Source organism: Rhizobium sp. P1_B8 (assembly GCF_056406515.1).
Map to the genome: position 1 here is coordinate 1 of NZ_JBFTZZ010000026.1, position 94,699 is coordinate 94,699.

The 94,699-nt window shown below is 60.7% G+C and carries 90 protein-coding genes, 4 pseudogenes and 1 riboswitch; of the genes and pseudogenes, 40 read left to right on the forward strand and 54 right to left on the reverse strand.

Annotated elements, in window-relative coordinates:
• Positions 1-138: 138 nt before the first annotated feature.
• Positions 139-618: pseudogene (gene tyrS, locus AC1D2N_RS26355) on the reverse strand (tyrosine--tRNA ligase); the annotation flags it as partial.
• A gap of 339 nt (positions 619-957) precedes the next feature.
• Between tyrS and AC1D2N_RS26360 the strand changes: the two are divergent.
• The gene (locus AC1D2N_RS26360; protein WP_018242594.1) at positions 958-2,859 is read left to right on the forward strand and encodes a potassium transporter Kup; all 1,902 of its coding nucleotides are present in this window, start codon (positions 958-960) and stop codon (positions 2,857-2,859) included.
• Between the two features lie 96 nt (positions 2,860-2,955).
• Here the strand turns inward: AC1D2N_RS26360 and AC1D2N_RS26365 are convergent, their stop codons facing one another.
• Positions 2,956-4,542 carry a Na+/H+ antiporter gene (locus AC1D2N_RS26365; RefSeq protein WP_130748861.1) on the reverse strand — a complete coding sequence of 529 codons (1,587 nt, stop codon included), beginning with the start codon at positions 4,540-4,542 and terminating at the stop codon, positions 2,956-2,958.
• Between the two features lie 544 nt (positions 4,543-5,086).
• On the opposite strand from AC1D2N_RS26365, the gene AC1D2N_RS26370 reads away from it, so the two are divergent.
• The 3 genes from AC1D2N_RS26370 (at position 5,087) to AC1D2N_RS26380 (ending at position 7,402) form a co-directional block, all read left to right on the forward strand.
• On the forward strand, positions 5,087-5,842 hold the full coding sequence (locus tag AC1D2N_RS26370) for an SDR family oxidoreductase (protein WP_018242596.1): 756 nt from the start codon (positions 5,087-5,089) through the stop codon (positions 5,840-5,842).
• Positions 5,843-5,890: 48 nt separating this feature from the next.
• Positions 5,891-6,295, forward strand: coding sequence for a cupin domain-containing protein (locus AC1D2N_RS26375; RefSeq protein ID WP_157213656.1), 405 nt, complete (start codon positions 5,891-5,893; stop codon positions 6,293-6,295).
• A 330-nt stretch (positions 6,296-6,625) separates the two neighbouring features.
• Positions 6,626-7,402 carry a dioxygenase family protein gene (locus AC1D2N_RS26380; RefSeq protein WP_130729148.1) on the forward strand — a complete coding sequence of 259 codons (777 nt, stop codon included), beginning with the start codon at positions 6,626-6,628 and terminating at the stop codon, positions 7,400-7,402.
• Between the two features lie 91 nt (positions 7,403-7,493).
• Here AC1D2N_RS26380 and AC1D2N_RS26385 read toward each other — a convergent pair whose 3' ends face one another.
• From AC1D2N_RS26385 to AC1D2N_RS26395, 3 genes are all read right to left on the reverse strand, one after another.
• The gene (locus AC1D2N_RS26385) at positions 7,494-8,270 is read right to left on the reverse strand and encodes a molybdopterin-binding protein (RefSeq protein ID WP_047621130.1); all 777 of its coding nucleotides are present in this window, start codon (positions 8,268-8,270) and stop codon (positions 7,494-7,496) included.
• Positions 8,267-9,109: a cytochrome b/b6 domain-containing protein gene (locus tag AC1D2N_RS26390; protein ID WP_130748862.1), complete on the reverse strand. Its 843-nt coding sequence runs from the start codon at positions 9,107-9,109 to the stop codon at positions 8,267-8,269. The genes AC1D2N_RS26385 and AC1D2N_RS26390 overlap by 4 nt, the downstream gene beginning before the upstream one ends.
• Positions 9,110-9,195: 86 nt before the next feature.
• The gene (locus AC1D2N_RS26395; RefSeq protein ID WP_018242601.1) at positions 9,196-9,465 is read right to left on the reverse strand and encodes a pentapeptide MXKDX repeat protein; all 270 of its coding nucleotides are present in this window, start codon (positions 9,463-9,465) and stop codon (positions 9,196-9,198) included.
• Between the two features lie 234 nt (positions 9,466-9,699).
• Between AC1D2N_RS26395 and AC1D2N_RS26400 the strand changes: the two genes are divergently transcribed.
• From AC1D2N_RS26400 to AC1D2N_RS26410, 3 genes and pseudogenes are all read left to right on the forward strand, one after another.
• The gene (locus AC1D2N_RS26400; RefSeq protein ID WP_130729150.1) at positions 9,700-10,248 is read left to right on the forward strand and encodes a sigma-70 family RNA polymerase sigma factor; all 549 of its coding nucleotides are present in this window, start codon (positions 9,700-9,702) and stop codon (positions 10,246-10,248) included.
• A complete protein-coding gene (locus tag AC1D2N_RS26405) occupies positions 10,245-10,889 on the forward strand; it encodes an NrsF family protein (RefSeq protein ID WP_130729151.1) in 645 nt (214 codons plus the stop codon). Before AC1D2N_RS26400 ends, AC1D2N_RS26405 begins: the two co-directional genes overlap by 4 nt.
• Before the next feature lie 136 nt (positions 10,890-11,025).
• A pseudogene (locus AC1D2N_RS26410) lies at positions 11,026-11,306 on the forward strand (nodulation protein).
• A 99-nt stretch (positions 11,307-11,405) separates the two neighbouring features.
• On the opposite strand, the gene AC1D2N_RS26415 reads toward AC1D2N_RS26410, so the two are convergent.
• The 9 genes and pseudogenes from AC1D2N_RS26415 to AC1D2N_RS26455 all read right to left on the reverse strand — a co-directional run bounded on the left by AC1D2N_RS26415 (position 11,406) and on the right by AC1D2N_RS26455 (position 23,344).
• Positions 11,406-12,899 carry a right-handed parallel beta-helix repeat-containing protein gene (locus tag AC1D2N_RS26415; RefSeq protein WP_130729152.1) on the reverse strand — a complete coding sequence of 498 codons (1,494 nt, stop codon included), beginning with the start codon at positions 12,897-12,899 and terminating at the stop codon, positions 11,406-11,408.
• 594 nt (positions 12,900-13,493) lie between these two features.
• The gene (locus tag AC1D2N_RS26420) at positions 13,494-14,981 is read right to left on the reverse strand and encodes a right-handed parallel beta-helix repeat-containing protein (protein WP_130729153.1); all 1,488 of its coding nucleotides are present in this window, start codon (positions 14,979-14,981) and stop codon (positions 13,494-13,496) included.
• A gap of 422 nt (positions 14,982-15,403) precedes the next feature.
• Positions 15,404-16,375, reverse strand: a complete 972-nt coding sequence (locus tag AC1D2N_RS26425; protein ID WP_130729154.1) for a DMT family transporter — start codon at positions 16,373-16,375, stop codon at positions 15,404-15,406.
• 139 nt (positions 16,376-16,514) lie between these two features.
• Positions 16,515-17,717 carry an ABC transporter permease gene (locus tag AC1D2N_RS26430; protein WP_130729155.1) on the reverse strand — a complete coding sequence of 401 codons (1,203 nt, stop codon included), beginning with the start codon at positions 17,715-17,717 and terminating at the stop codon, positions 16,515-16,517.
• 4 nt (positions 17,718-17,721) lie between these two features.
• Positions 17,722-18,861 carry an ABC transporter permease gene (locus AC1D2N_RS26435; protein ID WP_130729156.1) on the reverse strand — a complete coding sequence of 380 codons (1,140 nt, stop codon included), beginning with the start codon at positions 18,859-18,861 and terminating at the stop codon, positions 17,722-17,724.
• Positions 18,858-19,562, reverse strand: coding sequence for an ABC transporter ATP-binding protein (locus AC1D2N_RS26440; RefSeq protein WP_130729157.1), 705 nt, complete (start codon positions 19,560-19,562; stop codon positions 18,858-18,860). The genes AC1D2N_RS26435 and AC1D2N_RS26440 overlap by 4 nt, the downstream gene beginning before the upstream one ends.
• A gap of 11 nt (positions 19,563-19,573) precedes the next feature.
• Positions 19,574-20,854: an efflux RND transporter periplasmic adaptor subunit gene (locus AC1D2N_RS26445; protein WP_130729158.1), complete on the reverse strand. Its 1,281-nt coding sequence runs from the start codon at positions 20,852-20,854 to the stop codon at positions 19,574-19,576.
• 173 nt (positions 20,855-21,027) lie between these two features.
• Positions 21,028-22,100 (reverse strand): annotated as a pseudogene (locus AC1D2N_RS26450) (helix-turn-helix domain-containing protein).
• Positions 22,101-22,363: 263 nt separating this feature from the next.
• A complete protein-coding gene (locus AC1D2N_RS26455; protein WP_130729159.1) occupies positions 22,364-23,344 on the reverse strand; it encodes an SDR family oxidoreductase in 981 nt (326 codons plus the stop codon).
• A gap of 263 nt (positions 23,345-23,607) precedes the next feature.
• Between AC1D2N_RS26455 and AC1D2N_RS26460 the strand changes: the two genes are divergently transcribed.
• Positions 23,608-23,784: a hypothetical protein gene (locus tag AC1D2N_RS26460; protein ID WP_018242615.1), complete on the forward strand. Its 177-nt coding sequence runs from the start codon at positions 23,608-23,610 to the stop codon at positions 23,782-23,784.
• An 8-nt stretch (positions 23,785-23,792) separates the two neighbouring features.
• Positions 23,793-24,167 (forward strand): VOC family protein, encoded by a 375-nt coding sequence (locus AC1D2N_RS26465; RefSeq protein WP_018242616.1) that lies wholly within the window; start codon positions 23,793-23,795, stop codon positions 24,165-24,167.
• A 94-nt stretch (positions 24,168-24,261) separates the two neighbouring features.
• Here AC1D2N_RS26465 and AC1D2N_RS26470 read toward each other — a convergent pair whose 3' ends face one another.
• From AC1D2N_RS26470 to AC1D2N_RS26490, 5 genes are all read right to left on the reverse strand, one after another.
• Positions 24,262-24,843 (reverse strand): dienelactone hydrolase family protein, encoded by a 582-nt coding sequence (locus AC1D2N_RS26470; RefSeq protein WP_130729160.1) that lies wholly within the window; start codon positions 24,841-24,843, stop codon positions 24,262-24,264.
• 73 nt (positions 24,844-24,916) lie between these two features.
• Entirely contained in the window at positions 24,917-25,702 is a 786-nt protein-coding gene (locus tag AC1D2N_RS26475; protein WP_018242618.1) for an ATP-grasp domain-containing protein, read from the reverse strand.
• Positions 25,703-25,777: 75 nt separating this feature from the next.
• Positions 25,778-27,766 (reverse strand): primary-amine oxidase, encoded by a 1,989-nt coding sequence (locus tag AC1D2N_RS26480; protein ID WP_130729161.1) that lies wholly within the window; start codon positions 27,764-27,766, stop codon positions 25,778-25,780.
• Positions 27,767-27,841: 75 nt separating this feature from the next.
• Positions 27,842-28,015 carry a hypothetical protein gene (locus tag AC1D2N_RS26485; RefSeq protein ID WP_165406178.1) on the reverse strand — a complete coding sequence of 58 codons (174 nt, stop codon included), beginning with the start codon at positions 28,013-28,015 and terminating at the stop codon, positions 27,842-27,844.
• Positions 28,012-29,463 carry an APC family permease gene (locus AC1D2N_RS26490; RefSeq protein WP_130729162.1) on the reverse strand — a complete coding sequence of 484 codons (1,452 nt, stop codon included), beginning with the start codon at positions 29,461-29,463 and terminating at the stop codon, positions 28,012-28,014. The genes AC1D2N_RS26485 and AC1D2N_RS26490 overlap by 4 nt, the downstream gene beginning before the upstream one ends.
• 121 nt (positions 29,464-29,584) lie before the next feature.
• Here AC1D2N_RS26490 and AC1D2N_RS26495 point away from each other — a divergent pair, with 121 nt between their 5' ends.
• Positions 29,585-30,622, forward strand: a complete 1,038-nt coding sequence (locus tag AC1D2N_RS26495) for an AraC family transcriptional regulator (protein WP_047621154.1) — start codon at positions 29,585-29,587, stop codon at positions 30,620-30,622.
• A 62-nt stretch (positions 30,623-30,684) separates the two neighbouring features.
• Here AC1D2N_RS26495 and AC1D2N_RS26500 read toward each other — a convergent pair whose 3' ends face one another.
• From AC1D2N_RS26500 to AC1D2N_RS26525, 6 genes are all read right to left on the reverse strand, one after another.
• Complete coding sequence (locus tag AC1D2N_RS26500; protein ID WP_018242624.1) at positions 30,685-31,050, reverse strand: cytochrome C oxidase subunit IV family protein; 366 nt, start codon at positions 31,048-31,050, stop codon at positions 30,685-30,687.
• Between the two features lie 25 nt (positions 31,051-31,075).
• Entirely contained in the window at positions 31,076-31,795 is a 720-nt protein-coding gene (locus AC1D2N_RS26505) for a heme-copper oxidase subunit III family protein (protein ID WP_018242625.1), read from the reverse strand.
• A gap of 11 nt (positions 31,796-31,806) precedes the next feature.
• Positions 31,807-32,526 carry a cytochrome c oxidase subunit 3 gene (locus AC1D2N_RS26510; protein ID WP_130716985.1) on the reverse strand — a complete coding sequence of 240 codons (720 nt, stop codon included), beginning with the start codon at positions 32,524-32,526 and terminating at the stop codon, positions 31,807-31,809.
• Positions 32,523-34,316, reverse strand: coding sequence for a cytochrome c oxidase subunit I (locus AC1D2N_RS26515; protein WP_477982314.1), 1,794 nt, complete (start codon positions 34,314-34,316; stop codon positions 32,523-32,525). Before AC1D2N_RS26515 ends, AC1D2N_RS26510 begins: the two co-directional genes overlap by 4 nt.
• 55 nt (positions 34,317-34,371) lie before the next feature.
• Positions 34,372-35,190, reverse strand: coding sequence for a cytochrome c oxidase subunit II (locus tag AC1D2N_RS26520; protein ID WP_130729163.1), 819 nt, complete (start codon positions 35,188-35,190; stop codon positions 34,372-34,374).
• Positions 35,191-35,338: 148 nt separating this feature from the next.
• Complete coding sequence (locus AC1D2N_RS26525) at positions 35,339-35,728, reverse strand: c-type cytochrome (protein ID WP_018242629.1); 390 nt, start codon at positions 35,726-35,728, stop codon at positions 35,339-35,341.
• Positions 35,729-35,995: 267 nt separating this feature from the next.
• Between AC1D2N_RS26525 and AC1D2N_RS26530 the strand changes: the two genes are divergently transcribed.
• Positions 35,996-36,640 (forward strand): LysE family translocator, encoded by a 645-nt coding sequence (locus AC1D2N_RS26530; protein ID WP_130729164.1) that lies wholly within the window; start codon positions 35,996-35,998, stop codon positions 36,638-36,640.
• Positions 36,641-36,771: 131 nt separating this feature from the next.
• Here the strand turns inward: AC1D2N_RS26530 and AC1D2N_RS26535 are convergent, their stop codons facing one another.
• A complete protein-coding gene (locus AC1D2N_RS26535; RefSeq protein ID WP_130748863.1) occupies positions 36,772-37,695 on the reverse strand; it encodes an MYG1 family protein in 924 nt (307 codons plus the stop codon).
• Between the two features lie 221 nt (positions 37,696-37,916).
• Between AC1D2N_RS26535 and AC1D2N_RS26540 the strand changes: the two are divergent.
• Positions 37,917-38,413, forward strand: a pseudogene (locus tag AC1D2N_RS26540) (HIT family protein).
• Here the strand turns inward: AC1D2N_RS26540 and AC1D2N_RS26545 are convergent.
• The 4 genes from AC1D2N_RS26545 to AC1D2N_RS26560 form a co-directional block, all read right to left on the reverse strand.
• Complete coding sequence (locus AC1D2N_RS26545; protein WP_130729166.1) at positions 38,410-38,973, reverse strand: hypothetical protein; 564 nt, start codon at positions 38,971-38,973, stop codon at positions 38,410-38,412. The pseudogene AC1D2N_RS26540 and the gene AC1D2N_RS26545 sit on opposite strands and share 4 nt — an antisense overlap.
• Before the next feature lie 98 nt (positions 38,974-39,071).
• Positions 39,072-39,836: an ABC transporter ATP-binding protein gene (locus tag AC1D2N_RS26550; protein ID WP_130729167.1), complete on the reverse strand. Its 765-nt coding sequence runs from the start codon at positions 39,834-39,836 to the stop codon at positions 39,072-39,074.
• Complete coding sequence (locus AC1D2N_RS26555) at positions 39,833-40,864, reverse strand: FecCD family ABC transporter permease (RefSeq protein ID WP_205936565.1); 1,032 nt, start codon at positions 40,862-40,864, stop codon at positions 39,833-39,835. The genes AC1D2N_RS26550 and AC1D2N_RS26555 overlap by 4 nt, the downstream gene beginning before the upstream one ends.
• Positions 40,865-40,869: 5 nt before the next feature.
• Positions 40,870-41,886 (reverse strand): ABC transporter substrate-binding protein, encoded by a 1,017-nt coding sequence (locus tag AC1D2N_RS26560; RefSeq protein ID WP_130729168.1) that lies wholly within the window; start codon positions 41,884-41,886, stop codon positions 40,870-40,872.
• A 178-nt stretch (positions 41,887-42,064) separates the two neighbouring features.
• Positions 42,065-42,319: riboswitch (cobalamin riboswitch) on the reverse strand.
• A 221-nt stretch (positions 42,320-42,540) separates the two neighbouring features.
• Between AC1D2N_RS26560 and AC1D2N_RS26565 the strand changes: the two genes are divergently transcribed.
• Complete coding sequence (locus AC1D2N_RS26565; RefSeq protein WP_130729169.1) at positions 42,541-43,143, forward strand: tetratricopeptide repeat protein; 603 nt, start codon at positions 42,541-42,543, stop codon at positions 43,141-43,143.
• Between the two features lie 64 nt (positions 43,144-43,207).
• Here the strand turns inward: AC1D2N_RS26565 and blh are convergent, their stop codons facing one another.
• On the reverse strand, positions 43,208-44,488 hold the full coding sequence (gene blh / locus AC1D2N_RS26570; RefSeq protein WP_130729170.1) for a bifunctional sulfur transferase/dioxygenase Blh: 1,281 nt from the start codon (positions 44,486-44,488) through the stop codon (positions 43,208-43,210).
• A gap of 182 nt (positions 44,489-44,670) precedes the next feature.
• Entirely contained in the window at positions 44,671-45,039 is a 369-nt protein-coding gene (locus AC1D2N_RS26575; RefSeq protein WP_130729171.1) for a DsrE family protein, read from the reverse strand.
• Positions 45,040-45,129: 90 nt separating this feature from the next.
• Here AC1D2N_RS26575 and AC1D2N_RS26580 point away from each other — a divergent pair, with 90 nt between their 5' ends.
• From AC1D2N_RS26580 to AC1D2N_RS26590, 3 genes are all read left to right on the forward strand, one after another.
• Positions 45,130-46,125 carry an AraC family transcriptional regulator gene (locus tag AC1D2N_RS26580; RefSeq protein WP_130729172.1) on the forward strand — a complete coding sequence of 332 codons (996 nt, stop codon included), beginning with the start codon at positions 45,130-45,132 and terminating at the stop codon, positions 46,123-46,125.
• A 125-nt stretch (positions 46,126-46,250) separates the two neighbouring features.
• Entirely contained in the window at positions 46,251-47,723 is a 1,473-nt protein-coding gene (locus tag AC1D2N_RS26585) for a sensor histidine kinase (protein WP_130729173.1), read from the forward strand.
• Position 47,724: 1 nt separating this feature from the next.
• Positions 47,725-48,069, forward strand: a complete 345-nt coding sequence (locus AC1D2N_RS26590) for a response regulator (protein ID WP_018242640.1) — start codon at positions 47,725-47,727, stop codon at positions 48,067-48,069.
• Between the two features lie 107 nt (positions 48,070-48,176).
• Here AC1D2N_RS26590 and AC1D2N_RS26595 read toward each other — a convergent pair whose 3' ends face one another.
• The 3 genes from AC1D2N_RS26595 to AC1D2N_RS26605 form a co-directional block, all read right to left on the reverse strand.
• Positions 48,177-48,659 (reverse strand): cupin domain-containing protein, encoded by a 483-nt coding sequence (locus AC1D2N_RS26595; RefSeq protein ID WP_018447102.1) that lies wholly within the window; start codon positions 48,657-48,659, stop codon positions 48,177-48,179.
• 45 nt (positions 48,660-48,704) lie between these two features.
• Positions 48,705-49,085 (reverse strand): VOC family protein, encoded by a 381-nt coding sequence (locus AC1D2N_RS26600; protein ID WP_130729174.1) that lies wholly within the window; start codon positions 49,083-49,085, stop codon positions 48,705-48,707.
• A gap of 319 nt (positions 49,086-49,404) precedes the next feature.
• Entirely contained in the window at positions 49,405-49,647 is a 243-nt protein-coding gene (locus AC1D2N_RS26605; protein WP_130729175.1) for a YjiS-like domain-containing protein, read from the reverse strand.
• Positions 49,648-49,823: 176 nt separating this feature from the next.
• Between AC1D2N_RS26605 and AC1D2N_RS26610 the strand changes: the two genes are divergently transcribed.
• The 3 genes from AC1D2N_RS26610 (at position 49,824) to AC1D2N_RS26620 (ending at position 53,644) form a co-directional block, all read left to right on the forward strand.
• On the forward strand, positions 49,824-51,836 hold the full coding sequence (locus tag AC1D2N_RS26610; RefSeq protein ID WP_018242645.1) for a BTAD domain-containing putative transcriptional regulator: 2,013 nt from the start codon (positions 49,824-49,826) through the stop codon (positions 51,834-51,836).
• A gap of 106 nt (positions 51,837-51,942) precedes the next feature.
• The gene (locus AC1D2N_RS26615) at positions 51,943-52,479 is read left to right on the forward strand and encodes an ATP-binding protein (protein ID WP_477982322.1); all 537 of its coding nucleotides are present in this window, start codon (positions 51,943-51,945) and stop codon (positions 52,477-52,479) included.
• Between the two features lie 178 nt (positions 52,480-52,657).
• On the forward strand, positions 52,658-53,644 hold the full coding sequence (locus AC1D2N_RS26620; protein ID WP_130729176.1) for an aldo/keto reductase: 987 nt from the start codon (positions 52,658-52,660) through the stop codon (positions 53,642-53,644).
• 200 nt (positions 53,645-53,844) lie between these two features.
• Here AC1D2N_RS26620 and AC1D2N_RS26625 read toward each other — a convergent pair whose 3' ends face one another.
• Together AC1D2N_RS26625 and AC1D2N_RS26630 are read right to left on the reverse strand one after the other, a co-directional pair.
• On the reverse strand, positions 53,845-54,267 hold the full coding sequence (locus AC1D2N_RS26625) for a hypothetical protein (RefSeq protein ID WP_130729177.1): 423 nt from the start codon (positions 54,265-54,267) through the stop codon (positions 53,845-53,847).
• Between the two features lie 69 nt (positions 54,268-54,336).
• A complete protein-coding gene (locus AC1D2N_RS26630; RefSeq protein WP_130729178.1) occupies positions 54,337-54,825 on the reverse strand; it encodes a hypothetical protein in 489 nt (162 codons plus the stop codon).
• A gap of 146 nt (positions 54,826-54,971) precedes the next feature.
• Between AC1D2N_RS26630 and AC1D2N_RS26635 the strand changes: the two genes are divergently transcribed.
• The 3 genes from AC1D2N_RS26635 to ftsZ all read left to right on the forward strand — a co-directional run bounded on the left by AC1D2N_RS26635 (position 54,972) and on the right by ftsZ (position 58,348).
• Positions 54,972-55,640, forward strand: a complete 669-nt coding sequence (locus tag AC1D2N_RS26635) for a response regulator transcription factor (protein WP_130729179.1) — start codon at positions 54,972-54,974, stop codon at positions 55,638-55,640.
• Positions 55,637-57,007, forward strand: coding sequence for a sensor histidine kinase (locus AC1D2N_RS26640; protein WP_130729180.1), 1,371 nt, complete (start codon positions 55,637-55,639; stop codon positions 57,005-57,007). Before AC1D2N_RS26635 ends, AC1D2N_RS26640 begins: the two co-directional genes overlap by 4 nt.
• 321 nt (positions 57,008-57,328) lie before the next feature.
• Positions 57,329-58,348 carry a cell division protein FtsZ gene (gene ftsZ / locus AC1D2N_RS26645; protein WP_012758070.1) on the forward strand — a complete coding sequence of 340 codons (1,020 nt, stop codon included), beginning with the start codon at positions 57,329-57,331 and terminating at the stop codon, positions 58,346-58,348.
• Positions 58,349-58,451: 103 nt separating this feature from the next.
• Here the strand turns inward: ftsZ and AC1D2N_RS26650 are convergent, their stop codons facing one another.
• The 3 genes from AC1D2N_RS26650 to AC1D2N_RS26660 all read right to left on the reverse strand — a co-directional run bounded on the left by AC1D2N_RS26650 (position 58,452) and on the right by AC1D2N_RS26660 (position 61,859).
• Positions 58,452-58,730, reverse strand: coding sequence for a hypothetical protein (locus AC1D2N_RS26650; protein ID WP_018074348.1), 279 nt, complete (start codon positions 58,728-58,730; stop codon positions 58,452-58,454).
• A 476-nt stretch (positions 58,731-59,206) separates the two neighbouring features.
• Positions 59,207-60,748, reverse strand: coding sequence for an Ig-like domain-containing protein (locus AC1D2N_RS26655; RefSeq protein ID WP_477982326.1), 1,542 nt, complete (start codon positions 60,746-60,748; stop codon positions 59,207-59,209).
• A 286-nt stretch (positions 60,749-61,034) separates the two neighbouring features.
• Positions 61,035-61,859: a helix-turn-helix transcriptional regulator gene (locus AC1D2N_RS26660; protein ID WP_130729182.1), complete on the reverse strand. Its 825-nt coding sequence runs from the start codon at positions 61,857-61,859 to the stop codon at positions 61,035-61,037.
• 91 nt (positions 61,860-61,950) lie between these two features.
• On the opposite strand from AC1D2N_RS26660, the gene AC1D2N_RS26665 reads away from it, so the two are divergent.
• A complete protein-coding gene (locus AC1D2N_RS26665) occupies positions 61,951-62,841 on the forward strand; it encodes an SDR family oxidoreductase (RefSeq protein WP_130729183.1) in 891 nt (296 codons plus the stop codon).
• Positions 62,842-62,941: 100 nt separating this feature from the next.
• Here the strand turns inward: AC1D2N_RS26665 and AC1D2N_RS26670 are convergent, their stop codons facing one another.
• A complete protein-coding gene (locus AC1D2N_RS26670) occupies positions 62,942-63,151 on the reverse strand; it encodes a hypothetical protein (RefSeq protein WP_130729184.1) in 210 nt (69 codons plus the stop codon).
• A gap of 1 nt (position 63,152) precedes the next feature.
• Positions 63,153-63,353 carry a hypothetical protein gene (locus AC1D2N_RS26675; RefSeq protein WP_018242661.1) on the reverse strand — a complete coding sequence of 67 codons (201 nt, stop codon included), beginning with the start codon at positions 63,351-63,353 and terminating at the stop codon, positions 63,153-63,155.
• A gap of 191 nt (positions 63,354-63,544) precedes the next feature.
• Here AC1D2N_RS26675 and AC1D2N_RS26680 point away from each other — a divergent pair, with 191 nt between their 5' ends.
• A complete protein-coding gene (locus AC1D2N_RS26680) occupies positions 63,545-63,715 on the forward strand; it encodes a hypothetical protein (protein WP_018242662.1) in 171 nt (56 codons plus the stop codon).
• A gap of 184 nt (positions 63,716-63,899) precedes the next feature.
• Here AC1D2N_RS26680 and AC1D2N_RS26685 read toward each other — a convergent pair whose 3' ends face one another.
• A complete protein-coding gene (locus tag AC1D2N_RS26685) occupies positions 63,900-65,651 on the reverse strand; it encodes a VCBS domain-containing protein (protein ID WP_477982329.1) in 1,752 nt (583 codons plus the stop codon).
• 618 nt (positions 65,652-66,269) lie between these two features.
• Between AC1D2N_RS26685 and AC1D2N_RS26690 the strand changes: the two genes are divergently transcribed.
• Both AC1D2N_RS26690 and AC1D2N_RS26695 read left to right on the forward strand, forming a co-directional pair.
• A complete protein-coding gene (locus AC1D2N_RS26690) occupies positions 66,270-66,443 on the forward strand; it encodes a hypothetical protein (RefSeq protein WP_018446286.1) in 174 nt (57 codons plus the stop codon).
• Between the two features lie 175 nt (positions 66,444-66,618).
• Positions 66,619-67,542, forward strand: coding sequence for a hypothetical protein (locus AC1D2N_RS26695; RefSeq protein WP_130729186.1), 924 nt, complete (start codon positions 66,619-66,621; stop codon positions 67,540-67,542).
• Positions 67,543-67,592: 50 nt separating this feature from the next.
• Here AC1D2N_RS26695 and AC1D2N_RS26700 read toward each other — a convergent pair whose 3' ends face one another.
• From AC1D2N_RS26700 to AC1D2N_RS26710, 3 genes are all read right to left on the reverse strand, one after another.
• Positions 67,593-68,036, reverse strand: coding sequence for an SRPBCC family protein (locus AC1D2N_RS26700; protein WP_018242667.1), 444 nt, complete (start codon positions 68,034-68,036; stop codon positions 67,593-67,595).
• Positions 68,037-68,150: 114 nt separating this feature from the next.
• Positions 68,151-68,564: a GFA family protein gene (locus AC1D2N_RS26705; RefSeq protein ID WP_047623313.1), complete on the reverse strand. Its 414-nt coding sequence runs from the start codon at positions 68,562-68,564 to the stop codon at positions 68,151-68,153.
• 258 nt (positions 68,565-68,822) lie between these two features.
• On the reverse strand, positions 68,823-69,515 hold the full coding sequence (locus tag AC1D2N_RS26710) for a type 1 glutamine amidotransferase domain-containing protein (protein ID WP_130729187.1): 693 nt from the start codon (positions 69,513-69,515) through the stop codon (positions 68,823-68,825).
• A 459-nt stretch (positions 69,516-69,974) separates the two neighbouring features.
• Here AC1D2N_RS26710 and AC1D2N_RS26715 point away from each other — a divergent pair, with 459 nt between their 5' ends.
• Entirely contained in the window at positions 69,975-70,457 is a 483-nt protein-coding gene (locus tag AC1D2N_RS26715; RefSeq protein WP_130652678.1) for a DUF4168 domain-containing protein, read from the forward strand.
• A 228-nt stretch (positions 70,458-70,685) separates the two neighbouring features.
• Here AC1D2N_RS26715 and AC1D2N_RS26720 read toward each other — a convergent pair whose 3' ends face one another.
• The gene (locus tag AC1D2N_RS26720) at positions 70,686-71,072 is read right to left on the reverse strand and encodes an ectoine synthase (protein ID WP_018242671.1); all 387 of its coding nucleotides are present in this window, start codon (positions 71,070-71,072) and stop codon (positions 70,686-70,688) included.
• A gap of 130 nt (positions 71,073-71,202) precedes the next feature.
• On the opposite strand from AC1D2N_RS26720, the gene AC1D2N_RS26725 reads away from it, so the two are divergent.
• From AC1D2N_RS26725 to AC1D2N_RS26755, 7 genes are all read left to right on the forward strand, one after another.
• Positions 71,203-72,081 carry a LysR substrate-binding domain-containing protein gene (locus tag AC1D2N_RS26725; protein WP_130729188.1) on the forward strand — a complete coding sequence of 293 codons (879 nt, stop codon included), beginning with the start codon at positions 71,203-71,205 and terminating at the stop codon, positions 72,079-72,081.
• A 223-nt stretch (positions 72,082-72,304) separates the two neighbouring features.
• Positions 72,305-73,960: a putative bifunctional diguanylate cyclase/phosphodiesterase gene (locus AC1D2N_RS26730; protein ID WP_130729189.1), complete on the forward strand. Its 1,656-nt coding sequence runs from the start codon at positions 72,305-72,307 to the stop codon at positions 73,958-73,960.
• A 75-nt stretch (positions 73,961-74,035) separates the two neighbouring features.
• The gene (locus AC1D2N_RS26735) at positions 74,036-74,545 is read left to right on the forward strand and encodes a hypothetical protein (protein ID WP_047623318.1); all 510 of its coding nucleotides are present in this window, start codon (positions 74,036-74,038) and stop codon (positions 74,543-74,545) included.
• On the forward strand, positions 74,542-75,714 hold the full coding sequence (locus AC1D2N_RS26740; RefSeq protein ID WP_130717031.1) for a class I SAM-dependent methyltransferase: 1,173 nt from the start codon (positions 74,542-74,544) through the stop codon (positions 75,712-75,714). The genes AC1D2N_RS26735 and AC1D2N_RS26740 overlap by 4 nt, the downstream gene beginning before the upstream one ends.
• Entirely contained in the window at positions 75,711-78,071 is a 2,361-nt protein-coding gene (locus AC1D2N_RS26745; protein ID WP_130717033.1) for a SpoIIE family protein phosphatase, read from the forward strand. Before AC1D2N_RS26740 ends, AC1D2N_RS26745 begins: the two co-directional genes overlap by 4 nt.
• A 3-nt stretch (positions 78,072-78,074) precedes the next feature.
• The gene (locus AC1D2N_RS26750) at positions 78,075-78,635 is read left to right on the forward strand and encodes a slr1658 superfamily regulator (RefSeq protein ID WP_018242677.1); all 561 of its coding nucleotides are present in this window, start codon (positions 78,075-78,077) and stop codon (positions 78,633-78,635) included.
• A gap of 7 nt (positions 78,636-78,642) precedes the next feature.
• Positions 78,643-78,981: a slr1659 superfamily regulator gene (locus AC1D2N_RS26755; RefSeq protein ID WP_003560625.1), complete on the forward strand. Its 339-nt coding sequence runs from the start codon at positions 78,643-78,645 to the stop codon at positions 78,979-78,981.
• Positions 78,982-79,143: 162 nt separating this feature from the next.
• Here AC1D2N_RS26755 and AC1D2N_RS26760 read toward each other — a convergent pair whose 3' ends face one another.
• Positions 79,144-79,581 carry an Lrp/AsnC family transcriptional regulator gene (locus AC1D2N_RS26760; RefSeq protein WP_130729190.1) on the reverse strand — a complete coding sequence of 146 codons (438 nt, stop codon included), beginning with the start codon at positions 79,579-79,581 and terminating at the stop codon, positions 79,144-79,146.
• 139 nt (positions 79,582-79,720) lie between these two features.
• Between AC1D2N_RS26760 and AC1D2N_RS26765 the strand changes: the two genes are divergently transcribed.
• The 5 genes from AC1D2N_RS26765 (at position 79,721) to AC1D2N_RS26785 (ending at position 86,215) form a co-directional block, all read left to right on the forward strand.
• Positions 79,721-80,776: an ornithine cyclodeaminase gene (locus AC1D2N_RS26765; protein WP_028732741.1), complete on the forward strand. Its 1,056-nt coding sequence runs from the start codon at positions 79,721-79,723 to the stop codon at positions 80,774-80,776.
• Between the two features lie 10 nt (positions 80,777-80,786).
• A complete protein-coding gene (gene ctlX, locus AC1D2N_RS26770; protein WP_477982333.1) occupies positions 80,787-81,716 on the forward strand; it encodes a citrulline utilization hydrolase CtlX in 930 nt (309 codons plus the stop codon).
• 156 nt (positions 81,717-81,872) lie between these two features.
• A complete protein-coding gene (locus tag AC1D2N_RS26775) occupies positions 81,873-84,074 on the forward strand; it encodes a M48 family metallopeptidase (protein ID WP_130729192.1) in 2,202 nt (733 codons plus the stop codon).
• 190 nt (positions 84,075-84,264) lie between these two features.
• Positions 84,265-84,915, forward strand: a complete 651-nt coding sequence (locus AC1D2N_RS26780) for a hypothetical protein (RefSeq protein WP_477982336.1) — start codon at positions 84,265-84,267, stop codon at positions 84,913-84,915.
• A 1,054-nt stretch (positions 84,916-85,969) separates the two neighbouring features.
• Positions 85,970-86,215, forward strand: coding sequence for a hypothetical protein (locus tag AC1D2N_RS26785; protein ID WP_155256924.1), 246 nt, complete (start codon positions 85,970-85,972; stop codon positions 86,213-86,215).
• A gap of 153 nt (positions 86,216-86,368) precedes the next feature.
• Here the strand turns inward: AC1D2N_RS26785 and AC1D2N_RS26790 are convergent, their stop codons facing one another.
• The 6 genes from AC1D2N_RS26790 to AC1D2N_RS26815 all read right to left on the reverse strand — a co-directional run bounded on the left by AC1D2N_RS26790 (position 86,369) and on the right by AC1D2N_RS26815 (position 93,293).
• Positions 86,369-86,590, reverse strand: coding sequence for a hypothetical protein (locus AC1D2N_RS26790; protein WP_018242684.1), 222 nt, complete (start codon positions 86,588-86,590; stop codon positions 86,369-86,371).
• A 212-nt stretch (positions 86,591-86,802) separates the two neighbouring features.
• Positions 86,803-88,941, reverse strand: coding sequence for a beta-galactosidase (locus tag AC1D2N_RS26795; protein ID WP_477982334.1), 2,139 nt, complete (start codon positions 88,939-88,941; stop codon positions 86,803-86,805).
• 17 nt (positions 88,942-88,958) lie between these two features.
• Complete coding sequence (locus AC1D2N_RS26800) at positions 88,959-90,104, reverse strand: ABC transporter ATP-binding protein (protein WP_130729193.1); 1,146 nt, start codon at positions 90,102-90,104, stop codon at positions 88,959-88,961.
• Positions 90,105-90,150: 46 nt separating this feature from the next.
• Entirely contained in the window at positions 90,151-91,002 is an 852-nt protein-coding gene (locus tag AC1D2N_RS26805; protein WP_115157262.1) for a carbohydrate ABC transporter permease, read from the reverse strand.
• Complete coding sequence (locus AC1D2N_RS26810; protein WP_018242688.1) at positions 91,002-91,886, reverse strand: carbohydrate ABC transporter permease; 885 nt, start codon at positions 91,884-91,886, stop codon at positions 91,002-91,004. Before AC1D2N_RS26810 ends, AC1D2N_RS26805 begins: the two co-directional genes overlap by 1 nt.
• Before the next feature lie 132 nt (positions 91,887-92,018).
• A complete protein-coding gene (locus AC1D2N_RS26815; RefSeq protein ID WP_130729194.1) occupies positions 92,019-93,293 on the reverse strand; it encodes an ABC transporter substrate-binding protein in 1,275 nt (424 codons plus the stop codon).
• Between the two features lie 195 nt (positions 93,294-93,488).
• Here AC1D2N_RS26815 and AC1D2N_RS26820 point away from each other — a divergent pair.
• Positions 93,489-94,699, forward strand: a 1,211-nt coding sequence (locus tag AC1D2N_RS26820) for an ROK family protein (RefSeq protein WP_477982335.1), incomplete at its 3' end; no start/stop codon positions are given.

Below are 94,699 nucleotides of genomic sequence, written 5' to 3' on the forward strand. Positions count from 1 at the left end.
TGCGGTATCCAATCCGCGCATCAGAGCTTGATCACCGACGTCCTTCAGGTCCCGTCTCCACCTATGAGCGTGCATCCTTGACCACCGCTCCGCCGAGCGGTTGGTCTCGTGCGTCCAGAGTCTTGACAACGGACATCAGAGCATCCGGTTGACTGAAAAATGCGGCCCGATATCGCGCAGGAAATCGAGATAGTTGAGCCCGCCCAACCAGTCGGCATTGTTGACCATGACAGCATCTGTCGGACCGTCCCCGAAAGCGAGGAACCGCTCGAAGACACGCCGGATGCCGATCAGGTTTTTCGTGATCTGCTCTTCGCTGAGAAAGGGACGCGACGTGTCGCGGAAGCTCGGATCGCCCAGGCGGCTTGTCGCACCGCCGAGCAACGCAATGGGTTTGTTGCCGGTCTTCTGGAACCACCGCAGCATCATGATCGGAATGAGATGCCCGACATGAAGGCTGTCGGCGGTGAGATCGAAGCCGTTATAGGCTGTGCCGGCTCCTGAACAAAGCCAGCTGTCGAGTGCTTCCAAGTCGGTGCATTGATGCAGGAAGCCGCGCTCGCTCAAAGTGCGAAGAAAGTCGGATCTAGGTCCGGCGGGCCGAGAGGATAGTATCACGAGGGTCTCCATTTGGGCCGATCAGGCCGGAGACCTACTGTTGACACACGTGCCGCCGACCGTGCGGCGTCTCGAGTGTCAGGAATATGACCTTGCGCCGCTCTATGGGAGCAGCGTGTAATAGAAGCTCGAAAGATTCAGGGCGCAGGTCATGCATCCTTTTTACCATGCGACAGCGCAATCGCAAGGGGATGCGAACTGACGACATTGAACGGATCGCAACGCTCCCATCCCCCCATCCGCCCCCCACAAAAATACTCGCACCCGCATCAATTTGCTTGCCGTTCTGCAATGCGGCATATGTTTGTTCTCATAGGCAAGTGGCATGAGCGGGGAACCATGACGTCGACGCATATGGATAAGACGGGGGATGGCGTCGGCCGGAAGGGCTTTGTCGGACTGGTCATCGGCGCGGTCGGCGTCGTCTATGGCGATATTGGCACTAGCCCGCTCTATGCCTTTCGCGAGGCGTTGAGGCCCTTTGCCGCCGATGGCGTGCATGAGACCGAGGTCATCGGTCTGATTTCGCTGATGGTCTGGACGCTGACGATCATCGTGACCTTCAAATATGTGCTCTTCCTTCTCAGGGCGGACAATGACGGCGAAGGCGGCGCGCTTTCGCTCCTTGCCCTCCTGATGAAGAAGATGGGACGAAACGTGCCGGTGCTCTTCTTCGCCGGCCTGATCGGCGCTGCCCTCTTCATCGGCGATGCGATGATCACGCCTGCTTTGTCGGTCATGTCGGCGCTCGAGGGCTTGAAATTGATCACACCCGCCTTTGCCGAATACGTCCCGCTTGCGTCGGCAGCGATCATGGTCGTCCTCTTTGCCGTCCAGTCGAGGGGAACAGCGGCCGTCTCCAAGCTTTTCGGGCCGATCACGGTGTTGTGGTTCCTGGCCATGGCGGCCGGCGGCCTCATCCATATCGGCGACGACTGGAGGATTCTGGCCGCGCTCAATCCGGCCAATGCATTCCTGTTCCTCACCCATGCCGGCAGCGTCGGCCTCATCGTGCTCGGCGCCGTTTTTCTGACGGTGACGGGTGCCGAGGCGCTCTATGCCGATCTCGGGCATTTCGGACGCCGCCCGATCCAGATGGCATGGTTCGTACTCGTCTTTCCCGCATTGTTGCTGAACTACCTCGGGCAAGGCGCGCTGGTTCTCGCCCATCCCGAAACGGCCGGCAACCCGTTCTTTCTGATGTATCCCGACTGGGCCTTGCCGCCGATGGTTCTTCTGGCGACGATGGCGACGATCATCGCCAGCCAGGCGGTGATAACAGGCGCATTTTCGCTGTCCCGCTCGGCGGTTCACCTCGGCTTCCTGCCGAGACTCAGGATCAAGTTCACGTCGGAGACCAACACCGGCCAGATCTACGTGCCCGCCGTCAATCTTCTCCTGCTGGTCGGCGTGCTGATGCTGATCTTTTCCTTCGGCGACTCCGAGTCGCTGGCGACCGCCTATGGCATCTCCGTGACTGGAACCATGGTCATCTCGACCATGCTGGTCTTCCAGTTCCTTCGGGTCGTCTGGGGCTACTCCCTCGTGCTCGCCGCCGCCTGGCTGCTGCCGCTCTTCACCATCGAAGTCATGTTCCTGGCGGCCAATCTGCTGAAGATCTACGATGGCGGCTGGGTTCCGGTCGCCCTTGCGCTGGCAATCATGATCCTGATGTGGACATGGACCCGAGGCCAGGCCTATCTGAAGAGGCTGCGAGCCAACAACGAGATCCCGCTCGATTCCTTCATCAGGTCGATCGAGCGAAAGTCGGACCATTCGCCGGTCACCGTTCCGGGAACGGCAGTGTTCCTGACCAGCGTTCCGGACCGCACGCCGAACGTGCTGCTCCACAATCTCAAGCACAACCACGTGCTCCACGAACAGAACGTCATCCTGACCGTGTGGACCGAGGACGAACCTTATGTCCCCGACAGCCGCCGCATCAAGATCAGCCAACTCTCGCCGCGTTTCGTGCGCCTCGACATCACCTTCGGCTTCATGGACGACCCAGATGTCACCAGGGCATTGGCTCTTTGCCGGGAGGGCGGCTTCAAGTTCGAGATCATGAGGACTTCCTTCTATCTCGGCCGCCGGAACCTCGTCAGGACGCCGAACACCGGGCTGCCCGCCTGGCAGGAGCGCATATTCATGGCGCTGGAAGGCTTGGCGATTGATCCTTCCGACTATTTCAACTTGCCGTCCAATCGCGTCGTCGAACTCGGCGAACAGATCGCCATTTAGGTCAGGACGCCGCTCGGCGACATAAGGATCGCGCCGGTATCAGCCCCGGTATCGCAATGCGTTGACGATGATGGCGAAAGCGCGAGGCGCTGAACTTCAGGCTTTGGCCGAGATCGCGCTCAATTCCTCGAGATCGAGATCCCGTTCCAGCTCGCGCAATGTCTCATCATCGATCTCGCCGGCGCGGTGGAGGCGGATGAGTTCCCGGCGTCCCGTGGCAACTGCTTCGAGAACGACGTCGAAGTGCGCATGCAGCACCGGTATGTAGTGCTCGGTTCTCTCGGCATAGTCGACGATCGACGTAGCCCGGCGCTGGTAGCGCTCCAGCAATTGCGGATGGATGAGTTTCCCCTCCGCATCATATGCCAGGCTCTGGACGATCCCGAACTGCGCCTGCGCCATGGCGGCTTCGGCCTGGCTAATCGTCAGGCGCGGTCTTTCCGACTCCGGCTGCTCCACCAGCCGCGCCCAGGCAATCACCCGCCCCAATGTCGTGCCCTGTATGAGCACAGTTCCGAGAATGACGGCGAAGGCCGTCACGAGGATGAAGTCGCGGCCGGGAAATCCTTCCGGCAAGCTCAGCGCCAAAGCAAGCGTCACCACGCCGCGCACGCCCGCCCAGCTGAGAACGGTGGCGCCGCCGACGCCGAGCGGCGCGGCGCGTGTGAACCCCAGGGCAGTGCATAACCTGATGACGAAATCGGCGGCGAAGACCCAGGCAAAACGCGCGAGCACGAGCGCCACGAGGATCGCCAGCATCGGCAATCCCATGGTCGCGATCACGGTGGCAAAGCCGCCGCCGCGTTCGACGACATCCCGGAGCGACAGCCCGATCAGGATGAACACCGCCGCTTCCATCAGGAAGATCATCACCGTCCAGAACGAGATGCCGCGCATGCGCATTGCGGCTGAAAGCACGGTGTGCTGGTGCCAGCTCATGATCAGGCCGGCGGTAACCGTGGCGATGACGCCGGAAACATGCAGCTGCTCGCCGAGCAGATAGGCAATCCAGCCGAGCAGCACCGAGGCTGCGATGATGAGATATTCGTCGCCGAGACCCCGGACAAGTTTGTACCATGCCGTTCCCACAACGATGCCGACGACGGCGCCGCCGAGCGCCAGCACGAGGAAGCTGCCGGCCGCCTCCCCCGCGCTGAAGGCGCCCGTCGCGGCAGCGGCAACGGCAAAGCGGAAGAGAACCAGGCCGCTGGCATCGTTGAGCAGGCTCTCGCCTTCCAGCAGAATCTGAAGCCGCCGCGGCAGCCTGACCCGCTGCAGCACAGCGCGCGCCGCAACCGCATCAGGCGGCGCAACGATCGCGCCAAGGGCAGCGCACGCCGCCCAGGGAAGCGACGGAAAGATGAGGTGGGCCACAACGGCGACGACCGCGCAGGTGAAGAACACCGCGCCGACGGCAAGCGAGGCGATGCCGATCACATGCCGCCGCAACCGCCCGGCGGCAATGGACCAGGCGCCATCCATCAACAGCGGCGGCAGGAAGATGACCAGCACCAGCCCGGGATCAATTGATATCGCCGGCAGCCCCGGCACAAACGCCAGCGAAGCACCACCCGTCAGCAACGCCACGGACGGCGGCAATCCGAGCCTGTGGGCCGCATAGTGCAGCGCGATGATCGCAAGAAACATCGCGATGACGAGCTCGAATAAGTGGGTTGGTTCCATATGCCTCTGCCCCGGCTCGGAAACTAATCTTGGATGCCTACGGCATTCTTCCTTAAATCGAAATCGATCTAGGGAAGAATGCAGCAATTCAAAGTGTTACAGCGTTCTTGCACATCTGAACAGCGGCGTGGCGCTGCAAACGCCGCCGGCCTGGCAACGGCTGCTCCAGAGGCAGCCGGAGACAATTTTCGCTTTGTGTCATCAACGCTGGGGCTGCACCTAGCGATTTCCTTGAGGGCTAGCCGTATTGATCTTGCTTGGAACCACCCTCACCTCAATCACGCCTCAATGACCCGCCCGGCGCATGTCACGTGACGACGCTGAATCTCCAAGCCCTCGCCATTTGAGTTGCGCCTGATCGCATTAAGGAGGATTCTGCCCGGCACCGCGATGCCAGGTTCGGTCTCGGATGACCTCAGCCATGGCGACGATCTACGGCGACTTCTACTTGTCCAGCCTCAAACGTCTTTCGCGGCTCATTCCGACTTGCGTGATCTAGATCTGAGACATCTGGCCCGAAAGGGCGTCAACAGGGAGGTTCGTCATGAAAATCGTTCTTATCGGCGGCACTGGGCTCATCGGGTCCAAGACCGCGGCGCGTCTGCGCGCTAAAGGCCACGAGGTGCTGGCCGTCTCGCCAAGCACCGGCGTCAACACCATCACCGGCGAGGGCCTGGCGCAAGCGCTGGCCGGCGCCGATGTCGTCGTCGACCTTGCAAACTCTCCATCGTGGGAGGACAAGGCGGTTCTCGAATTCTTCGAAACCTCGAGCCGCAATCTGCTCGCCGCGGAAGCCAAGGCCGGCGTCAAGCACCATATTGCGCTCTCCATCGTCGGAACGGAGCGCCTGCCTGAGAACGGCTACTTCCGTGCCAAACTCGCCCAGGAGAAACTCATCAAGTCATCGCCGATCCCCTACACGATCGTCCATTCGACCCAGTTCCTCGAATTCCTGAAGGGCATCGCTGATGAAGCGACCGTCGGCACCGTCGCTCGTCTTTCTCCCGCAGCTTTCCAGCCCATCGCATCGGATGATGTTGCCGATGCGATGGCGGATGTCGCGCTTTCAAAGCCGCTTAACGGCACGATCGAGATTGCCGGTCCCGAGCGCGGTCACATGCACGAGATCGTTGCCCGGTATCTGAAGGCCATCAACGATCCGAGGAGAGTCCAGGCAGACGCTCATGCGCGCTACTTCGGGTCTGAACTGGACGATCGCTCGCTTGTGCCCGGCGAGGGCGCGAGGCTCGGCAAGATCGACTTTGCGGATTGGTTTCGACAGTCCCAACGGCCGACTTAAGTCCAGGCAAATCCACATCGGCATTCAACAAGCAGAGGGATTACGACAATGAATTCAGCTTTGTTATCGCTATGTGTGTCGGCCACGGTTTGCCTTTTTGGCACTTTGGCGGTTGCCGCCGAAGACGGCGCAGCCGTCACACCGCTCATGAAAAAGGACCTTCCGAATTATCCCGGCAAGGAAGGGCTGATGATATCGGTCGAGTATGGGCCGGGAGGTTCCTCGCCTATTCACAAACATGAGGCGAATGCATTCGTCTACGTTCTGGAGGGCTCGATCGTGATGCAGGTCAAGGGCGAAAAAGAAGTCACCTTGTCGCCGGGAGAGACCTTTTACGAAGGTCCTTCCGACATTCACCTGGTCAGTCGCAATGCGAGCAAGTCCAAACCGGCGAAGTTCATCGTCGTGCTGCTGAAGAAGAAGGACGCTCCGGTTGTCATGCCGGTGAAGTGACATTCCGTAGGATAGCGGCGAACCCGTGCGTCCCTGAGGCGACCAACTCCTCTTTCATCATGCTCGGGCTCGTCCCGAGCATCTGCAGACCGCGCGGCAAAATGTCAGGCACAAGGCCGAGGATGACGTAATACCGCCACCAGAACCGGTGGCTACTTGTATCACCGCGAACGGCACAGGCCCGCCGCCGACGTTCTGGACCCGGCCCTCCAGGACCAGCTCATGGACAAGCTCGCTGAGCTGAAAGGCATAAAGCTTTTCTGCTCAGGTTTAATTGGAATTTCTGGTCTACTCTCCTTAAATCCTGCGTCTTGAGGCAAAGGAAGACAGATGAAAAGGCGGACCCTTGTGCTTGGAGGTGCGGCTATCGTGGCATCATCCGTGGCTGCGGTGGCGATCTGGCCGCGGCGGCATATCACTGTTGCCGCCAGGACATTCGACTGGAAGGGAACGGATTTCGTAAGCGGCGGCACAAAGTCGATCGCCGTGGAAAAGCTGCCCGCGCCGCTCTTTCGCACCCGTCCGAATTGCGTCGTGACCGTCGTCCAGACCCTTGGCCCCTGCCATGTCAACAATATTCCGACCCGTCAGGACGTCTCGGAAGGAAAGGCTGGGCTGCCCCTGCGGCTGGCCGTTCGTATCGTCCATGCGGCCGATTGCCGACCGGTCGAAAACGCCGATATCGAAATCTGGCATACCGATCACCGCGGCATCTATTCCGGCCGCGAGGCTGCGCAGATATGTACACTTGGCGATGCCGAGGCGATCAGCGGGCTTGCCTTTCGCGGCCGCCAGCTGACGGATGAAAACGGGCAGGCAAGCTTCCTGACGGCCTATCCCGGATGGTATCAGGGCCGCACGCCGCATGTTCACTGCCGCATCCTTGTCGAGGGCAAGGAGCTTCTCGTCAGCCAGATCTATTTCGACGATACGCTGAGCGATATCATCTATGGCGAGCATCCCGACTATCTCGGGCGCCCTGCCCGCGATACGCGCAACGACGAGGACGGCATCATCCCGGAGGATGCTGCCGATCACATCTTCGATTTCGAGAAGCTCGACGGCGGCGTGCTATCCGCCACCATCACGATCGGCCTTTCTGTCTGAGCTCCGCACCCTCGACCACGACTACCTCCCCGGCCGTGGAATCCGGCACGGGGAAGAGGTCAAAGTCGGCATGTCGGTCGGAGCACGCCGCCTATATGCCTGCATACCATTCGTAACCGCGATCCTCCCAGAAGCCGCCATTGCCGCCGTAAAGCTGGCCGAGATCGGCGACCGCTTCGATGCCGGTCAGGTATTTTGCCTGCTTGTAGCCGAGTTGGCGTTCGACCCGGAGCCGGAGCGGCGCGCCATGAGCGACTTCGAGATCGCGGCCGTTCATGGTGTGGGCAAGGATCGTCTGGGGGTGGAACGCATCGACGAGATCAATGCTTTCGTAGTACCAGCCGCTTCCATCCAGCGTCTTTTCGTATTCGTCGGCGCAGTGGAAGACGATGTAGCGGGCCTCGGGTTTCAGACCCGCCGACTGCAGCAGCGCGCCGAGTGGCACGCCGGTCCATTTGCCGATCGCGCTCCAGCCTTCAACGCAGTCGTGCCTGGTGATCTGCGTGCGGGCCGGCAGCGCTTTCAGCTCCGCCAGCGACAGCTGCATCGGCTTGTCGACCAGCCCGCCGACCTCGAGCTTCCAGCTTGAAAATCGCTGGTTCATCCAGTCGATATACCGGGCATTATCAGGCATGCTCGTGCCATTGGCGCGGAAGGTCGGCGAGATATCGGCTTCCGTGAACTCGCGGGCAAGCGCGTCGTCGCCGAGCAGGAAGCGCTGCGTCTTCATGCTGAAGCCTTCGGCGATCTTCAGCACCGATTTCGTCCGATCGCTTTCGACGAGGGCATCGCAGCCGGCAAGCCCCAGCGCCGATGCCGTCATGCTCGCGCCGATCAGGAAACGACGCCTGGTAATGATGCGGCTCATGATTTTCCTCCCTGCCCGATATCGTAATAGCCGGTGATGATCGAGCGCAGATTGTTGAACACGCCCGAAACCAGCACCATCGCCACATGCACGGCGACGAAGGCGACGAGCGAGAAAGCAGTCAGGAAATGTAGCGTGCGAGCCGATTGCCGGCCGCCGAACAGATCGAGCAGCCAGGGCGCAACCGCATTGAAGCCCGGCGACATGGTAAGTCCCGTCCCGATCATCAGCGGCAGCAGCACGAAGATTACGGCGACATAGGCGAGTTTCTGCAGCGTATTGTAGTGGCGTGCCTCGGGCCCCTTGGGAAAGCGCAGCCGGACGTGACTGACGATCTCATGGCCGAGATGCGAAGGCTTCAGCTCTTCGGCCGCCGGCAGCAGATCGCGGCGGAAATGCCGACTGATAAAACCATAGGCGAGATAGATGAAGCCGTTGATGACGAACAGCCAGGCAAAGAAGAAATGCCAGCGCCGGCCAGAAGCCAGATCCTGGTAGCTCGGCAAGGTCAGCCAGTTCGGAAAACCGCGCACGGTAGCGTCGCCGTCGACATTCGAAACTCCGAGAACGCCCGTCGTATCGAAGGTCAATCCGCCTATATGCGTCACACCCTTCAGCGCATCGCCCTCCTGCTCCGCCTCCATGGAAATGAAGGACGGATCGTCGTCGGCGCCGTACTGGCCCCAATAGAGCGCCGGATGCGCGTTGAAGATCTGCAGGCCGCTGTAAAGCAGCACCGTCATGCACAGCACATTCACCCAGTGCGACAGACGCACCAGCAGGCTATGGCGGTAGAAGAGCGTGCGTCCGCTCGCCATGCCGGCATCGGTCGTGGCCATCGTAATTCCTCCGGATCGGCGTGAAAGGTCTTCGCGAGAAAAGACGCGGCCGCCGGCGATAAAGTTTCAGCGGCCACGGCCAGAGCTTACTTCATCGCATCGCAGGCCTTCATCATCGTGTCCTTCTTCATGCTGTCCTTCTCCATGCCCGCATTGTGCGTGCAGTCGGCCTTGGTGCTGCCAGTCGCCATGTTGTCCTTCTTCATCGCGTCCTTGGACATCGCATCCTTCGACATCGTGTCGGTCTTCATGCTGTCTTTCTTCATCGCATCGCTGCTTTGGGCGCTGGCGACGCCGGCAAGCGACAGGCCGATGACGAAGGCGCAGGCGGCAAGGCTGGAAAGGATCTTGGTCATGAGGGTCTCCTCGGATCGATTGACATATCCGCCAGCACCCGCCGACGGCTCACAGTCCTGAATTCGATCTCCTTGCGAAGGCGGTTACAGCCCTCACGCTTATGTGATAGCGCTACAGGGCCGCGCGTCTTTTAGAGACGCGCAAAGGACGCTGTACACTTTGAATTGCCGCCGGAAGATTTTTGATCGACCTGTAACCAAAGCGTCATCCACCCGAATGACATTGCAGACGAGATGACGAGCGCCCATTCGGAACAAGCACTGAAGATGCTGATGCTTCTTTCCCTTGACGGGGACGAGGCGGCCTATCGACGTCTGCTCGTGACGTTGCGGGCCCTGCTCGTCGGCTATTATGGCGGGCGGATCGGCACTACCGCGAAATCCGACACGGAAGATCTCGTGCAGGAGACGTTGCTGGCGCTGCATTCGCGCCGGTCGACCTATGACAGGGAGCGGCCGTTCACCGCGTGGTTCTTCTCGATTGCCCGTTACAAGCTGATCGACCACCACCGAAAGCATGGCGGCCGGTACAGGGCGGAAATGGAGCTGGACGAGGAGATCGAAGACGATTTCAGGGAGGATGCGATTACAGCGCGCATGGATGTCGAACGGCTGTTGAGCGGCCTGCCGCAGCACCAGCAGGATCTGATCCGTCAGGTCAAGCTCGAGGGGCAGTCGGTGGCCGATACGGCGAGCCGCACCGGACAGTCGGAATCGGCGGTCAAGGTCGGCGTTCACAGAGGCATCAAGGCGCTGGCGGCAAGATTGCGAGGTGGAATGTGAGAGAGACTGAGGACGTGATCGACAGCCTTGTCCGGGATCTGAAGCCGGTGCCGAGGCATGCACTCGAACGCCGCTTCGCGCTCGCCATCCTGCCTGCTCTGGCAATCTCGCTGCTGCTTATGCTGGTCGTCGTCGGCCTTCGCACCGACATGGCGCAGGCGCTGATGCTGCCGGTCTTCTGGATCAAGTCCGCCTACAACGCCCTGCTCGCAATCGCCGCCTTCGCAGCCGTTTATCGCCTATACCGGCCGGATGGCTCGGAAGGCCGCTTTTTCGGGGTTGCCACGGCTATCGTACTCGCCCTCGCCGTCATGGCGGTCATCCAGCTCGCTTTGTCGCCGGCCGCAAGCTACCCCGTGCTGGTGCTCGGCTCCTCCGCCCTGCATTGCCCGCTGCTGATCTTTGCCTTTGCCATGCCGATCCTGATCGCAAATACCTGGGTGCTGCGTGGCGGCGCGCCGAGCAACCTCGGGGTGACAGGCTTCATCGCCGGCATTGCCGCCGGCGCATCCGGCGCCTGGGTCTATTCCTGGTTCTGCACGGAAAACGGCCTGCCCTTCGTCACCCTCTGGTATTCGCTCGGCATCCTCCTGACCGGTGCGATCGGCGCGCTGCTCGGCCCCCGCCTCCTGCGCTGGTAGCACCGGCTGCTTGCGGCGCAGCGTCGACAATCCTTCATCCGGCATGAAACCAGATGCAACATTCCTGCGTACTACTCCGGGGATGAGTACTGCGTACCCCCTGGATACGAAAACACAGGCAGCGAGGAATGATGGCATGGTCAGGAAAGAAAGCGTAGCCCATATCACCCGGCAAACCGCGGAACAGGGGCTGGCCAGGCTGATGATGAGGCTGCCTGCGACGCGGGGAACGATCAGAGCGGCCGCGGCGAGCCAGCCCCATTTTTACGAATGAGCGGCACCTATGGCGAAGCCTGCGCGGTCCTCGATCGCATGCGCCGGGATAGATCGGCCGATCCCGCAATCATCACCGAATACGAGATCATCTGCGCGGAAATCGAAGCCGACGTCATCAGGATCCTGCTCGGCGATCAATGAGAGCCTCGCAAGCGCCGGGGCGGATCGTCACCGCGATGATTCAACGCCCTATTAGGTTTGTGGCCCACCGCGGTATCCAACCGGGCAATACGCCCCCCATCAGGTCAGCAAGCCATCCACATGGATGGCGATGCTCAACGTATCCGTGTCGAAATGCAGCGACGTCCCGTCGGAGATCTTGTAATGGAAGGTGTCGCTCACGTCTCCGCTGAGCCCGGCAAGTTTCGCCGCGTCGGCCGTATAAGTGTAATCTCCATCACTATCGACATGGATGGTGCCGTAGTGGCCGGTGAGCGTCACGCCGTCCTTGTCGACGTATTCGCCCTCGAAGCGGCGAAGCAGCAGGGTTCCATTGGCCGAGCTGTCGTTTTCGAGGAGATTGCCATAATGGGCTCCATCCAAATCGGAGGAGATTTTCAGGCTGTCATGGGTTGCGACAAGCGCAGGCGCCGTGTCCGTATGCGTCGTATCGCCGACTGCGAGACTATCGCTGCTCGCAAGCAACGTCGCCTGGGCCTCGTCGAGCGTCGTGTTGTTGCTGACCGGAAAGGTGTTCGCGGCGATGATGGCGGGAGAGATGCTGTAGGGCGTGACATCGCTGGCGATGACATTGTCGTGGAACGAGCCGGATGCCGGCCTGTCGACCTTCAGCGCCGCCTGTGACAGGTCGTCGAAGACGTTGTTGTGAATATCGATATCTTCGCGAACGTAAGTGGGGGTGCCGACAGCGCTGATCGCCACGCCCCATACGCCATCATGGATATAGTTGCCTGATATATCGTAGTCCCGCGTGTCGCCCGTGTCGCCAAGGCCGATGGCGTAAGACCAGCTGTAACCGCCATATCCGGAGATATCGTTGTCGTGGATGGCGATGTTCGTGCCCGCCTGCGCGCTGACCCCGAAGCCGCCGCCGACCAGCATATTATCCTCGACCACGGCATTCACCGCCCGGATGAGCGTGATGTCGCCTTTTGGACTGGCAGCACCCGTCTGGTCGATATAATTCCCGCTGATCAGGATATTGCTGCTGTCGTTCATCTGGACGGCATCTGCCGTGGTGCCATGGCTGTTCGTGACGGTGTTGTTGAGAAAATTGACGCCGTTGATCTTCTCGATCCAGACGCCGTCGCCGTTCACGTCGTTGATCGTGCTGTTTTCGATGGTGATGTTCGAGCCGGTCCGGAAGGTGATCGAACCGGCCTTGCCTGCCAAGCCGGTATGATCGACCTCAACATTGCGCACGGTCCAGTTCGAAACATATCCGCCATAGATGGCTGCCCCGCCGGTGTCCGAGATCTTGATATTCTCGATGACGATGTTCGATGCATAAAGGCTGTGAATACCATCGCCAGGGCTATGGATGACTGGCGCATCGCCGACCCCGTAGCTGCCGATGGTGATCGGGGCACTCACTGTGCCGGAATATTTCAGATCGAGTTGGTCGTTGAACACGCTTCCGGCGGCGAGCAGCACGCTGTCGCCCGGCTGCAGCTTCAAGTTTTCCACCGCCCAGAACGACGAAAACGGCGTGTCCTCGCTCGTTCCGCTGTTGCCGTTGGAGCCTATCGCCGGATTCACATAATAGATTGTCATATCGCCTTGTTCTCGAATTGCCGCGCAACCGTCTGCATCGGCTGCAACGCGTGGATCGGATGCGGTCGGGGTTAAAGGCCATCAAGAGGGCCTTCGGTATTGCCTTCACGGCGGTTGGCAGACCCTGTGGGCCTGCCTTGGTCCCGAGAAACGCCTGGCGGTGGCGGTATATTAGAGGCTACAACTTATAAGAAAATAATCTACAGAACAACGACCGAAAGGTGAATGAGCCGTATCGCAGCCCGCGACCAATGGTCACCGGAGCTGACAGTGAACACGCTTTTGCAGGCTTTCCGGTGCATTTGAATGCAGCTGCGGTTCATTATGAGACACCGCAACGTTCCGCGGGCAAGGACGAGGTGCGCATCCAGGAAGGCGTTGCTCCGCCAATGCACGACCGGGTTGCAGCTGCGGCGAAGGTTGCGCTCGTTCGGTCGTTGCCTGAATCCGATCCCGCGGCAACGAAGCGGCCGGCGAAAACTTGCGGTTGAGCTTGAAAAAACGCGTCCGCGCTCCGCACGGGGGCTGACGGCTGCTCATGAAATCCCGGAAACTTTCCGGGATTTCTCCTTGTGTCATTGCAGCCTCGCACCCTCAGCCCAGCAAGTTATCCATATGGATGTAGACGGTCAGCGTATCGCCGTCGGTGTGGTGCGAGTTTCCGTCGTTGATCCCGTAGCTGAAGGACTCGCTCACATGGCCGTCATGGTCGGGAAGCTTCGTTTCATCGAGCGTGTAGGCATAGTTGCCTTCCCGGTCCACGTGGATGACGCCGTAGTCGCCGGTCAGCGTCAGGCCGTGCTTGCCGACGCTTTCGTCGCCGAATCGGCGCAGAACCAAGGTGTCGTTGTCAGAGCTGTCGTTTTCGAGAAGATTGCCGCGATGGGCCTCGCCCGTATCGGTAAAGATCTTCAAATTGTCATGGACGGCGACAACAGCCGGATCCGCGGACGCCTCCGTGACTGCGGCAGTCTTGGCAACCGGGCTCGCCAGCACCGTTTCGACATTGGCGACCGTATGGTTGTTACTAACGGTGAAGGTGTGTGCGTCGACGATGGACGGCGATATGGCGGTGGCCGTGGTGCCGGTCTCGATCGTATTGTGGGTGAAGGAGCCGGAGGCCGGCCTATCGACCTTCAGCGCCGCCTGCGAGAGGTCGTCGAAGACATTGTCGTGCACCTTGATATTCGTGCGGGTATAGCTGGTGCCGCTCGCGCCGCTGACGGCAACGCCCCATGCGCCGTCATGAATGTGGTTGCCTGAAATATCATAGTCCCGCGCATTGCCTTGATCGCCAAGGCCGACGCCGAAGGACCAGTCGTAGCCGTGAAATCCGGATATGTCGTTGTCGCGGATGGCGACATTCTTGCCGGCCGGCGCGCTGATACCGAAGCCGCCGCCGGTGAGAACATTGTCCTCGATCACGGCATCGGTGGCCCGCACCAGCGCGATCACGCCCTTGGGGCTATCGGCGTTCGTCTGGTCGAGATGGTTGCCCTTGATCAGAATATTGCTGCTGTCGTTCACCTGCACGGCATCGGCGGTCGAGCCGTTCGCGCTGGTCACGGTGTTGTCGAGAAGCTTGACGCCGGCGACCTTTTCGATCCAGAAGCCGTCGCCCTTGACGCCCGTTATCTTGCTGTCTTCGACCGTGACGTTCGTGCTGTTGCGGAAGGTGACGGCGCCGGCATTTTCCAACATTCCCGTCTTGGCGATCTCGACATTACGGACCGTCCAGTTCGTGACGCTGCCGCCATAAATACCGGCGGTCCCGGTATTCGATATTTTGAGGTTCTCGATGATGATGTTCGAGGCATAGAGACTGTGAATGCCGTCGCCGCCGCTGTGGATGACGGGCGCTGTCCCCGTCCCGTAACTGCCGATCTTGATCGGCGCGCTTTCGGTGCCGGAATATTTGATATCGAACTGCTCGTTGAACACGCTCCCCTTGGCAAGAAGCACGCTGTCGCCCGGTTTCAGTTTCAAGGATTCCACTTTGGACAAAGTCGCAAAAGCCGAGTTCTGGCCCGTTCCACCGTTGCGGTCGGAGCCAGTCGCTGAGTTCACATAGTAGACTGTCATATCGCCATGTTGCCCTGTTCGTCGGATCGCTAATGTCGCCGCCGGGATCGTCCAGGATCGGCCGATCGGATGCGGCGGGGGCAACCGGCCACGGCAAAAAGGCGACAAGATGTTGTCAATGGGGCAATGAGCGCCTCGCAGGCCTTATTCCACAGGCAATGGCCTGGTGTGACGAAAGTTACAACTTGGGCCAAGAAATCGGCGACTTCGAGGTGAATAAATCGCGGCATGTTTGCGCGAGGCACACGTCGCCTTCCGTCTGTGCGCCATGTGATTCGTGCCTTCGCTTGCGCTCAGGGGGTCGGGAGCGCCAGCGACGAACGCCTTCAGCGTAAGCGAAAGACGCACTCCAAGGTGAAACCCTACCCCCTCGCCCTCAAAGGCGAGGTCAGCGGCAACCATGTCGCAGCGATGGGGAGACCTCAGGCCCTAGCCGCTTCGGCCTTGATCTTCGGCTTCAGCAGGATGATGAGAAGCAAGCCGGCGATGATGAGTGCCGCGCCTTCGAGGTGATAGCGTTGCAACTGCTCGCCGAGGATCAGATAGGCGAGCACGGCTATGAAGATGGTCTGAATGTAGAGGAGGACGCCCGCCCGAGCCGCGCCCAGTGCCTCGATGCTGCGATTGAAGAGGTAGTACATGACCGCCCCGCCGGGGATCGCGACATAGGCGAGCGCGATGAGCCCGCTGCCGTTGAGCGTCGAGCGCTCGTCTGAGAATAGCTCGAACAGGTAGAAGGGCAGCGCCGTCAGCACCGCCGCACCGAGCAGCAGCACCAGGAGCGCAAGGCGATTCACGTCGAATTTCGCGCGGCGGAGCAGGACGGTATAGAGACTGAAACAGAACGCGCCGGCGACGATCCACAGTTCACCCGGGTTGAAGTCGAGCCGCATCAGCGCGGCCGGACTGCCCTTGATGATGATGACCACGATCCCGAGAAAGGCCAGGATCGATCCGATCACCTGCCAGCGTCCCATCGGCTCCGCCAGCATCAAACGGGCGAGGATCATGGTGATGATCGGGATCAGCGCGATGATGATGCCGGCGGTGGTGGCATCGGCATGTTCGAGGCCGACAAAAATCATGCCCTGGCAGATCGCGAGTCCTATGCCGCCAATCGCAAGCAGTTCGAGAGCGCGAGCCCGCACCAGTGCGACCATGTCGGCGAAATGCCGGCGCACGATCGGCATCAGGATCGCGAAGGCGATCAGCACGCGCCAGAAGCAGAGCGCCCAGGGCGGCATCTCGGTAGAAACCCATTTCGCCGCGATATAGACGCCGGCCGAGAGCAGCCAGCAGAGAACGCCCACGGAATAGGCGGCGGCAAGCGAATTGCCTGCCACCTGTTCCGTCCCGACTGTGTCGCGATGGACCGCCAAGACATTCATTGCCATGGCTCAGTTATGCCACAGTTTCGGTGGGCTGCACAGATGAGGCGGCGGCGCTCCGCCTGTTGCGGATGTCTCCATCGGGCCGATCAGGACGGGTCGCCGTGATAATGTGAGCCGCCCGGAAGGTTCAGACAGCCAGCCTCTACCCCCTCGCCCTCAAAGCCGAGGTCAGCGGCAATCGTGTCGCCGCAAGCGCCGGCAACGCGCCGCCGATCACGCCGATGGCGAGGCCCAGTAGGCCGGCGGTCAGCGCCACGTCGGTGGTGACGTCGAGCTGGAAGGCTATCTTGGTATTGTTGGCGCCCATCGTGCTTGCCTGCCAGCCATTGAAGGCGAGCCATGAGGCGAGGATGCCGAGCGCTGCCCCGGCGACCGAGAGAAGCATGGCCTCGACCCAGGTGGCAGTGAAGGCCGGCAGGCGGCCGAAACCCAGCAGGCGCAGCGTGGCGATTTCGACGGTGCGGTCAGAGACCGAGCTCATCATCGTATTCAAAGCGCCGGCCGTTGCGCCCACCGCCATCAGCAGCGCGAGGGGCCAGCCGAACAGGCGAATGAGGCGGCTGGTGCGCTCGGATTGCGCGGCATAGAGATCGGCCTCGGAGACCGCAGTGAGTGGGGCGCCGGGAATTGCGGAAAGATGCTGTCTCAGTGCGTCCAGACCACCCGCCCCATCGAGGCGCATACGCAGGCTCTGCACCTGTCCCTGCCGGTCAAAGGCCGATTGCACCGCTTCCAGATCCGCCCAGATCTCGGATTCGAAGGCGTTGCCGCCCGAGGTGAAATGCCCGACGACAATCCAGTCGACCGCGCCGAGCCGCACCCTATCGCCGACAGCGAAGCCGGAGAACTCGTCGGCAATCTGGGCACCGACGACGATTTCACGGGCGCCTTGGGAAAACAGCCGCCCCTGCGAAAGCATCGCTCGATCGCGCAAGCCAGAGCCGGCCGGATCCATGCCGCGTAGAGACAATGTCTGCTCGGCGCCATCGCTTGCCCTGATGACATCGACGGGAACAATGACCTCGCGCGACAGCGCCAATCCACCCACCGCGTCGCGCGCCACACCGATATCGCCGGTCATGGCACTTAGGCTGCGGATCGCCTCGGCCGGCACGTCCGAGCCGGTCTCCTGGTTGGTGCCGCCGCCAAGGACGACCGCGATGCCGGGTGAGCCGGCGCCTTCCAGCGCACTCTCGAAACCGCGTGCCATGGCGAGAAACCCCGACAGCACCGCCACGACGAGGGCGACCGACAGCACCATCGACAGCGAGATCCAGAGCCGCCGCGGCAGGCTGCCGAGATTGACTCTGATCATGAGAAATATCTGCTTGAGCACTGATGACATTGGACTATCTCGATCTGAAGGCGTTGACGATGGGCAGGCGCATGGCGTTGAGGGCGGGCAACAGCCCGGTCAGGAGCCCGAGACCAGCGAGGATGGCGACGGACTTCAACAGCACCGACAGACTGAAGGCAAAGCCGAATTCAGGGCCGATCAACAGCGTCGCAAGCCAGGCGAGAAGGAGTCCGCCCGCCCCACCGGTTGCGAAGATGAACAGCGTCTCGCCGAGCACCAGCGTCATGATCCGGCCGCGCGAAAAGCCCAGCACCTTCATGACGCCGATGTCGAAGCTGCGTTCCCTCACGGCAGAGAGCATGGTGTTCACCGTAATCATCAGGATGGTCACGAAGGCCGCGCCGACGACGAGGCTGACGATCAGGCCGACATCGGCGAACTGACGCAGGAAGGCTTCGAGGAACTGCTTTTCCGATTGCGTCCGCGTCTGCGCCGCCGAGTTGGCAAACAGCGCATCGATCCGCGCCGCCAGCACACCCGGCGACACGCCCTGGCGCGGGCGCACCACGAAGGCGTCGACCGTATCCTTGTCGCGCGCGCGGGCCGCATTGATCGTGTCGTAGCGGGCGAGCATGAAATAAGTGTCGGTGCTGGCATTCGCACCCTCAAAGATACCCGCGATCACGAAGCTCCAGTCACGACTGCCATCGGCCTTTATCAGCTGGCTGGTGACGCTGATGCGCTGGCCGACCGACCAGCCCTGCGCCTCCGCCAACGCCCGGCCGACGAGCACCCGGTCGCGGCCCTCTGCGAGCGCTGCGATCAGCGCGGACGTCAGCCCAAGCTCGTCGCCATTGGAAGCGGCAATCGAGCGCGGATCGACCGCGCTCGTCATGACGACATTCTTCTCCACCTCGACGAACCCACGCATGCGCGCGGCATAGGCGACCGCGGCGACATCGCCATCCGCAGCGATCCGGTTGAGATAGGCGAACGGCAGCGGCAGCCCTCGGCCTGATTTGTTAAAGACGCCAAGCAGATTGTCGCTGGCACCGGCCGCCCCCTGCGAGCCGCCGAGGAAACTCGCCGTCAGGGCGTAGATCAGGAAGGCGACGCCGACCGAGAACATCAGCAGCGCGGCCCTCAGCCGCTTGCGGCAGGCATTGCGCCGCATGAGCTGGAAGAAGGTCATCGGCCCCTCCCTTGCTGCTCGACGAATTCGCCCTTGTTGAGATGCAGCGTGCGCCGGGCGAAGGCGGCGGCCTCGGGATCATGCGTGACCATGATGATGGTCTTATGAAGCTCGCGATTGAGAAAGCCCAGCATCTCCAGGATATCGTTGGCCGACTTCCGGTCGAGATCGCCGGTCGGCTCGTCGCAGAGCAAAAGGTCGGGATCGCCGACGATGGCGCGTGCGATACCGACGCGCTGCTGCTGCCCGCCGGACATGCTCGATGGAAACTGCCGCTGCCGGCCCGCAAGACCGACGAGCTCCATCACGGTCTCGACGCGGGCGTGCCGCTCCTTTCGCCCGAGCGGCTTCAAGAGCAGCGGCAGCTCGATATTCTCGCCGGCATTCAGCATCGGCAGCAGATTGTAGAACTGGAAGACGATGCCCATGCCATGCGCCCGCCATGCGGCTCTGGCACCCTCGCCCATCTGCTCGAGATGGCTGCGGCCGATCCTGATTTCCCCGGCATCAGGGCTGTCGATGCCGCCGAGCATGTTGAGAAGCGTCGATTTCCCCGAACCCGACGGCCCCATGACGGCGATGAAATCACCGCGCGCAATGGAAAGGTCGAGCCCGGAAAAGATCGGGATCGTCTCCGTGCCGAGCCTGAATGCCTTCCTGACGCCGCGAAGCGCGATATAGGGTTCTTGAGAGTCGATCATCGCTCTGCTCCTTACTGATGGTCTGTGATATCCGCGGCCTGCGGCCGAAAGGTCGCAGGTCCGCCCGCCTGCGGGCCGAAAGTTGTTGTTTCGTCCACCACAAGGCGGATGCGCGCGGCCATGGCGGGGCGCATGTCTGGCGGCGGCGAGGAGGGCGACAGGCGAAGCGTCACCGTCCCCTTCTCCCGCGAAATCATGGGCGCAATCTTCGATACTTCGACCGCAAACGGCTGATCGGGAAAGCCGTCGAGCACCGCCTCGCCACGCAAGCCCGGCCGCATCAGTGCGATGTTGGCCTCGGCCACATCGGCATCGATGACCATGTCTGTCATGTCGGCAATCGCAAGCAGGCTTTCATTCTCCCGCACGCTGTCTTCGCGCGACAGCACGGTGTCACCAACATGCGCGTCGAGCCGCGTGACGGTGCCTGATATCGGCGCCCGGACGGCCAGTGCCTCCACCTGCTCGCGCGCCCTGTCGATATCGAGATCCGCCTTGGCCACATCCTGCCGTGCCCGCAGGGCGGCATTTTCGGCAGTGTCGAACGCCGTCTTCGCCTCCTCCAGCGTCTGCGCGGACATCGCATCGCGCCCGGCCAGCCGCTCGGTGCGCGTGAGGGAAGACCGCGCCTGCGCCAATTCGATAGTCTTCGCCGCCACCGCCAGCCCCGCCGATTGCCGGGCGATCTCGGCCCCCTGAAGCGCAAAGCGGGCGCCCGCATCGTCGAGCCGCAGCAGCACCTGCCCCGCCACGACCCTGTCGCCCGTCTCGACTTCGACATCGACGATCCGGCCCTCATATTTGGAAAAGACGGTGGCGATATCGGGTGCCACGACGTAGCCGGAGCCGGTGACTTCCCGGATTGGCAAGACCGGGCTCGCTGCTTCATCGGCAGGCAACGCCCGTCCGCGCTCGGCAGCAGCGCCGCCCTCGGCCGGCGCCTCCGCTTCACGAACGGATATCCTAGGGTCGCTGTTCGCGAAGCCTGCAAGCATGGTCTCGATGCGGTCCAGCGGCTCCGACCGATAGAAGGGAACCACCGCCAGCGATGCAGTCGCAGCAAGGGCCAGCATTGCTCGAGGGATCACACGCCGCCGGACACGGGGCTCCGGCGGCTCTGTCTTAAAGGCCGCGGGCTCGATCGAAAGCGATCTCAGCTTGGCGGCAAGGTCTCGGTCATGTTCTGATGTCGTATTCATGCCGCAAGCATCGCCGACCCGGCTGAAATCGCGACCTCGAACACGTTTCTGGCAGTCCTCGATCGCGATTGTGTACGTGGCAGCGCGGGGCATCCGGGTCAGCCCTCATGGTGAGGAGGCCCGAAGGGCCGTTTCGAACCACGAGGGCGGGTGATTGTGTGGGTGCAGGCTGCATGCTGGCTGGATGAAGTGCCGGTGGCCCAGCCCCGTCCTTCGATGCCCCTTAGGGGCGCCTCAGGACGAGGCGGAAGAGGACTGGCGTCACTTCAGGATGACACTGGAGGGAAGCCCGCGCCGCCCTTTTTCTGCCGCCAGGCAAGCGGCGTCATATCCGTAACTCGGCGGAATTCGCGGTTGAAATTTGACTTGGTCTGGAAGCCTACCTCGAACATCACTTCGGTCACCGATTTCTGGGTAGAGGCAAGCAGCCGGCAGGCCTCGCCGATCCTGTAATCATTACATATTGCGAGACGTTCTTGTCCATCGCCCTGTTGATCGCCGTCGAGATCTGGCGGGCGGGAATGCCGGCCTTGCGGGCCAGCCGGTCGAGATTGAGATTGGCGTCGCGATAGAGCCTCTTTGCCTCCATCAGCGCATCGACCGTGGCGATCGTCTCCTTGTCCTCGGTCGTTTCGAGCTTCAGCGCCGCCTCCATCGTCTCGGCCGGCGCCCGGCTTCGGCTGGCGGCGGCGGCCGCAATGCCGAGGATGACAAGGACGGCAAGGTTGCTGGCGCTGATCAGCGTCAGCGCATGCTCGCCATGCGTCCATGTGAAGTCGAGAAAGACGAAGATATCGACCGAGGCCGACAGGCACAGCGCCGCCGCCGCGAAGATGATTGCCCGATAGGCCGGCACCGCTCCCTCGAAGGGCGCAAGCCGAAGCGCATCCGCGCCCGGCCGCATCAGAAGCAGGATCGCCAGGGCATAACCAACGAAAACAAGCACCAGCGCGATATCGATTACATCCCGCCAGACCACCATCAACAAGAGGATGACGGCAGCGGGCACGGCATGCAGCGCAATCCGCGCCGCCAGCGGCCGCCGGCTCGTCCTCACCAGCCTGGAAACCCCGGCATAGGCAAGCGGCGGCACCATCGCCGCGGTGACGGGCGCGATCACACCCACAGCCTGCACCCCGTAGCCCCAGCGCAGCCCGGAGAGGACGGATTGCAGCACGGCGAGGAGGATCAGTGCCAGAAACGGCCGGTTGGGCTGCGTCTCCTCGTCGCGCCGGAGGACGGTGACGAAGAGGACAAGCAGCAGAAGGGCAACGACGAAGGGAAGCGGAACGAACAGCATGGCCTGGTAGGATCGGAGTGGCGAATAGATGGCCATCATTGCCGAGATCCTCGCCCGGCGCGACCTCCATCATGTTTTAGGACGCGTTTTAGGCTGGGATTTTTTGTGAATGCCTGCCGTGATACCTCCTCCGACCCTTTGGGCCGCCGGCCGCAACTCTCAATCCGCCGTTGAGGTCTGCATGGATGTTTTCCAGCCAACCCGACAGGCTGTCGAGATCGGCGACATCGCAAGTCCGGGTGATCAGCGCAGGCACAACCGCCTGCGCCGTGTCTTTCGGAAAGTTGCTCTACGAGACCTGCCTAGCCGAGAGCGCTTTGTGCAGCACAAATCCGATCGACCAAAGCATCAAGATCGCCCCTTGGCGGGCGATTCTTGGCCAGGCGCTGCTTGAGATGCATGATCGGCTCCGCCAGAATTTCATCAAGGCTCTCGGCGCAGGTGAAGTCGCCTGCCACGCTTTTGACCTTTGAGTTGTCAAAGATTGCCGACCACGCCTTGTCGCCCCGGAGAGGTCCAACCCACTCCGGATTGTAGCGGACCAAGGTGTCCGTCGGCACGTGTACGATCCTGGCCTCGACATCCAGCAATCTGGCGATCGCCGTTTGAATATCGTTCCAGATGTGGGCGCGGTCGGAGGTGATATGGAAGATCTCGTTCAGCGCCGCTGGCTTGCCGAAAAGTCCGACAAAGGGCACCGCAAAATCGACCGAGCGGGTCAGCGTCCAGGGCGTGTGGCCATCGCCCGCTACGATGGTGGGCTCGCCATCCAGCATGCGTCTCGCCATGACATCGCTGTCGCCCATCATGATGGGCAGGCCCGTGCGCACGGTGTGACTGGGACGGACGATGGTCCAGGCGAGCTTCTGGGAATTCTTCAGCAGCGTCTCGCAGGCAATCTTGTCCTGGCTATAGCGCCAGTAGGGGTTGATCGCCGGTGTCTGCTCGGTAATCACGTAGTGGCGCGGCGGCTTTTCATAGACCGAGGCCGAAGAGATGAAGATGTACTGGCCACAGTGCCCCGCAAACACATCGATATCACGCGCGATCTGATCGGGTGTAAAGGCAATGAACTGGCAGACAACGTCATAATTGGCCTTGGCGAGATCCGCATAGGCGGGTGCCGCGAGATCGCCGACGATCGAGGTAACCCCCGCAGGCAATGGGTCGCCTCTCAAACTGCGGTTGTAGACGCTGACATGGTGACCCTGGGCCACAGCGCGCTCGACGCACGGATATGAAATCTGGCCGGTACCGCCAACGAAAAGGGTTTTCAAAGCCATGGGAAGGACCTCGGTGTCGGATGTGGCGGGATATGCGGTCAGTCTTCATAGCGCGAAAGAAAATGGTCGTCTCCTGCAAAATCAGGCGCACCGGGTCACATCGTTTGATCGATCTGCCCCCTACCAACGTTGTGACATTCCGCATAGGCCGATCGGTCGGCGTGAGGTTCGACCGCAGCCAACCATTGCCGATAACGCAAAGATCTCTATCTCAAGCGAAAGACGCAGCTAATGTTTGATATCAGCACAAGACCGAGGCTCTCTTGAAAGATTATCTGCCCTATGCAGCCGGGGCGCTGGCAGGTTTGCTGGTCGCCTTCCTCATGTCTGGCCTGTTGGGGCTGACGGAGACACCGCAGCTCGTGCTTTTTGCATTGCTGCCCGCAGTCGGTGGCGCGGTCGTTGAACGCGTTTGCCATCGCCGGCCGAACAATTCTTGAAGAGCTCCATGGCAAGGCTGAAAGAAATCGTCATTGATTGCGACATTCCCTCGCGTGTCGCCCAGTTCTGGGCGGAGGCGCTCGATGGCTACGAAGTGATGCCATATGACGACGACGAACTGGCCCGCCTGGCCGCTCTCGGACTGACGCCAGAAACTGACCCGACCGTGATGGTCGAAGGTCCCGGAACCCGCCTTTGCTTCCACCTCCGCCAGGGGGAACGTCCCGCCCGCAACCGGCTTCATTTCGATATTGCCACCCCCGATCGGGCCAGGGAGGTAGAGCGGCTTTTATCCCTCGGAGCGACCTTCGTCCGGGAAGCAGATGGCTACACGGTCTTGAATGATCCCGAAGGCAACAATTTCTGCGTGGCGTCCGAATAGTCCGCGCCGCGCCGAAGCCGCGACGCAGGATGAACGGCACCCATCTCAGGACGGCTTGCCGGAGCCAAACCGGATCTCTCGCGGAATGTCTGGATCAGACGCGATTCAGGAACTCGATCACGCGGAGGGTGAGCAGCGCGGTCGCATCGGCGTCATAGGACGGCAGCGAGCTATCGGCAAAGTAGTGCTGATCGCCTGGGTACAGGAAAAGCTCCGCGTCTTCGACCTTCGCGACGATCTCGCGTGCGGCGTCGATGTCGCCCTCACCTGTGAAAATCGGATCGTTGTCCATGCCGTGGATCTGCACCGCGACGCCGTCCGGCCAGGGTCCGAAGGCCCACTCGCCGCTGATCGGCAGGCAGGAATAGAAGAGCAACGCCCCTCGGGCGCCGGGCCGTGTCTGCGCCAGCTTCTGCGCCGGCAGCACGCCGAACGAGAACCCAGCATAGACGAGCCCGGGCGGCAATTCGTCGGCGACCCGGACACCGCGCTCCCTGACTTCGTCGAATCCGATCTCCCCGATGTAGGCGAGACCCTCTTTGATGCTCGGGAATGTGCGTCCGTTAAACAGGTCAGGCGTGTGCACGATATGGCCGGCTGCCCTGATATCATCGGCGAACGCGCACACACCCGGGGTCAGCCCTTGTGCGTGGTGAAACAACAGGACCTCAGCCATACGGAGCCTCCGGGTGGGATAGTCGGGCAAACATTCTGCAACTCTACAGCGTCATTCCCTCGCCGGAAAGACGTCAGGTGCGGGCCAGGCCGTCGATCGCCCTCGCCAGCTTCACGAGATCTGCGGCGTAGAACCCGGCGGCATTGAGACAGTTCGTCTCGAGCAGCTTCAGTCCCTCTTCTGTCCGACAGACATCGATGACATAAGCTTGGGAGTAGCCGGGGTTGATGTCGACCATGCGCTGCCCGAAGTCCAGCGCATCGTCATCGATCTCGTGGCGATGGACGACACGCGATCCGTCTTTGTAGAGCGAATAGGTGACGATCCGACCGTCGACGACCCAGAGACGCCATTCGCGCAGGATGCGAACGGGCTCGGTGAGCATCAGCAGCGTGTCGTGACGAAGTGAACCCTTGGGGATTTCATCTTCGTCGAGCGCCAGCACCCTCTCTGCCATACGGATGATCTCGCCGGTCGATTTAACATTTCCGGGCTCCTCCTTACTGTCGTCGACCGGGCGCAGGAACCAGTCCCTGCCGTCATCCGCCAGACGCTGGGGGACATCCTGGAGTGTCAGGAACAGCGCATCAGCACCGTTGAGGAGGTAAGGGTGCCACGCCTGTTCGTGAACAAAAGGACGCAGTTTAAAAACACCCGGCCGGTAACCGTTCGCCTCGGCGTTCTTCCACAGCGTGTAGGAGCCGAACATGACCACTGAACCCGGATCAGCAACGACCGGCTCGGGGATGAGCTCGCCGACAAACGGTACGACCTTGTGCCATGTGTAGGAGATTCCGAGCTGGTCGAGCGCCTCGGCCAGCTTGTTGGTATCTTCGAACTGCTGGAGAAGCCACTGCATTCTGTTCCCTGCCTTTCTTACAATCCGTCGGACTATCAAAAAGCAATTTAAAAAGGAACAGCCGTAGTATTACAGCTATGTGTGGCAGCAGGAACCGTTTCCGATGTCGTCGGGCGAAGGCTGCAGGCGACTGTCGACACTTTGGCCGTTTCCTTCCGGCGGCAGGTCCATGGCGATGTTGGACGCGAAGAAGCCGTTCGGTTTCAACGTGAAGCCGGCATATTCCACGGGCATGATCGGAAAATCTTCGGGCTTGCAGACATGGGTATGGCCAAAGGAATGCCAGAGCACGACATCGGCATTCTCGATATTACGGTTCTGCTTGACATAACCCGGCAGACCGTCGCCGCCGGCGTGCACGTTTGGGTAATCGCCGCTCGCATATTTTTCCCTGGCATCGAAGGCGGTGACCCAGATGTGCTTCTTGGCGAAGCCGCCGCGCTGGGCAACGGTCGAATCCGGCTGGGCAAGCATGACAGGCGACGGCATGACGACAATCTTGTAGCCCGGCGCCTTGCCGACACTGTTCTGGATGTTGGGGTTGGAGACTTTCCAGTAACGGCCGGTCTCGCCATTGGCGAGTGCCGGGGAGTCGAGTTCGCGCTTCAGCACACGGGTCCTGGTATCGAAGACATTGCCATAGCGATTGTCTTCACCCCAGGGACGCGGCACGAACTCATGTTCGGTCACGGTATTGTCGCCGCCGTCGACATCCATGTGCAGGCGCGCATTGAAGAAATGCTGATGGGTCGGACCGCCGAGATTGTCATCGACCATGCCGCCCCATGGATAGGTTTCGCCGGTCGCGACCGCCGCCGTCTGGATGATGCCGGTGAGCTTGGCTTCGAGTTGGATCGTGCCGTCCTGGTAGAGATACCAGTAGAAGCCGTAATCGTAGTTGCCGACGGTTGCGAAGAAGGAGATGACGAGGCGGCGCGAACGGCGCACTTCGAAAATACCGTTGCGGAATTCGTAATGCTTCCAGAGGATGCCGTAATCTTCCTCATGCATGCAGATGGCGTTCTTCATGGTGAAGGGCTGGCCGAAATCATCCGCCGCCGGCACGTCGAAATAGTGAATATGGCCGAGGCAGTCGCAGCCGAGTTCGAGGCAATTGGCCAGGCGTCCGAGGCCATATTCGCCGGCATCGAAGGCGCTCTTCCAATAGTGGTTCGCGGTCGGGTCGGCGTAAGGCACGACCATTTCAGTGACACTGGCGCGAAAGACGACTGGCCGAAGCCTACCCTGATCCTTGATGCCGAGTTCATGCAGAACGAGCCCCTCGCGCGGGGTGAACCCGACACGGAAACTCCAGTTCTGCCATTCGACTTTCCAGCCGTCGACAGTAAAGCTCGGCCCTTGCGGTTGAACGATATGCAGCGGCTTGAGATCGGGCCGCGGTTCCGGGAAGGTTTCGCGGCCATAATTGCGCTTCTTCCTCGGGACCTGAATGATCTTCTCGTCGTCGACGAGATCGACCACTCGGTTGGCGATTAGATCGACCACCGCCACCACGCCCTCGATCGGATGCGCGTAGCCGTTGTCACGGATATCCTCGCGCCAATAGGACACCGCGCGGACGATGCGCTTTCCCTTCTCGAACTCGCGGCCAAAATAGCCCGAGGAAAAGGGATCGATCTGGATGAGCGGAATATCCTCGTCGGTAATGCCGCGCTTCTTGACGGCAGCGATCCAGCGCGGATCGGATTTGACGGTGCCTTCAACGGTTTCGAATTCGCACAGCATGATCGGCGGCTGGCCATAGGGCAGTTCATCGAGAGGCAGCCGGATATAGGAGCACACCGTGCCGGTAGTCAGGTCGACGATGCCCTCGAAGGTTTCGCCATCGCTGATGTCGATTGCCAGGATGAAGGCGAGGCGCGGCAGCCTGTCGCCCAAGCGATGGGCGGCAAGATCCGCCTTGGTCGGCTCCTCCAGCCGGGTTATCGGAAAGCGGAAGGTGGGTGCGAGTGTCTGCCTATCCTTGAGTATGGCAACGGCAGAAGCGATCTCAGCGAGGCTCAGGGGATCGAGCGGATGGGTGACTGCGACAACGGCGTCCATTGAAATACCTCTTGGTTTCGGGCCTCTTGGTTTCGGGAGAGACGACGCACCATCGCGCGTCGCAGGCTGCGGTGATCAGGATCGACCGGAGCAGATCTGCATCTCGATCATCATCTGGTTTGCATGAATGCAGAACACCGAGCAGAAGGCGTGGGCCTCGACGGCAACCAGCAATGTTGCGCCGGCAAGGATCGCGACCGCGAGAACCAGAAGGCGATCGACGGGTGCACATTCAGCAACGGCACTCATTCGAAGACCTTTCCGAGCGAGGCGTAGAGAGCGGGCTTGGATCTCTTGATCCGGATCGCAAACAGCGCGCCAAGAATGCCCACCAGCACCATGGCATAGGGGAAAGCCTTGACGATCAGGCTTTCGCTGCCGGAAAGGAGTGAAAGATTGGAACTGACCAGCACCAGAGAACCCATGAGGCCGAGGAGCGCGAGTGTCGGAGCGGTCATTGTGGTCCAGGCGCTGTAGCTGTTCGGCGTCTTGCGGAAGAACATGATGATCGCGACCGAGACAAGCACCTGCACCAGCAGGATACCGATACCCGCAAGCGCCGCCATCCACGAGAACACGACGGTGTAGGGATCGGCGCCGAAGATCACGAACAGGCCAAGGACGACGGCCGCGATCAGGCTTTGCAGCAGACCTGCAGCATAGGGTGAGCCATGCCTGGCGTGAACCTTGCCAAGCACCTGTGCGGCCAGGCCTTCACGGCCAAGGGCGAAGAAATAGCGGTTGAGCGTATTGTGGAAGGACAGGATGCAGGCAAACAGGCTGGTGATCAGCAGCACGTTCATCGCCTGGCTCGACCATGCGCCAAGCACGGAATTGGCGGCGGTGAAGTAGAAGCTGTCGAGACCGGCAGCCGCAGCAGCCTGCACCTTGCCCGGACCGTAGAATTGCACGATTGCCCAGGTGGAGAAAGCATAGAAGAGGGTGATGAGCAGCACGGCAACATAGGTGGCGCGGGGAATGGTCTTTTCCGGATCTTCGGCTTCCTCGCCGAAAATGGCCGTAGCTTCGAAGCCGATGAAGGAACCGATGACGAAGACCAGCGCCACACCAAGACCGGGCGCGAAGACCGACGATGGCGCAAAGGAGGAGAAGCTGATGCCTTCTGGTCCGCCGCCTGAAAAGACGATGGCAAGATCCAGAACCAGCAATATAGCGATTTCGGCAATCATGCAGACGCCAAGGATCGCGCCTGAGAAGGCGATGTTGCGCTGACCGCAGACCAGCACGACGACGAGTGCTGCGAAGGCCCAAGCCCACCAGGGCAGGACCAGCCCAAGCGGCGCTATGGCATTGGCCATGAAGAAACCGAACAGGCCATAAATGGCGATCTGAACCGCGCTATAGGTGACCAGCGCCATGAAGGCACCACCCACGCCAGCCGGCTTGCCAACACCGTGGGTGATATAGGTGTAGAAGGCTCCTGCCCCGCCCACATGCCGGCTCATGGCGGTGAAGCCGACCGAGAAAAGCAGGTAGAGCAGGCCGGCAAGCACGAAAGCGCCGGGGACGCCTGCGCCATTGCCAAAAGCGAAGGCCGCCGGCGAAGCGCCAACGACGGCCGTGAGCGGCGCGGCCGCAGCAACGACGAAGAACACGATGTGGGCGAGGCCCACCGAGTCCTTGGCCAGACGACGCTCCGGCGATGATGGTGCGGGCATGCTTGCTTCCAGTGTCATGGAGAACCCCTCTTTGCTTGTTTGTTGCGAAAAAGGTAAGCGCGGCGATCTGGCCCCGAAATTGCAGTTTATGCCAATGAATCGATAATTCGCGCCACGAAGGTCACCGGAGACGCTGAAAATGGCAGTTGCATCGCATTTGATCAGCCGCATGCCCGCAGTTGCTTCAATTCGAGCCTCCGTTTTGATCCCGCTGGTGCAACAAATCGATAAAAGATCCGGGAAAACCGACCTTCTTCTGGCTTCGCACGGCATTCTGCGCTCGCAACTGGAAGACCCCTACGCTGTCCTGCCCATGGCGCGTTATGTCGCGCTGTTCGAGGATGCGGCGACCATAACCGGCGAACCGGCACTGGGAGCCCGCATGGGCACCGGATTCAAGCCCGCCGACATCGGCCCTATCGGCATGCTCTTTGCGCTCTCGCCGACCATTCGCAGCGCTTTCGAACGGCTGTCGAAATATGTCAACGCGGTCCAGGGCGCGACCAGTTCCGGCGTGTTCGAGGAGAATGGCGATTTTGTCTGGACCTACCGGATCGTCGATCCCAGCATGTGGCCACGCCGGCAGGACAGCGAATTCACGATTGCCGCCTCGTGTCAGCTCGTCCGGTCGTGCTTCCGCCGTGGCTGGCGGCCGATCGAAATCCAGCTTGAGCACCAGGCCCCGCGCGACGCCAGCGTGCTGGAACGCATCTATGGCGCGCCCATCCTGTTCGGCCAATCCGGCAACCGGATCGTCATGAACAAGGCGGATGCCGATCGTGTGTACCGTTCGGAAGACAAAAGCCTGATCGAAATCCTGGAACGGCATATCGGCGATCTGGTCAACGAGCCAGCGGCCGGTGATGTCGTCACGGAAAAGGTCCAGGCTCTGATCAGCATCTATCTCGGCCAAAGGCCGATCACGGTCGCAACCCTCGCCGCCGAACTGAAGATGTCGCCGCGAAGCCTGCAGCGCCGACTGTCGGAGGAAGGCGTGTCGCTTCGCGATCTCGTTCGCCAGCACCGCCAAACACTCGCCGCCCATTATCTCGGCGACCAACAAGTCGCACCGATGTCCGAGATTGCGCGTGTGCTAGGTTATGCAGACAACACGGTGCTCTGGCGTGCGCTGCGGTCCTGGGAGAAGAAGGGAAACCACCTATCTTCGAGACGTTGATCGAAGATGTAAAAGTAAAGCAAATACGATCGGACCGACAACGAAGACCGCCGATTGCTGCCCTACGGCCCAGCCCCAAAGAAGGCGAGCCGAGTGAAGATCGTATAGTCCGCTTCCGATACCATCAGCGCGACAAAAACCAGCACCAGCAGCGGCGGCAGCAGAATGGCATAGACGAGCGCCAGCCGTTCCCAGGCCATGTGCATGAAGACGGCGACGATCAGACCGGCCTTCAGCATCATGAACAGCAGGATCAGCGTCCACCTCAAGTAGCTCTGGACGCCGAGATAATCGACCATGTAGGACGCTGCGCTGAGCACGAAGAGCAGGCCCCAGACCAGGAGATAGAGCCGGATCGGGTGCTGCTGTCCGGTGTGTGCTTGTGCGTGCACCGTTTGGCTTTGTGCATGCGCCGTTGTTTCGCTCATGACGACCTCACCACAGATAGAAGCCCTACCACAGATAAAAAAACGCGAAAATGAAGACCCAGACCAGGTCGACGAAGTGCCAGTAGAGGCCCATGATCTCAACGGCCTCGTAGCGGCCTTTCCGGCTCGTGAAAAAGCCGCGCCGTTCCTGGTCAAAATCGCCGCGCCAGACTTTGCGGGCGACGATGAGGAGGAAGATAACGCCGATCGTCACGTGGGTGCCGTGAAAGCCGGTGATCATGAAGAAGGTCGATCCGAACTGTGCCGCCCCCCACGGGTTCTCCCAGGGACGCACGCCTTCGGTGATCAGCTTCGTCCATTCGAAGGCCTGCATGCCGACGAAACATGCGCCCAGAACGGCCGTCAGCAGCATCAGGATCGCCGTCGTGCGGCGGTCGCGGCGATAGCCGAAATTGACCGCCATCGCCATGGTGCCGCTGCTCGAGATCAGCACGAAGGTCATGATCGCGATCAGGATCAGCGGCACGTCCTGGCCGCCGATATGCAGCGCGAAGACCTCGCTCGGATTGGGCCATGGAACGGGCGTCGACATGCGGGCGGTCATATAGGCGATCAGGAAGCAGCCGAAGACGAAGGTGTCGCTGAGCAGAAAGATCCACATCATCGCCTTGCCCCAGGAGGCGGTCTTGAAGGCGCGCTGATCCGAGCTGAAATCGGCGGCGACACCGCGCAGGCCGGCGGGCCTTACGTCTGGCTCACCGTGTATCCCGATAGTCTGTGCCATCTGCAAATCTCCTAGTTCAGAAGTGTGCGGCAGAGATCGACGAAATCATTCGCCCAGCCAGCAAAGAGCGCGAAGAGCAAGAGCCAGACGGCGAGCATGAAATGCGAATAAATGGCGGAAAGATCGACGCTGAGGCGCAGCCTCTCCGGCGCAATGTCGGTAGAGAATGCCCTGACCGTCGTGTGCGAAAGCACGGCAAGCCCGCCGAGGATATGCAGGCCGTGCAGGCCGGTGAGCATATAGAAGAAGCTGTTGGAAGGATTGTCGGCAAGCACATAGCCGGCTGACACCAGCTCCCGCCATGCCTGGACCTGTCCGACGAGAAAAGCGACGGCAAGGACAAACGCGGCGGCAAGCGCCGGCCGCAGGTTTTCCATGCGGCCATGCCCCGCTTCTCGTTTGGCCCATTGCAGCGCGGCGCTGCTCAAGGCGAGTGCTGCGGTGTTCACCCACAGCAGCCGAGGAACCGGCATTGCCCACCAGTCGGCGGACGCCATGCGCATGAAATAGGCGCTGACGGCAAGACTGAAGACGGCGCCGACGACGCCGAGAAACACGAAGAGACCGATTTTCACTGCCGGCGCGGGCGACTGTTGCCGGTCAACCCCATGATGAGCCGGCAGCTGTACTGACCCGGTTTCCAGCCAGGGCTTCGAGGTCAGCCGCTGCCCTGCCAGCCACCAGACGATGATGGCGCCGATGGCGGCAAGGAAGACCAGGATGACGTTCATGCGTGGACCTCCCGGGTTACGCCGCCGCCTGACGGCACATTCTGCGGAATGAAATCCTCGGCCGCCCCCGGCACGCTGTAGTCATAGGCCCAGCGGTAGACGACAGGCAGATCCTTGCCCCAGTTGCCATGCGCGGGCGGCGTCTGCGGCGTCTGCCATTCGAGCGTCGTTGCCCGCCATGGATTGCCACCGGACTCCCTGCCCCGGAAAAGACTCCAGATCAGATTGAACAGGAAGACCATCTGCCCGGCCCCGACGATCAGCGCCATGACGGTGATGAAGATGTTCAGCGTATGGGCCGAAGGCGGAACGAAGGCCGTCTCTCCCATCTCGAAGTAGCGGCGCGGCACGCCGAGCAGGCCGAGATAGTGCATCGGAAAGAAGATCGCATAGGTGCCGAGGAAGGTGATCCAGAAGTGGATATGGCCGAGCACGTCGTTCAGCATGCGTCCCGTGACCTTCGGATACCAGTGATAGATCGCCCCGAAGATGACGAGGATCGGCGCCACACCCATGACCATGTGGAAATGCGCGACGACGAACATCGTATCCGACAGCGGCACGTCGACGACGACGTTGCCGAGGAAGAGGCCGGTCAGGCCGCCATTGACGAAAGTGACGATGAAGGCGAGCGCAAAGAGCATCGGCAGCGTCAGGTGGATGTCGCCGCGCCAGAGCGTCAGCACCCAATTGTAGACCTTGATCGCCGTGGGCACGGCGATGATCAGCGTCGTGGTGGCGAAGAAGAAGCCGAAGGCCGGGTTCATGCCGCTGACATACATGTGGTGCGCCCAGACGACGAAGCTGAGCGCCCCGATGATGACGATCGCCCAGACCATCATGCGATAGCCGAAGATGTTCTTGCGCGCATGCGTGCTGATCAGATCCGAAACGATGCCGAAGGCCGGGAGTGCGACGATATAGACCTCCGGATGCCCGAAGAACCAGAACAGGTGCTGGAAGAGAATCGGGCTGCCGCCGCCGTGCTGCAGCTGCGTGCCCATCTCGACGATGGCGGGCATGAAGAAGCTCGTGCCGAGCAGGCGATCGAACATCATCATGACGCAGGCGACGAAGAGCGCGGGAAAGGCAAGCAGCGCCATCACGGTCGCGGTGAAGATGCCCCAGACGGTGAGCGGCATCCGCATCAGCGTCATGCCGCGCGCCCGCCCCTGCAGCACGGTCACCACATAGTTCAGCCCGCCCATGGTGAAGCCGATGATGAAGACGATCAGCGAGGAGAGCATCAACAGGATGCCCCAGTCCTTGCCGCCAGGCGTGCCTGACAGAACCGATTGCGGCGGATAAAGCGTCCAGCCCGCCCCCGTCGGGSCGCCGGGCGCGAAAAAGCCGGCGGCGAGGATCAGCACCGCAAGCAGATAGATCCAGTAGCTCAGCATGTTCGCGTAAGGGAAGACCATGTCGCGCGCGCCGACCATCAGCGGAATGAGGTAATTGCCGAAGCCGCCGAGGAAGAGCGCAGTCAGGAGATAGATCACCATGATCATGCCGTGCATGGTGATGAATTGGTAATAGTGATCGGCATCGATGAAGGCGAAATAGCCGGGAAAGGCGAGCTGAATCCGCATCAGCCAGGAGAGCACCAGTGCCACCAGGCCGATTGCGATGGCGGTGATCGAATATTGCACGGCGATGATCTTGGCATCCTGGCTGAACACATATTTCGTCCACCAGCTATGTGGATGATAAAGCTCGACATCCTCGACTTCGGCGGAGGGGATGGCGCCAGCACTACCGGATGGAATGCTTCCGGATGGAATCTCGACCATGATCTCTCTTCCCTTTCCCTGCCGGATCCTTGAACCGGCACGCCGCCTGACCGGTTCAGTTTGCCGGCGGCAACGCTTCCGATGACGCCGTCAACTGGGTGAATGTCTGCTGCTGCCCGAGCCAGGTCTGGTAGTCCGCATCCTCGTCAACGACGACGGTGCCGCGCATTTGCGGATGGCCGACGCCGCAGAGTTCGGCGCAGAGAATCTCGAAGGTCCCCGTCCGCGTTGGCGTGAACCAGAAATAGGTGATCATGCCGGGGATCATGTCCATCTTGGCGCGGAATTCCGGCACATAGAAATCGTGGAGCACATCGACCGAGCGCAGCAAGATGTGCACCGGCTTGCCGATCGGCAGATGCAGCTCGCCGCCCTCGATGATGACGTCGTCGAGACCGCTTGCATCGCTTTTATCGAGGCCGAGCGGATTTTCGGGGGTGACGTCGCGCGTCTCGGCGCGGCCGAGCTTTCCGTCGGCTCCGGGCAGGCGGAAGCTCCATAGCCACTGCTGGCTGACGACCTCAACCGATGCGGCATCGGCAGGCACCGTGATGAACTGGTTCCAGACGATGAGGCCGGGTGCCAGCATCGCCGCGACGCCGAGCGCCGTTCCTCCTCCCAGCAGCAATTCCAGCTTGCGGTTCTCGGGCTCATAATGCGCCTTGTTGCCCGGCTTGTGCCGGAAGCGGAAGACACAATAGGCCATGAACGAAACCACCGCCACGAAGACGATGCCGGTGATCCAGAAGGTGATGACGAGGGTGCTGTCGATATAGGTCCAGTTGGACGCGATCGGCGTCCACCACCACGGGCTCAGCACATGGAACAGCACGGAGCCGACGACAATCAGGACGAGGATCAGCACGACAGCCATTTCCGCTCCTCCCTGAGCAGTCGACCCGTGAAACCGCATTCCGTAAAAAAGTCTGTTTTATTATCGCACAGATAGAAAATATCGGCAATTACGGCAATTTAGGCATGCGCCGCCGGCCGCGAACCGTCGTTTGGAGTACTGCTGCCCATCATTGGGAATACTGCTTGAGATAGGCGATGAGATCGGTGATCTCCTTGTCGTCCTTCACGCCGACGAAGGCCATTTTCGTGCCCTTTACCTTCGCTTTCGGATTGTGGAGATAGTCGCGCAGCACTGTCTCGTCCCAGACGAGACCGCCCTCGCCGGCAGCCTTCATTCCGGCCGAATAGGCAAAATTCGGATGCGTCCCGGCCTTTCTGCCGAACAGCTTGTTCAGCGACGGGCCGACCTTGTTCGTATCGGTATCGGCGACATGACAGGTCGCGCATTTCTTGAAAACGGTGGCACCCGCCGTCGCATCGCCCTCCTGCGCCCCGGCGTTACCAGGGAAAAGAGCAATCACGAATGCGCCGATCAGCAGAACAACACGGTAATCCATGGCAAACCTCATCCTCCTCAAGGTTGCCAGCCACTCACACCCTCCGTTATCTCTCGCGTGTGAGTGGTGGTTGTATGGCGTAAAGCTTAGTCCTTCACGATAGCAAGTCAATCGCTTCCACAATTGGGACGCGGGCCAGGCCTGGTCCAGTCCTCCCGGGAGGGTTCGTCACCCTCGAGGATTGGATATTGACGCGGGTATCGGCGACGACATACTTGACCGTCGGCTTCAAGGCCGCCCTCGAAACCAGCCCAGGAAAGGCGCGCAATGTCGATTGCTGAAATTCTGTCTTTTGCTTTCGTCACCGCGCTGCTGATCATCTCCCCCGGGCCCAACGGCATCCTCATCGCCAAGACGGTGCCGGCCTCGGGGCGTGGCGCCGGTTTCGCCAATATTGCCGGCTTCGTCGCCGCCTTCTATGTGCACGGCACCCTGTCGATCTGTGGCATCTCCCTGCTGCTGGCGCAGTCGGCGCAGGCCTTCCTCGTCGTCAAATTGATTGGCGCCGCCTATCTCTGCTGGATCGGTATCAAGGCGCTGGTCGGTGCTTGGCGGGGTTATGCTTCCGTAACGTCAGTGGCCACTTCCCGTAAGGTAAGGCACCTCCCCCGCGCCTTCCTCGAGGGGTTCCTCACCAACGCCCTGAATCCGAAAGTGTCGATGTTCTACCTCGCGGTCTTCCCGCAGTTCATCTATCACGATGCCAATGGCCGGGCCGCGATCGGCGAGGCTTTCCTTCTGGTCACCGTCCATGCCAGCCTTAACGTCATCTGGTTCGGCTCGATGGTCCTGCTCTTTGCGAGGCTCGCCAGAGCTGCGCGCAACCAGCGCTTCCAGCGCTGGCTGAAAGCCGCGACAGGCGTGGTCTTCATCGGCTTCGGCGCCAAGATGGCGACATTGCAGGCCGGATAGCGAAGACGGGCAAACCGCCTTCGTCACAGAAAGGCTGGGCGAACGTCCGGAGGGCGGCAACAGGATCAGCGACCTGCCGCCGGGACTGGATATGATACTGGCCTCGCGCAACCTCAACCGCCGCCATTTAACTACGCCCCGATTGAAAGCGCCTCCTTTACCGCCAAATCGGCCATGGCAAGCACCGCCTCGCGGGTCCTGGCGGCGGCGATGAAGCGGCCGTTGTGGCAGAAGCTTGCGCCCTCTATGCCGCAAACCGCCTCCAGTGCGCCATTGGTGAGCCCGGCCCAGGCCGCCGGCAGATCGGCCCTGAGCTCGAACCCCTCCTCGGCGCGCCGGATGCCGGTCACGCACCAGTCCTTTTCGCGCGGATGAACGACGAACAGCAGGTGATCGGCGCTCGCCTTGACGATGGCGGGACGGAAAGGCATGCCCCTCGGCAATTCCAAAACACGCCCCTGCCCCGCAGCTTCGATTGCCCGATGCACAATCGCCTCGGCCCGCAATTTTGCGGCACTCTGGGCGATCCTGGCCTCAACGAAACTGCGGGCAATGGCAAGGGCCGCGTGAAAGGCGCGGTTATCGGCCTCAGGGTCCGCTTCGTCGAAAACCGGTTTCAGGGTCTCCAGCAGCGCCGGCAGCATCAACCCGGCCAACGGCCCCGAGGGGCTGAGCGCGCCATTATCAGTCAGATCGACCGGCAGCACGAAGCTGGCGTCGAAAGAGCCGTGCATCGCTTCCACATGTGCTTCGGGAAGGCCGAAGGCTGTGAGATAATCACGGCCGTAATGCTTCCAGATCAGGCCGAACGAGCTGTAGGGCTGGCCATCGTCGCGCAGCGGCGCGCCGCGCTGGTGGTGATCAAACATCCCGGCAGCGGGATCATAGGCTCCGCCGACATCATAGATGATCCGGTCTTCGCCCGGCGTGATCCACTCCGGCGCCCGGCTGCGGACGATACGCGCCTGCGGGAAAAGCCGGGTCAGGATGACGCTCGACAGCAATTCGTCGGCATGAAAGCCACCGGAATGGGTGACGAGGAAATCGGGGATCATGGGAGCTATGCGCCTTGTCGTTCGCGGAGAGTCCGCTTGCAGGTCGGCACCAAATAACCGTTGCTGGCTGCTATCTCAACCCATACCTTAAATCGGAGTCGATTTAAGAATAAAATGATGCAGCAATCCAATGTGTTACAGCGTACTTTCTGACGTCACCGCGATACCGGCCTCTAGCGGGATTCATCGAAGCCCCTGAAGGGTGCATCAGGAGTAAGTCCGTGGAGATTCCCCAGCACTTTCACGTCGCCGAGACACAGGATGGTTTGTGAACCACCGCATCAATTCTGCCCTTCCCGGTTACCTCATGATCAGCTCCAAGACCGACACCAACGATCTGTCGGATTTGTCCGAAGATGCTTTGGCTGAATTCGGCCCATTGCTCGCAAGAGCTCAAAGTGCCTTGAAACAGCAATTGAATGCTCAGCGCGTCTATATCGGCCGATACGGGCACACGCCTGGTTACCCGATCCATTTTCATGTGATCCCGATATATGACTGGGTGGAGGAGTTGTTCTGGAAGGACGCTCGCTATCGTCTGCTCGAGAATTTCGCGGAGGGACCAGGGGAAACCGCAACGGATGGCGCGGAACTGACGCTGTTTGTCTGGCGCGAGTTCTGCGAACGCGCAGAGCCGCCACCGGTCAAAGGGCCATCGGTCTCAGAGGCCATCGAGCTGCTGCGGGAGACAATGCGGTTTTCGGCGCCTGAAGCCTAAGACAACACCGTTCTCGGCTGTCTTGCGACAAGCGCCCGGCTGGCCGCCGCGCCGGCATGCAGGCAGATGAGCCCGATCGCCGCGAGAGAATTGATTAGCAGAACATTCGCCACCACCGCTGCCGAAAACGCGCCCTCACCTGACGGAAGCACCGCCGTTGCAGCAAACAGCGCGCCTTCATAGGCAACGAACCCGGCCAGGAAGGCGCCGGCCATCGTAACGGTAAGATCTGTCGACAGACGAAGTACCCCGAGCGCCGTAGCCAGGCACGCAAATGCCGCGATACCGATCGCCAGACCCCAGGCATAACTGTCCCAGGTCTGGGGATAACCGAGCACGAGATATCCGACCATCTGGTTAGCAAGCCAGGCCAGCAGAACCGCCGTCACCGCCATCCGCCGGGGAAGAATGACAGCCGATACCGCCGCCAAGGCCACGAAGGGCGTTATGCAGGCGAAAAGCAGGCTGAGAGCGACGCTCGCACCTGAAATGACGACGACCCAGGCGACAGCGAAGCCGGGTGCGACAGGGCGCAGGGGAAGCTGATTTCGTTCGAGCATCTCGAAACTCCATTCGACCGCAGGAAATAATACGCCAGTCCGGGAAAAAGGCTAGCGAGGCCATACCTCCTCTTGAGATCGAAATTCCCCGCCATTCCTCAATCCATGACGTATTGGATATGATGCCGGCCGTGCACGGCCGATTTCTGGACATGGGCGCGAACGCCGAAGACCCGGCCGATCATATCCTCCGTCAGCACCTCCTCCGGCGCCCCCGAGGCGACGACCTCGCCTTTCTGAAGCACCGCCAGCCTGTCGCAGAACATCGCCGCCAGATTGAGATCGTGCAGCGCGACGATGCAGGTGATGCCGAGCTTCGAGATCAGCGAGAGAATGTCGAGCTGATGCTGGATATCGAGATGGTTGGTCGGCTCGTCGAGCATCAGTTCGCTCGGCGCCTGCGCCAGCGATCTGGCAATATGGACGCGCTGGCGCTCACCGCCCGACAGCGTCTGCCAGAGCTGGCCCGCCCTCTCCCGCATGCCCGTCCGCGACAGGGCCTCGTCGACGGCTGCGTCGTCTCCGGCGCCCCAGGACGACAACAGCCCGCGATGCGGCGTGCGGCCGAGCCGCACCACGTCGCGCACCGTCAATTGCGTATCCGTCGTCGTCTGCTGCTCGACGAAGGCGACGCGCCGCGCAAGCGCTGCGCGCGACAGCGAGGATATATCGTCATCACCCAGCCGGATGACGCCGCTGCGAACCTTGCGCAGCCGGCAAATCAATCTGAGAAGGCTCGATTTGCCGGAACCGTTCGGCCCAAGCAGGCCGAACACCTTGCCCCTTTCCACCGTTAGGCTGACGCCGTTGACGATGACGGTATCGCCGGCGGCAAAGCTTACCTCGTCGACGCTGATACTCATGCATTCCCTCGCACGCGATAGAGGATGATGGCGAAGGCCGGCGCGCCGAAAAGCGCGGTGACGACGCCGATCGGCAGGATTTGCTGCGGAATGATGACGCGCGAAACAATATCGGCGCCGACCATGTAAATCGCACCGCCGAGCGCTGTTGCCGGCAGCAGCCGCCCATGCCCCGGCCCGACGAGGAAGCGGGCGGCGTGAGGGATGACGAGGCCAACGAAGCCGATCGAACCCACCATGCTAACGACGCTTGCCGTCATCGCCGCCGTCATGCCGAACAGCACGATTTGGACGCGGCGTACGGCAATGCCGAGCGAGGCGGCAGCATCCGTGCCGAAAGCGAAGGCGTCCAGCGCCCGCACATGGGCCATGCAGATGATGAAGCCGGCAAGCGCGATCGGCACCGACAGATAGACATCGGGCCAGCGCACGCCACTGAGCGAACCCAAAAGCCAGAACAGGATGCCGCGCGCCTGCTCGGCATTCGCCGATGTCGTCACGATGTAGGAGGTCAGCGCATTGAAGAGCTGCGAACCGGCGACGCCGCAAAGGATGATGCGCTCGCCGCTTCCTCCCGCACCCGTTGCCAGGAAGCCGACCAGCAGAAAGGCGATCACCGCACCGATGAAGGCGCCGCTCGAGAGGCCGAGAATACCGTAGCCGAAGCCGAGGATCATCACGCAGACGGCGCCCGTCGAGGCGCCGGCGGAGATGCCGAGCACATAGGGTTCGGCCAGCGGATTGCGCAGCAGCGCCTGCAGGATCGCACCGGAGAGCGAGAGCGATGCGCCGGCGCTGGCCGCGACGAGCGCGCGGCTCAGACGATAATCCCAGACGATGCCCTGGTGGATGCGGCTGATCTCGAAATTCGTTCCGAACAGCCGGTTCGAGACCGCCTCCGCCGTGGTCGCAACGGGAATTGCGATCTCGCCGATGGAAACGGCAAGGCTGATCATCAGCCCGAGCAGGAGAAGTGCGGCAATGGTGAGCGCGGCAAGCGCCCACCATCCCTGTTGCCTGACCGACATTGCCTTCACTGCGCCAGGCCGAAGGACTTGATGCCGTTCGCCAATGTCTCGATGCCATCGATCGTGCGGATCGTCGGGTTCATCGACTGCGCGTCCATCATCACGAAGTGCTTGTTTTTGACCGCGTCGAGCTCCTTGGTCACAGGGTCGCTCTCAAGAAAATCGACCTTGACCTTAGGATCGTCAGCCGCATAACGGCGGCGGTCCATGGTCGCGAGCACGATGACGGCAGGGTTCGCCTGGGTGATGGTTTCCCAACCCACCAGCGGCCATTCCTCTTCCGTGGTGACGACGTTCTTCGCACCGATCGTCTTCAGGATATAGGCGGGCGCGCTGTTCTTGCCGGCGATGAAGGCGTCGCCGCTGACCTCTTTGCTGGAGAACCAGAAGACGACGGGCAGGTTCTTGCCCGATGCGCCCGATATCGACGCGACAGCATCCGCCTCGCGCTTCTTCAGCGCCGAAATCAGCGCATCGCCGCGGTCCTTCACGTCGAAAATCTCCGAGAGCTCGGCGATTTCCCGGTAGATCAGGTCCATCGTGAACAATTCCCCACGCACGCCGTCGCCGCCATCTGTGTTGACCTTGGCGATGCAATCGGCCGGCGCGAGATAGGTATTGATCCCGAGATCCTTGAACTGTTCCCGCTTGCCGACGGAGCCCTGCGCGCCGACATGCCATTCGAACTCGGCCGCCACTAGGTCGGGCTCCTGCCCGACGACGGATTCGAAGCTCGGATCGTTGTCGGCAAGCCGCTTTATCTTGCTGTTGGCCTCGGCATATTGCGGCAGGACTGGACCGACCCAGACGGCCGTCCCGGCGATCTTGTCGGCAAGGCCGAGCGAGAAAAGAATTTCGGTCATACCCTGGCCGATCGAAACGATCCTGGCGGGCGCCTTCTGAAAAGTCACCTGCTGGCCGCAATTACTGACGGTCAGGGGGTAGTGCGTCGCGGCAAGGCTTGGTGCCGCAAGGCCGGCAAGCCCGAAGGCATATGTCATGGCGGCGAGAATCTGGCGCATGGAAAACCTCGATGAAGGAAAAAATCACGGCCGTTCCGCGCATGTGCGCGGACCGAAAGCACGCTTAGGCGTGCCCTAGCCGCAGGAGGCCCAATCGAGACGGATGCATGCCGGAATTCGGCGAAGGTTCAGCAGGTCAATCATATCTGTTCCTTGTCCGGGCATCCCCGCCCGGTTGATTGGATCGTGATTGACGGCAGGTCTCCTGGCTTGCGGATATCCGTCGTTACATCCGCCTTCCCGCGATATCCGCAGTGGCAGGGCCATAGGCCCTTCAGAGATGGCCAGTCGCTGGCCACTCCTGAGATGATCGACAATCCGCTTACAGTTGCGGGGGCAGCCACGGTCTCGGTCCCTACTGGGTCGTCCTCACCGTGTTCCCTATTAATCCCCTTGGAGTCATCTTCAGGGAACCGTCGAACCCAGTTACGTCGCAGACCTGCCTAACGTCAATGATTATTGCGGAGGATCGTGCCGGCCCACCGCGGCAAATTGCGAGACCTCGAAGCAAAACTCGCCAGCACCCTCGCGCAAAAGCTATCGTCTGCGGCGCTGGCGTCGGGTCATCAGTCGGCGTGCGTCACGACGGATTGCGGAAGGCGGGCCCCCGACATAGCTTTGGCGCCACCGATTTCAACGAGGTCTGATGTAGCAATGAGCAATCCGGATAGCACCGATCTCGCCGCAGCCAGGATAGACGCAATTCGCCAAGCAGCCGAGCAAGGCGATGCACAAGCACAATTTGAATTAGGCCATATGACCGCACGAGGTGAAGGTGTCACCGGGGATAAAGCCGAAGGCGCGAGATGGCTTCGGAAAGCGGGCGAACAAGGTCATGTCGATGCGCAATTCCTCCTGGCTGGCCTGTATCTCATGGGGGACGGCGTTGCACAGAGCGCGCCGGAAGGCGTCGAGTGGCTTGATAGAGCCGCCAGTCAAGGCCATGCCGACGCACAGTATTTATTGGGCTTGATGAGAGAGGACGGCGACGGTTGCGATATCGATCCAACAGACGCCGTAAGATGGTACGGCCAGGCCGCAAACCAGGATCATGCCGGTGCGCAATACAGGCTAGCCCAAATGAAAGAGCACGGCGTGGGCTGCGAGATCAATCTGACAGAGGCTTTCAAATGGTACCGTCGTGCAGCGCTTCAGGATTACCCTGATGCAAGCGAAGATCTGCTCGATTTATGTCGTGCACATCCAGACCTGCCGCTTCCAGTATCAGAATTGCTCGATGGCAAAGGTCGTTCCTGATACTCAGCCCTTTGTCCGGCGGCGCAATCGTCCAGACGCCGTCGCCGTCCTATTCACTCCGCCCCTACAACGCATCCAGCGGTATCTTCAAATACCGCCGGCCGTTCTCCTCCGGCTCGGGCAACCGCCCGCCGCGGATATTGACCTGCAGCGCATGCAACATCAGCTTCGGCTTCGGCAGCGTGCGGTCGCGCGCCTGGCGCAGCGCGATGAAGCCGGCCTCGTCGATGCCTGCGATATGAGGATTGGCGCTTTTCTGGGCGGTCACCGTGCTTTCCCAGCGCGGGTGGCGGCCGCCGGGCTGGTAGTCGTGGCCGGAAAAGAGCCGGGTCTCCTCGGGCAGCAATAGGATGGCCTGGATCGAATGCCAGAGGGAGCTAGCGCTGCCGCCGGGGAAATCGGTTCGCGCCGTGCCGGAATCCGGCGTGAACACCGTGTCGTGCACGAAGGCGGCGTCGCCGATCACATAGGTGATCGAGGCGAGTGTGTGCCCGGGCGAAAACATCACGCGGGCTTTAAGCGCACCGATCTCGAAGGTGTCGCCATCGGCAAACAGCTGGTCCCATTGCGAACCGTCGGCTTTAAGCGCCGGCCAGTTATAGATCTCCTTCCAGAGCGTCTGCACGTCGGTGACATGGGCGCCGATCGCCGTCGGCGCACCGGTCTTCTCATGCAGATAGTGCGCGGCGGAGAAATGATCGGCATGCGGATGCGTGTCGAGGATCCACTCGACCGTCAGCCCTTCACTTTTGATATGAGCGAGGATGGCGTCGGCATTGACCGTTCCCGTCGCCCCCGACATTTCGTCGAAATCGAGCACTGGGTCGATGATGGCGCAGCGTTTCGTCGCCGGGTCGGAAACGACATATTGCACACTGCAGGTGCGGGGCTCGAAGAAGGCCTTCACATGAGCCGCCTGCCCTGACCGCTTTTCCAGCCAGCGGCGCGCGCCGGCAAGATCGAAGCCGAGGTTTTGACCGAAGGCCTCGACATCTCCGGGCTTCATCCGGCCGTCGAGCACCTCGCCCAGTGCATAGAGCGTCAGCGCCCGCGTGCCGCTCTTGCAATGGGCGACGACCGGTCCCTTGGCCTGCGCCATCGCTGCCTGGAAGGCACGGATATCGGCTTCGGTGATCTCGGTTCCCTTCACGGGCACGAAGCTGTAGGCGAGCCCGGCGGTGGCGGCAGAAGCCTTTTCCGAGGTATTGCCCGGCTGCCCCGGCTCCTCGCCATCCGGCCGGGCATTGATGACGGCGGCAAAGCCATCAGCCGCGAAGGCGGCAAAACCTGCGGCGTCGGGCTGCCCCGCCACCGATATCAGCTCATTGACCCTCACGGATGTCATCGAAGCCCCCGCGCTGCCCGCACCAGGCATTATCGCACGTATATCGATACAATCTCACAAGTATATTGCCGAATGCAAGAATAGGCGCTTGGTATTTCTCAGCACCTGTCGCCGATCCGCAAAGCCTGAAGAAACCGGCGGGAGACGCCGCCCAAACTCCCGCCCATCCCGGCCGAGTATCGTCAAAACGACAGCGTCGCAGCACCTTCCTTGATCTCGGCATGCATGGCGCTGGCACCGACGATGACGACGCCGTCGAGCAAGTCTTCCTGCGTATAACCGCGCGAGGTCACACAGGGCGGGCAAGCCCAGATCGTGCCGCCGCGCTGCTGGAAATTCTCGATCAGGCTCGACAGCGGATCGAGCGGCGGCACATGCGTCATGCGCTGGCCGCCCTTGCGCACCAGGTCGATCCCGGTGCTGGTGAGGAACACCGAGACCTTCAGCCCGGCGGTGATGCCGCCATTGGCAATGGTGAAGGCGACGGAGGAAAGTTCGGATTCGATGCCTGTGGTGACGAGCACGACCAGTTTGTCGCTTTGGGTTTGCATAGTATTCTCCCGTTTGTCAGGGTGAACAGCGTTCACCCGGTTTGAACGAGCTGATGATAGGAGGGTGCGCGGGGCGCGTATTTGGCCGGAATGCGTGAAGCCTTGTCCGAAAATCCAGGCGCTGCGGGTGTCGCGCGTGACGACGTGCTGTCGGCGCTGCTGTCGACGATCCGCCTGTCGGGATCACTGCAGTTCTGCTTCATGCCGACGGGCGACTGGCAGACCGATGCCACGCCGGCCTTGGCGAGCCTTTCGGCGAAGGCTTCGGGCACGATGCCGTTTCACATCGTTGTGGAGGGCCGCTGCTGGCTGAAGACGGAAGGTGAAGAGGCCGATCTCGAGGCCGGCGACGTGCTGGTCTTTCCCTTCGGCACCGGACATCAGCTCGGCGCGGGAAGAGACGGCAAGCTGGTGCTGCCGACCCGCGACCTGCCGCAAAAGCCGTGGCGTGAGATTCCCGTGCTGCGCTACGGCGAGGCGGTGCAAGGCGTGCGGCTGCTCTGCGGCTATCTGCAATGGGACGGGCTGAGCTTTGCGCCGCTGCGTCAGGCGCTGCCCAGGCTGATCCATGTCAGGACACGGGCCGCCAATGACGGCGACTGGCTGCGCGCCACCATCCGCCAGATGGTCGAGGAGGTCGACAGGCCGCGCGCCGGCGGCGTCTCGATGCTGCCGCGGCTGACCGAAATCATCTTCATCGAGATCCTGCGCCATCAGATCATGATGGCCGAGTCGCGTTCCGTCGGCTGGCTGGCAGCGCTTGGCGACCCCGCGCTCTCGCGCTGCCTCTCCCTCATTCATGGCGATCCCAAACGCGACTGGTCGCTGGAGCAACTGGCGGCGGCCTCTGGCCTCTCGCGCAGCGCCCTCGCCGATCGCTTCCAGACGGTGCTCTCGACCTCGCCGATCCGCTATATCAGGGACTGGCGGCTCTACCTCGCAAGCGTGGCGCTCGCCACCACAAGCCAGCCGATCGCGGCGATCGCTTACGAGGCCGGCTATGCCACCGAAGCCGCCTTCAACCGCGCCTTCTCCCGCGCCTTCGCCACCCCGCCGGCCGCCTGGCGGGCGATGTCGCGGGCGTAGAGGGTGATCGGCTCAATAAGCGCCGTTGCTCAAGAGAGGTTGGTAGGGAGAAGCCACGACATCCATGGGTGGAAAAAATCAAGGGATGCGCTAATTAGAAACACCATCAAAATTTGGAGCGAGCCTTGGATTCCGAATCCCCTCAGCCACTCACAGCTCGCTTTCCTGTCGGTGGCGGAGAAATTGGCCGGCTGATCCAGACCCGCGACTGGAGCAAAACGCCGCTCGGTCCTCTCGACCTCTGGCCGCAAAGTCTGAAGACGGCCACCAATATGCTCTTGCTTTCACCCGTGCCAATCGTTCTTCTATGGGGCGAAGACGGCGTGATGATCTATAACGACGCCTACTCCGTGTTCGCAGGCAGCCGTCATCCGGATCTTCTCGGTTCGAAGGTCCGCGAGGGCTGGAGCGAAATTGCCGACTTTAATGACAATGTGATGAAGGTCGGACTGTCAGGGAAAACACTCGCCTACGAGAATCAGGAGTTGACGTTGTTGCGCCACGGCAGTCCGGCTCCTGCCTGGATGAACCTCGACTATTCGCCAGTCCTCGACGAAAGCGGAAAACCCGCCGGCGTCATCGCGATCGTCGTCGAAACCACGAAAAGCGTCCTTGCCCAGCGTCGGCTGCGCGAGAGCGAAGAGAGGTTCAGGGCGTTCACGACTGCGACGACCGACATCGTCTACCGTATGAGCGCCGACTGGAAGGAGATGCAGCAGCTCGACGGTCGCAATGTTCTCGCAGACACGGCCAATCCAACTGTCGCGTGGCAGGAGGCCTATCTGTTTCCCGAGGACATTCCCGCGATCCAGGCGGTAATCGACGAGGCCATCGCAAGCAAGGGTGTTTTCGAATGTGAGCATCGCGTCCGGCGGGCCGACGGCAGTACCGGCTGGGTGCTGTCACGAGCGGTTCCAGTCTTGAATGACGGCGGCGCTATCGTCGAATGGTTTGGGGCCGCGACCGATATCACCGAGCGGCGACGCAAGCAGCAACAGCTGGAACTTATCGTTCATGAGCTCAACCATCGCGTTAAGAACAATCTGGCGATGGTGCAGGCTTTTGCGTACCGCACCTTCCGCGATGCTGAAGACATCCCTCGTGCACTGGACAGTTTCACGGCGCGGCTGGTGTCGCTCGGCCGTGCCAATGATCTGTTGACAGGCGAACTGTGGAGCAGCGCGTCGTTGAAACAGACGCTCGACCAGGCGACCGTTCCGCATCGGCCGGACGGCGAGCGATGGAAGCTGACCGGAGACGATATCCGGGTTTCCGCAAAAACGGCCCTGGCGCTGACCATGGCCTTTCACGAACTCGGCACAAACGCTGTCCGTCATGGCGCATGGTCGAATGATGGCGGCGCCGTCAGCGTCAAATGCTCCCTCCAAATCATCGACGACGGAACGCAACGCTACCGCATAGACTGGGACGAACATGGCGGACCGCGCGTAGAGCAGCCGAAGAGGAAGGGATTCGGCACGGTCCTCATCCAGCGCGGCCTTGCCGCGGAGACCGGAGGCAGTGTGGATATCTCGTTCGCCGAAACGGGTTTTTCCTTCCGTCTCGACGCTCCCGCAGACCGTCTGCGGAATGAATGACATGGCCAAGCGCGTCCTTGTCGTTGAAGATGAAATGACCATCGCCATGATGATCGAGGACATGCTCATGGACCTCGGTCACGAAGTGGTCGCGACAGCCGCGCGATTGCCCACGGCGCTGGAGGTTGCCGGCGACGGTAATCTTGATTTCGTCATTCTCGATGTGAACCTCGCCGGGCATCAGTCATTCCCGGTGGCGGCAGTCCTTCAGCAGCGCGGTATCCCGTTTGCCTTCGCGACCGGATATGGGCCAGCGGGTATCGATCCCGCCTTTGCCGGCCGACCGGTGCTGACCAAGCCGTTCACAACTGCCGATCTTGCCGCTGTCATCGAAACTGAAGGCTGAGATGCAAGAGGGCCGATGCCCAAGTCAAAGAGCCGCTCCAATGAGACTTGTTGTGGCGGGCGATGGCGCAGGTCTGAACTGGATCCGATCGACACCCTGATGGACGATCAGCGCGGTTGCAGGCCTGTCAATCCGAGGGCAAGCGTGATGTCGTTGATGATCCCCAGTCGCGCTTCGATCACCGCGATTTTCTCGGGCGTATCAGCACCAAAAGCCTCGATATCGATGAACAATTGCTCGCAGCCGCCTGGCGTGACCGTGCCGAACATCTGGCCGGGTTCGTCGCCTATGTTTCGCCAGCTGTGCGGCACATGTGGCGGCAGAACGACGACGGTTCCCACAGGCGCGTCGAACGCCTCGTCGCCGCATTGGAATCGATAGAGCCCGCGGATGACCCGAAAGACTTCCGTCTCCCGCGTATGCGTGTGCGGGGCCGGGCCATGACCGGGCGGTGTGAAGGTTTCCCACATCCCGAGCGCGCCGCCGGTCTCGGCGGCCGTGGCATGGATGACGATCCTCGCGCCAAAGGGCGTCCTCGCCACGCGCTCCTTGCCGGGCAAAGAGACGACGGCGTTCCTGAAACTCGACATATCCACCTCCCCCTCGATTGCATTCTTTGGGCGGAGCCCTGCGCCTCACCCTTGCGGCGCCGGCTCATTGAGCATCGCTTCGATATTGTATCCGTCGGAATCGAGAACGAAGCAGGCATAATAGTTCTCTTCATATTCCGGCCGCGGGCCGGGCGCGCCATTGTCCCGGGCGCCGGCGTCGAGCGCGGCCCGATAAAACGCCTCGACCTCCGCCCTGCTCCGAACCCGGAAGGCAACGTGCACACGCGTCAGAGGCGGCTTGTCGTCAGTGCGCTGGATTTCGAACAGACTGCCGCCGACATCAAAGGCCCAGAACACGCCCTCCTTTCCGAAGGAGAGGCGATAACCCAGAGGGTCGAAAGCGCGCTCATAGAACAGCTTGCTCTTCTCAAGGTCACTCACTGCGATGGTGATATGATCGATCATGCCGTGCCCTCCCTATCGTTCCAGCGCCCCATCATAGTCGAAATCGCCGCGGCGGAAAAAAGCGACGACTCTGATGGCGAAGGGGGAATGCTAGATCAGCAGTCCCCTGCCCCGACAGAGCGGACTCGCCCACACCCACAGCCCACCTGCCGCCGAACAGCAAAAAACCCCGCCAATCATTGACGGGGCTGTGCATGCTGAAAATCGATCGGCATTACATCCTGAGAGGAATCAATGATTGCCTTCGGTCAAAGCTTGCGCCTTGGATCCTCGCCTTGTCGACCGACAGCCGACGCGTCCGCACGGTGGAACGTTCCGACTATCGCATCGACATCAACTCCGTCATCAGCCCTGCCTTGATTTCGAGCACGGGTCGATTGACCCGGGGATGACCGATGTCCCTCAGTTGGTCGGGCGTCATGTCTGCCAATGCATTCCGTCTTGCGACGCTCCGCTGCCACTTCCTCAGGGCAGCGACGATCATTGCGACGCTGTTGGACCTGAACCAGAACAACTGTCCTTTCGGCGCGCTGATGCCGGCGTGAGTTTCCGTGTGAGCCATTTTCAGTCTCCCATTTGTGAGATTTGCAGATGGGAGGCTGACACGCGGACGTATTGCGGCTGTTCGGTTCAGCGTGAACGACCAGGAAAACTTCGACAAGCCGCCGCTAAATCGGTGTTAAATCTATCTGCCGAAATGCTATTCTGCGGTGGCGGCCGAAATCTGGGAGACGATCTGTGCGCATCAGGTTGCTGGGTGGCCTTGAAGTGACGTCCCGGGAGCACCGGCAAATCCGCTTCACCACGCGCAAGACGTCACTTCTTTTTGCTGCCCTGGCGCTTGCAGGCCGCCGTGGCCATCGCAGGGAACTGCTTTCCGAAGCCTTCTGGCCGGGACGAGGCAGTGAGCAGTCCCGCAATAGCCTGCGGCAGGCGCTGGTGGATATCAGACGATCGTTCCCGAGCGGGGGAGATGCCGCCGTCTACATCGACGGGGATCAGGAGACCGTTGCGCTGATAACAGGTCCTGATGAAACCGACATTTCGATCTTCGACCGTAAACTGGAGGCCGGCCGGACGGCCGATCTCGCCTTCGCCGCCGACCTCTACCGCGGCGAGGTGCTCGCAGGCGAGGCCATTCCGGACGGGCTGGATGAGTGGTTTGGACCCTATCGGAGCACATATCAACGCAAGGCGCTGCAGTTGGTGGAGCGGTTGAGCCTCGCGTTCTCCGAGCCGGGCTCCGCGGAAGAATCGGCTTGCGAAGGGCTCGCCGAGAGGCTGCTGGCTGTGGACCCGACCGTGGAGGCCGCCCATCGGGCGCTGATGCGGATCCACGCTCTCAGGGGTCACGAAAACGCGGCCTTGCGCCAGTTCGAAGCCTGTCGGGCGTTCTTGAGGAAGCATCTTCAGGCAGAACCCGAGGCAGAGACCTTTTCCCTGGCCGCTTCGCTGCAATCGCGCCAGGGATCCGAACATCAGCGGACGGCACCCAGCCTCGACGTGGCCTTACAGCCGCAGGTCTTCCCAGCCCCGGCGAAACATCACGACCGGCCATCGGTTGCCGTATTGCCGTTTCAGAATCTGAGCGGTGATGCGGAGCAAGAATATTTTGCCGACGGCATCGTTGAGGACATCACCATCGCGCTCGCTCAATTCCGCCACCTCTATGTCATCGCACGGAATTCGAGCTTCACCTACAAAGGTCAGGCGGTCGACATAAAGCAGGTCGGACGCGAGCTGGACGTACGCTATGTGGTCGAAGGAAGTGTGCGCCGGACGGGTGACCGCCTGCGCATTGCCGGGCAGCTCATCGATACGTCGACCGGTACACATCTTTGGGCCGATCGTTTTGACGGAACCCTGGCGAATGTCTTCGATCTTCAGGATCAGGTCGCCTCGAGCATCGTCGGCGCCATAACGCCGAAAGTGGAGGAGGCTGAGATCGAGCGCGCCAAACGCAAGCCGACCGAGAGCCTCGACGCCTACGACTACTATCTCCGCGGCCTGGCGGCCTTCGACCGGACGATCACCAACAGATCGGTCATCGACGAGGCCCTACGGCTTTTCATGAAGGCGATCGAGCGTGACCCGGAATTCGCCATAGCCCATGCCCGAGCGGCGCGCTGCTACGCCACCCGAAAGAGCAACGGCTGGATGCTCAATCCCGCAGAGGAAACCGCCGAAGCCACCCGGCTGGCCCGCAGAGCGGTCGAACTCGGCTGGGACGATGCGGTTGCGCTCACTTACGGCGGATATGTCATCGGTTATGTCGGCGGTGACCTTGACGACAGTGCGGCCTGCATCGATCGCGCAGTCTTTCTCAACCCGAACCTGGCCGCTGCGCTCGGCGTCAGCAGCTGGGTGAAGGCCTGCCTGGGCGAGCCCGATAAGGCCGTCGAACACGCAGCTCTTGCCATGCGCCTCAGCCCTTTGGATCCGCGCTTGTTCGCCTGGCAGTTCAACACCGGCCTCGCGCATTTTTGCGCTGGCCATTATGACGACGCCGCCGCTTGGGCGGGAAAATCGCTACGGCACCAGCCGAACTACCCGAGCGCCATGCGCGTGATGGCGGCGGGCCAGGCCATGGCCGGACGGCTTGCGCAAGCCGGGGAAACGATCACTCGCCTGTGCCTGATGGACCCCGCCCTCCGGCTTTCCAATCTCGCCGACGTGCTGCCACCATTCCGGCGACCGGACGATCGCAATCGATATATCGAGGCTCTCAGGATGGCGGGACTGCCGGAGTAGCTGCCGCTTCAGCGGCGTCCTCGGAACGAAGGGGCATACCGGGCTATTACCCACCCCCTATCGGCTAATTGCGAAACGATGCTGCTTCGTGCGAAATTGCCACGCGATGGATCACACGGGTGAAGTTCTCATTCTCACCGGGCCGCCGGGCTCCGGAAAAACCACGACGGCCGAGGCGCTCGCCAGCGAGCCCGGCTCGCCGAAGGTCCATCTTCATTCCGACGACTTCTGGCATTTCATCAAGAACGGCGTGATCCCGCCCTATCTGCCGGAAGCTCATGAACAGAACATCGTTGTCGTCGACGTGTTGACGAAGGCCGCGGCGGGCTATGCCGGCGGAGGCTACTTCGTCGTCGTGGACGGCATTGTCGGGCCGTGGTTCCTGGAACCGTTCCGGAAAATCGCGACACCCCTCCACTACGCGATTCTGCGTCCGCCGCTCGATGTCGCCATCCGGCGCTGCCGGGAGCGTGGCGGCGATACGCTGACCGATCCCGGCCCTATTGCAGAGCTCCATCGACAGTTCTCATCGCTGGGTGCGTTTGAGCGACATGTTCTGTCGACGGATGGGCAAGGCAGGAAAGAGACGCTGGGCGCGGTTATCGAAGCCGTGCAAAGCGGAGCCTTCCGGCTGGCGTCATGACGTCACGCCATCGGCCTTCAGCGCAAACCAGCCCTCGCCCGCCCTTTTGCAATTCGCCGTTTTCCAGTTCGTCGGGCGACATTCATGAACCCAACTCATAAGCCCATGCCGATATCACCGGCTAATCGATACCAGCCTTTGCCCTTAGGGTAGGATCAAACCTGAGGAGGACATCCGCATGATCAAACGCAAGCTCGGCCAAAGAGGCCCTGACGTTTCGGCGATCGGTTTCGGCTGCATGGGGCTGAACTATCATCGCGGGCCGGCGATGGAGCGCGGCGATGCCATTGCGCTCTTGAGGGCGGCGCATGAGCGGGGCGTGACCTTCTTCGACACGGCAGAGGCCTACGGGCCGTTCACCAACGAAGATCTCGTCGGCGAGGCGCTGGCGCCGATCCGTGATGAGGTGGTGATCGCGACGAAATTCGGCTTCAAGGATGGCCGGCCTGATGTGGGCCTGGATAGCCGGCCGGTTCGCATCCGGCAGGTTATCGAAGAAGCCCTCACGCGGCTTCGCACCGATCGCATCGATATCTTCTACCAGCATCGGGTCGACCCTGCCGTACCGATCGAAGAGGTGGCAGGCACGGTCAAGGATCTGATCGACGCCGGCAAAGTGCTGCATTTCGGCCTCTCCGAAGCCGATGCCGACTCTATCCGCCGCGCCCATGCCGTGCAGCCCGTCACCGTGTTGCAAAGCGAATATTCGCTGTGGTGGCGTAACCCGGAACGGAAAATCCTGCCCATCCTCGAAGAACTCGGCATCGGCTTCGTGCCCTATAGCCCGCTCGGCCGCGGCTTCCTCACCGGCAAGATGGATGAGAACACCAGTTTCGAAGGCGGCAACGACCACCGCAAGACCAATCCGCGCCTTTCGGCCGAAAACCGCAAGGCAAACCAGCCGGTGGTCGATGCGATCGAGGCCATTGCCGCTCGCAGAAAGGCAACCGCAGCCCAGGTCGCCATCGCCTGGCTGATGGCGCGCAAGCCTTGGATCGTCCCCATTCCCGGCACCACCAAGCTGCACCGGCTGGAAGAAAACATCGCCGCCGCCGACATCACCTTCACATCGGAAGAACTGGCCGAGATCGACGCGGTCTTCTCAGGCATCGAGGTCCACGGCGACCGTTACTCGGGAACATCGGCAGCCCGCGTCACGCGGTGAGCCGACGCCCCTCAGTCGCCGACCGCAAACCCACATGGCGCGGGATCGACCAATTCGAGCGGCGGCATCATTCCTTGAGGTCTACGGGGCGGCGTTTGACTTCGATGGCTGTGTCACGCGAGAAACCCGCAAAACCGCCCGCGAGACGCGGGCGGCTGCATCATCGTGCGGGCACCCGCCTCAAGCGCGGATGATCAAAGTTAGTCCTGGCCCTGCAGGCGGTCCATCACCTGGAGCAGTAGATCGGCGCAGGCCTTCATCGGTTCATCCTCGGCGCACTTAAGATCGATCCGGGTGTTCCCATCCTCGATCCGGAAATGTGCTGCCTTGGACGGCGGTGGCGGTGGCGGGCGATGACCACGGAAGCCCATGTCGCCACGGAAGCCGATGTCGCCTCTCCGACCATGCCAGCGGTAATCGGGGCGATCTCCCGGTCGCGCATCCGGCCCGCCCATCATCGGCCCGTCGTCATCAGGAGCAGACGAAGACGGAGGCGGAGGCGGCGAGCCGGGTTCGGCCACGGCCGGTGGAGTCCCGGCGGATGGCGGAGCGGGCGGCTGTTGGGCGAAGGCGGTGCCGGCCAGTGCGGCAAGGGCAAGGCCTGATAGGAGAAGTCGTTGCATGAGAAGCTTTCCTTTCGGAGTTATGAGGCGTGTCTGTAAACACCGCAGCGCGGCTTTGGTTCACGCCCGTCAGGGCCTATGATCGAAATCGGCAAATCGTCTGTGCGGCGGACCCTTCGGCGGACGCAGCGCTTCGGTTCGTCCGTCCTGGCGAACGAGGTAGCTTGCATGCACGAAGCCATCGTCGAAGCGTCCCTGAACGGTGACAGCTTCATCCCGGGTGACGAGGGCGCGACCCTCGCCGGCCGGGCCCGTTTCAACAAGCGCCTTGCCGCTCTCGTCCTGCAGCACGAACTTGTTGCCATAGACCTCGGCGACCTTGCCCTTGATGGTGATGAGGCTGGTGGCCGGCATGGCCGAAATCGCCACCGGCGTCAGCGGCGCCATTTCAGGCGTGGGACGCATCATCTTCACGGCGCCGGCGCCCCCGGCAGCACCGATGACAAGCGCCACGGCGGCCGCGATCACGGGGATCGCCAGCCGGCGCCGGCGGTATCCTGGCGGCATAGGCGTGGCGGCGCCTTCGGGATGTCCGTTGTCCTGGTCTTCATCAGGCATATATCTGCTCCTTGCTTCAGTAATGGCGGCAATCTAACCGCCACACCCCCTCGCCTGCCTGAACCTCTCCGTTCAGATTGAGTTAAGCTCGGCCCGATAGTTTTGGCCCGTCCCCAGAGATACCCTTCGATGAAAGCCCTGCCCCCATGCGCGTACTGCTCGTCGAAGATGACGAAGACCTCAGCGGCCGGATCGCCGCCGTGCTGCGATCGGAAAACTTCGTCGTCGATATCGCGCGCAACGGCGAGGACGCCCTCCATGCGGGGCTGACCGAACTCTTCGATGTCGCAATCCTCGACCTCGGCCTGCCGAAGATCGATGGCGTCAGCGTGCTGAAGGGCTGGCGCGAGGGCGAACGCAACCTGCCGGTTCTGGTGCTGACGGCCCGCGACGGCTGGCCGGATAAGGTCTCGAGCTTCAAGGCCGGCGCCGACGATTTCCTCGCCAAACCGTTCAAGGTGGAGGAACTGGTGCTGCGCCTGCGCGCCCTGGTGCGCCGGGCAGCCGGCCACGCCGCCGCACGGCTCGTCTGCGGCGCACTGGTCTTCGATGCGCAGCTCGGCACCTTCGAGCTCGACGGCCTGCCGCTGAAGCTGACGGCGCTGGAATGGCGGGTGCTCTCCTGTCTGATGTTGCGCAAGGAGATGATCGTTGACCGGCGCGAACTCACCGAGCGCGTCTATGACGGCGATGCCGAAGTCGACTCCAATTCCATCGAAGTCATCATCGCTCGCCTGCGCAAGAAGCTCGGAGCCGATCGGATCGAGACGGTGCGCGGCCGCGGCTATATGCTGACGGCGGCAGTGGCGCCATGAAGGCCCCGTCCCTCAAGCCAAGTTCGATCGCCGGCCGGCTGCTGATGTTTTCCGGCATCTTCGTGACGCTGGCGCTCGCTGTGGCCGCCATCGTGCTCTGGCTGGCGCTGAAAACGGTGGTGCGCGAGCAGGTCGACCAGCGTTTGGACATCCAGATCGGTGCCCTTGCCGGCGCGGTGACTCGCGACGCTGAGGGAAGGATCGCCCTCTCCACGCCGCTCGATGCGCCGCCCTTCGATCGCCCCTCCTCCGGCTGGTACTGGCAGATCGACGACGGGCGGCAACGCCTGACCTCCCGCTCCCTGATGAATGGCACGATAGACGCACCGCCGCCACGGCAGGATTTGCGTCATGTGCTGATGGGCATGCCGACATCAGGCAGCGGCGGTGATCGGGGAAGAGGGCCGCTCTATCTTCGCCAGGCGGTGCGCAGCATCGACGGCATGACGCTGACGATCACCGCGACGGCACCAGTGATCGCCCTCGTCGGTCCGGCGCTCCGCGCGCTCTTCTGGCTTGTGCCCTGTATGCTGCTGCTCGGCCTCGTGCTGATGGCCGGTACGCTCTGGCAGATCCGCTTCGGCCTGCGCCCACTGAAATCCATGGCGGCCAATATCGATGCCATCAACCGGGGCGAACGCGCCCGCCTGCCCGATGAGGCAACCGTTGAGCTTGCTCCGCTAGCGCTGAAAACCAACACGCTGCTGGCAACCAATGAGGAGAGGCTCGCGGCAACGCGCATACAGTTCGCCAACCTTGCTCATGGCCTCAAGACGCCGGTGGCGAGCCTGCTGCTGGCACTCGACGAGCAAAACGATCCACAAGGCGCGTTACGCGGCCTCGCCGCCCGGATCGATAACAGGATCAAGCATCACCTCGCCGCCGCCCGCCGGGTGATGGCCTCCTCGGACAATGTCGCCAGCACCGACGTGGCGGCCTCGGTCGCCGATCTGCACCGGGCGATCGGCCAGATTCATGCCGAACGCAAGATCGCCTTCGACACCGATATCGCCCAAGGCCTGCGGGTCGCCTGCGACGAAAGCGATGTCGAGGAAATGCTCGGCAACCTGATCGACAACGCCTTCAAATGGGCCTCCTCCCGCGTCACCCTCCGCGCCCGCCGCGACGGCCCGATCGCCCGCATCACCATCGAGGACGACGGGCCAGGGATACCGGCAGACCGGCTGGATGCTGTGTTGCTGCCGGGGGTGCGGGAGGACGAACACGTGCCGGGCAACGGCTTCGGGCTGAGCATCGTCAACGAACTTGCGGGGCTTTACGGCGGGTCTTTGGTGTTGGAGGCGAATGGGGCGGTGGGGTTGCGGAGTGTGTTGTGTTTGCCGTTGGTGGTGAGGTCGGCGGGGTAAGGTTCGGGGCTGGGTCGATGGGCGGTGACCTGGATATTGTGATCGCGGCAGAGTGACACCTGGCGCAAACTGCAAGTGTCAATCTGATAGCCGCCATCGGCGGCGCAAAGCTACCTTCGCGATCTATCCCTGAAGCGTCGTTGTCAGTTCCCGGCACAACGCTCCCTCCCTCAAAGCCGCAACCAAGCCCCTTCCCGATCATCACCACTCCTGCTGAGACGTCTTTCGCCTCGCCTCTGCCTTGTTGCTCGCGTATCCTGACGCCCGATTCGCCGTCCGCAAACGAGGGTGGGCATGAACGAAGCATCAAAGGAGAGCGCGATGACGGACGCCAAGAGCGGCATTTCTGGACTACGGCCGCATATTACAGTCATTGGCGTCGGCGGCGGTGGTGGCAATGCGATCAACAATATGATCGCGGAAAAGCTGGCGGGCGTCGAATTCGTCGCTGCGAACACGGACGCTCAGGTGCTGGCCACCTCCAAGGCGACGCGCCGCATCCAGCTTGGCGCGAATGTGACGGAGGGTCTCGGCGCCGGTTCGTTGCCGGAGGTCGGCCATGCGGCTGCCGAAGAGTCGCTCGATGAGATCATGGATCACCTGGCCGGCTCGCACATGTGCTTCGTCACCGCCGGCATGGGCGGCGGCACGGGCACGGGTGCTGCACCTGTCATCGCCCGCGCTGCGCGTGCCGCAGGCATCCTGACGGTTGGCGTCGTCACCAAGCCCTTTACCTTTGAAGGCAACCGCCGCATGCGGATGGCGGAAATCGGCATCGAGGCGCTTCGCCAGGCGGCCGATACGGTCATCGTTATTCCCAATCAAAACCTCTTCCGAATTGCTGATGCAAAAACGACGTTCGCCGATGCTTTCATGACCGCCGACCGCGTGCTCTATGCGGGCGTCGGCTGCATTACCGACCTGATCGTCAAGGAAGGCCTGATCAACCTAGATTTTGCCGACGTGAAGTCGGTCATGTCAGGCATGGGCCGCGCCATGATGGGCACTGGCGAAGCCTCCGGTGAAAGCCGCGCAATGAAGGCGGCGGAAGCGGCAATTGCCAACCCGCTTCTCGACGATATCTCGATGCGGGGCGCCAGGGGCGTACTGATCTCGATCTCCGGCGGTTCGGATATGACGCTGTTCGAAGTGGACGAAGCGGCAAGCCGCATTCGTGACGAAGTGCAGGAAGACGCCGATATCGTCGTCGGCGCGATCTTCGACCGCAGCCTCGACGGCAAGTTCCGCGTCTCGGTGGTAGCGACCGGTCTGGAAGGCAGCCCCCTGCCCGCATCCGCGCCTCACGCCGCCGAACAGATCCAGACGCGCACGCTGCAGTAAGCGCAGCGGCGCGACATATCCGAGCACGACAGCCTGCCGCGTCTTTTCAGACGCGCGGCGCTGTCGTGCTTCAATGTCCTGCGCTCCGGCGAAATCGCCGCGATCACCGGTCGTTGATCGTCGGAAGGTGCGTTTCGACCTCTACGCGGCGCTTGTCATCCAACGGCTCAATGTGCTTCTGCCAGAAGGCCTCGGCCTCCGGCGTGTCATCATCCCAGTGGCGGATCTTGACAATATTGTCATCGATTTTGGCCAGCCGTTTGCCGCCAAGCCGCAGGTATTCGTCCGCCAGTTCTTTCGATCGGGTCGTTTGCATGTCGTGCTCCTCCATAGGCGAACCGAAAGGCCGATCGTCATTACCGGGTTGGCCGGCAATCGGCATCCCCGTTATCGGCGCTTCCGCGCCTTCCTGTTAAACAGTACGGCGGGATCATGGTTCCAAATCATCGGCCGAGACCGGTCTACGCGGCCGGCTGAAGGCGTCGGCCGCCATCCATGTTCCGCACGGCCCGCCGCTCTTGCTGCCAGGACAGCCGGAGACGCCTCGTACTGGCAGGAGAGCGGCCTTGTCCGCAACGGCAAGACTGCATACGTCGGGGTGATCTCGACCGCTGCCTCGACGGCAAGTTCCGCGTCTCAGTGGTAGCGACCGGCCTGGAAGGCAGCCCGCTGCCCGCATCCGCGCCTCACGCCGCCGTTAAAGGCCCCGCCGTGAAGAGAACGGGCGGGGTCGGCATTCGAGCGGTAAGGCCCAATAGAACGCCGTGCGTCCTTTCGGACGCACAAAGGACGCTCTAACACCTGTCAATCCTCGCATCGCGCTTTCCGAAAATCGATTCCGATTTTCGGGCCGATGCGCTAGACGAACAGGACGTCCGAGATATTGTGCACCACGGAGATTTCGTCGATCCCGGTGTTGGTGATGTAGAGATTATCCGCCGCTGAATCATAGACCACGTTGGTGATCAAGTCGTCTCCCGGTATGGCGATGTTGACGTCGACCGCTGTCTTGACCCCGGTTTCAAAGTCGAAGGCCGTGCCGATATGCTCGCTGCTGGAGGAATCGCCGAAGAAGAACGTGCCGTCGACGGCAAAGCCGTAGCCGAGCCCGCCGGCCGCGAAGGTCTTGGATTCGATCGGGTTGAGCGTGTCGGGATCGATCTTGGAGACCTGCCAGGTAGCATCATCGATGCGGCCGACGACGTAAATGCCGGTCGAATCCTGCATCGTATTGACGGCCGTGTATCCACCCCAGTCGAACGTACCCGCCCCGTTCTTGCCGATAAGGCCGGGAATCGGGTCGCCCTTCTGATCGAGCGATCCGTCGGCGGCATCCCACTTTGCGAGATAGGTCTGATCGGGGAAAGGGTCCTCCTCGCCTCTCGCCTCGTTGGTTCTTCCGATGATCTCGCCGCCGCGGACCGAAAAATAGGTTCCGCCGATGTCATATTCGCCCTTGTCATAGTCGCCGAGAGAGATGGCGCCGCTGCCGTTGTCGGCTTCAAATGCGGCTGCGTTGTCGTAAATGCTCACCATGGAACCATCTGGGAAACCATGGCCGGAACTGACGTAATACTTGCCGGTTAGCGGATCGATCGCGACCCCCTGGAGTTCGTAATGGTCCAGGAAGGGGCGCACCACATCCGCCTGGGCCTCGACATGATTGGTGTTCAACGACTTCCCGTCCGTCACGCCGTCAACGGTCAAGGTGATCACGCCGGCATCCGCGTGACCGGCGCCGTCGGAGACCTTGTAATATTGGAGTTTCTCCGTGATATGCTCGCCGTCGTTGAGGCCCGCCTTTACGGCCGGATCGAGATCGTAGGTGAAGCTTCCATCGCCTGCGAAATGGAAGGTGCCGAATTCACCCGCCACGTCGGTTGTCTGCCCTTGCCCCTGACCGGCAGGAATGCTCGTGCCCTCGACCGAACGCAGGAAAAGCGTGCCCGCCTCTCCAGCGTGATCATTGGCAAGCACGTTGCCGGCCATCTCGCTTCCTTCGCGGAACGAGAAGGCGTCGTCGACCGCGACCGGCGGGCTCGTAACCCCGTGAATGTCGAGCGTGAAATGGCCGACATCCGTGTTGCCGGCGCCGTCGGAGATCTTGTAGCCGATCGTCTCCGTCAGCGTCATTCCGTCAACGAAGCCCGCCTTGGCCGCCTCGTTCAGCGTATAGGTGTAAGAGCCGTCGGCCTTGACGTGGAATGTGCCGTATTCACCCTCGATATCGGTAATCGCACCATCCTTCTTGGCAAGCACCCGCTCGCCGTCGAAGAAGTTGAGAAACATGTTGCCGGAGCCCCCGGCCAGATCATTATCCAGCAGATTGCCTGAGATCACGTCATTCTCGGAAGCGCTCCTGACATCATCGACCGCCACAGGTTTTGCAAGCACTGTCATGGATATCTCCTTCAAGATCCATTCGCCTTGGTCTATCGGGAGGAAAGCAGCTGAGATCGGGTCGGTCAATAAATTTTCTAGCAGGAGTGGTATTTTAGCTTTTCACAGCTTTGTCATGCTAGCAAGCCCGAAGCGGCGGCCAAGACCGCGGCAGATATGAATTCATTGAAATCCCCCATCCGCGCGGCTCAAATCTTGGGCGCGCCTATCCACAGAATGACTGCAGATTTGTCGGGACTGAGGCGATGAAGACCGCAATATCATCGATCGACCAATTGCCCTCGCCTCAGCCCACCAACCCCTTGATCTTCGCCGCATCCTCCACCGTCGCCGGGTTGTACACCACCATGCTGAGATCCGGCCGGCCATCCACCTGGAAGACGGAATATTCGAAAGCGAGTGGGCCGAGGATGGGGTGTTTGATGTGCTTGGCGCCCTCGCCGTGGGTGCGCACGTCGTTGTCGCGCCACATCGCCAGGAATTCGGGGCTCTTGCGGCAGAGTTCGTCGACGAGGGGCTCGACCTCGGCCGCGGCACCCGCGCGGGCGGCATCCACCCGGAAGGCGGCGACGACGAAACGGGCAACACTTTCCCAGTCATACTGGGCGGCGCGAACGCGCGGATCGAGGAAGATGAAGCGCAGCACGTTGCGCTCCTCCGGCGGCAGCGCGCCGTAATCGGTCAGAAGCACCGTCGCCGCCCTATTCCAGGCAATCACGTCCCAGATGGCGTTGCGGATCAGCGCCGCGCTCGGGTCGAGCGCATCGAGCACGCGCTGCAACCTCGGCGTCACGCCCTCTTGCCTGTGGTAGCGCACCTCGGGCGGGCGGCCGAGGCCGATGAGGAAGAGATGCTCGCGCTCGACATCGGTCAGCATCAGCGCCCGAGAGATCCGGTCGAGCACGTCGGCAGACGGCGCACCGCCGCGCCCCTGCTCCAGCCAGGTGTACCAGGTCGGGCTGATATTGGCGCGGCTCGCCACCTCCTCGCGCCGCAGACCCGGCGTGCGCCGCCGCTCCCCCGCAAAGCCGAGGGCGGCTGGATCGAGCCTGACACGGCGACCCTTCAGATAGGCGCCGAGCCGATTGTCCGAGGTGACGAATTCACCCATCCTGTTAGCCTTTATACCATGATAATGTCACTACTTTACCATGATAAAGGCAGAGCCGATATGTGTCTCCGACAAAAACTGGAGATATCAGATGCGCATATTCGTCACTGGAGCCACCGGCTGGGTCGGCTCGGCCGTCGTCGATGAATTGATCGCCGCCGGCCACAAGGTGCTCGGCCTCACCCGCTCCGACAAGGGAGCGGATCAACTGGCGGCAGCCGGTGCCGAAGTCCATCACGGCACGCTTGACGATCTGGAGAGCCTGAAGAGCGGTGCCGCTGAGGCGGACGCCGTGATCCACACGGCTTTCAACCACGATTTCTCGAAATTCGCCGAGAACTGCGCCGCCGACCGACGCGCCATCGAGGCGCTCGGCGAAGCCCACCAAGGATCCGGCCGGCCGCTGCTGGTCACGGCCGGCCTCGGCTTTGCCCCCGGCCGTGTCGGCACCGAGAAGGATCCGCCCATGCCGACGTCGGAGACCTACCCTCGCGCCTCTGAAATCACCGCGGTATCGCTTGTCGCCCGCGGCGTGCGCGCCTCCACCGTCCGGCTCCCGCCCTCGGTGCATGGCCATGGCGACCACGGCTTCGTGCCGATCCTGATCGATTTGGCCCGGCGCAAGGGCGTCTCGGCCTATATCGGCGAAGGGCAGAACCGCTGGCCGACCGTGCACCGGCTCGATGCCGCCCGTGTCTATCGCCTGGCGCTGGAGCGCGGCGCCGTCGGCGGCCCGTTCCTGGCAGTCGCGGAAGAGGGAGTTCCCTTCAGGCAGATCGCCGAGGTCATCGGCCGGCGGCTCGATGTGCCCGCCGTCTCGCTCTCACGGGAAGAAGCGGCCGAGCATTTCGGCTGGTTCGGCATGTTCGCCGGCTTCGACATCCCGACCTCGAGCGAGCATACCCGCGCACTGCTCGGCTGGCAGCCGCAACAGCCCGGCCTCCTCGCCGATATCGACCATCCGGCCTATTTCGGTGGGTAGCGTAACCGTGCCCGCATATAAAAATGGAGCATTTCCGTGACTGGAGAAAACGGAAATGCCTCCCGGTTTGGCTCGTGAGGAGAACCAGCGACAGCCCGAGCTAGTGCGACCGGCTCTCGTTCCTATCGGCGGGATCGTAATTAATGTCCCAATCCTTCTCAGGCTTTTTCTTGCCGGGCGGGTTCTTGTTTACCGTCGCATCCTCGGAGCCGGTGATGACGGTCGGCTTGGCGCTGGCGACGCCGGTGCTCTTCCGGTCGGCCCGCGACTTGGCGAACTGGCCGGTCGCGTCTTTCTCGGGGCTGGCCATGTCAATCGCCCTTCTGCTTCAGCGCATCGCCGAGATCTCTGGTCTCGGGGTCGCGATTGTTTTCGCCATGCGCGTCACGGTCGCGATCCGGATCATCCTTGGCCTTCATGTAGCCGCGAGGCTTATTCCCCCTCGGCCCTTCCCAGCGGGGTGACTGGTCGGTCGTGCCGGGGGCGCCGTCTTTCGGTGTCGTCATGCCCATGTTCGTTTCTCCATGTTGAATTCGAACAACAGGCAAAACCCTGAACTGTTCCCGCCCAGTCTCACAAATGCCAGCCAGTCGGCCGATCTTTTGCTCTCACCGAACAGCCGGCCCCGGCGGTTGGCGCAGAAAAATATGGAACAGTGTCGGCCTCCATTGACCACAGGTCGACCTCAAATATGGAGCCGAAAATGAGCAAGACCAACGCCCGTGAACTTCAGAAACGCGCCGAACAGCAGGTCAAGAACACCAGCGCCGGCGGCCACCTCGGCGGCACCTATTTCGGCCAACAGCCGGACGGAAAAACCGCCTCGGACAGCAGCAATGACAGCGCCAAGGCACGGCCCAACGACGGCAATTGAGGTCGGCAGGCTGCCGCAACGCGTGTGACCTGATGCTATCCACCATCCGATGAATCCGTCGCGCCCMGCGCGCKGGGCGCACAAACGTCCGGGACCTCCCCGTCAGGCCCGAGTACGTACGCCGCAGGCGAGGTCTCCATTGGGCTGCGTCTGCGGTGAATGCTGGTCGCGATCACAGACCGCCTCAGCTAAACAAGAAGTCGCCCGAGTTGAAATTTGTAAGCCCGCTGAGGGTGGTGATGTTGTCGAATTCAGCAACCAGCACCGCGCCGCCGGCTGAACTTGGGTTCTGATCGTAGTAGACCGCCGCATGGCCGAGATCCGTGTTGTGGAACACGAACAATGCCCCTGTGGTTATGTTGCTGTAACCATTGATGGTGCTCTGGACGGTTGCGTTCGTGACGCTCACGTCCGTTTTGACGGCAACCTCCGTTCCGGCAACATTGATCGTGCCGTTGTTTCCCACCTTCACATTGTCCACGCTTGTATTGTTGTTGCCGACGGCGAACTCGAACGTGCCGCCTCCGACGTCCAACTGGAACCTGTCCACGGTTGTGCTATTCGTCCCAGCGTTGAAGTCAGTCATATGGTTCGTGGTGGTGGCAAACTTTTGGAAAAAGAAGGTATCATTTCCCACGCCTCCGGTCAGGGTGTTGTTGCCAGCACCACCGTTTAGGGTGTCGTTGCCGTCTTGGCCGAAAAGAGTGTCGTCACCTCCGAGCCCGAACATCATATCGTTACCGCCACCGCCGTAGAGCATATCGTCGCCCGTTCCACCGGTCGGATTGTCCACCGAGTTGCCATTGCCACCGGTGATAATCGTGAACGTCTCGGTCTTTTCGAAGGCCGGGCCTATAGGATCACCGGTCTGCGTTGCCGTTACCGTCACTGAAAATGTACCGTTCGTCGATAGCGCATCCGAATGAAGCGTATTGCCGGTAATCGAAAACAAGCCCGGATTCGACTGCGAGGCAATGCTGAAGCTGAATCCACCTGCGTCGGGATCAGTCGCCGTCAGCAGCCCACTGAACTCAAAACTATTGAAGTTAACGCTATCCGCCGGAACGACAGGTGTCAGCTTAATGTCGGTCGGCGCCTGCCTAGCTGGACCATCATCTGCGCCGGTGATGGCGACGACGATGTTGTGGCTGGCCGTGCCGTCGAGCGAGCTGACGCTCAGCGTGTCGCTGACGGCGTCGCCCTGGTTGAGCGCCTGCGTCGCGGCCCGGTTATTGTCGAGCGTATAGGTCCAGCTGCCGCTGGCGGCATTGAAGGTGAAGCTGCCATAGATGCCGTTGAGGGAGGCCGGGGCGGCAAACGCCGCCTCGCCGTCGTCGACATCGCTGACCGTCAGCTTGCCGGAGGCATTCGGATCGCCGCTGCCGGCCGCACCCGCCTCGACCGTCGCCCGATCGTCGGTGACCGTCGCATCGACGACGATCGAAGCCGCATCGTTGGCGCCGGTGAGCGAGATCGAGACATTTGCCTCGCTCAGCGTGCCATTGCCGAGCCGTATCGCGTAGACGAAACTATCTTTGAGGATTTCACCGGCAGACAGCGTGTTGATATCCGCGCCCGAGCCCGCGATGCCGCTTCCATCACTAAGACGGTATTCGATCTTTCCATTATTGATCCTGACCCAATTGCCGAGCAGGGTCTTCTCCCAGGCAGATGCCCCATTCGCTCCGACGTCTTTCGCAAGAAGCTCGTAGTCGGCGGTAATTGGATTGCCATCACCGTCGTCGACCGAAAAGAGGGATTTGGCATTCCCGCCAAGATCATTCGACATGACGTCGAGGGTTATGGTTTTGGTGGCCGCATTGTAGAGCTGGAGACTGAGCAGTTGGTCTTCTGTCCAGATGTAAGAGTCATCCTTCGCCTGCGGCGTATTGGAGAAAGAAGTCGTGCTGCCGCCGCCGGTGCTTTGCGTACCCATCAAAATAACCCCCCATAATACAAAACAAGTAACCCGGCATTGATTCAAGATTAGCAAATCAGCATGACACGCCTTGAACATGCGGTCGTGCCGATATTATCGGCAACAATGCCAATATTTCTTAAATCAGAACCGGAATACTCCCCATCCCTAATAAAGTGTTAACACATATACTGTGGAATGAAAGACGATTTTCTTGCGATGGTAAATTTGTCCAGGAATTCGCTGCGAGAGACGCCGAAGTCGCAGACCTCGATCCTGACGAGCAGTGGAGTGGGATGGCGGCGCGCAAGGCGCTTGCGAAGCGCAGGCCCAAACTTTAGAGCCTTTCCGCTTTTCCTCGCTTAGGTCGGCACCGGCTGCTCCACGCCGATCATTTCATCGGGATGTTGTCCCGGATCGTCTTTCTACAACGAAGCCAAAAGAAGGAGCTCCAAATGTCCGACGTGCGAATATTTCCATCGGGTGAGCGGCAGCGAAGCGGGACACCGACGACGGGTGAGCAAACGTTCCCCCAAGCCCGCCGCCGACGTAAAGGACACCGCCCTCCGCAAAAATATGGAACCGTGTCGTCCGCCATCGGTTGACCAGATGTCCACCTCAAACATGGAGCCGAAAATGAGCAAGACCAACGTTCGTGAACTCCAGAAACGCGCCGAACGGCAGGTGAGGAACACCAGCGCCGGCGGCCATCTCGGCGGGACATATTTCGGGCAGCAACCAGACGGAAAAACCGCCTCGTCGACCAACAACGACAGCGCCAAGGCGCGCCCGAACAACGGAAGCAAATAAGCGCCGCGGGCCTCACCGCACCTAAGTGAAGAATTCTCCTGCGCCCAGGGATCTGGGCGCCTCCCCTGCTCGCGACGTCCACCTCGCTATTGATCGGCGACGCCTCCGCGCTAGCTTCTGCTCGCGGCCGAGCGGCCGCGGGGGATACGATCTTTGGGCGAAGGCGGAGGGCGACGTGGCATTCTATTCGATTGACGATGCGATCCGGGAACTTGCACCGGCTCTCGACAAGGCGCCGGCGGGCGCGGTCAGCGGCGAATGGACAGCCACCACGATGCAGGCAGGGCATTCCTCCCGGACGGGCGGCTACCGCGATGCCGAGGGAAACTATGTCCCTGAGGCCTCCAGGCATCCGCTCGATATCATCTCTGATGTCGTTGAAAAGCTCGGTGCATCAGGGATGCCCCGCTTCAACAAGGTGATAATCCGCTGGAGGAAGCCGAAGTTCCCCTTCATGCGGGGAGAGATCACGCTCGAAACGAGTTATGACCGAACGATCGTGCCGCGCGGCCCCGACGACCCGATCTACGAAACCGCTGCCGCTACGCGGCGCGTCTTCTGGCAGAGCCGCGGTACAGTCCAGGAGGATTTTGCCGCAGAGCGCGGAACGGCCAACATTCACGCCCAGACGAAATGGTTCGGCCCGCACCGCCGGATCCTCGCCATCCATGCGCCGGGAAGGCTGACACTTGCCACCGACGGGCTGTCGACACCCTGGGCCGGCATATCCGAGCCTGAGAACGGCGTCGAGTGCGAGGTTTTCATGGAATTCGACGCCGCGACACTGGATGCGGCCGGGATCGAAAACTGGGCGAACCTGTTGATCAACATCGGCGACCTCGTGGCAGACGGTTATCGTGTCGCCCGCGATGTCGAGAAGCACGGCGCCATCCTGTTCTGCCGGCTGACCGAGGATTACCGCCCGATGACCCGGATCGTGCTCAGCCGTGACGCAGGCCGGATCGACGGCCTGCCTTTCGGCTCCGCGCCGCTGATCCTGGCAACGCCGATCAAGGAAGCCGAAATCGAGGGGCAGGACCTTTCCGACAACTGGGGCGCTGCGGCCGCCCGCAACGCCCTGGCCAAACATGGGGATTGATTGATGTCGCCGATGCCGGACGGTTGTCGTCCGACCGGCGCGATCTTGCGCTATTCCTGGATGTCGGGCTCGACAACCCTGGCAAGGTTTCGCAGCGACTCCTGCCAGCCGAGATAACAAGCCTCGGGCGGAATGACGTCGGGCACGCCGGCCTGCACGATATCCACCTCGGTGCCGACCGAAACCTTCTTCAGCGTCACGGTGACTTCCATTTCGCCAGGCAGGTTGGGATCGTCGAACCTGTCGGTGTAGCGCAGGCGTTCGCCCGGGACGAGCTCGAGATATTCGCCGCCGAAGGCGTGGCTGTTGCCCGTCGTGAAGTTGCGGAAGGACATTCTGAACGTGCCGCCGACAACCGGCTCCGAATGGTGCACGGTGCAGAGGAAGCCGTTCGGCGGAAGCCACTTGGCAAGCGCGTCCGCCTCCAGGAATGCGCGATAGACTTTCTCCGGGGTGGTCGCCAGAACGCGGTGCAGGCGTATGGTACTCGGCATGGTCGTGATCCTTTTTGGATTTACGGAATGGACGAACCTAGGACGGGCGTGGCTTGGCCGATCCGACACTGGATCGAATTTTTCTTCAAGAAGAATTCGATCCGGCGTCGCAGCTCAACCAGGCATGCCATCGAACTGCGGAAGATCGAGCGGCCTTGCCCAGGCGAGCCGGCGCCGGGTGAACATTTCGACCCCCGGCTTGATCAGCTCGGGCCGGTCGAGGCTGCCAAGCGTCACGAAGACGAGGCCGGGGAAGCTCTCGAGGTTGCTGCTGAACAATCTGGCGCCGCAATCGGGGCAAAAGTTGCGGTCGAGCCCCTTGCCTGAATCGGCGATGTAATGAAACGCCTTCGGGCTACCGCTGATCACGGTGAAATCTTCCTGCGGCACCGCGAAGAACGTGGCGGCTTCGCCGCCCGTTGCCCTCTTGCAGTCTAGGCAATGGCAATTGGCGACAAAGTTCGGGTCCGTGTCGAAGGCAAATCTTACTGCGCCGCAGGCGCATTGCCCGGTATATTTCCTGGTCATGTCAGATGCCTCCCATCCCGTGTTCGAACGTCGTGCGATTGGCACTCCACCGCCTCAGCGCGCCGCGCGTCCTTTCTGACGCACAAAGGACGCTCTAACTCTTTCAATCCGCGCATCGGCCCGACAATCAATTCCGATTTTCGGGCCGATGCGCTGGTGTCGCAGAGGTCGTCGAAACCCACCTGCGGCCGGCGTCGGCACAAGCCGAATGAGGAGATCTCGCCCCCGGGCGGCAATCATGCCCAGGGGCTGAAGTGCTTAAGCCGCGGCCTTTTTTCCCAAGGCATCAAGCAGCGTCCGGGCGCCCTGTTTTGACGAAGCCGGGTTTTGGCCGGTGATCAGCAGGCCGTCCTGGACGACATGCACGCCCCAATCCGCCGTCTTCGAAAACTTTGCGCCCTGCTCTTTCAGGACGTCCTCGAGCAGGTAGGGAACGACCTCGACCAGGTGCATGGCCTCTTCTTCTGAATCGGTGAACCCCGTGACGGCCCGGCCCTTGGCGATTGGCTTTCCATCCGGCGCCTTCACATTCGTCAGGATACCGGGTGCATGGCAGACGAGCGCCACAGGCTTTCCCGCCGAAAGCATGTCCTCGATAAGCGACAGCGCATTGCGATCGTTCGTCAGATCCCAAAGCGGACCGTGCCCGCCGGGGAAGAACACGCTGTCATAGTCCGCCTGGTCGATTTCAGAAAGCTTGATGGTGTTTGCGAGCGCAGCCATTGCCGCCGCGTCTCGTTCAAACCGTCTCGTGTCTTCCGTCTGGAACGCCGGCTCATTGCTCTTCGGATCGAGCGGAGGCTGGCCGCCCTTCGGCGAAGCGAGTGTGATGTCGACCCCGGCGTCGCGGAAAACGAAATAAGGAGCAGCAAGCTCCTCGAGCCAGAATCCCGTCTTCTTGCCGGTGTTTCCCAACTGATCATGCGATGTGAGAACCATGAGAATTTTCATTGCTCAGCTCCTTCAAGCCAGCCGGCGGACAACACCGTCGGCGCCCGGTTTTACGGTGAATACTGCCTGCATCTCATGCTGAAACGGGAGAGGACATAGAGCGGCTGCGCTGCGAAACAAGCTCTCCCGCGCAGCGTTTGCTAGAATTGCTTTAGCCGAAGCATAACCAGGCAAACGGAGGTCGCGCGTGACATCCGTTTGTCTGGGCTGAGCCGACCAAGACCCGCGCTGGAAAGAGCAGCGTGAGACCCCGGGCTGACCGGCTCGCGCTGGAATTTCCCGCACCAGTCGACATGCCGGCGGTCACAAAGCCGCCGCTCAATCGTCAGCAAATCGCCCCGTTACCGCCGCACAGTGCCCTCTTAAAGGTTCCATCGTCGCGACCTCGCCGGCCTTTGAGCGGCTGAGCGATCGACCGAGGCGGTCTTGCTGCCGATCAAATCATGCACTTGAAGAGGAATGAATATGATCAATCGTTACACATCTGTCGCAACATTGAGCACTGTGGTCTTCAGTCTGCTTGCTTTCAGCCCGGCATCCGCTGTCGACATGGCCCAGGCGCAACAGCAGCCGGCACAGGCGCAGCCGCCGGCTCAAGGCCAGACGCCGATGCAGGGACAGCAGGGCGGCACCGGTGCGACAGCAGCCGTCAGCGATCAGAAAATCGAGGCCTTCGCCGTTGCCTATCTGCAGGTCGACAAGGTGAGGCAGGAATATTCGGCCAAGATCGGCGCGACGAAGGACGAGACTGCCAAGCAACAATTGCAGGAGGAGGCCAAGAAGCAGATGGTCGACACCGTCAAGGCTTCTCCCGACATCTCCGTCGAGGAATACTCGTCGATCCTGACGGCCGCGCAGAGCGACCCGGCTCTGGCCAAGAAAGTTCTGGAAAAAATCGGCACGCCACCGCCGGGCCAACAGCAGCAGCAGCAGCAGCAATAGGCTGCGCGCGGCGCTGTAAGCCGCCACGGACGTCTTGCCGTTCACGCCGGAAGCAGTGCCCGCCATTTGACGGGCTCTGCTTTCCACCTAAGAGTCGACGAAATGATCGGCTAGAACAGGACGATATTAGGCCGGGTCGGCCTAAAATCTGAATCCTGTTCTACATCATGTAGTGAGAGCATGATTTCGTCCGAAAACCGCTCACACTTTTCGGCATCATGCTTTCGTTCAGTATTGCGAGCCGCTCTTGTTGTTCAGGTCGTGCCGTTCGGTGCCCGTCAGCGGCGGGTTGAAGATGCTGACCAGAATGAGATCCTGATCCTTGCCGCCGCGCAGATAATGGCGGTCATGCTTGTCCAGCACATAGATATCACCGGCGCGGATCGGAAAGACGTTGCCGTCCATATCCTCCACTTCGCCCTCGCCCTTGATGCAATAGCAGGCCTCCAGATGATTGCGGTACTGAAGCAGGGCTTCGCTATTGGCGCGAACGACGGTATGGCACACCGTAAAGCCCATGCCGTCGTCTTTGGTCAGCAAGCGGTGGCTCGTGCCGTTGCCCCAGTCGACGAAACGCTCGGTGAGCTCCACCTCCTTCAGATTTCTGACGAACATCGCCGATTCTCCTGATAAATTATTGAAGATGCAGCGATGATTCTTTTTTATCGCTCACGACAATTAGCTATTGAAATGGCTGGCATTTTCAAATGATGATTCTTGCGTCATCTGTGAGGAAATTTTACAAATGCAATTGCCGCCGTTGAACGCCCTGCGCGCTTTCGAAGCCACGGCCCGCCTGATGAGCCTTTCGAAAGCGGGCGACGAGCTGCACGTTACCCATGCGGCGATCAGCCATCAGATCAAGCATCTGGAGACCTGGCTCGGCCGCAAGCTGTTGCGGAAATCGGGCCGCGGTGTCGCGCTGACCGCAGCCGGCGGCGAATATTACCGCGCCGTGTCAGGATCGCTGGCGGCGATCGCGCATGCGACCGGCAACATGCGGCGCGATCACAACATGCGGGCCATCACCGTCGGCTGCATTCCCTCGATCGCCTCCCGCTGGCTCGTCCCGGCCCTGCCCTCCTTCCAGGAGAGCGACCCCGATCTCGACGTCAGGATCGTCTATGCACGCGCCGAAGAACGCTTCGACGACGAAAGCCTGGACGTGCTGATCACCATGGGCGAGGATCTGAGCGGCGGCAGGGAAAGCCGACTGCTCTTCTCCCGCCGCAACCAGCCCGTCGCCAGCGGCCATTACCTTGCCAAACGCAACTGGACGATCGACGACGTCTCGCTCGCCGGCGCCGATCTGCTGCACGACGAATCCGCCGACGGCTGGAAGGAATGGTTCCGCAAGGCCGGCCAGAAAGCGCCGGAGCCGCTCCGGGGTCCGATATTCCAGGATTTCAACATGCTGGCGACGGCCGTAGTCGCCGGCCATGGCGTGGCGCTCTGCCCGGTCGAGGTGTTCCGCCGCGAGATCGAACGCGGCGATCTGCTGGTGCTTTCCGACATCGCGACGGCAGAAAACCAAGGCTATTACGTCATATCGAACAGCTGGGCGAAAAAGCCGGTGCGCCGCTTTATCGACTGGTTCATGACGGAGTGCGGATCGGGCGCGTGAGATCCCCTGCCCGCAATTTATCGAAGGGTCGCCGCCGAGACGATGGATGCAAATGGGTCGCGAAAATAAAGATGTGGCATAAGCCCATCCGTGAGCGAGTTGGGCCGAGGTTGGGGATTGTTAATCAGAAATGCCTAATGTAAATCTTGGCGTGCACAAGTTGTGTGGGAGCTAATTTGCTACAATATCTGGTTATGACATGAGACTAAGGAGGGCCTCGGACATGCAGAAAATTCGTGCGGCCCCCTCGGCGCTCGGACAAACAGAGGCGAGAGCTTCGAGCTCGATCGACCGGCTTTTGTTCTTTGACCGCGATTTCAATCCCGTCGAGAATTTGCTGGGCACTGAGCTGCCTGATTCTGTCAAACCAGCAGCGTCGTTTTGGGAACATTTTCCAGAATTGGACAAATCGGCGATCACACTCGCCCTCCGTTCATTGGGCGACAGTGCCCAGCCTTTGCAAATATCGGGGGATTTTGGCGCGCCAGCGTCGCACGGACTGACGATCTATCGGATCGGAGATCTGTTTGCCGTGGTTCGGTCCGAGGAATCTATCGACGATGAGCGGGCGACCCTTTTGCATCTGGCCACCCACGATCCGCTCACTGGACTGCCGAACCGACGCCAGTTCAGCGAGGACCTCGCTGTGTTGTTACGGGAGACAGCAGGCTCGAACGAGACTCTGTCCCTGATGCAACTCGATCTTGACGATTTCAAACCCGTTAACGACACGCTTGGGCATCCAGCCGGCGACAAGCTCCTTCAGCTTGCCGCAAGCCGCATTCAAGAGTGCCTTACCAGCGACGACAGAGCCTATCGACTGGCGGGTGACGAATTCACCGTCATATCAAGGGGCCCGGGACATCCCGCCAAAGGACACCAGCTAGCAGAAGCTTTGGTTGATGCATTCAAAAAGCCCTTCACGATAGATGGCATCGCGCTATTTGTGGGTGCCAGCATCGGCATATCTGCTGCTCCACCGGACGGTACAAATCCGGAGCAGCTGATGAAGGCGTCCGACGTCGCACTCTACGCCGCGAAGAAAGACGGACGCGGTCGCGCAAGACCGTTTGATCCCTCAATGCTTGAGTTGCTGGAACAACGCGAACTGCTGCGCCGCAGCCTTCGCATGGCCCTGGTCCAACAACAATTCTCTATCGAGTACCAACCCATCGCCGAGGGCGGCAGCATTGTCGGCTTCGAAGCCTTGCTCAGATGGAACCACCCTCTACTTGGAAAAATCCCACCAACCGCATTTATTCCGATGGCCGAGGCCGATGGAATCATGCCGGAAATAGGTGCATGGGTTTTGGAGCAGGCATGTCGCGAGGCAATGAAGTGGCCGCAGAACTACATCGTCGCGGTCAATGTGTCCGCGGCTGAATTCTTGACAAGCGGCCTCACTGATCGGGTATCCCAAACGCTAGACCTGATCGGGTTGCCACCCGACCGTCTGGAGCTTGAGATAACCGAAAGCGTGCTCCTTGAGCGGACCGTCAACAATATCGACACCCTGAATACTCTCAACGTGCTAGGGATACGAATCTCGCTTGATGATTTCGGGACAGAATATTCTTCCTTGAGCTATCTGAAGACATTCCCTTTCGACACGATCAAAATCGACAAATACTTTATCACCGACCTCGAAAGCGATCTGAAAGGCCAGGCAATCGTCCGCTGCATCGTTAACCTCGCCCATGACCTCGACATGCAGGTGACAGCCGAAGGGGTTGAGACGCCAGGTCAGGCGGAATGGTTGCGCGGTGTGGGCTGCGATAGACTTCAAGGCTATTTGATTAGCAGGCCGCTTCCGGTCGAGGCGATTGGCGAGTTCATCACCCGGGCGGAAACATCCGTAAGACCCGCGCTACCACAGTGAACAACCGATTTTCGCCGCGCCTTTAGCTATCGCGTGCATCAACCTGACGCCCCAGGCAAACGAAAGGAGGGTGTATTGGAACAGGAAGCAGCTAGCTTCGATGACCATGCATTTGCGCCGATGGTATCGCTGGAACTGAACGTTGCGATGTTCAAATCCCGATGGCAGTTTTGCGACAGGATTACCGAATACCTCTCAGACATTCTCGGCCAAGGTCACAGCGATCCCGCTCGATATTCCAATTTTCTTTCCGTCGCGACGAATGAGCTCATTGAACTTGCTTTCCGTTCAACGAGCGAGCCAGGAAGGATAAGTTTCAGTCTCTATCGGAGCGCGACAGTCAATCGGCTGAGAATTGTGTTTCCCGGCGAGGAAGCATTTGGCCGAAAGCACGCCAATGCAAGATCAAGTGAACGCCAGCCGGTCCCCGGCGCCGGCTCTGGATACTTGGTGATGAAGTCCGACGGGACGGTTTTGCTCAGCGATTTGGCAGCAATATTCCGCGCGACGATCCGGATTGAGAAAGACGGCGGACAAGGGATACAGATCATTGCGGATTTCCCCTCGGCCGAGGACTTCCGATGAGCCTGCTCCCGCAGCCCTTCACTGTTCATTTTGATCCGACAAATCAGGAGCTTTTGCTGTCTGGCAAGATGCGACCGGAAAGCGCCACTGAGATTGCCGATGCCCTCAAGCTGGTGCAGCAAAGTTTGGAAAAATACAGCGGGATCGTTTACCTCAATGTCAAACGTCTGACGCACATTAACATGACTGCCTTCGTAACCCTGTCCGATGTCCTCGCGGCAAGCTGTCGGACCAGGCCAGAACGGAAGATTGTCATCATCACGTCGAGCGTGGTGGCATGGTCGACCTCTTTGTTCGAGACGCTGGCGGCATCACAACCAAACTTGTCGGTTGAAGTCTACGATTCGGCATTTTATCCGGGCCAGAGCTTTGTCGAGGACGAGACTTTCATCCCCATTCTGCGCACCCAGACGAAAATGACATGGAGGCACGAACGTGAACTGTTGCCTCGCCACGGCCTGCGCAGCGGTCTTGTCATCGCGGATATCTGTTGCGGAATTGGGGATTTCGCGGCCTTGGTTCAGAGGGAATTTAAACCGGCACGCCTTGTCGCGCTGGATCATTCCGTGCGCAGCCTCGAATATGCGCGCAGGGTCGCTGCCGACTTCGATCTGCAGGGAATCGAGTACACCTATGGTGACGCCTCCCAAATGCTGCTGCGAGACAATCAATTTGACTTTGTGACCTGCCGACATTCGCTGCAGATCTTCAACCGTCCCGAGATGCTGCTGCGGGAGCTCTATCGCATCTGCAAGCCTGGCGGCCGTGTCTACATCACGAACGAAAAAAATTCGCATTGCCTGGGCGAACCACATGCTGAAACAATAAGATGGACTTACGAGGAGGTCGCCAAACTGTTCAGGTACTTCGACATGGATGTCGAGATGGGGCCGAAAAGCCGCCATCTCCTCGCCGACGCGGGGTTCGATAGTATCAGGGTCGATTCCTTTATGGTCACCAACCTGGACGGGGATCCCCAAGACTTCGCAGACATCATCGAAGCTTGGGAAAATGTCTACGCAGGTGAGATGGCCGTTCGAAGGGGCGACTCATTGGATTTCATTCGCAGGTTCCGGCAGGGATTCAAAGATCATGTCTTTGCTGCTCTTCACCCCAAGGGTTATGCAGGCTGGCCGATCTGGGCAGCTTCCGGCCGAAAGCCGCTATGATGGACGAGAGATCATTGAAGAGACCGACAAGACTAGGCTCATTTCGGGCAAAATTCATCTTGGTCGTCGGTGGAGCAGTCCTCTTTGACTTGCTGGTCAGCGGCGGGCTGGCACTTTGGAACGTTCAGAGGCTGTCGCGCGACGCAACCCTCGAAGTCGGACAGGGCCTTGAAGCGGCAAACCAGGAATACATTCGTACATATGCTGATTCCACCGCAGCCCAGGTGAGTTTGCTCCTGCGGCAGGTTCATAACGACGTCAGCACCTTGGCAGGTGTGCTGCAGGCGCAGATCGACGATCCCGAGCGTAATTCCGACGTCGGCGCGGCGATCGCTCGCACATCGCCCAGCAGCGTCAGCCTTGCTTACGATCAGACGGGAAAGTGGTCTCAGAACGCTCCGGGCTCCGTCTCGGTTGTCAGCGTCTGGAGTTACTTGCTCGGACAAGACCACAATCCAAAGCCTGACGTCCAGACCGATATCCAGACGAGCGCGGTTCTGGACCTTGTTGCACCGAGCCTGCTGCAGCACGGTGCTTCAAAGCTGCAGATGTATTACATCGGATCGAAAGAACGACCAATCTTCAGGACAGCGCCCTATACCGACCAGGCTCAAACCTTCGACCGCCTTTATCCCGGTCACAACGAGGCCAATTTCTGGGACTTCTTTTTTCCTGGACTTTATGAGTCCTGGCAGGGCTGGGCCAAGGATATGAAAACGCGGCCGGTCGCGGACGATATAACGCAGACAGCTCCATATACCGATGCCATTACCGGGAAACTGATCGTCAGTTTCTTTCATCCACTATGGACAGCCGACAGGAAGGATGTCGCCGGGACGGCTGGCGCGGACATAACACTCGACCAGCTCGCGCAGACTGTTGAAAATGTGAAAGTGGCCCAGTCCGGCTTTGGATTCCTCGCAATGTCCGACGGAAACGTTGTGGCGATCAACAGCACAGGCGAAAAAACGCTCGGTCTGCGTTCTGCGAGCGATGCAAGCGGAACCGGCGTGACCGGATTGGAGCGCTCCCTGAAGGGAAGCTCCCAGCCTGCCATAGCGAAACTGGCCCTTGACCGCGAACAGGGCATCCAACATTTGCTGTTGCAGCAGGACGGCAACCAGGTCCCCTACATCTTTATCGTGAAGAAGCTCCCCGCGACCAATCTCTGGCTCAGCGGCCCGGTTCGGCAAGAGGCAATGTCTCTTGGAGTGGTTGTGCCTGAACGAGAAATCGAGGCCTCCCTCTATGCGGCCCAGGCCAAGATTTCAGACGCTACGAACCGGATCGTGCTCTACCAAATTCTAGCGATCTTAATGTCGCTGCTTATTGTAACGATCGCGGTATTTGCGGCTTCGAAACGAATAACGGGCGGAATCAGTGCACTTGCAGATGCCGCCAGACGGATACAAGCGAAGGACTATTCGGTCAGGGTGGCCATAGCAAGTAAAGATGAGGTCGGCGAGGCTGGGGAAGCATTCAACCGGATGGCTGAGCAGATCAGCTATCACACCGAAAATCTCGAGCAACTCGTCGAAGAGCGAACCGCTCAAATCGAAGATGCAAAGGAAGAGATTTCGACACTGAACGCACAGCTCCAGCGAGAAAATCGACGTCTCGGAACAGAGCTCGCCGTCGCCGAGAGAATCCAGCTCATGGTTCTTCCGCTGCATCAGGAGCTTGAGGAGTTTCAGGCCCTCGAGATCGCAGCCTATATGAGACCGGCGGAAGAAGTCGGCGGCGATTATTATGACGTCTTGAAGAGCGGAAACCGATTGAAGATCGGCATCGGCGACGTCACCGGACACGGGCTCGAAAGCGGCGTATTGATGTTGATGGTTCAGTCCGTCGCCCGCGCCCTGCAGGAAGCCGGAAACACCGATGCAGTCAAATTTCTCACAGACCTGAACAGCGCCCTGTTTAAAAACATAGTGAGGACTAAAATCGATAAGCATCTCACTCTGGCGTTTCTTGACTACGACGGAAAAGAGATGATCCTGTCGGGACAACACGAGGAAGTTGTCATCGTGCGGGCGAACGGCAAGGTCGAGCGCATAGACACCATGGATCTGGGCATACCGATCGGGCTGGAAGCCGATATTTCTGCCTTCATTAAAACCCGTGAAATAGCGTTCGAGAAGGGGGACGTCATACTCCTGCATACGGACGGCGTGACAGAAGCCGAAAACGACGCGGGAGAATTGTTTGGCATCGAACGTCTGTGCCGCGAAGCACTTCGCCTGAAGGATCAGAGCGCTGAGAAAGTCGTTTCCGGAATTGTAGCGACATTAATGCTCTTTATCGGATCGCAGAAGATTTACGACGACATCACGCTTCTCGCAGTGCGACATAGGTGAGACATGACGCCAACGGTATATGGTATCGAATCTCTGGTGGGCATAAGCCTGGATTCATGCACTCGCCTTACGTTAAGCGATGGACCGCTTCAGCTTGGATGGAAGCACTCAGGAATGACCTCGGACTTCATAGCGGAAGTCATGGCTCTGCCCTATTCACGGTCAAGGAAAGACTACGTGCAGGCGCATCATGACATCGGATATCTCAGCAATGAGTTGATCGAAAATGCCGTTAAGTTTCGACAGCCTGGGGAGATCCTCATTGAAGCCGGCATATTCGACGGAACCTTTTTAATAAGGGTCAAGAACACGATCGATGGCGTGACATCATCTCGGTTTCAGTTACTGCTGCATCGCCTTCAATCGAAGGACCCTGGGGAACTTCTTCTCGAGCAAATCGAAACCAATGCCATATCGGCTGCAAGCGGTTCGGGCTTGGGGTTGCTCACCCTTTTGAGCGACTATGACGCAAAAATGGCATGGGCATTCGAAGGGAATAATGACCGGCATATCATACTGACGACGACTGCGGCTGTGGCGATGCCACCCTCCTCCAATCTGTGAGCGAAGAATGGAAATCAGCGACGAAAACTTCCGCGTATGGGCTGAGAAAAACGAAGTGTATTTCGATGGCGTATTCAGGCTGGCCGGACCGGACGCCTATGCGCCGATTTACTCATTGGTATTCGGCCTGCTCCACGAGGGGCACAAACAGGTGACGTTCAACCTGACGGGTCTCGAATTCCTCAATTCCTCTGGCATAAATCTCTTGGCTAAGCTGACTATTGAAGCCAGAAAGATGGGCGACCTCCTGCTCGTTGTCAAAGGCACCAACCAATATCCTTGGCAAGCGAAGTCCCTCCCGAATCTCAAGAAGTTACACCCTCTTCTCGATTTGCGCTTGGCGTGATTCTCTTTCGAAGGAGAGCCAATTCACACCTCGACGCGCCGTCATAAATCGAAGCCAACGCCAACAACTGCCGAATTTGAGCAGTATCCTTGGCTCTTCGCCAGCCCCCGCAGCGCCAGCCCGTGGTGATGGCGCTCCGCGTCGACCCACGCTTGGCAGCCCTCAGACGCTGCTGAGGAGGAGACTGGTCTCGCTGTTTGCGACACCGTCGATCATGCGCACCTCGCGTAGAACCCGGTCGAAGCCGGCAAGGCTTGCGGCCCGGATATCGGCGACAAGGTCCCAGTTGCCGTTGGTCGTGTGCAGCGCTGAAATCTCCGTCAGGCCACGGAGCTTTCGTATGACCTGGGTCGTCGATTTGCCGACAACCTCGACCATCATCACGGCACGCACGGCGTTGACGTCGTAGTCCTCCCGCACCCGGACGGTGAAGCCGAGCAGCGTACCCGTCTCCATCAGGCGATCCAGCCGGTTCTGAACTGTGCCGCGTGCGACACCGAGTGCATCGGAAAGCTTGCTCAAGGAAGCGCGCCCATCGGCGCGGAGGTGAGCGATAATCCGGCGATCTAGATCGTCGGGTGCGTATTTCGCGATGGTCATATTGCCTCCTTGCTAAATTCGCGCAAATGAACTGAACGAATTGCACAATTTACTGCCAGAATTAGCACAGATTTGAACTTTCGGCCAACATGCAGGACAGTTAGTCTTTCTCCTCGAGCATATGCAGGAGGAACTCAGCATGTCGTCGCCCCTTCCATCGGAAAAAGCTCTCGTACCCTTCGTCAGCGTCGAGAACATGATGCGTCTTGTCCACCACATCGGCATCGAAACCGTTTTGACCGAACTTACCGACGTCATCGAGGCGGATTTCCGCCGCTGGGGATCGTTCGACAAAACCCCGCGCGTTGCCTCTCACTCCGGCGAAGGTGTGATCGAGCTGATGCCGACTTCGGACGGCGAAATCTACAGCTTCAAATATGTAAACGGCCACCCGAAGAACATGGCGCAAGGCCTGCAGACCGTGACGGCTTTCGGCCTTCTGGCAGAAGTTTCGACCGGCTATCCGGTACTGCTCACCGAAATGACCCTGCTGACAGCGCTGAGAACCGCCGCAACTTCAGCCATGGCCGCGCGGCACCTCGCACCTAAGGGTGCCCGCACGATGGCCATGATCGGCAATGGCGCCCAGGCGGAATTCCAGGCGCTTGCCATGAAAGCCGTTTGCGGCATCGATCACATCAGGCTCTACGACATCGATCCGCTGGCGACGGAAAAGATGGTCCGCAACCTTGCAGGCACGGGGCTGACGGTGACCGCCTGCAGCTCGTCCCAATCGGCTATCGAAAATGCCGATATCATTACGACCTGCACCGCCGACAAGCAGTACGCGACGATCCTGACCGACAACATGGTTGGCTCCGGCGTCCACATCAATGCCATCGGCGGCGACTGCCCGGGCAAGACCGAGCTGCACCGCGACATCCTGTTGCGCGCCGACACCTTTGTCGAATATCCGCCACAGACCCGCATCGAGGGCGAGATCCAGCAGATGGATGCCGACTATCCTGTCACCGAATTCTGGCAGGTTGTGACGGGACAGGCGACCGGTCGCCGCGATGCCAGTCAAATCACCCTATTCGACAGCGTCGGTTTCGCGATCGAGGATTTTTCCGCTCTTCGTTATGTCCGTGACAGGCTCAGGGGGACCGGGCTTTACCAGGACCTCGATATCATCGCCGATCCGGACGATCCGCGCGACCTGTTCGGCATGTTGCAGCGAGCAAGGCAGGCATAGGAGCGCGACGATGCCAAGACACGTCACATATTCCGTCCAGGCGCCCTCTGCAGTCGTCATGGTCCGGCCGCACCACTTCACCGTGAATACCGAGACCGCCATCGACAACCTGTTCCAGTCCAGCCCGGATACGACGGAAGACCTTTCACTGGCGGCCTATAACGAAATCACCCGGGCGGCCGATGTGCTCAGAAGCCATGGCGTGGCAGYGCATCTTTTCGACGACACCGGTACCGAGACACCGGATTCGGTCTTTCCCAACAACTGGTTTTCCACCCATGCCGGCGRTCATGTGGCGATCTATCCGATGACGGCCGTCAATCGCCGGCGCGAGCGGCGCAGCGACGTCATCGAAATGCTGAAGAGCCAGTATCGGGTGCAGGAGGTGATCGACTATTCCGGCCTCGAGCCGGACGGACTGTTTCTCGAGGGCACCGGCGCCATGGTTCTCGATCACATCGATCGGGTGGCCTATGCCGTCCGCTCCGACCGCACCGATCCGATCGCGCTGGAACGCTTCTCGACCCACTTCAACTTCGAGCCGATGGTATTCGACGCGCGGGATGGAAATGGCGTCGCCGTTTATCACACCAATGTCCTGATGTGCATCGCCACCGACTTCGCCATGATCGGACTGGAGATGATGACCGATGCAGCAAGACGGCGGGAGGTCGTCCTAAGACTGGAGCGCTCCGGCCGCGGCGTCATCGCACTCACCAACGATCAGATCGCCTCTTTCACTGGCGACGCTCTCGAACTCCAGGGAAATGCGGGGCGTATCCTTGCGCTCTCGACCACGGCGTTTGCATCCCTGAGCCGGGATCAACGCAACACGATCGAAGAGAGCGCCGAACTGGTCGCGCTTGATATCCCGACGATCGAGCGCGCCGATGGATCGGTCCGCTGCACGCTCGCAGGCATCCATCTGACGCCGCGATGATTGCGTGCTGACGGTGGAATATTGCGACTGCCGTTTAACACTCTCGTGAAACTCAGCGAGGCATCTTGTATGAAGTCGACATCCTTTCGGTAACGGGCGCGCGGCCAAGTTTTTTTGACCTCGCAAATGGGGAGAAAAAAATTGGGGGGAACAAGCATGGCCCAAACCAGCCGTCGACAAGAAACCCGCAAAATTGCAAGCCTCGGCTTGGCGGCGTGGGTGCTGCTCCTACCGATCGCACTGGTCTCTTTGGGGATTTGGCAGACACAGCGTGCAGCCGAAACGCTTGAACATGCGCGCCGTTCTTCGGCCGAACTCTCGACGACCCTGGCTCAGGTGAAAAACATCGCGGCATCCGATCCAACAGCCATTCTAACCTTCCAGGGAGCGGGCGAGCCCACCTCCCTTGCCGCCCTGGTCGCCGTTTCGCAAATCGAGGCAGCCCTTTCTCAAGCCGACGAGGAGCTGGAAATCTCGCAGATCCGCCGGCCACTGGTTTGGGGAACGATCGGCGGAGCCGTACTTGCGTTTTTCGGCGGTGCGCTGGGACTGATGGCGGCCGGCATTTCCGGGATCCGCGCGCGCGTCTCCCAACGCCAACTGATCGCGAGCTTTCAACGTCTGCGGTCGCTCCTTCCGTTCATTCTTGCGACCGTTGTGATCGGGTTTTCTATCGGCGTCATTTCGGCGGCCCTGTTCGAAGCAGTCAGCATGGGGCTATGGGCAGATTTTACCACGGGCAGTGCCAAGCTTTTCGCGGTCGCCGTCGTCCTCGCCGTCATCGCAGCCTACAGCGCCTTCACGGCGCTGCGTGGCTTGAAAGATGTCTTTGCCCTGTTCACACCCGAACCGCTTGTCGCGGCGGGACGCGTCATCGAAGAAACGGAGGCTCCGGAACTTTGGCGTTTCGTCCGCAGCCTGGCCGCGCGGCAACACGCTTTGTTGCCCGACACGATCATCGTTGGCCTCGGCCAGGGCTTTTTCGTAACGGAGAGCCAGCTGCGTCTCTGGCCTGAGGACAGACTGGTGACCGGACGGTCGCTCTATCTGCCTGCGGCCTATCTTGATCTTCTCGACCAGGCCGAAATCGCGGCAATCATCGGCCATGAGCTCGCCCATTTTTCTGGCGAAGACACCACCTATAGCCAGCAATTCACGCCGATTTATGCAGGCCTCTGGCGTGCTCTTGCAGCTCTTGGACGCGCCGACGGTGGTCGCTTCGTCCTGTATCCGGCGGTGAAGCTCGGCTTTCACGCCATGCAGCGGTTCGATCATGCCGTCGCACACTGGAGCCGGCTGCGAGAATTCGATGCTGACCGTAGCGGCAGTCTGCTGGCGACGCCGGCAGACGCCGCCTCGGCTCTCATCCGCACGGGGATTATCGCTCCCGCCGTCGCCTATGTTCTTCAGCGCGCATATGCCGGACCGGATGATACCGGTTCCGATGATGCCTGGCCTGACCTCGTCGCGCAGACAACGGAACTGGTCACCACCAATGGATGGAGCGATCCGATGCCCCTTTTGGGAGATCGGCAACCGCATCCGACCGACAGCCATCCGCCGACGATCCAGCGGATATCGGCCCTCGGTGTGGAAATTGGCGATGACCTCCTGAGACGAGCGATGCGTCAGCCGGAGCCGGGAGCTCGCTCTTTTGCGGACGATCTGTTTTCGGATTGGGCCGGACTATGCCGTCTGTTGAGCAAGGATTTCATCGACGACGCGCGCATGATGCGTGACCGCCGTCGCGAAGTGCTTGAAAAGGTGGTTGCCGGGGCCTCACAGGAGACCGTCGTCTACGACAACGTCAAGCCGATGATCTGGACGATGGTGATCGTCGCCATGATTTTCGCCGGATTTGGCCTGACGGTCGTCTTTCTCAGCGGCCAATTGGGCCTCGGCTACGATGAATTCGCACAGTCACTGATCGCCGCGATCACCGCCTTCGGCGCTGTCACCTCCCTTCTCTACGCGGCCTTTCTGTATCGGAGCGCGGCACGACCGCTCATGGTGCTGACCCCGGATGCATTGCTCGCCTCCAGACTGGACAAGCCGGTTGCCTGGACGGATGTTGCGGGCTACGCGGTCTACGCATCGAGCCGTTTTGCCCTGCGCCTCTGGCTCAATCAGGATGCGCCAGTGCCAAAAAAACATTGGCGTGCGATCTATAGTAAAATCGACCGCCGGCAGCGCATCATCACGCTGGGTGCCCTGGGGATTAAAGGGATGAAGGCCGCCGACTTCAGCGCACTCGTCGGCCGGTATCACCAGGCCGCTTACGCCCGACAGGAGCTCGCCGCCGCTATGTTGCACCCGTCCCGCGATGCGTCCGCAGACGAGACAGCCGGAAAATACTGAGCAGCAATGAGCTCAACCGATGGCCGCTTCGCGCGAAGAGGGAATCGTTAAGCATTTCAGGTCGTCTAAGACCATTGCCGGAGCGGCATCGGACCTCGGTCCGATGTGCAATGCGCGATCACCGTCTAACCTCTCCTATCTGCTCAAGCCGTGTATCTGCGCGGCGCTTGATCTGATTTGGAGGAAAACAATGCGGATCGCAACCTTAGCGTCCCTGACCGCGCTCTCGCTGGCTCTTGCGACGAGCCCGGCAACAATTGTCGGAATCGATATGACGGCACTGGCGAAGAACGGTGGAAACGGTGGCGGCAACGGTGGAGGCAATGGTGGAGGCAATGGTGGCGGTCACGGCGGCGGCAGTGGCAACCATGGCAGCAACAGCCAGGGTGGCAGTTCAAACCACGGCAACTCCAAATCTCAAGGCGTGAAAGGCAAATCCACCGAGGCGACAAGCAAGTCGAAGTCCGCGAAGGCAGACGAGACTAAAATCGGCACGAAAGAAAAAAACCTGTCGGCGCAGCTTGCGGGTCTGAACTCCTTGAAGCGGAACTATAAGGCACTGATGCATACGTCGGATCCACGCATGACCGCTATCGCGGCCTATGCCGTGGCTTATGCCCAATATGAACTCGACAATGGAATCGAGCCCGCAGCCAATGACCCTCTGTTGGGGGATCAGGCGCTGGAGGACGCATTGGCTTCAGCGACGAAAACCGGAGAAGTCAGCCCGGCGGTTTTGGACGAAGCCAAAACCATCTTGGGGGTTGGCGACGCAAACGGGAAGATCGATCAAATCCGCACCTCTCTGGAGAACGCGGCGCCGGTGACATCAGACGAATAGCCGAGAATTCAGGTGCGAGCGGTGTGGAGCTGATAAGTATGGCTCCGCACTAAACTACGAAAGAGCATTTCCGTTTTGTTTGAGTACGGATATGCTCTTTTTTTTGCAGACACAGAACCCTCTGTTGAAACTGCTCCAAGATGAATGCGCCTCTATCAGCCCAGTTCATCGAACAATTTCACGACGCCAAGTCATCATCGTTATTCCCTATTTATCAGAAGGCCGGGCAGGCAAACCGGTTCTGCTGTCGCTCATAGCCCAGATGCCGTCGACGCTGCGCTCGACCCAAAAGCGACACTCCCACTGAATCATGAGACCCTTCCCAAACTTCCGGCCCAAGCTTGAGCTCACCTTGCTGGATGTAGGATCATCCGGCTTTAACGCGGGATGACCACAGTGGAGGTCAGCCGCCCATGCTTTAAGGCGAACGGTTTTTGCGGCGCGTTCTGCGATTTCGCTGGTCGTAATTTTCTCGAAAGTGCGCCTGGTCATCTCAAGCGGATCGCGGCCGGATATTTCGGCGCTTGATCGCGTTGAATTCCAATCCTTCGGTTAAGAGCCAAGTGAATTGTTGACGCAACGAATTATAATACTATTGAATCCGGAATACAATGGATTGAAAAAGGATGAATTATTCAGGTATTTTATAAATTTTATTTTCAACGGTTCGATAATTTCACTATTTTTCTTTATGCAGACTTACTGATACTTACGTGAACGCATAAAGAACTTTCGAGCATTCCAGCTGTTGCGAGCAGTGTTTTCTAGGCTTCACGCCTGATTTGGAACGAAGGCGGATCAAAACGAGTTCCTAGAACAGCTGAGTTGAAACCGGTTATGGCTCTGCCTCGCCGGTCCCTATCCCCACGGCGGAACTCATCGAATAGCGCCCCGGTCGCTCTCGATGCATCGGCGGGCGGCGTGATGCCACGTTCACCGCCCGCGGGCATCATCGCAAACTGAAGGTGTCGTAACCACCTTAAAGCTGACGGCAGTCATGTCACGGGCGCTGCTGTTTGAGGGCAATTACCCTAGCCCCAGCAAGGAGGACGTCGTGTCTTCCACTCATTTGTCAGAAATTGATGATCCAACCGACATCGGCCTTATCAGGACAGTCCTTCGAAGTGCCGGCTTTCGGGGCAGCCACGCTGTTGCAGACTCCGAAGAAAAGCGTGCCGCGCTTACCTTTCTCAAATCGGAGTTTCGAAATGGCGTATCCTCGGAAAACGAATTGTTGTCGGCGCTGAAACGTCGAGACGATCTTTTGCCGCCGGCACTTCGGCGAATGCAGGGGATATAGCAAACCTCGAGGCGGAACCCCGTATTTGCAGGTGGCAGCACATTTCCACCCGGTGCGACCGCTCGACCTTTCGTAAACAGGGAGCTTGTGTAGGCGCGCGCAGCACTCATGAAGGCGCGTTTAAACTATCTCAGTTTCGATCTTCGGACTGTGCTATGATGAGCAATGGCAGAGTTCTCCGCACTTGAAGCAGCCACGCGACGGGTCACCGATGATCGAATCCAGATCGCGGTCCAGGAAGCCGAAATTGCCGGGGGCGTTCTCCGGGGCGAATCCACGTCTTTGGCTCGAGAAAAGCTCAAGAGCTGTTTGCAAAATCTTCGATTTCACATCTTTGCGCGTGACCTGATCCAAGCGAGGATAAGCGTAGATCATCACCTGCCGCCCATGTCGAGGACATGAGTTCCACGAAACTGCATTAAACGACGAGCTGTAAATTCATTGCGTTCCCGCCTTCCTTCGCCAGACTGGTACTCCCCGATGATGACCGGTTTTGAGCCGAAGGGGCTTCAGACACGTTCCCTCGCCCCATTTGGGGGAGAGGGTTGGTGTGAGGCAGCTCTTGGGCTTCGACGGCGCGCGCAAGCTCATCCCTCCAATTCGATGATCGCGCAGCCATAACCTTCGAGATCGAGCCGGCCGGCAACGGGGTTTTCATCATTCAGGAGATCGCAGCCTGCGGGGACGCCGCCGATGGCGGCCGGCTGGTCGGTGTAGTTCTGGATGAACAGCAGCCGACGGTCGTCATTCATCCGCATGGTCACCTCGACACCCTCGGGAAGCTCGCCGATCAGCGGCTCGATGCCGACGGGCGCAAATAGCCGCCCGGCAAGCGCTGCCGTCAGATCCGGCGTGAGATAGGTGCCGACATAGACCACCTGCCCTTTACCGACCTTGCGCGACGTCGCCATCGGCTGGCCCTCGGCATAGCGGTTCGACCAGGCCGCGACCACTTCGACATCGCCGTCGGTCGCAAGGTTTTCATAAAAATAGCCGGCAGCCAGTTCGCGGTTGCCAATCTTGAAGCGGCGCTCGCGCCGGTGCGATTCCGCCGGCTTGTTCGGAGGAATGACAAGCCCGCCCGAACGCTCCATCACATCGAACAGCCCGTTGGCGCCGGGGGCAGCAAGACGGCCGAAATCCTCGACGCGCACGCCTGTGAGCTGAGACAGCGAGGTGCCGGGCGCGGTCTCGCGGATCACGTGGTTGTCTTCGTTGCGCGTGCCGGTGCGCGCGCCGATGACGACAGTGCCGCCTTGCTCGGCGAAGGATTTCAGCCTTTCTGTCCATTCGTCCTTCCACATCACCCAATGGGGAACATAGAGCAGCTTGAGCTTGGAAAGATCGTCCTCGGGATGAATGAAGCCGCAGGCAATGCCGCGGTCGTAGCAATATTGGTGCAGCAGGATCGCATCGTCCTGTGGGCTCGGCAGGCCGATTGGATAGGTCTTGTGGGCTTCCTGATTGTCGAAGTCGGATCCGGCGATGCCGACATCCATACGCACATGGGTGCCGAGGATCTTGGGCGCTAGCGCGGTCATCTCGGTTGCGAAGCGTTTCGCCTCGTCATAGCGATGGCGGGCGACGTCGTCGTGGTCGATGATGCCCATCCAATAGATCTCGGCGCCGAAATGCGCGGGGCGCCAGCGGAAGAACATCAGACCGTCAGCGCCATGGGCGACAGAGGAGAGCGCCATGCGGCGCAGTTCGCCCGGCTCCGGCGTCAGCGTGCAGAAACCCGGCTGGCTGCCGAAGCCCGATTGCTGCTCGGGAACGATGTAGTTGCCGGAAAAACCGCGGCAGATATCGAGGTGCAGCGCCTGGACCTTGGCGTGGTTTCCGAGCCGTTGGAACTCGTCGTAGAGCATCGGATAGATATCGTAGCCGACGAAATCGAGATCGGTGGTGAACTGGCCGCGAAAGTCGATATCTCTGAGACCCCCGAGATTGTGGAAGACGAACCAGGAGGGTTTCACGGCGCGCAGGATCTCGACCTGGTCGTGCTGGAAGCGCGCCGTCGAAAAGGCCAGGAAACGGTGATAATCCTGGAGATGTCCGGGGCTCGGGAAGGTCGGGCCGAACTCGATCGGCAGCACCACCTGGTCGAAACTGTCATAGGCCGTCGCCCAGAAATCGCCGCCCCACGCCGTGTTGAGCTTGTCGATTTCGCCATATCTGCCGGCCAGAAAGGCCTGGAATTCGGTGAGCGTCGCCTTCGAAAAACTCTCCGGCATGCTGGTATTCAGCTCGTTGTCGGTCTGCCAGCCGACGACAAAGGGATTGTCGCGATAGTGCTCGGCCATCGCTTTGGTGATGCGCCGGCTGTGTTCGCGAAAGACCGGGCTCGCCGTGTCGCAATGCTGCCGCGAGCCATGGCTCATCGGTCGGCCCTTGCCGTCGACCCTTAGAATCTCTGGATGCGCCACGGTCAGCCAGCGCGGCGGCGTTGCCGTCGGCGTGCACATGATCGTGTCGATGCCAAAGCGCCCGAGCATGGCGATGGCACGGTCGAACAGATCGAAATCGAAGGTGCCGAGCTTCGGCTCGAGAATATGCCAGGCGAATTCGGCCATTCTGACCACGTTGAAGCCGGCCTTTGCCATGCGCTCGGCGTCGCGCTCCCAGTAGCTTTCGTCGACGTGCTCGGGATAATGCGGGGCGCCGACGAGGAAGCGGTCGGTCTTGATGGAGTTCCATACGGAAAGGTTTGCGGTCTTGTCGGACACGGTGATGTTTCCTGTGATTATCTGTCGAGGATCGTCTTGCGGGCGCTGATCGTGCGTCCGCCGTCGGGCGAGAAGAGATAAAGTTCGCTGGCGTCGAGCTTCAGCGCCACGTTTTGGTCGGCGGTAATGGGCGCGACGTAGCTCAGCTGCACCGTGATGTTGCCGGTGCCGCTTTCCGAGGCGATGGTCCTGAGATTGCCGGCGTCGATATAGAGGATGGTTTCGCGCCCGAGATGCTCGACCAGTCGGACCGCACCGCTGATCGCCCCGCCTTGGGCAGCGTCGGCGACCACCGATATGTTTTCCGGCCTTACACCCAGCGTCAGGCTGGCGCCCTTCGGCAGCACCGCGGCCTCCGCCAGTTCCACCGTCACCGGCACAAGGCCGGGTGCCGAAACCGTGATATTGCGGCCGGACACCTCATCGACGGTAACGCCGAGGAAGTTCATCCGCGGGGCACCGAGAAAGCCCGCGACGAAGAGGTTGTCAGGGTTGCGGTAGAGTTCGAGCGGTGAGCCCACCTGCTCGATTATTCCCTGGTTCAAGACGACGATCCGGCTCGCCATGGTCATGGCCTCCACCTGGTCGTGGGTGACGTAGACCATGGTGGCGCCGAGTTCGGCATGCAGGCTGCTGAGCTCGACGCGCATCTGGGTTCGAAGTGCTGCGTCGAGGTTCGACAGCGGCTCGTCGAAGAGGAAAACGTCGGGCGAACGGGTGATTGCCCGGCCGATCGCCACGCGCTGCCGTTGGCCGCCGGAGAGCTGCTTCGGCCGCTTTTCCAGCTGGTCGGTGATCCTCAGGATCTTGGCGGCGCGGGCCACCGCCGCCTCGATCTCGGCCTTCGGGCGCTTGGCCATGCGCAAACCGAAGCCCATGTTCTCCGCCACCGTCATATGCGGATAGAGTGCGTAGGACTGGAAGACCATAGCGATGCCGCGGTCCCCAGGCTCCTGTTTGCTGACGTCGCGGCCGTTGATCAGGATCTGGCCGGAGGAGATCTCCTCCAGGCCGGCGATCGACTTCAAAAGCGTGGACTTGCCGCAGCCGGAGGGGCCGACCATGACGATGAACTCACCCTGCGCCACGGAAAGATCGATGCCGCGCAGCGCGTGATAAGCACCGTAATTCTTGTTGATCTGTCGGAGTTCGAGACTGGTCATGCGTCCTGGCTCTCTGCTGTTGAAACTTGGAACGTTAGGAGATGGCTCATCCCTTCACCGCTCCCATCGTCAGGCCGGCGATGAAGTGGCGCTGCATCAGGAAGAACATGACGACGGGCGGCACGGCGACGACGATGGTGCCGGCGGAAATCAGGTTCCAGGCCGATACCCATTCGCCGCGGAGATTGGCAAGGCCGGCGGTAACAGGCTTGACGGAGTCGCTGACGGTCAGCACCACGGCCCAGAAATAATCGTTCCAGATGAAGGTGAAGATCAGGATGGCAAGTGCGGCCAGCGCCGGCCGCACCAGCGGGATCGCCACATGCACCAGCGTCTGGAAGGGAGAGGCCCCTTCGGCTCGCGCCGCCTGGAACAGCTCGTCGGGAAGTGCGGCAATGAAATTGCGCATGAACAGTGTTGCAAAGCCGGTCTGGAAGGCGACGTGGAAGATGATCAGCGCCGCCGTGGTGTCGATCAGATCGAGCCGGACCATCAGGTCGCGCACCGGGATCATCATGATCTGGTGCGGCAGGAAATTGCCGCCGACGAACAGCGCGAAGATCAGCATGTTGCCGGGAAAGCGGTAGCGCGACAACACATAGCCGGCGAGCGTGCTCAGCACCAGGACGCCGATCACCGAGGGAATGGTGATCGTCAGGCTGTTGAGGAAGTAGCGGGCCATCGGTGTCTGCGTGAAGACAGCCGTGTAATTGTCGACCACGCCGATGCCGGTCGGCCATCCCCACAGATTGCCGCCCATGACATCCTCGGTCGAACGGAACGAGGTGAGGATGATCGCAAACAGCGGGCAGAGCCAGAGCAGAAGGACGATGACGACGGCGAGCACATAGAGGCGGCGCTGCCAGACGTCGGCTTCGGGAATGGGACGAGGATACATCAGCCTCCCCTTTCTTCTGTATGGATGATGCGGCTGAGGTACCAGACGATGAAGGCGGCCATGATCACAAACAGCACGGACGCGATCGCCGCGCCGTAACCGAAGCGATAGGAGAAGATCGACTGTTCGAACATCTGGTAGGCGAGAACCGAGGACGAACCGAAAGGGCCGCCATTCGTCATCACCGATACCATATCGAAGGACCTGAGTGCCCCGACCACGGTGACGGCAATGGCGATGAAAGTGACCTGGGTCAGCTGCGGCAGCACGATGTGCCACAACATGTTCCAGCCCCTCGCCCCATCGACGCGCCCGGCACCGATCAGCTCTTCGCTGAGATTGTTGAGCCCGGCGAGATAAAGAACCATGCAGAAGGTGATCTGCGGCCAGAGTGCTGCAATCACGATGGCGAAGGTGACGAAATGCTCGTCGGAGAGAACCGCTGGCGCCGTCGCCCCGAAGGCCCTGAAGATCAGCGCAAGCAACCCGAACTCCGGCGTATAGACCCAGGTGAACACCACACCGACCGTCACCGAGGCGAGCACCAGCGGGATGAAGAACAGCGACTTCAGGAAGCGCATACCGCGAATTTTCTGGTTGACCAGCAGCGCGATGGCGAGCCCGATCGGCGGTGCCGCCATGAACATTACCAGCCAGATCAGGTTGTTCTTCAGCGACACGTAGAATTGCGGATCGTTGTAAAGCTCGACGTAGTTGCCGAAGCCGATCCAGACCATCGGGCCGAAGCCGTCCCAGTCGTGCAGGCTGATCCAGAGGCTCCTGACGGCCGATAGCAGGATGACGGTGAAGAACAGCAATATCGCCGGCGCGATGAGTAAAGTCGGGGTGAGCCACCAGCGCTGGCGGCGCCATAACATCAACATCTCAAGAACCTCATTAATACAGGAGCAGACTCATGCGTGCTCCGGGAGCAGAGGCGCACCTCCTCCAAGGGTGGAGGCAAACAGCCTCCACCCCTTGGAAGCAGCGGTTCGCCGCCGCCCCTGGGAGAGCTGCTAGATCTTGTAGATGCGCTTGCGCGTACCCTCGAGGCGCGTCAGGATGGCCTTGCGCCGGTCGGGTTTGGCCATGAATTCCTGGAAGCCGACAAGGCCGGCCTGCGCCATATCGGGATCGCTGTCGCGGTCGTAATATTGCGACGTGCCCTGCACCGTCTTCATCGTCTCGACGGCGACGTTGACCAGCGGGTCTTTGCTTGCCGGCAGGTCGTGGCGCGGCGGCACGTTGCCGCCCGGCTCCAGATAGGCCGCCAGATTCTCGGGCTTGTAGAAGTAGGCAAGGAATTCACGCGCGCCCTGCTTGTTCTTGGCCTTGGCGGGAATGTGGATCGAGTTGACCGAGAATTCCTCGTAGTGGCCGACCTTGGCGTCGAGCACCGGGAAGGTCGCGTAAGAGAGCTGCGGTAGATCTTCGGCAGTGAAAGCCGAGCGCAGGAAAGCGCCGAGATTCATCATGCCGGCCTTCTTCTGCGCCAAGAGCGCCGCGGCCTCCTGCCAGCCGAAGGACGTGTGGTTCTCCGTGAAGAACCCCTTCGAAATCATCGCCTCCCACTGGTCGAAAACCGCTGTCAGCGCGGGATCGAGATAGCTCATCTCGCCGTTCATCAGCGCCATATGCTTGTCGAGGCCGTTGATGCGAAGGTTCATCTGGTCGAACCAGCCGGCCGCCGGCCACAATTCCTTGGTGCCGATCGCAACCGGCGTGATGCCCGCGGCCTTGCACTTGTCGCCATAGGCCATGAACTCTTCGGCCGTCTTCGGCACGGTCAGACCATGTTGCTCGAACACATCCTTGCGATAGAACAAGCCCCAGAGCGTGCCTCCGGTGGGAAGGCCATACTGCTTGCCGTCGTCGGTGACGGCGCCTGCCGTCGCGCCGAGGACGTCCTTATATTTCTCTTTCTCGAAAAGGTCGGAGATGTCGTCGAACAGGCCGCGCTTGACGAAGGCGCGCATGCGGTTGCCCGAAAACCAGGAGCAGACGTCGGGCGCGCCGGCGACGAGATAGTTGCGAATGGCCGTCTTGTGGGCCTCGTGGTCCATATTGTTGATGACGACATTGACGCCGGCTTCCTTGCTGAAGCCCGCGGCAATCGCCTTCAGCGCATCAAGTGCGGCACCATTGTTTTCGGCGGAGATCATCGTGACCTCCTGGGCTTGCGCGATCGCCGGGATCGGAAAGCTGCCGGTGACCGCTGCGGCGGAAACCAGCCCCGCGCCCTTCAGGAAGCGTCTGCGGGTGGTCGTCGGAAATTGCTTCAAAAATGTCATTGAATTCCTCCCAGTTGATCGATCAACATCTCCCGACCGTCGCCTCCTCCATGAAACGACCGACCAGGCATTCAACGCTGCGATCCGCTCGGCGATTCCAGCGATAATCCGCCTGGCTGAGTTGATCCGCGGCCGAACTTATGCATAGATCGTTGCAGCCCGCAATAATTAATTTACAAAATTAAGGAATGCATCGTGAAGTTAAAAGGCGACCAGACCACGGCGAGAGCCATGAACCGACGCCTCATCCTCAACCTTCTCCGGCGGGAGGGGCCGAGGAGCCGCGCCGACATCGCGACGGTGATTGGTTTAAGTCCTGCCGCCGTCACCTTTGTCGTCGCCGACCTTCTGGAGGAAGGCATCGTCATCGAAGGGAAGACCGTGCCCGGCCTCACCGGCCGCCGCCCGATCCCGGTAGATATCAACTATGAACACGCACTCGCCGTTGGCTTCAAACTGATGGTCGACTCGGTGGAGTGCGTGGCAACCGACCTTGCCACCAACCCCGTCGCCGCCATGCGAGTAAACCTCGACGGCCACGACCCCGATAAGGTCGCCGACCTGCTGGCGGGCACCGTGCCAGAACTGGTAAAGCTCGCCGGCCGGCCGGATGCGAAGCTCGCCGGCATCGGCATCTCCATGCCCGGTGTCATCAATCACGAACAGACGGCCTGCGTGCGCAGCCACCGCTTCAGCTGGAACAACGTCCCCCTCGCCTCGCTCGTCGCCAGCCGTGTCCATGTACCGGTCTGGCTGGAGGACGACACCAACGCTTATGCCATTGCCCAGCAGCTCTTCGGGCTCGGCCGCCAGCATCGCAACATGGCCGTCCTCGCCGTCGGCGTCGGCATCAGCTGCGCGCTTGTCATCGACGGTAAGCTCTACCGCGGCGCAAACGGCGCGGCCGGCAAGTTCGGCCACACCCTCTACGAGGAGAACGGCCGGCTCTGCGAATGCGGCAAGCGCGGCTGCCTGATGGCCTATCACTCCGAAGCATCGATGCTGAGACGCTGGCGGGAAGCGACCGGCCGCGAGGAGCTGGGACTGCCGGAATTGTCGGCTGCGCTCGCATCAGGCGATGCCGCCGCCCTCGCCCTCGTCGCCAATTCCGGCCGCGGCATCGGCACCGCCCTTGCCAATCTCGTCAACATCACCGATCCCGAAGTCATCGTCGCCGGCGGCGAAGCCGTCTCCCTCGGCGAGCCTTTCCTGACGCCACTGCGTGAAGCCCTCGCTGCCCGGACCTTCCGAACCGCCCCGCCCCTCTTGCCCGACTGGGAGGACAATTCCTGGGCTCGGGGCGCCGCTGCCCTCGTCACCCAGAAAATATTCGACTTCGAATCCTCCGGCGGCATCACGGACATCGCCAATCTCGCCGGCGTCAGACCTGTGGACTCGTCGTCGGC

Bases quoted from the DNA above. Each gene is read 5' to 3' on its own strand.
- AC1D2N_RS26360 (WP_018242594.1), top strand. From the start codon at position 958: ATGACGTCGACGCATATGGATAAGACGGGGGATGGCGTCGGCCGGAAG.
- AC1D2N_RS26365 (WP_130748861.1), bottom strand. From the start codon at position 4,542: ATGGAACCAACCCACTTATTCGAGCTCGTCATCGCGATGTTTCTTGCG.
- AC1D2N_RS26370 (WP_018242596.1), top strand. From the start codon at position 5,087: ATGAAAATCGTTCTTATCGGCGGCACTGGGCTCATCGGGTCCAAGACC.
- AC1D2N_RS26375 (WP_157213656.1), top strand. From the start codon at position 5,891: ATGAATTCAGCTTTGTTATCGCTATGTGTGTCGGCCACGGTTTGCCTT.
- AC1D2N_RS26380 (WP_130729148.1), top strand. From the start codon at position 6,626: ATGAAAAGGCGGACCCTTGTGCTTGGAGGTGCGGCTATCGTGGCATCA.
- AC1D2N_RS26385 (WP_047621130.1), bottom strand. From the start codon at position 8,270: ATGAGCCGCATCATTACCAGGCGTCGTTTCCTGATCGGCGCGAGCATG.
- AC1D2N_RS26390 (WP_130748862.1), bottom strand. From the start codon at position 9,109: ATGGCCACGACCGATGCCGGCATGGCGAGCGGACGCACGCTCTTCTAC.
- AC1D2N_RS26395 (WP_018242601.1), bottom strand. From the start codon at position 9,465: ATGACCAAGATCCTTTCCAGCCTTGCCGCCTGCGCCTTCGTCATCGGC.
- AC1D2N_RS26400 (WP_130729150.1), top strand. From the start codon at position 9,700: ATGACGAGCGCCCATTCGGAACAAGCACTGAAGATGCTGATGCTTCTT.
- AC1D2N_RS26415 (WP_130729152.1), bottom strand. From the start codon at position 12,899: ATGACAATCTATTATGTGAATCCGGCGATAGGCTCCAACGGCAACAGC.
- AC1D2N_RS26420 (WP_130729153.1), bottom strand. From the start codon at position 14,981: ATGACAGTCTACTATGTGAACTCAGCGACTGGCTCCGACCGCAACGGT.
- AC1D2N_RS26425 (WP_130729154.1), bottom strand. From the start codon at position 16,375: ATGGCAATGAATGTCTTGGCGGTCCATCGCGACACAGTCGGGACGGAA.
- AC1D2N_RS26430 (WP_130729155.1), bottom strand. From the start codon at position 17,717: ATGTCATCAGTGCTCAAGCAGATATTTCTCATGATCAGAGTCAATCTC.
- AC1D2N_RS26435 (WP_130729156.1), bottom strand. From the start codon at position 18,861: ATGACCTTCTTCCAGCTCATGCGGCGCAATGCCTGCCGCAAGCGGCTG.
- AC1D2N_RS26440 (WP_130729157.1), bottom strand. From the start codon at position 19,562: ATGATCGACTCTCAAGAACCCTATATCGCGCTTCGCGGCGTCAGGAAG.
- AC1D2N_RS26445 (WP_130729158.1), bottom strand. From the start codon at position 20,854: ATGCCCCGCGCTGCCACGTACACAATCGCGATCGAGGACTGCCAGAAA.
- AC1D2N_RS26455 (WP_130729159.1), bottom strand. From the start codon at position 23,344: ATGGCTTTGAAAACCCTTTTCGTTGGCGGTACCGGCCAGATTTCATAT.
- AC1D2N_RS26465 (WP_018242616.1), top strand. From the start codon at position 23,793: ATGGCAAGGCTGAAAGAAATCGTCATTGATTGCGACATTCCCTCGCGT.
- AC1D2N_RS26470 (WP_130729160.1), bottom strand. From the start codon at position 24,843: ATGGCTGAGGTCCTGTTGTTTCACCACGCACAAGGGCTGACCCCGGGT.
- AC1D2N_RS26475 (WP_018242618.1), bottom strand. From the start codon at position 25,702: ATGCAGTGGCTTCTCCAGCAGTTCGAAGATACCAACAAGCTGGCCGAG.
- AC1D2N_RS26480 (WP_130729161.1), bottom strand. From the start codon at position 27,766: ATGGACGCCGTTGTCGCAGTCACCCATCCGCTCGATCCCCTGAGCCTC.
- AC1D2N_RS26485 (WP_165406178.1), bottom strand. From the start codon at position 28,015: ATGAGTGCCGTTGCTGAATGTGCACCCGTCGATCGCCTTCTGGTTCTC.
- AC1D2N_RS26490 (WP_130729162.1), bottom strand. From the start codon at position 29,463: ATGACACTGGAAGCAAGCATGCCCGCACCATCATCGCCGGAGCGTCGT.
- AC1D2N_RS26495 (WP_047621154.1), top strand. From the start codon at position 29,585: ATGGCAGTTGCATCGCATTTGATCAGCCGCATGCCCGCAGTTGCTTCA.
- AC1D2N_RS26500 (WP_018242624.1), bottom strand. From the start codon at position 31,050: ATGAGCGAAACAACGGCGCATGCACAAAGCCAAACGGTGCACGCACAA.
- AC1D2N_RS26505 (WP_018242625.1), bottom strand. From the start codon at position 31,795: ATGGCACAGACTATCGGGATACACGGTGAGCCAGACGTAAGGCCCGCC.
- AC1D2N_RS26510 (WP_130716985.1), bottom strand. From the start codon at position 32,526: ATGAACGTCATCCTGGTCTTCCTTGCCGCCATCGGCGCCATCATCGTC.
- AC1D2N_RS26520 (WP_130729163.1), bottom strand. From the start codon at position 35,190: ATGGCTGTCGTGCTGATCCTCGTCCTGATTGTCGTCGGCTCCGTGCTG.
- AC1D2N_RS26525 (WP_018242629.1), bottom strand. From the start codon at position 35,728: ATGGATTACCGTGTTGTTCTGCTGATCGGCGCATTCGTGATTGCTCTT.
- AC1D2N_RS26530 (WP_130729164.1), top strand. From the start codon at position 35,996: ATGTCGATTGCTGAAATTCTGTCTTTTGCTTTCGTCACCGCGCTGCTG.
- AC1D2N_RS26535 (WP_130748863.1), bottom strand. From the start codon at position 37,695: ATGATCCCCGATTTCCTCGTCACCCATTCCGGTGGCTTTCATGCCGAC.
- AC1D2N_RS26545 (WP_130729166.1), bottom strand. From the start codon at position 38,973: ATGCTCGAACGAAATCAGCTTCCCCTGCGCCCTGTCGCACCCGGCTTC.
- AC1D2N_RS26550 (WP_130729167.1), bottom strand. From the start codon at position 39,836: ATGAGTATCAGCGTCGACGAGGTAAGCTTTGCCGCCGGCGATACCGTC.
- AC1D2N_RS26555 (WP_205936565.1), bottom strand. From the start codon at position 40,864: ATGTCGGTCAGGCAACAGGGATGGTGGGCGCTTGCCGCGCTCACCATT.
- AC1D2N_RS26560 (WP_130729168.1), bottom strand. From the start codon at position 41,886: ATGCGCCAGATTCTCGCCGCCATGACATATGCCTTCGGGCTTGCCGGC.
- AC1D2N_RS26565 (WP_130729169.1), top strand. From the start codon at position 42,541: ATGAGCAATCCGGATAGCACCGATCTCGCCGCAGCCAGGATAGACGCA.
- blh (WP_130729170.1), bottom strand. From the start codon at position 44,488: ATGACATCCGTGAGGGTCAATGAGCTGATATCGGTGGCGGGGCAGCCC.
- AC1D2N_RS26575 (WP_130729171.1), bottom strand. From the start codon at position 45,039: ATGCAAACCCAAAGCGACAAACTGGTCGTGCTCGTCACCACAGGCATC.
- AC1D2N_RS26580 (WP_130729172.1), top strand. From the start codon at position 45,130: ATGCGTGAAGCCTTGTCCGAAAATCCAGGCGCTGCGGGTGTCGCGCGT.
- AC1D2N_RS26590 (WP_018242640.1), top strand. From the start codon at position 47,725: ATGGCCAAGCGCGTCCTTGTCGTTGAAGATGAAATGACCATCGCCATG.
- AC1D2N_RS26595 (WP_018447102.1), bottom strand. From the start codon at position 48,659: ATGTCGAGTTTCAGGAACGCCGTCGTCTCTTTGCCCGGCAAGGAGCGC.
- AC1D2N_RS26600 (WP_130729174.1), bottom strand. From the start codon at position 49,085: ATGATCGATCATATCACCATCGCAGTGAGTGACCTTGAGAAGAGCAAG.
- AC1D2N_RS26605 (WP_130729175.1), bottom strand. From the start codon at position 49,647: ATGGCTCACACGGAAACTCACGCCGGCATCAGCGCGCCGAAAGGACAG.
- AC1D2N_RS26615 (WP_477982322.1), top strand. From the start codon at position 51,943: ATGGATCACACGGGTGAAGTTCTCATTCTCACCGGGCCGCCGGGCTCC.
- AC1D2N_RS26620 (WP_130729176.1), top strand. From the start codon at position 52,658: ATGATCAAACGCAAGCTCGGCCAAAGAGGCCCTGACGTTTCGGCGATC.
- AC1D2N_RS26625 (WP_130729177.1), bottom strand. From the start codon at position 54,267: ATGCAACGACTTCTCCTATCAGGCCTTGCCCTTGCCGCACTGGCCGGC.
- AC1D2N_RS26630 (WP_130729178.1), bottom strand. From the start codon at position 54,825: ATGCCTGATGAAGACCAGGACAACGGACATCCCGAAGGCGCCGCCACG.
- AC1D2N_RS26635 (WP_130729179.1), top strand. From the start codon at position 54,972: ATGCGCGTACTGCTCGTCGAAGATGACGAAGACCTCAGCGGCCGGATC.
- AC1D2N_RS26640 (WP_130729180.1), top strand. From the start codon at position 55,637: ATGAAGGCCCCGTCCCTCAAGCCAAGTTCGATCGCCGGCCGGCTGCTG.
- ftsZ (WP_012758070.1), top strand. From the start codon at position 57,329: ATGACGGACGCCAAGAGCGGCATTTCTGGACTACGGCCGCATATTACA.
- AC1D2N_RS26650 (WP_018074348.1), bottom strand. From the start codon at position 58,730: ATGCCGATTGCCGGCCAACCCGGTAATGACGATCGGCCTTTCGGTTCG.
- AC1D2N_RS26655 (WP_477982326.1), bottom strand. From the start codon at position 60,748: ATGACAGTGCTTGCAAAACCTGTGGCGGTCGATGATGTCAGGAGCGCT.
- AC1D2N_RS26660 (WP_130729182.1), bottom strand. From the start codon at position 61,859: ATGGGTGAATTCGTCACCTCGGACAATCGGCTCGGCGCCTATCTGAAG.
- AC1D2N_RS26665 (WP_130729183.1), top strand. From the start codon at position 61,951: ATGCGCATATTCGTCACTGGAGCCACCGGCTGGGTCGGCTCGGCCGTC.
- AC1D2N_RS26670 (WP_130729184.1), bottom strand. From the start codon at position 63,151: ATGGCCAGCCCCGAGAAAGACGCGACCGGCCAGTTCGCCAAGTCGCGG.
- AC1D2N_RS26675 (WP_018242661.1), bottom strand. From the start codon at position 63,353: ATGGGCATGACGACACCGAAAGACGGCGCCCCCGGCACGACCGACCAG.
- AC1D2N_RS26680 (WP_018242662.1), top strand. From the start codon at position 63,545: ATGAGCAAGACCAACGCCCGTGAACTTCAGAAACGCGCCGAACAGCAG.
- AC1D2N_RS26685 (WP_477982329.1), bottom strand. From the start codon at position 65,651: ATGGGTACGCAAAGCACCGGCGGCGGCAGCACGACTTCTTTCTCCAAT.
- AC1D2N_RS26690 (WP_018446286.1), top strand. From the start codon at position 66,270: ATGAGCAAGACCAACGTTCGTGAACTCCAGAAACGCGCCGAACGGCAG.
- AC1D2N_RS26700 (WP_018242667.1), bottom strand. From the start codon at position 68,036: ATGCCGAGTACCATACGCCTGCACCGCGTTCTGGCGACCACCCCGGAG.
- AC1D2N_RS26705 (WP_047623313.1), bottom strand. From the start codon at position 68,564: ATGACCAGGAAATATACCGGGCAATGCGCCTGCGGCGCAGTAAGATTT.
- AC1D2N_RS26710 (WP_130729187.1), bottom strand. From the start codon at position 69,515: ATGAAAATTCTCATGGTTCTCACATCGCATGATCAGTTGGGAAACACC.
- AC1D2N_RS26715 (WP_130652678.1), top strand. From the start codon at position 69,975: ATGAATATGATCAATCGTTACACATCTGTCGCAACATTGAGCACTGTG.
- AC1D2N_RS26720 (WP_018242671.1), bottom strand. From the start codon at position 71,072: ATGTTCGTCAGAAATCTGAAGGAGGTGGAGCTCACCGAGCGTTTCGTC.
- AC1D2N_RS26725 (WP_130729188.1), top strand. From the start codon at position 71,203: ATGCAATTGCCGCCGTTGAACGCCCTGCGCGCTTTCGAAGCCACGGCC.
- AC1D2N_RS26730 (WP_130729189.1), top strand. From the start codon at position 72,305: ATGCAGAAAATTCGTGCGGCCCCCTCGGCGCTCGGACAAACAGAGGCG.
- AC1D2N_RS26740 (WP_130717031.1), top strand. From the start codon at position 74,542: ATGAGCCTGCTCCCGCAGCCCTTCACTGTTCATTTTGATCCGACAAAT.
- AC1D2N_RS26745 (WP_130717033.1), top strand. From the start codon at position 75,711: ATGATGGACGAGAGATCATTGAAGAGACCGACAAGACTAGGCTCATTT.
- AC1D2N_RS26750 (WP_018242677.1), top strand. From the start codon at position 78,075: ATGACGCCAACGGTATATGGTATCGAATCTCTGGTGGGCATAAGCCTG.
- AC1D2N_RS26755 (WP_003560625.1), top strand. From the start codon at position 78,643: ATGGAAATCAGCGACGAAAACTTCCGCGTATGGGCTGAGAAAAACGAA.
- AC1D2N_RS26760 (WP_130729190.1), bottom strand. From the start codon at position 79,581: ATGACCATCGCGAAATACGCACCCGACGATCTAGATCGCCGGATTATC.
- AC1D2N_RS26765 (WP_028732741.1), top strand. From the start codon at position 79,721: ATGTCGTCGCCCCTTCCATCGGAAAAAGCTCTCGTACCCTTCGTCAGC.
- AC1D2N_RS26775 (WP_130729192.1), top strand. From the start codon at position 81,873: ATGGCCCAAACCAGCCGTCGACAAGAAACCCGCAAAATTGCAAGCCTC.
- AC1D2N_RS26780 (WP_477982336.1), top strand. From the start codon at position 84,265: ATGCGGATCGCAACCTTAGCGTCCCTGACCGCGCTCTCGCTGGCTCTT.
- AC1D2N_RS26790 (WP_018242684.1), bottom strand. From the start codon at position 86,590: ATGATCTACGCTTATCCTCGCTTGGATCAGGTCACGCGCAAAGATGTG.
- AC1D2N_RS26800 (WP_130729193.1), bottom strand. From the start codon at position 90,104: ATGACCAGTCTCGAACTCCGACAGATCAACAAGAATTACGGTGCTTAT.
- AC1D2N_RS26805 (WP_115157262.1), bottom strand. From the start codon at position 91,002: ATGTATCCTCGTCCCATTCCCGAAGCCGACGTCTGGCAGCGCCGCCTC.
- AC1D2N_RS26810 (WP_018242688.1), bottom strand. From the start codon at position 91,886: ATGTTGATGTTATGGCGCCGCCAGCGCTGGTGGCTCACCCCGACTTTA.
- AC1D2N_RS26815 (WP_130729194.1), bottom strand. From the start codon at position 93,293: ATGACATTTTTGAAGCAATTTCCGACGACCACCCGCAGACGCTTCCTG.